This is a genomic window from Arthrobacter pascens, from assembly GCF_030815585.1.
Taxonomy (GTDB): Bacteria; Actinomycetota; Actinomycetes; order Actinomycetales; family Micrococcaceae; genus Arthrobacter; species Arthrobacter pascens_A.
This window is the reverse complement of sequence record NZ_JAUSWY010000001.1, coordinates 3,719,462-3,830,771: the sequence shown is the minus strand read 5'-3', so window position 1 is coordinate 3,830,771 and position 111,310 is coordinate 3,719,462. Positions and strand designations below refer to the sequence as shown.

General features: G+C 65.3%; 103 protein-coding genes, 2 tRNA genes, 1 other RNA gene and 4 pseudogenes (2 of these 110 cut by a window edge). 53 read left to right on the top strand and 57 right to left on the bottom strand.

Translation table 11 applies throughout. The features are described from left to right. On the top strand, positions 1–745 hold the 3' portion of the coding sequence (locus QFZ30_RS17635) for an ABC transporter permease (protein ID WP_307078415.1). It extends 392 nt beyond the left edge of the window; the window shows 745 of its 1,137 coding nt (coding positions 393–1,137); its start codon lies beyond the left edge, outside the window; the stop codon is at positions 743–745. Between the two features lie 161 nt (positions 746–906). Here QFZ30_RS17635 and QFZ30_RS17630 read toward each other — a convergent pair whose 3' ends face one another. From QFZ30_RS17630 to QFZ30_RS17610, 5 genes are all read right to left on the bottom strand, one after another. After that, positions 907–1,467: a GNAT family N-acetyltransferase gene (locus QFZ30_RS17630; protein WP_307078413.1), complete on the bottom strand. Its 561-nt coding sequence runs from the start codon at positions 1,465–1,467 to the stop codon at positions 907–909. A gap of 36 nt (positions 1,468–1,503) precedes the next feature. Beyond that, complete coding sequence (gene recR / locus QFZ30_RS17625) at positions 1,504–2,103, bottom strand: recombination mediator RecR (protein ID WP_307078411.1); 600 nt, start codon at positions 2,101–2,103, stop codon at positions 1,504–1,506. 72 nt (positions 2,104–2,175) lie between these two features. Next, positions 2,176–5,331 (bottom strand): DNA polymerase III subunit gamma and tau, encoded by a 3,156-nt coding sequence (locus tag QFZ30_RS17620; RefSeq protein WP_307078409.1) that lies wholly within the window; start codon positions 5,329–5,331, stop codon positions 2,176–2,178. A 66-nt stretch (positions 5,332–5,397) separates the two neighbouring features. Then, positions 5,398–5,494: signal recognition particle sRNA small type (gene ffs, locus QFZ30_RS17615), an RNA gene on the bottom strand. Between the two features lie 55 nt (positions 5,495–5,549). Then, positions 5,550–5,873 carry a hypothetical protein gene (locus QFZ30_RS17610; protein WP_307078407.1) on the bottom strand — a complete coding sequence of 108 codons (324 nt, stop codon included), beginning with the start codon at positions 5,871–5,873 and terminating at the stop codon, positions 5,550–5,552. Between the two features lie 313 nt (positions 5,874–6,186). On the opposite strand from QFZ30_RS17610, the gene QFZ30_RS17605 reads away from it, so the two are divergent. After that, positions 6,187–6,274: transfer RNA gene (locus QFZ30_RS17605), tRNA-Ser, on the top strand. Between the two features lie 99 nt (positions 6,275–6,373). Here QFZ30_RS17605 and QFZ30_RS17600 read toward each other — a convergent pair. Next, the gene (locus QFZ30_RS17600) at positions 6,374–7,291 is read right to left on the bottom strand and encodes an oxygenase MpaB family protein (protein WP_307078406.1); all 918 of its coding nucleotides are present in this window, start codon (positions 7,289–7,291) and stop codon (positions 6,374–6,376) included. Between the two features lie 41 nt (positions 7,292–7,332). Continuing rightward, a complete protein-coding gene (locus QFZ30_RS17595; protein WP_307078404.1) occupies positions 7,333–8,793 on the bottom strand; it encodes an MFS transporter in 1,461 nt (486 codons plus the stop codon). Positions 8,794–8,879: 86 nt separating this feature from the next. Between QFZ30_RS17595 and QFZ30_RS17590 the strand changes: the two genes are divergently transcribed. Both QFZ30_RS17590 and QFZ30_RS22085 read left to right on the top strand, forming a co-directional pair. After that, positions 8,880–9,257, top strand: coding sequence for a MarR family winged helix-turn-helix transcriptional regulator (locus tag QFZ30_RS17590; protein ID WP_307078402.1), 378 nt, complete (start codon positions 8,880–8,882; stop codon positions 9,255–9,257). Then, positions 9,205–10,032: pseudogene (locus QFZ30_RS22085) on the top strand (M23 family metallopeptidase); the annotation flags it as partial. The gene QFZ30_RS17590 and the pseudogene QFZ30_RS22085, both read left to right, overlap by 53 nt. 122 nt (positions 10,033–10,154) lie before the next feature. Here QFZ30_RS22085 and QFZ30_RS17580 read toward each other — a convergent pair. Next, positions 10,155–11,051, bottom strand: a complete 897-nt coding sequence (locus QFZ30_RS17580; protein ID WP_307078397.1) for a hypothetical protein — start codon at positions 11,049–11,051, stop codon at positions 10,155–10,157. A gap of 35 nt (positions 11,052–11,086) precedes the next feature. Between QFZ30_RS17580 and QFZ30_RS17575 the strand changes: the two genes are divergently transcribed. Next, the gene (locus QFZ30_RS17575) at positions 11,087–11,572 is read left to right on the top strand and encodes a glutathione peroxidase (protein WP_307078395.1); all 486 of its coding nucleotides are present in this window, start codon (positions 11,087–11,089) and stop codon (positions 11,570–11,572) included. A 171-nt stretch (positions 11,573–11,743) separates the two neighbouring features. Then, positions 11,744–12,679: a phosphodiesterase gene (locus QFZ30_RS17570; RefSeq protein WP_307078393.1), complete on the top strand. Its 936-nt coding sequence runs from the start codon at positions 11,744–11,746 to the stop codon at positions 12,677–12,679. A gap of 3 nt (positions 12,680–12,682) precedes the next feature. Here the strand turns inward: QFZ30_RS17570 and QFZ30_RS17565 are convergent, their stop codons facing one another. Together QFZ30_RS17565 and QFZ30_RS17560 are read right to left on the bottom strand one after the other, a co-directional pair. Beyond that, positions 12,683–14,098 carry a stealth family protein gene (locus tag QFZ30_RS17565; protein ID WP_373462900.1) on the bottom strand — a complete coding sequence of 472 codons (1,416 nt, stop codon included), beginning with the start codon at positions 14,096–14,098 and terminating at the stop codon, positions 12,683–12,685. Positions 14,099–14,379: 281 nt separating this feature from the next. Next, entirely contained in the window at positions 14,380–15,309 is a 930-nt protein-coding gene (locus QFZ30_RS17560; protein ID WP_307078390.1) for a hypothetical protein, read from the bottom strand. Between the two features lie 149 nt (positions 15,310–15,458). Here QFZ30_RS17560 and QFZ30_RS17555 point away from each other — a divergent pair, with 149 nt between their 5' ends. Further along, positions 15,459–15,758, top strand: a complete 300-nt coding sequence (locus QFZ30_RS17555; protein ID WP_307080340.1) for a type II toxin-antitoxin system VapB family antitoxin — start codon at positions 15,459–15,461, stop codon at positions 15,756–15,758. Further along, entirely contained in the window at positions 15,751–16,422 is a 672-nt protein-coding gene (locus QFZ30_RS17550) for a LytR C-terminal domain-containing protein (RefSeq protein WP_307078388.1), read from the top strand. The genes QFZ30_RS17555 and QFZ30_RS17550 overlap by 8 nt, the downstream gene beginning before the upstream one ends. An 18-nt stretch (positions 16,423–16,440) precedes the next feature. On the opposite strand, the gene QFZ30_RS17545 is transcribed toward QFZ30_RS17550, so the two are convergent. Both QFZ30_RS17545 and QFZ30_RS17540 read right to left on the bottom strand, forming a co-directional pair. Beyond that, positions 16,441–17,091 (bottom strand): TetR/AcrR family transcriptional regulator, encoded by a 651-nt coding sequence (locus tag QFZ30_RS17545; protein ID WP_307078386.1) that lies wholly within the window; start codon positions 17,089–17,091, stop codon positions 16,441–16,443. A 47-nt stretch (positions 17,092–17,138) separates the two neighbouring features. Continuing rightward, positions 17,139–17,837 (bottom strand): DsbA family oxidoreductase, encoded by a 699-nt coding sequence (locus QFZ30_RS17540; RefSeq protein WP_307078385.1) that lies wholly within the window; start codon positions 17,835–17,837, stop codon positions 17,139–17,141. Positions 17,838–18,062: 225 nt separating this feature from the next. Between QFZ30_RS17540 and QFZ30_RS17535 the strand changes: the two genes are divergently transcribed. After that, complete coding sequence (locus QFZ30_RS17535; RefSeq protein ID WP_307078383.1) at positions 18,063–19,133, top strand: glycosyltransferase family 4 protein; 1,071 nt, start codon at positions 18,063–18,065, stop codon at positions 19,131–19,133. An 8-nt stretch (positions 19,134–19,141) separates the two neighbouring features. On the opposite strand, the gene QFZ30_RS17530 is transcribed toward QFZ30_RS17535, so the two are convergent. From QFZ30_RS17530 to QFZ30_RS17495, 8 genes are all read right to left on the bottom strand, one after another. Then, positions 19,142–19,672 carry a GNAT family N-acetyltransferase gene (locus QFZ30_RS17530; RefSeq protein ID WP_307078382.1) on the bottom strand — a complete coding sequence of 177 codons (531 nt, stop codon included), beginning with the start codon at positions 19,670–19,672 and terminating at the stop codon, positions 19,142–19,144. An 88-nt stretch (positions 19,673–19,760) separates the two neighbouring features. Continuing rightward, positions 19,761–20,762 carry a sugar phosphate isomerase/epimerase family protein gene (locus QFZ30_RS17525; protein WP_307078380.1) on the bottom strand — a complete coding sequence of 334 codons (1,002 nt, stop codon included), beginning with the start codon at positions 20,760–20,762 and terminating at the stop codon, positions 19,761–19,763. 1 nt (position 20,763) lies between these two features. Continuing rightward, the gene (locus QFZ30_RS17520) at positions 20,764–21,990 is read right to left on the bottom strand and encodes a Gfo/Idh/MocA family protein (protein ID WP_307078378.1); all 1,227 of its coding nucleotides are present in this window, start codon (positions 21,988–21,990) and stop codon (positions 20,764–20,766) included. A gap of 50 nt (positions 21,991–22,040) precedes the next feature. Next, a complete protein-coding gene (locus tag QFZ30_RS17515) occupies positions 22,041–22,880 on the bottom strand; it encodes a carbohydrate ABC transporter permease (protein ID WP_307078376.1) in 840 nt (279 codons plus the stop codon). Next, on the bottom strand, positions 22,873–23,883 hold the full coding sequence (locus QFZ30_RS17510) for a carbohydrate ABC transporter permease (protein ID WP_307078374.1): 1,011 nt from the start codon (positions 23,881–23,883) through the stop codon (positions 22,873–22,875). The genes QFZ30_RS17515 and QFZ30_RS17510 overlap by 8 nt, the downstream gene beginning before the upstream one ends. Before the next feature lie 63 nt (positions 23,884–23,946). Continuing rightward, positions 23,947–25,269, bottom strand: coding sequence for an ABC transporter substrate-binding protein (locus tag QFZ30_RS17505; RefSeq protein WP_307078372.1), 1,323 nt, complete (start codon positions 25,267–25,269; stop codon positions 23,947–23,949). 140 nt (positions 25,270–25,409) lie between these two features. After that, positions 25,410–26,534 (bottom strand): Gfo/Idh/MocA family protein, encoded by a 1,125-nt coding sequence (locus tag QFZ30_RS17500; protein ID WP_307078371.1) that lies wholly within the window; start codon positions 26,532–26,534, stop codon positions 25,410–25,412. Continuing rightward, a complete protein-coding gene (locus QFZ30_RS17495; RefSeq protein ID WP_307078369.1) occupies positions 26,531–27,271 on the bottom strand; it encodes a sugar phosphate isomerase/epimerase family protein in 741 nt (246 codons plus the stop codon). The genes QFZ30_RS17500 and QFZ30_RS17495 overlap by 4 nt, the downstream gene beginning before the upstream one ends. 181 nt (positions 27,272–27,452) lie before the next feature. Between QFZ30_RS17495 and QFZ30_RS17490 the strand changes: the two genes are divergently transcribed. Continuing rightward, positions 27,453–28,664 carry an ROK family transcriptional regulator gene (locus tag QFZ30_RS17490; protein WP_307078367.1) on the top strand — a complete coding sequence of 404 codons (1,212 nt, stop codon included), beginning with the start codon at positions 27,453–27,455 and terminating at the stop codon, positions 28,662–28,664. Between the two features lie 16 nt (positions 28,665–28,680). On the opposite strand, the gene QFZ30_RS17485 is transcribed toward QFZ30_RS17490, so the two are convergent. Then, entirely contained in the window at positions 28,681–29,640 is a 960-nt protein-coding gene (locus QFZ30_RS17485) for a D-2-hydroxyacid dehydrogenase family protein (protein WP_307078365.1), read from the bottom strand. 192 nt (positions 29,641–29,832) lie between these two features. Between QFZ30_RS17485 and QFZ30_RS17480 the strand changes: the two genes are divergently transcribed. After that, positions 29,833–31,029 carry an MFS transporter gene (locus tag QFZ30_RS17480; RefSeq protein ID WP_307078364.1) on the top strand — a complete coding sequence of 399 codons (1,197 nt, stop codon included), beginning with the start codon at positions 29,833–29,835 and terminating at the stop codon, positions 31,027–31,029. Positions 31,030–31,241: 212 nt separating this feature from the next. Here the strand turns inward: QFZ30_RS17480 and aceB are convergent, their stop codons facing one another. After that, on the bottom strand, positions 31,242–32,894 hold the full coding sequence (gene aceB / locus QFZ30_RS17475) for a malate synthase A (RefSeq protein WP_307078362.1): 1,653 nt from the start codon (positions 32,892–32,894) through the stop codon (positions 31,242–31,244). Between the two features lie 204 nt (positions 32,895–33,098). Next, a complete protein-coding gene (gene aceA, locus QFZ30_RS17470) occupies positions 33,099–34,415 on the bottom strand; it encodes an isocitrate lyase (RefSeq protein ID WP_307078360.1) in 1,317 nt (438 codons plus the stop codon). A 153-nt stretch (positions 34,416–34,568) separates the two neighbouring features. On the opposite strand from aceA, the gene QFZ30_RS17465 reads away from it, so the two are divergent. After that, positions 34,569–36,083 carry a helix-turn-helix domain-containing protein gene (locus tag QFZ30_RS17465; RefSeq protein WP_307078358.1) on the top strand — a complete coding sequence of 505 codons (1,515 nt, stop codon included), beginning with the start codon at positions 34,569–34,571 and terminating at the stop codon, positions 36,081–36,083. A gap of 163 nt (positions 36,084–36,246) precedes the next feature. Here the strand turns inward: QFZ30_RS17465 and QFZ30_RS17460 are convergent, their stop codons facing one another. From QFZ30_RS17460 to QFZ30_RS17450, 3 genes and pseudogenes are all read right to left on the bottom strand, one after another. Then, positions 36,247–37,272, bottom strand: a complete 1,026-nt coding sequence (locus tag QFZ30_RS17460; protein ID WP_307078356.1) for a TAXI family TRAP transporter solute-binding subunit — start codon at positions 37,270–37,272, stop codon at positions 36,247–36,249. Beyond that, positions 37,265–38,701, bottom strand: a complete 1,437-nt coding sequence (locus QFZ30_RS17455) for a sensor histidine kinase (RefSeq protein WP_307078354.1) — start codon at positions 38,699–38,701, stop codon at positions 37,265–37,267. The genes QFZ30_RS17460 and QFZ30_RS17455 overlap by 8 nt, the downstream gene beginning before the upstream one ends. After that, positions 38,698–39,364 (bottom strand): annotated as a pseudogene (locus tag QFZ30_RS17450) (response regulator transcription factor). Before QFZ30_RS17450 ends, QFZ30_RS17455 begins: the two are co-directional and overlap by 4 nt. A 317-nt stretch (positions 39,365–39,681) precedes the next feature. Between QFZ30_RS17450 and QFZ30_RS17445 the strand changes: the two are divergent. The 3 genes and pseudogenes from QFZ30_RS17445 (at position 39,682) to QFZ30_RS17440 (ending at position 42,643) form a co-directional block, all read left to right on the top strand. Next, entirely contained in the window at positions 39,682–41,073 is a 1,392-nt protein-coding gene (locus QFZ30_RS17445) for an MFS transporter (protein ID WP_307078352.1), read from the top strand. Positions 41,074–41,118: 45 nt separating this feature from the next. Further along, positions 41,119–41,193 (top strand): annotated as a pseudogene (locus QFZ30_RS22125) (thiamine pyrophosphate-dependent enzyme); the annotation flags it as partial. A 166-nt stretch (positions 41,194–41,359) separates the two neighbouring features. After that, on the top strand, positions 41,360–42,643 hold the full coding sequence (locus QFZ30_RS17440; protein WP_307078350.1) for a serpin family protein: 1,284 nt from the start codon (positions 41,360–41,362) through the stop codon (positions 42,641–42,643). Between the two features lie 9 nt (positions 42,644–42,652). Here QFZ30_RS17440 and QFZ30_RS17435 read toward each other — a convergent pair whose 3' ends face one another. Beyond that, positions 42,653–42,955, bottom strand: a complete 303-nt coding sequence (locus QFZ30_RS17435) for a hypothetical protein (RefSeq protein WP_307078348.1) — start codon at positions 42,953–42,955, stop codon at positions 42,653–42,655. Between the two features lie 97 nt (positions 42,956–43,052). Here QFZ30_RS17435 and QFZ30_RS17430 point away from each other — a divergent pair, with 97 nt between their 5' ends. Then, the gene (locus tag QFZ30_RS17430) at positions 43,053–43,667 is read left to right on the top strand and encodes a TetR/AcrR family transcriptional regulator (RefSeq protein WP_307078346.1); all 615 of its coding nucleotides are present in this window, start codon (positions 43,053–43,055) and stop codon (positions 43,665–43,667) included. Here the strand turns inward: QFZ30_RS17430 and QFZ30_RS17425 are convergent. From QFZ30_RS17425 to QFZ30_RS17415, 3 genes are read right to left on the bottom strand one after another with little or no spacing between them, the layout of a single operon-like run. Then, the gene (locus tag QFZ30_RS17425; protein ID WP_307078344.1) at positions 43,664–44,125 is read right to left on the bottom strand and encodes a hypothetical protein; all 462 of its coding nucleotides are present in this window, start codon (positions 44,123–44,125) and stop codon (positions 43,664–43,666) included. The two genes, QFZ30_RS17430 and QFZ30_RS17425, sit on opposite strands and share 4 nt — an antisense overlap. Further along, positions 44,122–45,057, bottom strand: a complete 936-nt coding sequence (locus QFZ30_RS17420; protein WP_307078342.1) for a TIGR01777 family oxidoreductase — start codon at positions 45,055–45,057, stop codon at positions 44,122–44,124. The genes QFZ30_RS17425 and QFZ30_RS17420 overlap by 4 nt, the downstream gene beginning before the upstream one ends. 36 nt (positions 45,058–45,093) lie before the next feature. After that, positions 45,094–45,750, bottom strand: coding sequence for a TetR/AcrR family transcriptional regulator (locus QFZ30_RS17415; RefSeq protein WP_307078340.1), 657 nt, complete (start codon positions 45,748–45,750; stop codon positions 45,094–45,096). 223 nt (positions 45,751–45,973) lie between these two features. On the opposite strand from QFZ30_RS17415, the gene QFZ30_RS17410 reads away from it, so the two are divergent. Next, positions 45,974–46,693, top strand: coding sequence for a queuosine precursor transporter (locus QFZ30_RS17410; protein WP_307078338.1), 720 nt, complete (start codon positions 45,974–45,976; stop codon positions 46,691–46,693). A gap of 97 nt (positions 46,694–46,790) precedes the next feature. Here the strand turns inward: QFZ30_RS17410 and QFZ30_RS17405 are convergent, their stop codons facing one another. The 6 genes from QFZ30_RS17405 to QFZ30_RS17380 form a co-directional block, all read right to left on the bottom strand. Beyond that, positions 46,791–47,729 carry a type IV toxin-antitoxin system AbiEi family antitoxin domain-containing protein gene (locus QFZ30_RS17405; protein ID WP_307078336.1) on the bottom strand — a complete coding sequence of 313 codons (939 nt, stop codon included), beginning with the start codon at positions 47,727–47,729 and terminating at the stop codon, positions 46,791–46,793. A gap of 151 nt (positions 47,730–47,880) precedes the next feature. Further along, on the bottom strand, positions 47,881–49,170 hold the full coding sequence (tgt, locus tag QFZ30_RS17400; protein ID WP_307080338.1) for a tRNA guanosine(34) transglycosylase Tgt: 1,290 nt from the start codon (positions 49,168–49,170) through the stop codon (positions 47,881–47,883). 57 nt (positions 49,171–49,227) lie between these two features. Next, a complete protein-coding gene (locus QFZ30_RS17395) occupies positions 49,228–49,953 on the bottom strand; it encodes an SRPBCC domain-containing protein (protein WP_307078335.1) in 726 nt (241 codons plus the stop codon). 72 nt (positions 49,954–50,025) lie between these two features. Beyond that, on the bottom strand, positions 50,026–50,997 hold the full coding sequence (locus QFZ30_RS17390; protein ID WP_307078333.1) for a DUF6707 family protein: 972 nt from the start codon (positions 50,995–50,997) through the stop codon (positions 50,026–50,028). An 86-nt stretch (positions 50,998–51,083) separates the two neighbouring features. Further along, a complete protein-coding gene (locus tag QFZ30_RS17385) occupies positions 51,084–51,623 on the bottom strand; it encodes an NUDIX hydrolase family protein (RefSeq protein WP_307078332.1) in 540 nt (179 codons plus the stop codon). A gap of 96 nt (positions 51,624–51,719) precedes the next feature. Continuing rightward, on the bottom strand, positions 51,720–52,463 hold the full coding sequence (locus tag QFZ30_RS17380) for a VOC family protein (RefSeq protein ID WP_307078330.1): 744 nt from the start codon (positions 52,461–52,463) through the stop codon (positions 51,720–51,722). An 83-nt stretch (positions 52,464–52,546) separates the two neighbouring features. On the opposite strand from QFZ30_RS17380, the gene QFZ30_RS17375 reads away from it, so the two are divergent. Continuing rightward, positions 52,547–53,149 carry a YdeI/OmpD-associated family protein gene (locus QFZ30_RS17375; RefSeq protein ID WP_307078328.1) on the top strand — a complete coding sequence of 201 codons (603 nt, stop codon included), beginning with the start codon at positions 52,547–52,549 and terminating at the stop codon, positions 53,147–53,149. Positions 53,150–53,215: 66 nt separating this feature from the next. Here the strand turns inward: QFZ30_RS17375 and QFZ30_RS17370 are convergent, their stop codons facing one another. From QFZ30_RS17370 to QFZ30_RS17355, 4 genes are all read right to left on the bottom strand, one after another. Beyond that, positions 53,216–54,385, bottom strand: coding sequence for an ABC transporter ATP-binding protein (locus QFZ30_RS17370; RefSeq protein WP_307078326.1), 1,170 nt, complete (start codon positions 54,383–54,385; stop codon positions 53,216–53,218). Next, a complete protein-coding gene (locus QFZ30_RS17365) occupies positions 54,382–55,974 on the bottom strand; it encodes an ABC transporter permease (protein WP_307078324.1) in 1,593 nt (530 codons plus the stop codon). Before QFZ30_RS17365 ends, QFZ30_RS17370 begins: the two co-directional genes overlap by 4 nt. A gap of 3 nt (positions 55,975–55,977) precedes the next feature. Continuing rightward, positions 55,978–57,039, bottom strand: a complete 1,062-nt coding sequence (locus QFZ30_RS17360; RefSeq protein WP_307078322.1) for an iron ABC transporter substrate-binding protein — start codon at positions 57,037–57,039, stop codon at positions 55,978–55,980. 162 nt (positions 57,040–57,201) lie between these two features. Beyond that, positions 57,202–58,401 (bottom strand): glycoside hydrolase family 76 protein, encoded by a 1,200-nt coding sequence (locus QFZ30_RS17355; RefSeq protein WP_307078320.1) that lies wholly within the window; start codon positions 58,399–58,401, stop codon positions 57,202–57,204. Between the two features lie 150 nt (positions 58,402–58,551). Between QFZ30_RS17355 and QFZ30_RS17350 the strand changes: the two genes are divergently transcribed. Beyond that, complete coding sequence (locus tag QFZ30_RS17350; RefSeq protein ID WP_307078318.1) at positions 58,552–59,415, top strand: SDR family NAD(P)-dependent oxidoreductase; 864 nt, start codon at positions 58,552–58,554, stop codon at positions 59,413–59,415. Beyond that, positions 59,412–60,638 carry an acyl-CoA dehydrogenase family protein gene (locus tag QFZ30_RS17345; protein WP_307078316.1) on the top strand — a complete coding sequence of 409 codons (1,227 nt, stop codon included), beginning with the start codon at positions 59,412–59,414 and terminating at the stop codon, positions 60,636–60,638. Before QFZ30_RS17350 ends, QFZ30_RS17345 begins: the two co-directional genes overlap by 4 nt. A 110-nt stretch (positions 60,639–60,748) precedes the next feature. Here the strand turns inward: QFZ30_RS17345 and QFZ30_RS17340 are convergent, their stop codons facing one another. Beyond that, positions 60,749–61,585: a DUF1684 domain-containing protein gene (locus QFZ30_RS17340; RefSeq protein ID WP_307078314.1), complete on the bottom strand. Its 837-nt coding sequence runs from the start codon at positions 61,583–61,585 to the stop codon at positions 60,749–60,751. Between the two features lie 186 nt (positions 61,586–61,771). On the opposite strand from QFZ30_RS17340, the gene QFZ30_RS17335 reads away from it, so the two are divergent. From QFZ30_RS17335 to QFZ30_RS17325, 3 genes are all read left to right on the top strand, one after another. Continuing rightward, positions 61,772–62,452, top strand: a complete 681-nt coding sequence (locus QFZ30_RS17335; RefSeq protein ID WP_307078312.1) for an NADPH-dependent F420 reductase — start codon at positions 61,772–61,774, stop codon at positions 62,450–62,452. 149 nt (positions 62,453–62,601) lie between these two features. Continuing rightward, on the top strand, positions 62,602–65,421 hold the full coding sequence (ppc, locus tag QFZ30_RS17330; RefSeq protein WP_307078310.1) for a phosphoenolpyruvate carboxylase: 2,820 nt from the start codon (positions 62,602–62,604) through the stop codon (positions 65,419–65,421). 159 nt (positions 65,422–65,580) lie between these two features. Then, positions 65,581–65,886 carry a hypothetical protein gene (locus tag QFZ30_RS17325; protein ID WP_307078308.1) on the top strand — a complete coding sequence of 102 codons (306 nt, stop codon included), beginning with the start codon at positions 65,581–65,583 and terminating at the stop codon, positions 65,884–65,886. Positions 65,887–65,905: 19 nt separating this feature from the next. Here the strand turns inward: QFZ30_RS17325 and QFZ30_RS17320 are convergent, their stop codons facing one another. After that, the gene (locus tag QFZ30_RS17320) at positions 65,906–66,523 is read right to left on the bottom strand and encodes a DedA family protein (RefSeq protein WP_307078306.1); all 618 of its coding nucleotides are present in this window, start codon (positions 66,521–66,523) and stop codon (positions 65,906–65,908) included. A 212-nt stretch (positions 66,524–66,735) separates the two neighbouring features. On the opposite strand from QFZ30_RS17320, the gene QFZ30_RS17315 reads away from it, so the two are divergent. Then, complete coding sequence (locus QFZ30_RS17315; RefSeq protein ID WP_307078304.1) at positions 66,736–67,266, top strand: O-acetyl-ADP-ribose deacetylase; 531 nt, start codon at positions 66,736–66,738, stop codon at positions 67,264–67,266. Here the strand turns inward: QFZ30_RS17315 and QFZ30_RS17310 are convergent. Beyond that, a complete protein-coding gene (locus QFZ30_RS17310; protein WP_307080336.1) occupies positions 67,238–68,197 on the bottom strand; it encodes an RluA family pseudouridine synthase in 960 nt (319 codons plus the stop codon). The genes QFZ30_RS17315 and QFZ30_RS17310 overlap by 29 nt on opposite strands. A 64-nt stretch (positions 68,198–68,261) precedes the next feature. Here QFZ30_RS17310 and QFZ30_RS17305 point away from each other — a divergent pair. Further along, positions 68,262–68,480, top strand: a pseudogene (locus QFZ30_RS17305) (SRPBCC domain-containing protein); the annotation flags it as partial. 144 nt (positions 68,481–68,624) lie between these two features. Here QFZ30_RS17305 and QFZ30_RS17300 read toward each other — a convergent pair. Next, complete coding sequence (locus tag QFZ30_RS17300) at positions 68,625–69,200, bottom strand: TetR-like C-terminal domain-containing protein (RefSeq protein ID WP_307078303.1); 576 nt, start codon at positions 69,198–69,200, stop codon at positions 68,625–68,627. A 79-nt stretch (positions 69,201–69,279) separates the two neighbouring features. Between QFZ30_RS17300 and QFZ30_RS17295 the strand changes: the two genes are divergently transcribed. Beyond that, entirely contained in the window at positions 69,280–69,798 is a 519-nt protein-coding gene (locus QFZ30_RS17295) for a DUF4188 domain-containing protein (RefSeq protein WP_307078301.1), read from the top strand. Between the two features lie 69 nt (positions 69,799–69,867). On the opposite strand, the gene yczR is transcribed toward QFZ30_RS17295, so the two are convergent. Further along, positions 69,868–71,463: a MocR-like transcription factor YczR gene (yczR, locus tag QFZ30_RS17290; protein WP_307078299.1), complete on the bottom strand. Its 1,596-nt coding sequence runs from the start codon at positions 71,461–71,463 to the stop codon at positions 69,868–69,870. Positions 71,464–71,523: 60 nt separating this feature from the next. Here yczR and yczE point away from each other — a divergent pair, with 60 nt between their 5' ends. Continuing rightward, on the top strand, positions 71,524–72,192 hold the full coding sequence (gene yczE / locus QFZ30_RS17285) for a membrane protein YczE (RefSeq protein WP_307078297.1): 669 nt from the start codon (positions 71,524–71,526) through the stop codon (positions 72,190–72,192). Positions 72,193–72,216: 24 nt separating this feature from the next. Here yczE and QFZ30_RS17280 read toward each other — a convergent pair whose 3' ends face one another. The 3 genes from QFZ30_RS17280 to QFZ30_RS17270 form a co-directional block, all read right to left on the bottom strand. Next, on the bottom strand, positions 72,217–73,047 hold the full coding sequence (locus QFZ30_RS17280) for an Fpg/Nei family DNA glycosylase (RefSeq protein WP_307078296.1): 831 nt from the start codon (positions 73,045–73,047) through the stop codon (positions 72,217–72,219). Continuing rightward, positions 73,040–78,019 carry a DNA glycosylase AlkZ-like family protein gene (locus QFZ30_RS17275; protein ID WP_307080334.1) on the bottom strand — a complete coding sequence of 1,660 codons (4,980 nt, stop codon included), beginning with the start codon at positions 78,017–78,019 and terminating at the stop codon, positions 73,040–73,042. Before QFZ30_RS17275 ends, QFZ30_RS17280 begins: the two co-directional genes overlap by 8 nt. A 111-nt stretch (positions 78,020–78,130) precedes the next feature. Continuing rightward, the gene (locus tag QFZ30_RS17270; protein ID WP_307078294.1) at positions 78,131–79,681 is read right to left on the bottom strand and encodes an FAD-dependent oxidoreductase; all 1,551 of its coding nucleotides are present in this window, start codon (positions 79,679–79,681) and stop codon (positions 78,131–78,133) included. A 186-nt stretch (positions 79,682–79,867) separates the two neighbouring features. Between QFZ30_RS17270 and QFZ30_RS17265 the strand changes: the two genes are divergently transcribed. Next, a complete protein-coding gene (locus tag QFZ30_RS17265; protein WP_373462857.1) occupies positions 79,868–80,338 on the top strand; it encodes a DUF4383 domain-containing protein in 471 nt (156 codons plus the stop codon). 47 nt (positions 80,339–80,385) lie between these two features. On the opposite strand, the gene QFZ30_RS17260 is transcribed toward QFZ30_RS17265, so the two are convergent. The 4 genes from QFZ30_RS17260 to QFZ30_RS17245 form a co-directional block, all read right to left on the bottom strand. After that, positions 80,386–81,018 (bottom strand): DUF4232 domain-containing protein, encoded by a 633-nt coding sequence (locus QFZ30_RS17260; RefSeq protein ID WP_307078291.1) that lies wholly within the window; start codon positions 81,016–81,018, stop codon positions 80,386–80,388. 112 nt (positions 81,019–81,130) lie between these two features. Continuing rightward, entirely contained in the window at positions 81,131–81,877 is a 747-nt protein-coding gene (locus QFZ30_RS17255) for a YcnI family copper-binding membrane protein (protein WP_307078290.1), read from the bottom strand. Positions 81,878–81,960: 83 nt separating this feature from the next. Next, complete coding sequence (locus QFZ30_RS17250) at positions 81,961–82,581, bottom strand: hypothetical protein (protein WP_307078289.1); 621 nt, start codon at positions 82,579–82,581, stop codon at positions 81,961–81,963. A gap of 93 nt (positions 82,582–82,674) precedes the next feature. Beyond that, positions 82,675–83,751 carry an NAD(P)H-dependent flavin oxidoreductase gene (locus QFZ30_RS17245; RefSeq protein WP_307078287.1) on the bottom strand — a complete coding sequence of 359 codons (1,077 nt, stop codon included), beginning with the start codon at positions 83,749–83,751 and terminating at the stop codon, positions 82,675–82,677. Between the two features lie 247 nt (positions 83,752–83,998). On the opposite strand from QFZ30_RS17245, the gene QFZ30_RS17240 reads away from it, so the two are divergent. From QFZ30_RS17240 to QFZ30_RS17195, 10 genes are all read left to right on the top strand, one after another. Then, complete coding sequence (locus QFZ30_RS17240) at positions 83,999–84,343, top strand: hypothetical protein (protein WP_307078285.1); 345 nt, start codon at positions 83,999–84,001, stop codon at positions 84,341–84,343. 81 nt (positions 84,344–84,424) lie between these two features. Next, complete coding sequence (locus QFZ30_RS17235; protein WP_307078283.1) at positions 84,425–85,192, top strand: GntR family transcriptional regulator; 768 nt, start codon at positions 84,425–84,427, stop codon at positions 85,190–85,192. A 145-nt stretch (positions 85,193–85,337) separates the two neighbouring features. Continuing rightward, positions 85,338–86,342, top strand: coding sequence for a sugar phosphate isomerase/epimerase family protein (locus tag QFZ30_RS17230; protein ID WP_307078280.1), 1,005 nt, complete (start codon positions 85,338–85,340; stop codon positions 86,340–86,342). A gap of 58 nt (positions 86,343–86,400) precedes the next feature. After that, positions 86,401–88,146, top strand: a complete 1,746-nt coding sequence (locus QFZ30_RS17225) for a dihydroxyacetone kinase family protein (RefSeq protein ID WP_307078277.1) — start codon at positions 86,401–86,403, stop codon at positions 88,144–88,146. Beyond that, the gene (locus QFZ30_RS17220; RefSeq protein ID WP_307078275.1) at positions 88,143–88,625 is read left to right on the top strand and encodes a ribose-5-phosphate isomerase; all 483 of its coding nucleotides are present in this window, start codon (positions 88,143–88,145) and stop codon (positions 88,623–88,625) included. Before QFZ30_RS17225 ends, QFZ30_RS17220 begins: the two co-directional genes overlap by 4 nt. Before the next feature lie 2 nt (positions 88,626–88,627). Beyond that, complete coding sequence (locus QFZ30_RS17215; protein ID WP_307078273.1) at positions 88,628–89,620, top strand: 3-hydroxyacyl-CoA dehydrogenase family protein; 993 nt, start codon at positions 88,628–88,630, stop codon at positions 89,618–89,620. A 47-nt stretch (positions 89,621–89,667) separates the two neighbouring features. Beyond that, positions 89,668–90,435, top strand: a complete 768-nt coding sequence (locus QFZ30_RS17210; RefSeq protein WP_307078271.1) for an SDR family NAD(P)-dependent oxidoreductase — start codon at positions 89,668–89,670, stop codon at positions 90,433–90,435. A gap of 11 nt (positions 90,436–90,446) precedes the next feature. Beyond that, the gene (locus tag QFZ30_RS17205) at positions 90,447–90,569 is read left to right on the top strand and encodes a hypothetical protein (protein WP_307078270.1); all 123 of its coding nucleotides are present in this window, start codon (positions 90,447–90,449) and stop codon (positions 90,567–90,569) included. Between the two features lie 79 nt (positions 90,570–90,648). Continuing rightward, positions 90,649–92,004, top strand: coding sequence for an MFS transporter (locus tag QFZ30_RS17200; protein WP_307078268.1), 1,356 nt, complete (start codon positions 90,649–90,651; stop codon positions 92,002–92,004). A gap of 33 nt (positions 92,005–92,037) precedes the next feature. Further along, positions 92,038–92,910, top strand: coding sequence for a triose-phosphate isomerase family protein (locus tag QFZ30_RS17195; RefSeq protein WP_307078266.1), 873 nt, complete (start codon positions 92,038–92,040; stop codon positions 92,908–92,910). Positions 92,911–92,940: 30 nt separating this feature from the next. Here the strand turns inward: QFZ30_RS17195 and QFZ30_RS17190 are convergent, their stop codons facing one another. From QFZ30_RS17190 to QFZ30_RS17180, 3 genes are read right to left on the bottom strand one after another with little or no spacing between them, the layout of a single operon-like run. Further along, positions 92,941–93,840, bottom strand: coding sequence for a hypothetical protein (locus tag QFZ30_RS17190; protein ID WP_307078263.1), 900 nt, complete (start codon positions 93,838–93,840; stop codon positions 92,941–92,943). A gap of 9 nt (positions 93,841–93,849) precedes the next feature. Further along, the gene (locus QFZ30_RS17185) at positions 93,850–94,101 is read right to left on the bottom strand and encodes a hypothetical protein (protein ID WP_307078261.1); all 252 of its coding nucleotides are present in this window, start codon (positions 94,099–94,101) and stop codon (positions 93,850–93,852) included. Continuing rightward, positions 94,095–94,910 (bottom strand): SPFH domain-containing protein, encoded by an 816-nt coding sequence (locus tag QFZ30_RS17180; protein ID WP_307078259.1) that lies wholly within the window; start codon positions 94,908–94,910, stop codon positions 94,095–94,097. The genes QFZ30_RS17185 and QFZ30_RS17180 overlap by 7 nt, the downstream gene beginning before the upstream one ends. A gap of 359 nt (positions 94,911–95,269) precedes the next feature. Here QFZ30_RS17180 and QFZ30_RS17175 point away from each other — a divergent pair, with 359 nt between their 5' ends. The 9 genes from QFZ30_RS17175 to QFZ30_RS17135 all read left to right on the top strand — a co-directional run bounded on the left by QFZ30_RS17175 (position 95,270) and on the right by QFZ30_RS17135 (position 104,942). Then, positions 95,270–96,766: a flotillin family protein gene (locus tag QFZ30_RS17175; RefSeq protein ID WP_307078257.1), complete on the top strand. Its 1,497-nt coding sequence runs from the start codon at positions 95,270–95,272 to the stop codon at positions 96,764–96,766. Between the two features lie 152 nt (positions 96,767–96,918). Further along, the gene (locus QFZ30_RS17170) at positions 96,919–97,653 is read left to right on the top strand and encodes an NUDIX hydrolase (RefSeq protein ID WP_307078256.1); all 735 of its coding nucleotides are present in this window, start codon (positions 96,919–96,921) and stop codon (positions 97,651–97,653) included. A gap of 199 nt (positions 97,654–97,852) precedes the next feature. After that, complete coding sequence (locus QFZ30_RS17165; RefSeq protein ID WP_307078254.1) at positions 97,853–98,632, top strand: type 1 glutamine amidotransferase domain-containing protein; 780 nt, start codon at positions 97,853–97,855, stop codon at positions 98,630–98,632. 282 nt (positions 98,633–98,914) lie between these two features. Then, positions 98,915–100,465, top strand: a complete 1,551-nt coding sequence (locus QFZ30_RS17160) for an ABC transporter substrate-binding protein (RefSeq protein ID WP_307078252.1) — start codon at positions 98,915–98,917, stop codon at positions 100,463–100,465. A gap of 13 nt (positions 100,466–100,478) precedes the next feature. Continuing rightward, positions 100,479–101,504 (top strand): ABC transporter permease, encoded by a 1,026-nt coding sequence (locus QFZ30_RS17155; RefSeq protein WP_307078250.1) that lies wholly within the window; start codon positions 100,479–100,481, stop codon positions 101,502–101,504. Next, entirely contained in the window at positions 101,501–102,358 is an 858-nt protein-coding gene (locus QFZ30_RS17150) for an ABC transporter permease (protein WP_307078248.1), read from the top strand. The genes QFZ30_RS17155 and QFZ30_RS17150 overlap by 4 nt, the downstream gene beginning before the upstream one ends. Beyond that, a complete protein-coding gene (locus tag QFZ30_RS17145; protein ID WP_307078246.1) occupies positions 102,355–103,836 on the top strand; it encodes an ABC transporter ATP-binding protein in 1,482 nt (493 codons plus the stop codon). Before QFZ30_RS17150 ends, QFZ30_RS17145 begins: the two co-directional genes overlap by 4 nt. A gap of 180 nt (positions 103,837–104,016) precedes the next feature. Continuing rightward, the gene (locus tag QFZ30_RS17140; protein ID WP_307078244.1) at positions 104,017–104,373 is read left to right on the top strand and encodes a hypothetical protein; all 357 of its coding nucleotides are present in this window, start codon (positions 104,017–104,019) and stop codon (positions 104,371–104,373) included. Further along, a complete protein-coding gene (locus tag QFZ30_RS17135) occupies positions 104,370–104,942 on the top strand; it encodes a hypothetical protein (RefSeq protein ID WP_307078243.1) in 573 nt (190 codons plus the stop codon). The genes QFZ30_RS17140 and QFZ30_RS17135 overlap by 4 nt, the downstream gene beginning before the upstream one ends. A 155-nt stretch (positions 104,943–105,097) precedes the next feature. On the opposite strand, the gene QFZ30_RS17130 is transcribed toward QFZ30_RS17135, so the two are convergent. Continuing rightward, entirely contained in the window at positions 105,098–105,622 is a 525-nt protein-coding gene (locus QFZ30_RS17130; RefSeq protein ID WP_307078241.1) for a hypothetical protein, read from the bottom strand. 554 nt (positions 105,623–106,176) lie between these two features. Beyond that, positions 106,177–106,266, bottom strand: a tRNA-Ser gene (locus QFZ30_RS17125). Positions 106,267–106,466: 200 nt separating this feature from the next. Here QFZ30_RS17125 and QFZ30_RS17120 point away from each other — a divergent pair. The 6 genes from QFZ30_RS17120 to QFZ30_RS17095 form a co-directional block, all read left to right on the top strand. Beyond that, complete coding sequence (locus QFZ30_RS17120) at positions 106,467–106,910, top strand: hypothetical protein (RefSeq protein ID WP_307078238.1); 444 nt, start codon at positions 106,467–106,469, stop codon at positions 106,908–106,910. Between the two features lie 93 nt (positions 106,911–107,003). After that, positions 107,004–108,311 (top strand): IS256 family transposase, encoded by a 1,308-nt coding sequence (locus QFZ30_RS17115; RefSeq protein ID WP_307079105.1) that lies wholly within the window; start codon positions 107,004–107,006, stop codon positions 108,309–108,311. After that, positions 108,308–109,462, top strand: coding sequence for an HNH endonuclease signature motif containing protein (locus QFZ30_RS17110; protein WP_307078236.1), 1,155 nt, complete (start codon positions 108,308–108,310; stop codon positions 109,460–109,462). Before QFZ30_RS17115 ends, QFZ30_RS17110 begins: the two co-directional genes overlap by 4 nt. A gap of 218 nt (positions 109,463–109,680) precedes the next feature. Beyond that, the gene (locus tag QFZ30_RS17105) at positions 109,681–110,748 is read left to right on the top strand and encodes a dehydrogenase (protein WP_307078234.1); all 1,068 of its coding nucleotides are present in this window, start codon (positions 109,681–109,683) and stop codon (positions 110,746–110,748) included. A 3-nt stretch (positions 110,749–110,751) separates the two neighbouring features. Then, the gene (locus QFZ30_RS17100) at positions 110,752–111,147 is read left to right on the top strand and encodes a 6-pyruvoyl trahydropterin synthase family protein (protein WP_307078232.1); all 396 of its coding nucleotides are present in this window, start codon (positions 110,752–110,754) and stop codon (positions 111,145–111,147) included. A gap of 5 nt (positions 111,148–111,152) precedes the next feature. After that, positions 111,153–111,310, top strand: the beginning of a protein-coding gene (locus QFZ30_RS17095; protein ID WP_307078231.1) for a glycosyltransferase family 4 protein. Its footprint extends 961 nt past the window's final position; only the first 158 of its 1,119 coding nucleotides appear in the window; the start codon lies at positions 111,153–111,155; its stop codon lies off the right edge, out of view.

Sequence of the window (111,310 nt, the reverse complement as noted above, 5' to 3'; positions counted from 1 at the left end):
CGGCCAGATTCTCTGGGGCAAATTCTTCGCAGCGTGGCTCGCGGCGCTGGCGTTCCTGGTTGCGAGCACACCTTTCCTGGTCATCGGAGTGGCACTCGGCGGCATGACGCTGGGCCATGTTTTGGTGGCGCTGCTGATGCTGGCAGTGGAGGTCGGCATTGTCTGCGCCGTGGGCGTCGGAATCTCCGCGCTGGCCGGGCGTCCACTATTTTCCATAGTGGTTACGTACCTGGCGGTGGCCGGGCTGGTGTTCGGCACGCTGATTTCCTTCGGGCTGGGCACTGGACTCACCCAGGGCAGTGTTATGGCAAACCAGGCGCAGTACCGGAACTATTCAGAGCTGACGCAGCCGGGCCCGAATGAACCGGAATACACCTGCTCGGGGCCGCTCCGCGAGCAGCCCACCATGCGCACCGAACGCGTGGCCTGGCTGTTGGCCATGAACCCATTCGTGGTGGTGGCCGATGCTATTCCGTATCCCGTCCGCACCGACCCGCTCGGCTTCTCCTCGGTGGGAGCCATCGAAAGCATCAGTCAGGGAGCCCGCCACGCCATGGCGGGGCCGGACGGCACCTATCCCTGTGCCAACGGGGAGACCAAGCCGCGGTACCTGTCGCAGGCCACACCGCTGTGGCCGTCGGGTCTGGGCTTGCAGCTGCTGCTTGCCGGGCTGCTGATGTGGCTTGGCTGGCGTTCGCTCCGCACCCCCGCTCACAGGCTGCCGCGAGGCACCCGGATCGCCTAGCGGCCCCTTGATGCAGGCTCCTCTGGACACGCCCGCCCTGGTGGATCACCACTGCAGGAGCAGGCGCATCCGGCCTTGATCGCCGGGCCGGGCCCCTCCGTCGGGGCCCGGCCCCGGCTCAGGTCAGAGGGATGACGCTGGCGGGCTGTCCAGCCTGAACCTCAGCGAGGGAAGACCCCTGCCGAATTGTCCAGTTCGGAGGGGACGTAGCGGTCCTGCGTGAAACCCAGACTCTTGAGTAGGTTCATGGACGCGAGGTTGGGTTCATAGACCCCCGCGAAGACTGTGCTGATGCCGCGCTCCCCGAAGAGCCAGTCCACCAGCGCCCCGGCGGCTTCGCGGCCAAAGCCACAGCCGTGATGATCGGGATGAAGAACGTAGCCCAGCGAAGCCTGGTGGACCGGGAGGTTGCCCGGGGCCATCACGCCGGAGATTGGAGAAGCCGAACTGTTCCAGGTCCGCCCGTCGCCGATGATTTCTCCTGATTCCTGCAGAATGATGGCCCATCCGTAATTGAACCATTCGCTGGTGGAGGCCTCAGCCTGGGCAAGGCGTTCCTCCAGCCGCCGACCGTTCTCCTCGACCGTCAGGGCCGGGTGGGAAAGGAAACGGGTAGCCTCTTTGTCCCCGCGGAAGCGGTGAAGCGCAGCGGCATCGGACCCTGTAAGCAGGCGGAGCGTGAGGCGATCGGTGGAAATCGGTGCAATGTTTGCCGCGCTCATGGTGTTCCCTGCTTCAGGTCGAGGTCGAGGTCGAGGTCAGGTCAGGGCGTTGCGGCGGCCTTCGAAGGCCCGGCCCAGGGTGACTTCGTCCGCGTATTCCAGGTCCCCGCCGACTGGCAGGCCGGACGCGAGGCGGGTAACCACGATGCCGATCGACTTCAGCATGCGGGCCAGGTACGTTGCTGTAGCCTCGCCCTCGAGGTTGGGGTCGGTGGCGATGATGACCTCCTGGATGGCGCCGTCGTTGAGCCGTGTGAGGAGCTCACGGATCCGCAACTGCTCGGGGCCAACACCGGCGATGGGATTAATGGCTCCGCCCAGCACGTGGTAGCGGCCGCGGAATGACCGCGTGCGCTCCACGGCGAGAACGTCTTTGGACTCCTCCACCACGCAGATGATGGAAGGATCGCGCCTGGGGTCCCGGCAGATGTTGCAAAGTTCCTGCTCGGTGACATTGCCGCAGACGGTGCAGAACTTCACCTTCTCCTTCACTGTGGTGATTGCGTCCGCCAGGCGTTTCATGTCCTGCGGGTCGGCCTCGAGGATGTGGAACGCCAGGCGTTGCGCGGATTTTGGGCCCACGCCGGGAAGGCGTCCGAGCTCGTCAATCAGCTCCTGGACCGCTCCTTCGTACACGTTTCCCTCTTTAGCTTGGCTTGGATGATGGGTGAATCAATGGCGAACAGTCCTGGCGCACGTATCGAGCGCTCAATACCCGGGTGGGATCCGGCTTCCGTCGAGGGAGCGCTCCTCGATGAGCTTTCCGCCCAGAATACGCTCGACGGCGGCGCGGCCAAACACTCCCGATTCCTCTATGGTTTCATCATCCGCGCTGGGAATGTCCTGGACGTACGTGGCACTGGCAGCAACCGCCCGTGCGGGCGCTTTGGCACGGCCAGCCTCGGCTTCGGGGCTGTTGGACAGGCGCTGGTAAAGGCTCTGCCTGGCGGCGGCCGCTGACGGTGAAGTGGCTGGCGCAGGCTGCGGAGGTGCGGCTTGGGGAGCCGAGGATGCCATGGCGTAAACAGGTTCCCGTACCCGCTCCGACGCGGCCGGCTCCATAGTAGGAGCGGACGCCGGAGTGAAGGGTTCCGGAGCGGGGCGGATTGCAGGGGTAGCTGGGAGCCCCCAATCGGCTCCCGGATCCGGTTCTGGGTTCTTGAGGGGAGCAGATGGGGGCACCTGGGCAGCGGCAGGCTCGTAAGCCGGAGGTGGAACTGCGGGGCTTGCGGCTTCATCCGGAGAGGGTGCGGTGGCGCTCTTTCCCACGTTGCTCTCGCTGCCGATGACCCAGACTCCTGGTGCCTGCTCTACAGCACGGGTCCATGGATCGCGCGCCGTGTCAGGCTTCGGTGCTCCTGCTCCTGCTCCTGCTCCTGCTCCTGCTGGTGCCGGTGCAGGTACCAGTGGCGTAGGTGCACCGGCGGGCGCCGCGGCCCGGACCGTTCCCGATGCGGGCTTTTTTGCTTGCGTTGCGGCACCGGCACCGGCACCGGCACCGGCACCAGCACCAGCTCCGGCGGCGGAAGCCGTGTGTCGCGGTCCAACAGGCGCTGAGGGGTCCCAGTCCATAGGGGGTTCCTCGTCCAACGACGGAGCATCCTCGTCCCGGGGCGGACCCCAGTCATCGTCGGAGTAGGCGTACGTGCCGGCAGTGCCGAGATCCGTGCCCGGCACTTCGGCCGTGTCGGGTGCATCCGGTGAATCGGGCGCGGCGGGAGCTTCCGTGGCAGCGTTTTTAGGCTCTGCATGGCTCAATTCTGCTGACTGAGGCTGCTCCCGACCTGAACTCGGAGCTGACCGCTGGATCGTCGCTGCCAGTGATTCAGGAGATACGGCCACCCTCTCTTCTGCCCGCTCTCCCTTCGCGACGGGGTCCGTCGCCACTGAGCCGCCGACGGGGGCGAGGCCCCACGCCACATCCGCGGACGTGGCTGGGACCTCCGGGCTAGCGGGTGCTTTTGGGTTTGGCTCAGAGCTCGCTGCGCTGTTGGTCCCACCGGCAACTGCGGTGATCTGGCAGTCGATGCCCACTGTCTTGTGGATTGCCTGGCGGAGGTTATCTGAATGGTCGGCGCGGCCGAAGGCACCCGCCAGGCCCGTTGTGGTGAAGGAAAGCGTGAGGACCAGTCCGTCAAAGGCACCCACCTGGGCGTTGGGCTCCACCAGTGCCCAGGTGCTGCGCTTGATTTTGGAGAGTGTCTGCAGGATTTCCGGCCAGGCACGGCGGAGGACCTCGACGTCACCGGCGGCACCTAGGGTGGCGGGCGACTGAGAGGGGGCGGCCGCAGCGACGGCTGCGGGTTCAGTGGCGGGAGCGCCTCCTTGGCGTGGCGCAGCGGGTGCCGCGGGCCCTGGTGCCGCCGGTCCAGGCGAAGGAGCCGTCTTGGGCGGTGCTGCCACCACCGGCGCCGGAGCCTGCGTGGGGCGCGCGTCAACAACGGGTGCCGGAGCGGAGCTCGCAGCGCCGGCCTCATCTACTGGCCAGTCTGCGGTGCTGACCCTGGGCGGCGTCAGCGGCTGGCGGGGCTCGGCTCCCTGAGGCGGCTGAGGTGACTGAGGCTGCTGGGACTGGGGTACTTCAGCAGCGGGGGTTGACGTTGCCGGTCCTGCGGTCGCCGGAACTGCCGGTGCCGGAACTGCCGGTGCCGGAACGGACGTTAGCGGCGCAAGGGAATTGCCGGCGTCGGTCCCCGCATAGTTGAGACGCCGCTCCACTCGGTCGATCCGGGCGGCAATGCCGCGTTCGGTCGGTTCAGAGCTGGGCAGCAGGATGCGGGCACAGAGAAGTTCAAGTTGCAACCGGGGCGAGGTAGCACCGGTCATCTCTGTCAGTGCGGTGTTGGTGACGTCCGCGGCGCGGGAAAGTTCAGCTGCGCCCAGGTTGTGGGCCTGGTTCTGGAGCCGGGCGATCTGGTCCGCCGGCATGCCGCGCAGGATGGCCTGGGCGCTTTCCGGCATTGCCTGGACGATGATCAGGTCGCGGAAGCGTTCCAGCAGGTCCTCAACGAAACGGCGCGGATCATGGCCGGTCTGGATGACGCGGTCTACCGCCCGGAACACGGTGGCGGCATCCGATGCCGCCACGGCTTCCACAACATCGTCAAGCAGGGAGGCATGCGTGTAGCCCAGCAGCGCGACGGCGAGCTCGTAGTCCAGGCCGCCTGGCCCCGCTCCGGCCATGAGCTGGTCCAGCACGGACAGGGAATCCCGGACTGACCCGCCGCCTGCCCGGATCACCAAGGACAGGACACCGGGGGCCACCGGAACATTCTCCTGTTTGCACAGGAGTTCCAGGTATGACATCAGCGGCTCCGGCGGCACCAGGCGGAAGGGGTAGTGGTGCGTGCGCGAGCGGATGGTGCCGATCACCTTGTCCGGCTCCGTGGTGGCGAAGATGAACTTAATGTGCTCCGGCGGTTCTTCCACGATCTTGAGCAGGGCGTTGAAGCCGGCCGAGGTGACCATGTGGGCTTCGTCGATGATGAAGATCTTGTAGCGGTCCCGTACCGGGGCGTAGGTGGCACGTTCACGGAGATCGCGGGCGTCATCCACTCCGCCGTGGCTGGCGGCGTCAATTTCAATGACATCCAGGGACCCGGACCCGCCGCGGGCCAGTTCGACGCAGCTGGGACAGGTGCCGCACGGGGTGTCGGTGGGGCCCTGGGCGCAGTTGAGGCAACGGGCCAGAATACGGGCGGAGGTGGTCTTACCACAGCCGCGCGGGCCTGAAAAAAGATAGGCGTGGGTGACGCGGTTCTTGCGAAGGGCCGTCATCAGCGGCTCCGTGACATGTTCCTGCCCGATAACGTCTGCGAACGAGTCCGGACGGTATCTGCGGTAAAGGGCGGTTGTAACAGTCACAGAGAAAACCCTACCAATCCGGGCTGACAATCAGGATCCCTCGCGGGTGGTCGCCCTGGGGGGAATAGTAAAGACCCCCCATGCACCCGCCAGAGCCCGCTTACCCTTGCTACCTTCCGGTCCTGGGGGAGTTCAACAGGATGACGCCACATGAGGGGCCGTCAGCAAGTTTACCCGAAGATTGAGGGTGCCTCGAACTGGGTGGATTTGGCTGCCGGTCACCGCCAGCCGTCCACGGGCCAGCTCATGAAAGCAGGCTCCTCGTAAGGATGGGCGGTGCGCAAAGCCACTACAACGGCGTCGAGCCTTGCCGCCTCAACCACGCATTCAATCCGGTCCTCGGCCACTTCCGTGGGACTCCCCAGCTGTCCCAGGAACGGGGCAGCTCCCTCGAGCGGCGTGAAGCGGCCGGTTCCGGCAGTGACAAAGGAGCAATGCGAATATTGCCCGATCCGGCCGGCCCCGGCGTCGCCGATGGCTGCCAGGACTGCATCCGCATGGGACACGGGTACGTAAACCACCAGGGCGTGGAGCTGCGTCATGACCCCATCCTGCCAAGGATCGCACGGAAGGAGGCGCGATTATTCATTGCTTATCTGGCGGGCAGGCACGATCATGGGTATGTACACCGATTGGGGCAATCTCAAGGTTGTGAGCTGCGGGGCCTGGCTGGAGGGCCGGACCCGGCAGCTCAACGTGTACCGGTGGAATGGACGCATTGGGGGCGTCCATTTTTTCGTTAATGAACGCATGGCCGCCCCGGGCCTCCAGCGGGGATGCCAGGCCCCAAGGTCCAATTGGGTGATGCCGAAAAGTTCAGGTATTCTAGTATCTGCTTTTGATTCAGAAGCAGCTGGAGAATTCGCCTAGCGGCCTATGGCGCACGCCTGGAACGCGTGTTGGGTTAACGCCCTCGGGGGTTCAAATCCCCCATTCTCCGCCAGCCGAAAACCCGGCCCTGACCTCGTCAGGGCCGGGTTTCTGCATCCCCCGAAGGAACGGTTGTGGGCATGGTTGAGGGCGCCGTGGGGGACTCGGGCGCTCAACTGTCCGTGAAGTATCCAAGCCGCCGGAGCCGCTGCCGGGCGGCCACCTCGCTGGGGCTCCTGCGGCCCAGGGCCAGATGCACGACGCCGAGGGTGACCTTGGTGGCCACTTTCACGGGAAGCGGGAACGGACCCAGCCTGGGCGTCCGGAGCCTGAGCATCTGGCGGTACTTGGGTTCCAGGCTGTACACGGCACCCGCGAACATGATCCGGTAACCCGGCCGAAGGAGCGGATGCAGCGGCGGGTTGCGGATGAATGCCACGGTCTCTTCGACCCTGCTGTCCGCACGGAGCTCACCGTTGTCATACCAGCGGTCAAGCTGCCGGTGCATTTCGGCTTCGGTGAGCGGTGGATTCTCCACTCCCATCAGCCGCCCTGCCTGTGCCCATTCCCGGACATAGGCATCCGGCCCACCCGGGATCGGCCCGCCCCAGATCTTGTGGGCTGCGAGGAAAGCGTCCAGGAAGGCGATGTGGACCCAACGGGCCAGCTCTGGATCATTGGCGGAGTACCGCCGCTGCATGCCCTGCCCATCGCTGTAGCTCCCCTGGACAGGCTCGTGCAGGCGGTGCAACCTGGCTGAGGCCTCCTGCGCGGCAGCTGTGGAGCCATAGGTGACAGTGAAGATCCAGCGGATGGTCCGCGCCAGCCTGCCCAGGGGATCCTCGTAGTACTTGGAATGCTCATGGACTCCGGCCAAGGCAGCTGGATGGAGCGCCTGCATGAGCAGCGTCCGGATGCCAGCAACGATGGTGGGCATGGAGCCATGCACCGCCCAGACTGCTGAACCCGGCAAGTGATACCCGGCGTCGTCCCCTTCGGCCAGCCGCGGAACCCAGTCGGGCAGTGCATCAGAGCTGCCGGTAAACGCCCGCTTCAGCTCGCGTTGCCAGTCCCTGAGGAGATTGCGCATACTCCAATTCTTGCGCACTCCCGGCCCGCTGTGGGGGCTGGTCAGCCCGCCATGGCGGGGATTTTCCGACGGCGGGACGGCGCCGCTGCAACGAGAAGCGCGGCGATCGCCACGGCACCACTGAGGATCAGCCCGGGGCGGTACTGCGCCAGCATTGCGGCGGCGTCATGGGCCTGTGCGGCCGGGTGGCCTTGGCCCGAAATCAGCGCGGTGGTAACAGCCAGGACCAGGGCTGCGCCCACCTGCATGCTGGTCTGGATCAGTCCGGCCGCCAGTCCCTGCTCTGAATTGCGGATGCCTGCGGTGGCCTGGACGTTGATGGACGGGAACGCGAGTGCGAAGCCGATGCCCAGCAGGATGATGGAGGGGAGGATGTCAGAGGCGTAGTCGGGGGTTGTCCCTACCCGGAAGAACAGGATGTATCCCAGCGCCAAGGATGCCAGGCCGGTCACGATGAGCCGGGGAGCTCCGAATCTGTCGATGAACCTGTCCGCGAACGGTGCCGTGGCTACCACGAGGAGTCCGGCGGGAAGAAGCGCCAGGGCCATACTCAGCGGGTTCCATCCCAGAACGGACTGCAGATAAAGCGTCACGATGAACTGGAAGCTAAGGTAGGAGCCAAAGAGGCCGACGGCGCTCAGATTCGCGCGGGCCACCCAGCCTTCCCTGAGGATGCTGAATCTGATGAGCGGGTGCTTCACCCGGTTTTCTATCAGTGCAAAGGCGGCCAGGATGGCGGCCGAAGCGGCGAATCCGGCAATGGTTGCCACGGATCCCCAGCCCTTTTCCGGTGCCGAAACAAGGGTGTAGACGAGCCCCAGCATTCCTGCTGCCAGCGTGACGGCGCCCCAGACGTCGTGGCCAGTGTGCTGTTCCTGATCCGACGGGTTGTCTCGGGGAATGTACTTCAGGCCCAGCAGGACCACCGCGACGGCGAATGGTACGGAGACGAGGAACGTCCAGCGCCAGCTCATGCTGGTCATCAAGCCGCCCACCACCAGCCCAAGGGAGAACCCGCTGGCCCCGAAAGTGGAGAAGATGGACAGGGCGCGGTTGCGCTCGCGGCCTTCGGCAAAGTTGGTGGTGATGATGGAGAAGCCCGTGGGGGCAGTAAACGCCGCGGCCAGGCCCTTGATGAAGCGGGTTGCGATAAGTAGCGTGGGGTCATCCACCAAGCCGCCCAGCAGGGAGGCTGCGGCGAAGACGCTAAGGGCGATCAGGAAGATCCGGCGGCGGCCCAGCAGGTCGGCCATGCGGCCGCCGAGCAGCAGGAGGCTGCCGTAGCCCAGGACATAGGCGGACACGATCCACTGCAGGGATTCGGTGCCAAGGTTCAGTTCCTGCCCGATGGATGGAAGTGCCACGCCGACCATGGATACGTCCAGGCCATCGAGGGCCAGGACCGTGCAGAGGACCAGGAGAAGCATCCATTGTGCACGGGTCCAGCGGACGGGCGCGACAACACCGGCGGAGCTCTTTTTGAGGGTGGAGAGTGAGGTCATAGGGGAACAACATATATGACGCGTCATTAGATGACAAGGAATATTATGACGTGGATTTTATTCGACGGCTGGACTAGAATCGTGCTATGTCAACACCTAAGGACCGTCAGCTCGTTGACGAGTGGCGAAGCATCCAAAGCGCCTATTTCCGCACGGCGGGCGCCATCGACCGCGAGCTTGAAGTCCGATTTGATATCGGGCTTAACGAGTTCGAAATCCTGGACCTCGTGGCCGACAGTGTTGACTCGGCCTGCCGGATGAAGCAGCTGGGGGAGCGGACTCCGATGACGCAGAGTGCCATGTCCAAGGTGGTTGACAGGCTGCAGAAAGCAGGCCTGCTGACACGCCAGTCGTGTGCCGATGACCGCCGCTCGTTGTATCTGGAACTGACCGACGCCGGGCGTACCCTGCATGCCAGCGCTTCGGCTGTGCACCGTTCGCTCCTCAAGGAAAACCTGGGTTGAATCCGGCCCGGCATCGGTTCCGCACACTTGTCCACAAAGTGTCCGCACCGATCCGGGGTTCACAGGTTCCGGTCCTTGTGTTCCCATGGGAGAGTATGCCCGTCAAGATTGGGGTCTGGCGGGTCGATCGGGAGTCAAATTAGTGGGCAATCATTGGGGATCCGGCCGGGTCAAGGAACCTGTGGGCCCTTGCGCCGTCGCCGTGCGCGTGGTCGCGGCCACCGCGGTTGTTGCCGTGTCACTTTTTGCTGTTGGCATACCTTGGACGCCCCCTCAGCCCGGGGGGACTGCTGCCGGCAGCGTTGGTCCCGGTCCAGTTGACCAGGCCGCCTGGTCGAGTGGGTTCCTGGCGGATGCCAGGGCCCTGGTCCCGTTCAGCCGGACCGTGGTCAGGACCGTTGCCAAAGGCGGGCAGCAGGAGCTCAATATCGCGTCCGTCGAGCTTAAACGGCCGCCAGAGGGATCCCTTATGGCACCTCTTGAAGTCCTCAATCAAAGTTCGCCCTTTGGCCTGCGCGTCAGCCCGATCACCGGGAGTGCCGGAGACTTCCACCTGGGCCAGGACTACGCGGCAGCCTGCGGCACCAGGGTTTACGCGGCGGATGCGGGTGTGGTCCGGGCCGTGGGCTGGCACCCATGGGGCGGCGGCAACCGGGTGGAAATTGATCACGGCAATGGACTCATCACCACATACAACCACCTTGAAGCCATAGCCGTGCATACCGGCGATTCCGTGCAGGTCGGCCAGGTCATCGCGCGCGTGGGCACCACAGGGTCCTCCACCGGCTGCCATCTGCACTTCGAGACGATCCTCGATGGCAAGCACACCAGCCCCCGCAACTGGACGTTCATCCCCATCCGGCAGGTTGATGAGCTGGCCGAAATCACCATGGTCAGCTACGCGGTTCGCGGAGCGGCTGATCCCGCAGAGGCGCCCAGGTGGGCTATCCCCGTGGCAGCAGACAACAGCCACACGGTCCTGGGCGGCGAGGACGAACTGCTCGAGGCGCCCAACCCGGATGGCACCGTTCCACCTCCTGCAACGCAGGATGAGAGCCCGACCGAGCAGCCGTCGTCTGTCGCCCCGCCGTCGTCCCCGACGCCAACGGCACCGACGGGGACGGGCGGCGCGACGGCACCAACGACGCCAACGGCACCGACGGGGACGGGCGGCGCGACGGCACCAACGACGCCAACGGCACCGACGGGGACGGGCGGCGCGACGGCACCAACGACGCCAACGGCACCGACGGGGACGGGCGGCGCGACGGCACCAACGACGCCAACGGCACCGACGGGGACGGGCGGCGCGACGGCACCAACGACGTCGGCTCCTGCTCCGACCCCGACGGTTACCCCGCCGTCCCCGACGCCAACGGCACCGACGGGGACGGGCGGCGCGACGGCACGAACGACGTCGGCTCCTGCTCCGACCCCGACGGTTACCCCGCCGTCCCCGACGCCAACGGCACCGACGGGGACGGGCGGCGCGACGGCACGAACGACGTCGGCTCCTGCTCCGACGGGGACGGTTACTCCGCCGTCTCCGACGTCAACGTCGACGGGCACCGCAACCGGGCTGACGACGTCGGCTCCTGCTCCGACCCCGACGGTTACTCCGCCGTCCCCGAGGCCAACGTCGACGTCGGTACCAACGCCAACATACGCACCCACCTCAGAGACCGCAGCCAAAGAGGAGCCGGCACCGGAAACATCGGCCACGGCAGCGGCTACGGCAGGACCATGGCAGGAAACTCCCAGCTTGAATCCGTAGGTTTTGACTGTCGGAAACACATCACCTGCACAACCAACCTTCAAGGACACCGCCTGTGACATCCCTGCACTCCATTTCCCTCACCCTCAACGACGGCACCGAGACTGACTTCGGCCGGTTCAAGGGCAACGTGGTGATGGTGGTCAATGTGGCTTCCAACTGCGGATTAACGCCGCAGTACGCTGGGCTCGAGACGCTTTACGAAAAGTTCCAGGACCGCGGCTTCGAGATCCTGGGGGTCCCCTGCAACCAGTTTGCCGGCCAGGAACCGGCCAGTGACAGCGAGATCGCCGAGTTCTGCGAGCGGAACTTCGGCGTAACTTTCCCCCTGACGGTGAAGGCGAACGTACGCGGCCAGGACCAGCATCCGCTCTACGCTGAGCTGACCAAGTTCAAGACCGGTGTACTGCCCGGCCTGGTGAAGTGGAACTTCGAGAAGTTCCTGGTCAGCCGCGAGGGCGAGGTGGTGGCACGCTTCGCACCCACCGTCGAGCCGGACTCCGCCGAGGTCATCGATGCCATTGAGAAGGCCCTGCACTGAGCGGTGCTGGACGAATGGGGCCCGGGGAGCCACATTCTCGTAATTTTTCCTGCGTTTTTCCACAAGACTGCCGCAATTGACCCAATGTCGGCCGGAAATCTGATTGGATAAAGGTTACCGAAGGGTAGAAGGGAAGCGCCGTTTCCCACCGACCACAAAGGCAGCAAGGCAATGGAGCACATCGAGGCCGAACACCCCCGGCCACGCCACTTCCTACTCCACCTGAGCGATCCCCACCTGATGGGAGGCCCAGACCCCCTATATGGCGTTGTTGACAGCGAAGCCAGGCTCATCCAGCTCTTCGAGGAGGTTCGCGCCTCCGGAGCCAAACCGGAGGCCGTGATCTTCACGGGAGACCTTGCAGACAAAGGCGATCCTGAGGCGTACGCCAAACTCCGTGCCATCGTGGATCCAGCCTGCGAGGAGCTCGGCGCCAAGGTCATCTGGGCAATGGGAAACCATGACAACCGCGCAAACTTCCGCACGGCGCTGCTGGGCCAGCCCGGCAGCGACGCCCCAGTTGACCTCAGTTACTTCGTCAACGGCCTCCGGGTCATCACCATGGACACCTCCGTCCCGGGGTTCCACCACGGCGAGCTGAGTGAATCACAGCTGGACTGGTTAAGCCAGGAACTGGAAACCCCGGCTCCGGACGGCACCATCCTGGCACTTCACCACCCACCCGTTCCGTCGGTCCTGGACCTGTCCGTGCTGGTGGAGCTGCGCGACCAGGCCAGGCTCGCGGCCGTCCTCCGTAATTCCGACGTCCGCACCATCCTGGCCGGGCACCTGCATTATTCGACGACGGCCAGTTTTGCGGGCATTCCGGTCTCTGTTGCCTCCGCCACCTGCTACACACAGGACCTCAACGTTCCCGTCGGCGGGACCCGCGGGCGTGATGGCGGCCAGGCGTTCAACCTGGTGCACGTCTACGAGCACACCATCGTGCATTCGGTGGTCCCGCTGGGCGCAACGCCCCCGGTAGGGGAATATGTCACCCCGGAGGAGACCGCCGGGCGCCTTGCGGCAGCGGGTGTCCGGATTCCGGAGACGGCGCGGCCCGAGGGTGCCAAAGTGGGCTCACGTCAGCCCGCTAGCGTGCCGTAGACGTCAGATTTCCCAGGGTGCCTTGATGGGGAAATAGTTCTCCAGGAACTCGGTGACCAGCTGCGCCCGCTCGTCTGCGGGGACTTCGGGGAAGCTGCCGTCATTGAGGCAGAAGAAGTCCATGTTCCGTTTGGCCAGCAGCTTGGGCAGGTAGTTCAGCCCGGCGCGGAAAGTCGTGTCCACATAGCGCACCCTTGCAGCAGTCTGCGTGACGGCACGTCCTGTGAGCAGGGCGTAGTAGTGGTAGAACGAGTTCGTGACGGAGATATTGTCCGCGGCCCGGAACCGGCTGGCCGCCGTCTTTTTGAATTCTTCCGGGAACTCGCGTTCCATCCTGGCAACAACGCTGCGCCGGAGCGGGGCCGCGGTGTGCTCGAGGTGCCGGGTGGTGATCCGGCCGAAGCGGTTCCACAGCAACTTGCGGTTAACCCGCGCAGCGTTCTCGAAGCCGCTGCGCTCCGCGTCGTTGTCTCCGAGGCCTATACGGGTTTCGGCTTCGATGAACTTGGTAATGCCTCCCGGGGTGAAGAACATGTCCGGGCCCACCGGGCGCCCAAAAAACATGTCGTCGTTGGAGTACAGGAAGTGCTCGGAGAGCCCGTCAATGTTGTGGAGCTGGCATTCCACGGCCTGCGAATTGTGGGTGGGCAGTACCGACGGGTCAGAGAAGAATTCCTCGCTGCGGACGATGGTCACCGACGGGTGCTCGGCGAGCCAGGCCGGCGCGGGGGAGTCGGTGGCGATGAAGATCCGCCGGATCCACGGGGCGAACATGTAAATGGAGCGCAGGGCGTACTTGAGCTCGTTGATCTGCCGGAACCTGGCCTCATGGTCGTCCCCTTCGCCCAGCACCACGCCTTGCATCTGCGCCCGGCGGGCTGCGACGTACTCGGGCGAGCTGCCGTCCACCCAGGAGAACACCAGGTCGATGTCGAAGCTGATGTCGCTGGCATGGTCAGCAAACATGTTCTCGATGGTGGGCCAGGTGTGGCCGTATCGTTCCACCGTTCCGCGGACGGCGTCCTGGCTGAGCATGGTGCGCCGGGTGAGCGAATTCTCGATGGGCAGGATCAATTCGGCGCCCTCAAAGCTCCACAGTTCCAGCTGCACACCGGCCGAGGAGCCAAACTCGAAGCCGCCGTTGGGCTCGACACGAGGCCGGTACAGGCGGAAGATGCGCGCCTGCCGGTTGGGGGAGAGCTCTCCATCGGCAACCAGGACTGAAGACTTCTTCTTGGCGTCAACCGTCATGGAGTAGACGGGTTCATGGCGGCAGGCTTCCACGAGGGCGGCGCGGAGCTTCTTCCGGTCTTTCCAGTCCAGGGCAATGACAGGGCGATCGTTGTTACCCCGGACCAGCAGGTAGTCCAGGCCTGCGCCCGCCAGCACATTCCGGAGGAACAGCAGATCTTCCACCATGGCCTGGTACGGCGTCCGGTTATGGTTGATCAGGGCATACCTGCCCTTGTGCCTGACGACGTCGGCGCGGTGTTTGAGGCGCTCAACTGCCGCCGGTGATGTCACTTCCGTATGTACACGTGTTTCGACGGATGCCGGGCCGCCGTAGTAGATCTCGTCCTGAACCGGTGCTTCTGTAATGGTTGTCTCCGTGCTGCTCAATGGTAAGGGTTCCTCCTTGCATAATAGCGCGGCAGAAAAAACCGCAGGACTCTCGTGGGCCGCACCCGGCCCGGGAGGGCTCAGCTGACCAGTGACTCGCGCCAGCTGCGCAAGAAGGCGCCACCGGCGTCGTCGTGGATCACGTCAGCGCCCAGGTCCAGGTCCGTGGCCGTCAGCACCGCGTAGGGCTTCACGGGAACGCCGTCCGCGGGACGGACATCCACATGCTTCACGGGGTGATCGTTGTGGTGCAGCCAGTCTGCCATGGCGTAGTCGGTGCGGGAATCCCCCACGGTCCGCCAGGCCTGCGGGGTGATGCCCTGTGCGGCCAGGAGTTCCACTGCCCGGCTGGCTCCGAGGTCCTTTCCCAGCCTGACGGATTCAATATCTGTGGAAATGATGGTGGGATCAACGCGGTAGTCCACTTCGTCGTCGGAGTTCGGAGCGTGATGCTCCAGCCGGACGACACCCAGGCCATGGCGGGCCATAAGGTCCATGGCGTCCGTGTCGAAGAGTTTCTGTTCCGCCAGGTAATCGGCGTTGGCCACCTCGATGTGCTGCTCCACGGACACCATGGCGCGTTTGGTCTCGTCGAAGAACATGTGCGCGGAATAATCCTCGGCCACGAGCCTGCGCACGTCGTCCCCGTAGGCCGTGGGCACAGCGAGTTCCCGGTCGACGTGAATGGGTCCCGGTCCGGTGGCCGTGTAGCTGAACCAGACGGCACCCTTCTCGCAGATGGCATGGATGACCGTTCCGCCCGGCATCCCGGCGGCAATCATCGGCTCCATCACCTGTTCCCGGATGAATGCATCGGAGCGACCGGTGTTGAAGATGACGGGAATCCCGGCAGAGGCAAGGGCCACCAGGTCCGCGATGATCTCCGGTTTCACGTCGCGGGTCAGAGGGCTGGCCACCGGTCCGTCGACGTCGAGCAGGAGCGCGAGGGGAGGGGCGGACGGCAGGCGGACGTCCGGCGTGGAACCGGCGGGAAACTCGGGTGCAGTCATGGCTCCATTGTGTCAGCCGCGGGCTAAGCCCCCTGCGGTGGCCCGCCGACTCTAACCGCATGTGACACTTGGTTACTGTTTGGCTACAACCTGGGAATGCGGCGGGCAAGGCACTTCTTTTGGGCCCGCAACGTGCCTAGGGTGGCATGGTGATATTCAAAGCTGTGGGCGAGGGACGCCCTTACCCCGACCATGGTTACAACACGCCCAAAGAGTGGGCCTCGCTGCCGCCGCGCCCCGTCCGGCTGGACGAACTGGTGACCACCAAACGCACGTTGGACCTTGAAGCGCTGCTGGCTGAGGACTCCACTTTTTTCGGGGACCTCTTTCCTCACGTGGTGCAGTATCAGGGAACGCTGTACCTAGAGGACGGGCTCCACCGCGCGGTCCGCACGGCCTTGCATCAACGCACCGCCATTCACGCCCGAGTGCTGGTCCTCAATGGCTAAGAAGGCCAAGGACGCCAAAATCCTGCATGGCCACCACGTTGTCAGCGGCCCGGAACTGAGGGCCGCGTTCGAGGATTCCGGGGATTCCGACGACCCCGTCAGGCTGCGCCGCCACGTGCTGCACGGCGTGGTTCTGGTCCTCCTGCTGGGCCTCATCGTCGCCGCCGTCCTCACGGCAGTGGCCATCATGAGCGGACAGATCAAGATCCCCACCTCGGAGCGCAGCGAAGAACCAGCCTCCACCTGTCCCACGACCACTTTTGACTACACCCCCAACGACAAGATCAATCTCAACGTCTTTAACTCCACCAGCCGGCCCGGTCTGGCCCGCACCGTGGCCGACGAATTCCTGGCACGTAAGTTCGTAGTTGGCGCGGTGGCCAACACGGAGGCCGGCTACCGGGGGATTGCGGCGGTGGTGTCAGGGGCGGCAGGGCAGTCGGCAGCGTTCAGCGTCCAGCGCAACCTGCCGGGCTCGGACTACTTTCAGGACGACCGGACGGACGCCAGCGTGGACGTGATCGTCGCCGGGGATTACAAGGAACTTGCGGCGGTGGACCTTGTGGACCAGACCCCGGGCCGGCTCAGCTGCCCGCGCGAAAGCCGCCGGATCACCGACGAGGAAAAGTGGCCGGTCATCCCGACGGCAGGCGCCACGCCCTGACAGACATCTGCCGGGGATTCAGCCAGCCACTACAGGAAACTGACCGGCGCGCACGGGCCGGCCGTCGTCGTCGAACGTTGCGCCCGCACCCAATTGGATGAAACGCACCGTACGGTCGATCCGGGCTTTGAGCTCCTGAGGCTCGTCGCTGCCGCGGGCCGCACTGGAGGAGAGGGTGCCGTGGATCAGCTGCGCCTGTTGGCCGATGTCCGCTTCGGGCAAGTACCCCTGATCCATACCGTCGCGCAGGATGCCCTGCAGCAGGATGCTGAGCTCGCCCACGTGGTCAGCCAGTTTGGCAAAGGACGACGGCGACATCACCGCTGCCATGGCCGGTCCGGGCGGGAGGTGGCGGCGGCTGAGGTCCTCCACCTGGGCGCGCACGTAGAGCGCCAGCCGGTCCACCGGATTGTCCAAGCGGTTCAGGGCATCCCGGAGCTCGGAGAGGAACCGCTCGGTCTCATCCAGGGCATACGAGATGAGGAGTTCTTCGATGTCCGCGTAGTAGTTGTAGACCGCAGTCCGCCCTACCCCGGCATGCCGCGCGACGTCCGTCATGGTCAGTCCGGGCAGGCCGTGGGTAAACAACAGCTCGCCAAAGGCCCTGAGGATGCGGCGCTGGGTCTCGGCACGTTGCGCGGCGTTGCTGGCCGCCGAAATCCTGGGCATGCAGACACTTTACCGCTATGTGTCAGTAAACCTCATGGGAGGTGGGGCTAGACGGCACATCCGTCGGGGCCGCAGGAGTCGCCGTCGGCGGTGTTGACCAGCACCAGGGGATGGGTTTCCTGCCACGCCTGGTTGAGCGCCGCCGTGAATGTCTCGGCGGGCTGGGCGCCGGACAGGCCGAACTTGCGGTCGATCACAAAGAACGGCACACCGCTGATGCCCAAGGCGCGGGCTTCCTCGAAATCGGACCGGACGTCGTCAGCGTACTTGTCCGTGGAGAACAGCTCAGCGACGTCCTCGGCGTCGAGGCCCAGATCCCCGCCCAGCGCTGTGAGGTACTCCCGGCTGCCGATGTCCTCGCCGTGCTCGAAATGATCGCTGAGGAGGCGTTCCTTGGCGGCGTCCTGCACGCCATGGGCGGCCGCGAGATGGATCAGGCGGTGGGCGGTGAAGCTGTTGGCGACCACCACTTTGTCGAAGCGGTAGTCCAGGCCTTCGCCCTTGGCCTGGGCTGCCACGTGGTCAAACATCTGCGAGACCTGCTGCGGGGCCATGCCCTTGCGGGTGCTCAGGTAATCCAGCTCGGTGCCGTCGTAGTGTCCGGGCAGGCTGGGATCCAGCTGGTAGCTGCGCCAGTGGACTTCCACGGAGTCACGGTGCGGGAATTCTGCAAGGGCGGCCTCGAACCGGCGTTTGCCGATGTAGCACCACGGGCACGCGACGTCTGACCAGATCTCAATCTTCATGCCTGGGTTAACTCCGGCCCCTCCGCTGCCATTCCGGAGACGGGTGTTGGATACGTCACAGGGGCCCTTGTTTTGGGGCCGGTTTCGGACGATAGTCGGAAGCGTAGGTTAAGCAGATGCCTTTCGGACCGAATGATCCGAGTAACCCGCGGTTTGACGTCGTTCCGCGATGGCAGGCCCTCAGCCATCCGGGCGCGCGATTGCCGCTGTCCCGGGAGGCCAGGGATGCGGATAGGACTCATTGCAGGACCATGGATTCCTGTACCTCCAGTTACCTACGGCGGCATAGAGAGGGTGGCGGACACCCTCGCGCGCGGATTCATGGAGGCGGGCCACGACGTGCTATTGGCTGCCGCGTCGGACAGCCGGTGTCCGGCACCTCGCGTCGCCGGGATGCGCATGTCCGAGCCGGCCGAAATCGGCTCCACGCTCTCGGAACTGAGCCACATCATCAGGGCCTATGAAGGAATGCAAGGCGTGGACATCATCCACGACCACACCCTGGCCGGACCCTTCTGCCCCTTCCGGCCCCCCGGAGTCCCGGTGGTCACCACTATCCACGGGTTGCTCACGCCCGCGGCCGCGGAAGTCTACCGGGCAGTGGGCGCCAACACCTCAATCATCGCCATATCGCGCGATCAGACCTCCCATGCCCCTGATGTCCCGGTGACCAAGGTGATTCATCACGGAATGGAGCTGTCCACTGTTCCGCTGGGCTCCGGGCATGGTGGCTATGTGTGCTTTGTGGGCCGCATGTGTCCGGACAAGGGAGTGCTGGAAGCCATCCAGGTCGCGCGGAAAGCCCGGATTCCCCTCAAAATTGCTGCAAAGATGCGCGAGCCTGAGGAGGTCCGCTATTTTCAGGACGTCATCAGGCCGCTGCTGGGACCCAACGAAGAGTTCCTGGGGGAGCTCGCGGACGCGGATAAGTACCGACTTATGGGGGAAGCGATGGCCTTCCTCAATCCCATCCAGTGGTCTGAACCGTTCGGCCTGGTCATGATTGAATCCCTTGCCACCGGCACGCCCGTGGTGGGCACCCCGATCGGTTCGGCCCCTGAGATTGTGGAGCACGGACGGACAGGCTACCTGGCCGCCACGGACAGCCTGGCGGATCTTATTCCTGCCGCCGCAGGCCTGAGTAGGGCAGGGTGCCGTGCCAGTGTTGAGGAACGGTTCAGCGCTGAACGCATGGTTGCCGACCATCTTCGACTTTTTGCCCAGCTCCTTCAAGAGCGAGATGCTCCAGCGGTCCCGGATGGGATTTCCTTGCACCGGAATCGACTGGGCGCTTGACCCGGCGGCTAGGGGACTGCACGCTCCATCACGAAGTCGTGTTCAAGGGTGCTTCCCAACCGGAAAGTCTTGGTTCCCACCTGGCGAAAGCCTGACTTCTCATAGAAGCGCAAGGCCCGGGCGTTTTCGTTGTTGACGCCCAGCCACACGCCGGCCCCGGATTCAGCCGCGGACTGAAGGCTGGCTTGCATCAGCTCTGCTGCTGCACCCAGTCCGTGGTGCTCCGGGTGGACGTAGCACTTGCTGAGCTCTGTGGAAGGCCTGAACGTCAACATCGAGGCCACCTCCATGTCTTCCGCCGGGCGGTGTACCAGGAGGCTGTAGCCGCGGAGCCGGCCGTCGTCGTCGATCACCAGCACCGTGATGTCCGGATTCATCAGGTAGCCCTGGAAATGCCTTTCGGTGAGCGTGTTCGCCAAGTGGGCGGCAATGTCCTCAGGCGACGACGACGGCGGGCAGGCCAGCGGGAAGGTGACGGCCGCCAGCTCGGCGAGCGGGCCGGCGTCGTCCGTTGCTGCCTTGCGGATGGTATGGGTCATGCAGGGATTCTACGTGCGCTGTTTCCGGGTTCTTGTCCAGATAACGTCCGCAAAAGTCACTTTTGCTCGCGTTTTCTGGACAAAACTCCTAGGGCTTGGAGCTGAAGGCCGCGTCGAAGGAGGTGTTAGAGGCCGGGAAGTCGAACTTCTTCAGGGCGGCAAGTGCTTCGGGGGCGCCGTGGAGGCGGTCCATGCCCGCGTCTTCCCATTCCACGGAGATGGGTCCGTTGTAGCCGATCGCTGTGAGGGCGCGGAAGGATGATTCCCACGGCACGTCGCCGCGGCCCGCGGAGACGAAGTCCCAGCCCCTGCGTGGGTCGCCCCAAGGCAGGTGCGAACCCATGACGGTGTTCCGGCCGGTGGGACGGAGCTTGGTGTCCTTGCAGTCCACATGGTAGATCCGGTCCTTGAAGTCCCAGATGAAGGAGACCGGGTCGATGCCCTGCCACATGAAGTGCGAGGGATCCCAGTTCAGGCCGAACGCGGGGCGGTGGCCGATGGCTTCGAGCGTGCGGACGGTGGTCCAGTAGTCGTACGCGATCTCGGACGGGTGGACTTCGTGGGCGAAACGGACGCCACATTCGTCGAAGACGTCCAGGATGGGGTTCCAGCGGTCCGCGAAGTCCTGGTAGCCGGCGTCGATGACTTTTTCCGGGACGGGCGGGAACATGGCCACGTACTGCCAGATGGATGATCCAGTGAACCCGACGACGGTGTCCACGCCCAGTGCCTTGGCCAGCCGGGCGGTGTGCTTCATTTCCTCGGCGGCGCGCTGGCGGACGCCTTCCGGGTCGCCGTCGCCCCAGACTTTGGCCCCGACGATGGCTTCGTGGCGGAAGTCGATGGGGTCATCGCACACGGCCTGGCCCTTGAGGTGGTTGGAGATGGCCCAAACCTTGAGGTTGTGCTTCTCCAGGACAGCGAGCTTGGACTCGACATAGCCTGGTTCGTCCCAGCGCCAGGCGTCCAGATGGTCTCCGGAGACGGCGATTTCCAGGCCGTCATAACCCCAGCCGGATGCCAGGCGCGCGACTTCCTCGAACGGGAGGTCGGCCCACTGGCCGGTGAACAGGGTGTACGGGCGGGGCATGTCAGGCTCCTTCGGACGGGGCGGTTTTGAACGGGGTGCCGGCCAGGCGGCCGGCCAGTTGGACGATGGAACTTTTCGCGGCGGCGGATTCTTCGACGGCATCCAGGATGCGCTGGACGGCCAGTCCGTCCTCGAACGACGGCGACGGCCCGGTTCCGCTGTCTATCGCCAGCAGGAAGTCACGGATCTCATGCGTAAAGGTGTGCTCCCAGCCGATGATGTGGCCCTGCGGCCACCACGCTTCAAGATACGGGTGCTCTGGCTCGTTGACCAGTATCCGGCGGAAGCCCTGCTCGCGGACGGGCACGGTGGCGTCAAGGAAGCCGAGCTCGTTGAGGTTTTCCAGATCAAAGAGTAGCGAGCCCTTCTCGCCGTAGACTTCCAGCTTCAACGAGTTCTTCTGGCCTGTGGCCACCCGGGAGACCTCCACTGAGGCGATTGCTCCGGAGGCGAGGGACAGCGTTGCCCAGGCGGCGTCGTCGACGGTCACTTCCTCCAGGCCCGATGCCCCCGGGCGGTGGGTGGTGAACGTGTGCGTCCGGCCGGAGACCTCCGTGACCTGGTCCCCGAGTAGGAACAGCACCTGGTCGATCGCGTGCGAGGCGATGTCTCCGAGCGCTCCGGAGCCGGCGGTTTCCTTTTTCAGTCGCCAGGTCATGGGCGCCGTTTCGTCAGCGAGCCAGTCCTGCAGGTAGGCGGCGCGGACGTGCCGGACGGTTCCAAGCCGGCCCTCGGCGATCAGTTCCTTCGCGAGCGCCAGGGCCGGGACGCGCCGGTAGTTGAACCCCACCATGGACTGCACGCCCTGTGCCCGGGCAGCCTGGGCGGCCGCGGTCATGGCCTCGGCCTCGGCCAGGGTGTTGGCCAGCGGCTTTTCCAGCAGCACGTGCTTGCCCGCTTCGAGTGCGGCTATGGCGATCTCGGCGTGCATCCAGCCGGGGGCGCAGATGTCCACGATCTGGATATCGTCGCGGTCGATCACCGCGCGCCAGTCCGTGGCGGTCTCCGCCCATCCGTACTTCGTGGCGGCTTCCGCAACCCCGGCTGGATCCCGACCCACCAAGACCTTCTGCTCAAACGCCGGGACGTCGAAGTAACTGGCCACGTTCCGCCACGCGTTCGAGTGGGCCTTGCCCATAAAGGCGTAGCCGATCATCGCCACGCCCAGTGGGGCGTTGCCGCGGGTGGTGCCGGTGGGCTCCAGCGGTGTCGTGTGCGCCGTCGTCATAGTGGTGCTCCTCAAAAGGGATGTGGTTGGTGTGGTTCAGCCGCTCGGTACTACTTCACGGCGCCGGATGAGAGGCCTGCTACCAGATGCTTCTGCACCAGTATGAAGCCGATGAGCACCGGCAGGCTGACTACTACGGAGGCGGCCATGAGCTGGTTCCAGAACACATCCGACTCGCTCGCATAGGCTTTTAGCCCGAGCGAGAGCGTCTTGGTGGTTTCATTCGTCAGGACGGAGGCAAAGAGGACCTCTCCCCACGCGGATATGAACGAATACACCGCCACCGCGATGATGCCTGGTTTGGCGACGGGCAGAATCACGCGGATGAGTGCGCCCATCCGGCCCGTGCCGTCGATCATGGAAGCTTCCTCGAGCTCCTTGGGGATGGAGGCGAAGTATCCGCTCAGCATCCAGATGGCGAACGGCAGGGTGAACGTCATGTAAGTGATGATCAGCCCGAGGTAGGAGCCCTGCAGCTGGAGCCCGGTGAGGTTCCGGATCTGGGTGAAAATCAGGTACAGGGGGAGAAGGAACAGGATGCCCGGGAACATCTGGGTCGATAGGACTGTCAGGCTGAACGCCCGCTTGCCTTTGAACTGCAGCCGCGCGATGGCGTATGCGGCCAGGACCGCTACGGTCACCGAACATAGCGTTGCGCAGACCGTGATGATCAGGCTGTTCTGGAAGTACTTGGCCAGCGGGACGGTGGTCCAGATGTCCAGGTACGGCGATGCAGTGATTTCGCGGGGAATCCACTGGAACAATCCCGCGACGTCCTTGAGTGGCTTCAGTGACGTGGACACAACCACGTAGAGGGGGATGGCCACCCAGAGGGACAGGATGGTCAGGACCACATTCCTCAGAATGCGGAAGTTGCGGGTCTCAATCATTGTCGGCCCCCTTGGGCAGCACCATGCGGATGTAGAAGACGGATGCGATGAACAGGGCGATCAGGAGCAGGACGCTCATGGCTCCGCCAAGGCCGAAGTTCCAGCTGCCGAAGGAGTTCTGGTAGATCAGCGGGGAGACCAGGGTAGCTTCCTTGGGGGACGATGCGCCGAACAAAACGAAGGGAACGTTGAACTGGTTGAAGGTCCAGAGGGACATCACCATCAACAGCACGCCGTTGGCCGGGCGCACCATGGGCAGAGTGATGGTGCGGAACTGCTGCCAGAGCGTAGCACCGTCGATTGCCGCTGCCTCATAGACGTCGGTGGGGACATTCTGAAGGGCAGCCATCAGCATCAGGAACGCGAAGGGCCACAGCTGCCAGATGTTTACGACAATCATGGCTCCGAAGGAGTTTTGGCCGAGGAGCCAGAAGGGCCTTTCGTCACCGAACAGGTGGAAAGTGTCAACCAGGATCTGGTTCACCGCGCCGTCGCGCTGATTGAACATAAACGCCCACGCGATGGTCCCGACGTAGGCCGGGAGGGCGTAGGGGATCAGGAAGAATGTGCGCAGTATGGCGCGTCCCTTGAAGTTGGAGGACAGGAACACCGCTCCGGCCATACCCAGGATCCAGGAGAAGCCGACCACCAGGATGGTATAGCCCAGCGTGCGGCCGACCGTGCTGAAGAAGGCCTGTCCGATGGTGCTTTCCGGGTTCAGCCCATTGACGAAGTTCTGAAGGCCCACAAAAGGAGCATTGAGCCAGTTGGTGAGGTTGAGCTGGGTCAGGGAGATGAACGCGATCCAGATGCCCAACAGCATGGGGCCGATGTGGATCAGGATTTCGAGGATGGCGGCCGGGAGAATCAGGCCGTACGGGAGGAACGAACGGCGTGGCTTCCGTGACGGCTGACCTTTGTCTGCCGTCTCGCCGGGCGCGGGATCAATGGCAGGCTGGCTGCCGGCAGCGGCGGGGCTGCTGTCCAAGGCTGAGTGGGACATGGGAACTCCTTTGCCCGGGTGGGGGCACTGCCTGAAGGCACTGCCCCCACCCGTCAGGCGTGGTTATTGGGCCGCGGCCATCTGGTTGTTGGCGTCCTTGAGGGCCGCCTTGATGTCGTCCTCGGAGACAGTTCCGGTTGCTGCCTTGGCAAAGAGGTTCTTGATGGCCGTGCCCGTGAGCGTTTCCATCTGTCCCTCCTTGGCGATCAAGGGCATGGGCAACGCATGGTTCGCCAGGGCATCATTCTTGGCCTTGACCTCCTCCGTCTGGAACGCCGGATCGGAGGAGGCGCCGCTGACCACGGGCAGGGACCGGTAGGCCTTGTTCAACGAGACCTGCTCTTCGTCGCTGGTCAGGAAGCCGGCAAGCTTGATCGCGTTTTCCTTGTTCTTGCTGTTCTTGAAGATACTCAGGTTGATACCGGCCACATGGCTCTGGGTGCCAAGGTCACCGGTAGCTCCGGCTGACATCATGGGGATCGGAGCAACACCCCAATCGGTGAACCCCCGTGCCTCGAAGTTCTTCACCGGGCTTTGGTCAAACAACATGGCGGCCTGGCCATTGATGAGATTGTCGATCTTCTGGCTGCCTTGACTGATTTCCGCATCCGACGGCGACATCACCTTGTCTGTTGCCATCAGATCGATGAACTGCTTGACGCCTTCAACCTGTGGGCCGCTGTCAAAGGTCGGCTTGCCGTCTTTGTCGAAGAGAGTGCCGCCGTTCTGCAGTCCACGAACAAAAGCCTGGTGCGAGTTGGCCGAGACAGAAGCACCTGCTGCTGTGAATCCCCACTGGTCGGGCTTGCCGTCGCCATTGGTGTCCTTGGTGAGTTTCTTCGCCGTTTCGACGAATTCCTGCCATGTGACGGGAGCTTTTTCGATGCCGGCTTCCTTGAACAGCTTGGTGTTGTAGTACATGTTGTACGCCAGTCCGTAAAGGGGAACCGACGTCGGCGTCTTGCCTTCTGCGCCACCGGTGGACCAGCTCGTCTTCAGGAAGCGGTCCTCACCTCCCACTGCCTCCAACAGTTTTCCTTCGACAGGTTCGAACGCTCCTGTTTCCTGCAGTGTCACGGCCCAGGTGTTGCCGATGTTCAGGACATCCGGTCCATCGCCGCTGGTGACGGCGGTAAGGATCCGATTGTAGAGGTCCGTCCAGCTGATGACCTCAAGATTGACCTTCACTCCGGTCTTCTCCGTAAAGCGGTCAAGTGACGGCTTCAACTTGGCTGCAGTGTCGTCCAGGCTGTTGCCTTGGTCTGACGCCCAGTAAGTGATCGTGTCGCTGGTGGCCTGCGGGCTACCGCCGCCGCATCCGCTGAGGCTCAGGGCCAGGGATGCGACGGCCGTCAGGGACGCCAGGACTTTCAGGGGGTTCTTCATGGTTGCTCCGGTTTCTCATCGTCGAGCTGGTGCGGGTTTTGCTGGTGCTTAGGCAGAGTCAAAGAAGGCACAGACATTGCAGGGCCCTGGTGACCCATGGCTGCGGGCCCGTGACACGGGCCCGCAGTTGACCGCCTTATCTAGGCGGACAGCGTTGCTGCGGTGGGGTCCCAGTCCTCCGGCAGAGCCGGGACCGGTGCAGCCGAGCTTTCGACGTCGACAAAGGCGCGCGTGTCGATGGATTCTGCGATGGAAGCCATGGTGTCCAGCACGTGAAACGCCAGCTCACCCTGTGCGCGGTGCGGGCGGCCTTCGCGGATGGCACGGGCCATTTCCAGAACGCCTGCGCCGCGGCTTGCCGTGGAGCCTACGGAAGGGACTATGGTCCAGTCGTCCGATCCCGTGGCGCAAATCCTGACTTCGCCGTCGAACGTGTTGGGATCCGGAAAAGCGATCGTGGCGTCTGTGCCCGTGATTTCAACGAATCCGGCGCGCTTGAAGGGCGAATCGAAACTGAAGATGCTCTGCGCAGATTCGCCGCCCTCGAACTCCAGAATCGAACTGACGTGGGTGGGCACAGTAACAGCGAACTCTTCACCGGCCTTGGGACCCGAACCGATCACCCGGGTTTCCTTGGACCTCGAACCGAAGGCGGCCACCCGGCGGATACTGCCGAAGGTCTGCACCAAGGTGGTGAGGTAGTAGGGTCCGATGTCGAAAAGCGGGCCGGCGCCGTCCTGGAACAGGAAAGCCGGGTTGGGGTGCCACGACTCCGGCCCTGGGGACTGCATCAGCGTCAGTGCAGTGAGCGGTGAACCGATGTCGCCGCGCTCGATCATCCGGCGTGCTGTCTGCAGGCCGGCACCCAGGAAGGTGTCAGGTGCGCAGCCAAGGCGCACGCCTGCGGCGTCTGCGGTCTTGAGCAGCCCAAGGCCGCTTTCGCGGTCCAAAGAGAACGGCTTTTCGCTCCACACGTGCTTTCCTGCGTTGACCGCCTGCGTTGCCACCTCAACATGGGCCGCCGGAATGGTCAGGTTGATCACGATCTCAACGTCAGGGTTGCCCAGCACCGCATCCACGCCGCCGTGAACCGGCACGCCATACTCGGCAGCCCTCGCGGCCGCCGATTCCTGGAAGAGGTCGCCGATGGCCACCACCTTGACGTCCGGGAAGCTGGTGAGGTTGTCCAGGTACTCCTTGCTGATGACACCAGCCCCAATGATTCCGACTCCGACCGGTCCAGATTTCAGGGCGTCGCGGCTCATGCGGATACCTTTCCGGCGCTGAGGTAGTTGTAGCTGTCGCGGACGGCGTCGAACATATCGCCATGGAAGTCATCCAGCTCAATCACCCCGGCTTCGAGGAAGTCGGCGGCGTCGAGGACATCCCAGATGGCCATCTTGCCGTCGCCCACTGCGGTCTGGCTGGACGGGTCCGGGGTCAGTGGGCCGTCCTTGATGTGGATGAACTTCACGCGGTGGCCCAGCCGTGCCAGCAGTTCCGCAGGGTTCTGGCCACCAACAGCTGCCCAGTACGTGTCGAGTTCCAGCACCACGGCGGGATCAAGGTTGTCGGCGAGGTGCTCCAAGGCGGTCTTGCCGTCGATGACGGACTCAACTTCCCACCAGTGGTTGTGGTAGCCGACCCGGACGCCGTATTCGGCTCCCTTGGCTGCCGCAGCGTTAAGTTGCTCTGCAGTCTTCTTGATCTCTGCAACGGAGTTCCAGCGCTCAACGGGTACATGCGGGTCGATGACCGTGCCAATGCCGAGCTGCTGGGCGGCGGCAAAGATTTCATCCTGGTTTTCCTGGAGCAGTGGTGCGTGGCCCGAGGGGGCGGTGAGATTGTTGTCCGCCAACGCCTGCTTCAGCTCGGCGGCCTTGGCCACGAAGCGGTAGGGCTCAACCATGGTGAAGCCGATTTCTGCCAGGCGCTGGATGGTTCCTGCGAGATCCTCTTCAAGGGCCTTTCGGACCGTGTAGAGCTGGATCGAGTATGGCACTGTCTCTCCTCGTCGTTGGGGTTAGAGGACTGCTGCTTGTCCTGGAGCGTTCTCAGGTCAGTGGGCTGCCTCACACCCCAAGCTAGAGGTACTTTTGTCGATCGTCAAGCAAAAGTTGGAAACAGGTCGCCGTACTTTTTACAGCGTGACATGCGGAAGCCAGCTGTGCTATCACTTACTCATGAGCCTCATCACCGGAACCGACCCTGTTGCACCTGACAACGGGGGCAGCTTCGCGCGTGCCGGTGACTTGTTTCAGCTCCTTCGGGACGGCAAGGCCCGCACCCGCGCCGAACTGGCCCTGACCACCGGCCTGGCGCGTTCCACTGTTGCCTCAAGAATCGATGCCCTGATTCTGTCCGGCCTGGTCGGACCCGCCGGTGAGGCTAATTCCAGCGGCGGCAGGCCGCCGTCGCGCTTTGCCTTCAACCCGGCGGCGCGCGCCGTGCTGGCAGTCGACGTCGGCGCCACCCACGTGACAGTCGCCGTCACAGATCTCAGCGGACGTGTCCTGACTGAACAGCGCCTGGCCCAAGACGTTGCCGAAGGTCCCGAGACTGTGCTGGACAGGGTGGTCGAGGAAGGCCTCGCGCTTATCGCACAGGCAGGCCGGAGCATAAGTGACCTCGCCGGCGTGGGAATCGGTTTGCCGGGGCCCGTGGAGCACGCCACCGGCAGGCCGGTCAAGCCGCCCATCATGCCGGGGTGGGACGGGTTCGACGTCGTCCGTTACGTCCAGCGCTCCCTGCCGGTTCCCGTCCTGGTGGACAACGACGTAAACATCATGGCGCTGGGGGAGCGTACGGCCCACTGGCCCGAGCACGACAACTTCCTGTTCATCAAGGTGGCCACCGGCATCGGCTCCGGAATCATCAGCAACGGGGAACTGCAACGCGGCGCCAACGGGACGGCCGGGGATCTGGGCCACGTCCGCGTCCCGCGCGGTGACGAGGTGCTGTGCCGCTGCGGCAACTTCGGCTGCCTCGAAGCGCTCGCATCAGGACCGGCCGTGGCCGCGGAACTTGGCCGGCGGGGTATTCCGGCGACCAAGGGCAGCGATGTGCTACGCCTGGTGGCTGACGGCAACCTTCAAGCCATCCAGGCCCTGCGCCAGGCCGGGCGGGACGTTGGGGACGTGCTCGCAACCGTAGTGAACCTGCTCAACCCCTCCGTCATCGTCATCGGCGGAAGCCTGGGCCAAGCTGGGGAGCACCTCATGGCCGGCGTCCGGGAAGTGGTTTACCGGCGCTCGCTGCCGCTGGCCACGACCCATCTGCGCATCGCCCCTTCAGTGGCCGGGAACCAGGCCGCCATTTTTGGTGCTAGCCAGATGGTCACCCAGCACGTACTGTCCCCGGCCGTGATCGAAGCCACGCTGCAGGCCGCAGGCTAGCCGGTCTCGGGCGGCCCTACGCAGAAATGACGCGGATGGGCGAGCCCGCCAGCCAGGCCGTGACGTCCTCGAAGGCCCCACCATAGAACTGCCGGTAGCTCTCCCGGGTGACATAGCCCAGATGCGGGGACAGCACAGTGTTCGGAGCGGACAGGAGCGGATGGCCTGCCGGCAGGGGCTCCTGGTCGAAGACGTCCAGTGCGGCTCCGCGGATCCAGCCTTCCGTAAGGGCACGGACCAGGGCGTCCTGGTCAACCAAAGGGCCGCGGGCGGTGTTCACCAGGATCCCTTCCGGCCCCAGCAGCCGCAGCTCCTCCTCGCCTACCGTGCCCTCGGAACGGGACGACAGCCTCAGGTGCAGGGTGGCCACGTCGGAGTTCAGAAAGAGCTCTTCCTTAGTGACCCTCCGCACCCCCGCATCCGCGGCCGCCTCCTCTGTCAGATTCTCGCTCCACGCCAGCACCTCCATACCGAAGGCCTGCCCGTACGCGGCGATCCGGCGGCCGATCTTGCCCAGCCCAACGATGCCTAAGGTTTTGCCGGCGAGCTCAAACCCCACCGTGGTCTGCCAGGCGCCGGAGCGCAGCGAATTCTCCTCGACCGTGAGGTTCCTGGCGATCCCCAAGAGCAGGGCCCACGTCAGTTCCGGGGCTGCCGTGGGGGAGCCCGGCGTACCGCACACCGTCACCCCGTGCTCGGCTGCTGCGGCCACGTCAATGGAAGCGTTCGCCGCACCTGTCGTCACCAGGAGCTTGAGCTCGGGGAGTCTTTCCAGCACTGTGCGCGGGAACGGCGTCCGCTCACGCATGGCGACGACGATGTGGAAGCCGGCCAGTGCAGCCACCAGGGCATCCGGGGACGTGAACGGCTCCCTGAAGACGGTTACGGAAACCCCATCCTGCTCCAGGGAGGTCCAGTCGGCGAATCCGTGGGCCACGTCCTGGTAGTCGTCCAGGATGGCGAGCCGGTGCTTCATGTCAGTTCCTTCATCCGGTGGTCTGTGGCGTGGAGTTCTGTGGCGTGGAGTTCATCTTAAGGCAACGGGTCATCATGGCCGGCTACCCCGGCTGCCCGGCTGCCCGGCGGGACGGCCGTATGGCCGTATGGCCCGGCGCGGCGTGATAGCAATGGTGGTGATGAAATCACTTTTAAAGCCCGACAGGTCCTCATGAACAGCCGGCTCATGGCCAGGATCCCGAACGGCTGGATCCTCCTCGCCTGCATCGGTCTTCTGGCCCTGAATCTCCGCGGGCCCTTTGTGGCGGTCGCCCCGGTGGTGGACATCATGCAAGTGGACCTGGGATTCTCGCCCGTCATGCTGGGAGTCCTGACCAGCATCCCGGTGCTGTGTTTCTCCCTGTCCGCTCCGCTGGCATCCCTGGCAGCCAGGAAATTCGGGGCAGAGTTCGCTGTGACGCTCACCATCCTTGGTGTGCTGGCCGGAGTCATTCTCCGTTCGGCCTGCGGACCGCTGCTGGTGGTTTTGGGCACCGTACTGATCGGCCTGGCCATCACCATCGGGAACATTGCGGTGCCGCTGATCATCCGGCGCGATTTTTCACCCCTTCGGCAGGGGACCGCCATGGGCATCTACACGGCGGCGCTGAACATCGGATCCTTCCTCACATCCATGGTCACGGCCCCGCTGGCCGAGGTTGCCGGCTGGCGGGCCGCCCTCGCCTCCGTGGGAATCCTGGCCGTGGTGGCCATCGCCTTCTGGATGATCGCCGTCGGGCCGCGGAGCGCGTTGGTGCCCTCCGATGCGGTGGTGCCGGGCGGGCAGGAGCACGCTGCCGTCAAGGGCTCCGGCTGGATTACGGCCGGCCTGACAGCCGGTTTCGCCGGGCAGGCCTGCTCGTACTACGCCGTGACGGCCTGGCTGCCGAGCTACCTCAACGACGAGCTGGGCATGTCCGCATCGGAGGCCGGTGCGGGTTCGTCGATCTTCCAGATCCTCGCGATAGTGGGCGGCCTGGGCGTTCCCTTTGCAGCCAAGTATTTCAGTACGACGACGGCGGCGGTCACCTTGGGCCTGCTGTGGACAGCGGTGCCCGCCGGTCTGCTGCTGGCACCTGAGTTGTGGTGGCTGTGGTCCACGTGCGGCGGGATTGCCCAGGGTGGGGGTATTACGCTGATTTTCATAGCCATCATCAGACTGGCGCGGGACCAGGCCTCGGCTGGCCGGATGTCCGCGACCGTCCAGGGTGTGGGTTACTGCTTTGGTGCGGTTGCCCCGCCACTCGTTGGATGGGTGCATGATGTATCGGGATCCTGGACCCCGGCGTTGCTGGTGATCCTGGCGTCCGTGTTGACGTTCTTCATCTGTACGACCCTCTCCGTGCGGCTGGTGCCGAAAGGACGCTGACCCGCCCCGCCGCCGTCGTACTCCCCACCTCTGCACCCGAACCCCAGGACAGCGCGAACTGGCAGCTAATGACCCCAAACCTTGGTTTTGGGGTCATTAGCTGCCAGTTCGCGCCTGGAGTGGTGGGTTCCGTTGCCGGGCCGGCTCCCCGGATTTCGGGGTTCCTGTTGCGAAGGGTGTGCCGGCCCGGCAAACGGAAGTCTGCGCCGTGACTACGCCGCCGTGAGTTCGTCCTCGGTGGCCTTTTCGCGGGCCTCCGTCAGGTAGCGGGCGTACGCGGGGAGGGTAAGGAATGAGGGGAAATCCTGGCCCAGGGTGACTTCTTCGAAGATGTCCCGGGCGTCTTCGAATCGGTCGCCGTCGAAGCGTTCCAACCGTGCGAACTCTTCGTCCAGCAGCTCTTCGATCCAATGATGCGTGATGATCTCCCCGCGGTCGGTGATGGCCCTGGCGTACATCCACTGCCACAGCTGGGAGCGGGAGATTTCCGCGGTGGCGGCGTCCTCCATGAGGTTGTGGATGGCGACCGCACCGTTGCCGCGCAGCCACGACTCGATGTACCGGATGCCCACTTCGATGTTGTTCCGGATGCCCGTTTCGGTGATGGTCCCTTCGGTGGCGGCCACGTTGATCAGGGCGCGATCATCGGGGGTGACGTCTTCGCGGCTGCGGTCCAGCTGGTTGGGACGCTCGCCCAGGATGTCGTCGAAGACCTCGCGGCAGACCGGAACCAGGTCCGGGTGGGCCACCCAGGAACCGTCGAAGCCGTCATTGGCCTCGCGGGTCTTGTCCGCACGGACTTTCTCGAAGGCGTTGGTGTTGGCTGCTTCGTCCTTGCGGTTGGGGACGGCGGCGGCCATTCCGCCGATGGCCATGGCGCCGCGCTTGTGGCACGCACGAACAAGCTGCTCTGTGTAGGCCCGCATGAACGGCTGGGTCATGGTCACCTGGGCACGGTCCGGCAGGACGAACCGGGGGCCGCGGGTGCGGAAGTTCTTGATCAGGGAGAAGATGTAGTCCCATCGGCCGGCGTTCAGGCCTGAGGCATGGTCGCGCAGTTCGTAGAGGATCTCCTCCATTTCGAACGCCGCCGTGATGGTTTCGATCAGCACGGTGGCGCGGATGGTGCCCTGCGGGATGCCAAGCAGATCCTGGGCCAGGATGAAGATGTCATTCCACAGGCGGGCTTCGAGGTGGTTCTCGATCTTGGGCAGGTAGAAATACGGGCCCTTACCCTGGGCGATCAGGCGGCGGGCGTTGTGGAAGAAGAACAGGCCGAAGTCCACGATGCCACCGGCCACCGGGGTGCCGTCGATGAGCATGTGCTTCTCCGGCAGGTGCCAGCCACGGGGACGGACCACGATGGTGGGCAGTTCCGCGGCGGGGCGGAGCTTGTACTCCTTGCCCTCGGGGCTGGTGAAGTCGATCCGGCGTTCCAGCGCATCCGTGAGGTTCAGCTGGCCCTTGATGACGTTCCGCCACGTGGGGGTGGAGGAGTCCTCCATGTCAGCGAGCCATACCTTCGCTCCGGAGTTCAGGGCGTTGATGGCCATCTTCTGATCCACGGGGCCGGTGATCTCCACGCGGCGGTCCTCCAAGCCCGGAGCCGGGGGAGCGACCCGCCACGTCGCATCGTTGCGGATATCCTCGGTCTCGCGGAGGAACCGCGGGTCCTGGCCACCGGCGATCTCCGCCCGCCGCACCCGGCGCGCCTGCAGCAGCTCCTGCCGCCGCGCCGCCGTAGCCCTGTGCAGTTTTGCGACGAACTCCAGTGCGTCCGGAGTAAGAACCTCGTTCTGCCGGCACATGGGCTGGGCAGTCAGAGTAATCCCATTAATAGTGAAGTTGTCTGTGAAGGTATTCATTTCAAATCTCCTTAGAGAAGAAGCAATTCGACGGCGGGTGGTGACGTACCTGAAAGGCGGTGAACTGGACATCCGGCAGCGTGCGTAAAAGGGGCCCTGCGGCCGGCTTCGTCCTCGCTCAGCGAGGTAGAAGCCGGCCGTGGGGAATAGCACGCCGAGGATCGTCCGGTTTGCCGACGGACGTGAGGCCCGCCGTCGTAAGTGTTAGTGGAACTGGCCTTCTTCGGTGGATCCCACCAGGGCCAGCGTGGATGCGTTCGGGTTGAGCGCAGTGGCGATGTCGTCGAAGTAGCCGGTGCCGACTTCGCGCTGGTGCTTTGTCGCGGTGTAGCCGCGGGACTCGGAGGCGAATTCCTTGTCCTGGAGTTCGACGTACGCGCTCATGCCTTCACGGGCGTAGCCGTGGGCGAGATCGAACATCGAGTAGTTCAGGGCGTGGAAGCCGGCCAGGGTGATGAACTGGAAGGTGAAGCCCATGGCGCCGAGTTCACGCTGGAACTTGGCGATGGTGGCATCGTCCAGGTGCTTGCGCCAGTTGAACGACGGTGAGCAGTTGTAGGAGAGCATCTGGTCCGGGAAGTCGGCTTTGACGGCCTCGGCGAACTTGCGGGCAAGCTCAAGGTCGGGGGTGCCGGTCTCCATCCAGATGAGGTCCGAGTACGGTGCGTAGGCCTTGGCGCGGGCGATGCAGGGTTCGATGCCGTTGCGGACCTTGTAGAAGCCCTCGGCAGTCCTCTCACCGGTGATGAATTCCTGGTCGCGCTCGTCCACGTCGGAGGTGATCAGGGTGGCCGCTTCGGCGTCGGTGCGGGCGATGACTACGGACGGGGTCCCGGCGACGTCTGCTGCCAGGCGGGCGGCGTTCAGGGTGCGGACGTGCTGCTGGCTGGGAATCAGGACCTTGCCGCCGAGGTGGCCGCACTTCTTCTCCGAGGCGAGCTGGTCTTCCCAGTGCACGCCTGACGCGCCGGCCTGGATCATGGATTTCATGAGCTCATAGGCGTTCAGCGGCCCGCCGAAGCCGGCCTCGGCGTCGGCGATGATCGGCACCATCCAGTCCTCAACCGTCTGGATGCCTTCGGAGAACTCGATCTGGTCAGCCCGGAGCAGGGCGTTGTTGATGCGCCGGACCACCGTGGGAACGGAGTTGGCCGGGTATAGGGACTGGTCCGGGTAGGTGTGGCCGGAGTTGTTGGCGTCCGCTGCCACCTGCCAGCCGGAAAGGTAGATGGCACGCAGGCCGGCCTTGACCTGCTGTACGGCCTGGTTGCCGGTCAGGGCGCCCAGTGCGTTCGTGTAGCCGCCGGTCTTGTGCTCTTCGGTGAGCTGCTTCCACAGCTTCTCGGAGCCGCGGCGGGCCAGGGTGTGCTCTTCGGAGACGCGGCCGCGGAGGCGGACCACATCCGTTGCCTTGTAGTCGCGGGTCACACCTTCCCAGCGCGGGTTGGCGGCCCACTCGAGCTCCAGGGCGGTTGCCTGTTCTTCGGGCGTCGGCTGGGTGGGCTCAAATGCTGCAGTCATCTTTGTCTCCTTGATTGAGCTCCGGAGTGAATACCAGCCGGCGGGGCTGCTTCCTTGCAGTCCCGGCCAACTGCTCCGGTGCGGTGTTTCTTTCCGTGATTACTACTTTTCAGTACTTCCAAGGCAATCAATAGAGGGAAACCATGGAAAGAAATGCATTTCTTCGCGTATGCTCAAGAAATGTCCCCTTCAAGCTGGAACCGCAAAGCCACGCCGCCCGCGCCGAACAATGGCGCCCCGGAACTGGACGTCATCAGCCTGGGCCGCCGCGTCCGGCACCTGCGCAAGGCGGCCGGACTGACACTGGATGACCTGAGTGCCGCCGTCGGGACCGCCCCCAGCCAGCTGAGCCTGATTGAAAACGGCAAGCGGGAGCCCAAACTGGGGTTGCTGCAGCAGCTCGCTGCAGGGCTCAATGTGGGCATTGACCAGCTGCTCGGGGCGGAGCCGCCCAACCGCCGGGCGGCCTTGGAGATCGAGCTTGAGCGCTATCAGCGCAGCCCTATCTATGAGTCCCTCAACCTGCCGAAAATCCGTATCAGCTCGCGGCTGCCCATGGATGTCCTGGAGTCAATGGTGGGCCTGCAGCATGAGCTGGAGCGCAAGCTCAATGAGCAGATCGCCACACCGGAAGAGGCCCGGCGCGCCAACGGTGAACTGCGCGCCATGATGCGTGAGCGGAACAACTACTTTCCGGAGTACGAGGCTGAGGCCCAGAAGGTGCTCGCCAGCGTTGGGCACACCACCGGTCCGCTTTCCCAGCACGTCATCGCGGACATCGCCGCGCACCTGGGGTTCAGCCTGCACCACGTGGGCGACCTGCCGCATTCAACCCGTTCGGTGACGGATCTTAAGAACCACAGAATTTACCTGACGCAGAACCAGCGGACGGACCATGACCCCCGGTCCGTGCTGCTGCAGGCGCTGGGCCACTATGTCCTTGGCCACCAGACGCCCAAGAACTACGGCGATTTCCTGATGCAGCGAGTGGCAACCAATTACTTCGCCGCGGCGCTGATGCTGCCGGAAAAGGCCACGGTGGATTTCCTGCAGAAAGCCAAGGTGGCCAAGGAAATAGCAGTGGAGGACATCAGGGACGCGTTTGCCGTGTCCTACGAGACCGCCGCGCACCGGTTCACGAACCTCGCCACCCATCACCTGGACATCCGCACCCACTTCCAGAAGACGCACGAGAGCGGCATCATCTATAAGGCCTACGAGAACGACGGCGTGACGTTCCCGCAGGATCACACGGGCGCCATCGAGGGCCAGCCGTCCTGCAAGCAGTGGACATCGCGGGTGGTCTTTGACGTCGCGGACAAGTTCAGTGCGTACTGCCAGTACACGGACACCCCGGCCGGGACGTACTGGTGCACCGCCCGCACGGAGCGCTCTGCCAACGGCGAGTTTTCGCTCTCCGTGGGGGTCCCCTACGCGCACGTGAAATGGTTCCGGGGCCGGGATACCACGGAGCGGTCCAAGTCCACGTGCCCGGACGAAAGCTGCTGCAAGCGGCCCCCTGCGGAGCTGGCCTCCGAATGGGCGGGCAACGCCTGGCCGTCAGCCCGCGCGCACTCGCACCTGCTCGCTGCCATGCCGCCGGGCGCGTTCCCCGGCGTGGACGAAACCGAGGTGTACAGCTTCCTGCAGGCCCACTCGGGGAGCTGAGTAAAACCCTCTCTCACATCCTGCGGTGTTTCCCCGAACCCTCTCTCACTTCTTGCGGTGTTTCCTCGAACCCTCTCTCACATCTTGCGGTGTTTCCCCAAACGCTCTGTGCGGTGTGAAGAGGGCGTTTCGATATTTGGTGCATGAGGTGAGAGCGTTTCCCCTAGCCGTGCAGGGTCCTGTACGCAGCCGCGGCCGCGGGGTGCAGCGTCAGTCCCGCGGTATGGATGAGCGATTCCGGGCTCAGGAACTGAACGCCCAGACTGGACCTCGGGATGAGCTCCTCGGCATGGCCAACCAGCAGTTCGACCGTCCTCGTCACGGTGGCGTCATCCAGATCTCTTCGGCACAGGAGCAGGTTGGCCACGCCAACGGTCCAAACAGCCGGAATGCCTTCGTAGCTGCCCTCAGGGATCAGCACCCGATCGTAGAACGGGCCGTAGCGTGCCCGCGTCGACGGGATCAGCGCAGAGAGGTCGAGCAATCCGAGCCCGACTTCCTTGTTGGTGGCCGCGATGGCGGCTGTGGGCACGCCGCCGGACCAGAACAACGCATCCACTGACCCGCCCCGGAGGGCGGCAAGTCCATCGTTAAGGCCGAGGTTCATCACCGTGATCGTCTTCTCGGTGGGGACGGAGGGGACAGCGGCACCGACTGCAGTGGAGCTGAAGCCGGCGGCCTCGATGAGCCGGGGAGTGGTCAGTGAAGTCCCCGAACCAGGCTCGCCGACGGCCACGGTCCTGCCCGCAAGCTCGGCGAAGTCCCGGATGCCGCTGTTCTTCCGGACGACGCAGTGGACGTAGTTTTCATACACCTTTCCCAGGGCGGCAATTTCGACATTTGGCGTATTTTTTGCTGCTGCGTGCTGGGCCGCTGCGTCTGCAAGCGCGACGGCGAAGGTGGCCTTGCCGGTCAGGAGATACTCCAGGTTATCCAGGCTGCCCCCAGTCTCCAGCGCCTCGGCGTTGTCGGCGACACCATGGCGCTGGAGGGACTCCGCGAGCAGGGTGGAAAACTCCAAATAGAAGCCTCCCGGCTCACCGCCCGCCACGCTGACGGTGCCTGGACGATCCTCCGGAGTGCATGCAATGACGGTTGGCAGCAGGAGGCCGGTCAGACCTGCGGCCAGCCCGGCCTTGAGGGCTGTCCTCCGGCACGGAAGAGCCGTGCCTGCCATCAAGTCAGCCATGTGGTCCCTCCTGACCCGGCGGGATGATCGCGGGCGGAAACTCGATGCGGGCAATCAGGCCGTGGGGTGATCGTTCGGCCAGCACCAGGCGGCCGCCATTGGCGCCGGCGAGCTTGTCCACGATAGTCATGCCCAGGCCGTTGCCGCGGATCTCCCGATGCCCTGGTGACCGCCAGAACCGGGTGGTGGCTGTAGCCCGTTCTTCCGCAGAAAGCCCGGGACCGTCGTCGGATACTTCAATGACCGCCCCTCCCGGGCGCTCGCGGACGGCAACCGAGATGCGGGCGCCGGGTGCATATTTGATGGCGTTGTTGAGGAGTTCCCCGGCCATCTGGGCCAGCTCAGCGGAGTTGCAGGCCACTTGCACCGCCGGGTCGGGCGGCCTTTCCAGCACGATCGATGCTCCGCTGCGCTGGGCGGCAGGTCCGGCCCGTTCCACCTCTTCCAGCAGGACAGGGAAGGGGTCGATGAGGGCCTTGTCCTTGCCTGACGCGGGGCCGAGTGCGCCGCGGGCAGAGTCCTCGAAGGCCCGGTGCTCAGCCGCCGCCAGCTTCAATACTCCGTCCAGGATCTCTTCCACACGTTCAAGTTCTGCCAGTACCCCCGCTGCCGCGGTATGTTCCCGGACTGTTTGCAGTTCCAGCTGCAGCAGATCGATCCTCAACCGCAGGGCGCCCACCGGATTGCGCAACTGGTGTGATGTGTCTGCTATCAACTGGCGTTGGGAATCGATACTCTCACTGACGGTCCGCGCCATCGTCGTGAAGGAACGGCTGAGTTCCCTCAGCTCCGGCGGCCCGTCTTCCGGAAGCTGACTCGTATGGCCCGTCGCCTCGAGCTCGGTCACCGCTGAATTCAGGCGATGAACGGGTCGCAACACCCACCTGGTCACGCGCGCCGCACCCAGGAGGAGGACCGTCCCCAGTGCGGCTGCCGCAAGTCCGACGACGACCCACCGTTCCCGCAGTTTCTCCCGGGCGGCATCCGGATTGACTTCAAGGACGGCCTCGCCAAGGACTTGGCTGGCGCTTCCGAAGGACCGGGAGATCACCTCAGAGCCGGTTCCAAACGGCTGAAGCGGGGCGAGCGTAGTGTCGCTGAGGTTCAGGCGCGCGCTGGCAATTGCGTCCCGGACGTCTGCCCTGTCCTCGCCCAGGCCGCCGGAGCGCAAGGTGCCCTGCTGCAGGCGGACCAGTACGCCTTCCCGGTACAACCCGGAGTACCTGTCCATCTCGCTCTGAAGCTGGGTGGAATCGCCGTCCACTGCAGCGTCGTATGCCACCTGCGCGAGCCGGTTGAGTGCGGCAACCCGGTTGATCTGCAGTTCCTGCGTGAGCTCCCGGCTGGCGGACGTCAGGATGGCGTTGCAGACGATGATGACCATCAGGACGGACAGGAGGCTGAGGACGCCCAAGACACGCAGTTTCACGCAGGATCCGCCTCGATCCGATAGCCGACGCCGCGGACATTGATGATGAAGCCTGGCCGTTGGAGTTTTGACCTCAGTCCGGTCAGGTGCACATCAAGGGACCGTGAGGATGCGAGGAATGCGTCACCCCACAGCGCGTCCAGGATCTGTTCGCGGGTCACCACTGAACCCGCATGCCGGGCCAACAGAGCGAGCAGGTCGAACTCGGTGGCCGTCAAGGGCAGTACCTGTGAACCGACGGCCGCCACGCGCCGGTCGAGGTCGACGTCGAGATCCCCCAGCACGATGTTTCGTTGCCTGTCGCTGGGGCGGCCTGCGCGCCTTGTGACAGCCTCGATGCGGGCGAGGAGTTCGACCAGTTTTACCGGCTTAACGAGGTAGTCGTCGGCCCCGGACCGGAGCCCCAGCACCACACTCCGCTCATCGTCCCGGGCAGTGAGGATCAGAATGGGACACTGCGTGACCTGGCGAAGTTTCCGCAGTACGTCGAGGCCATCAATATCCGGAAGCCCCAGGTCCAGGAGAATTACCTCGAACCTCCTGTGGACGAGGAGGGCGTCGGCACCCCCGGGACACTCGGGTCGCCTTATGTCCGGCGGAGACGACGGCCGCGTCAAGCGCGGACGCCATGGCGTCGTCGTCCTCGACGATCAGCACTTCCATTGCCTGGTTCCTTTTCGTTGATTGGGCGCTTGCATCCCTGCCCGCTTTGGAGGTTACCCCTTCTCCCACATTTTCGCCGTGCCCCGGAACCTGGCTCGACCAAGATCCGGGGCACGGCAGGAGGAAACCTAAGGAAGTGTTAGGAAATCCCCTTCGGCGTTGGTTGTGCCTTGGATCACCAATAGCTTGGATGAGTCCCCGGCCTTTCAGGGGGACTGTCAACGTCGAGGAGGAACCATGAGCAAGGTCGCCATGGACAGTACGAAAGAACACCTGCAGCGGTTACCGGTGGCGGCGCCGCCGAGGAAGGTTCAGAGATGAGCACCCAGCAAGCCGAAGTCCAGAGTGAGTCAGCCGAGACCCGCCGGGCCGTGAGCAACATCCTCAAAGGCTCGTCCGGCAACCTGGTCGAGTGGTACGACCTCTACGTCTACACGGTGTTCGCCGCCTACTTCCAGTCCCACTTCTTCAACTCCAAGGACGAACTCCAGGCCGGACTCGAAGCGATGGCCGTCTTCGCGACGTCGTTCCTGATGCGGCCGATCGGAGCCTGGTTCTTCGGGCGCTACGCCGACCGCAACGGCCGCAAGGCCGCGCTGACCCTGAGCGTGACCATGATGTCGGCCGGCTCCTTCGCCATCGCGATCCTGCCAACCACACAGCAGATCGGTGTGTGGGCGCTGGTTCTGCTCGTCCTCGTGCGGCTGGTCCAGGGCTTCTCCGTGGGTGGCGAATACGGCACCAGCGCCACCTACATGTCCGAGGCCGCCACGTCCAAGCGGCGCGGCTTCTTCTCCAGCTTCCAGTACGTCACGCTCATCGGCGGACAGATGGTGGCTCTGCTTGTTCTCGTCATTCTGCAGAACACCATGGGCAAGGACATGCTCACGGAGTGGGGCTGGCGGATTCCGTTCGCGATCGGTGGCGTGGCTGCGCTCGTGGTCCTCTGGCTGCGGCGCTCCATGGAAGAAACCGTCTCCGCCGACCAGATCCGCGCCGCGCATGTTCCCGTGGCGGGCATCGCTCAGCCGGGAACCATGAAGCTGCTGTTCACCCAGTACTGGAAGCCGCTGCTGATCTGCATCGGCGTCACCCTCGGCGGCACCGTGGCGTTCTACACGTACACCAACTTCATCCTGAAGTTTATGAACGATACGTCCGGCATCGCCAAGACCGACACCTCCGTGATCAACTTCTGGGCACTGTTCATCTTTATGCTGCTCCAGCCGGTCTACGGCATGATCTCTGACAAAATTGGCCGCAAACCGCTCCTGATCTGGTTCGGCATCACCGGTGTCCTCTTCACCTGGCCGCTGCTCTCCACCCTCTCCAACACCAAGGACCCGTTCACCGCGTTCCTACTCATGATGGGCGGCCTGCTGATCGTGGGCGGCTACACCTCGATCAACGCGCTGGTGAAGGCCGAGCTGTTCCCCGCATCCATCCGCGCCCTCGGTGTCGGGCTGGGCTACGCGATCGCCAACTCGCTCTTCGGCGGCACCGTTCCGCTGCTCGGCGCCGCGTTCCAGAAGGCCGAGCGGGTGGACCTCTTCTTCACCTATGTCACCGTGGCTATCGCCATCTCCCTGGTGGTCTACATCTTCGCGCTGAAGAACAAAAAGGCCACGCACCTGGACCGGGAGCAGGGCGACGCCTGGCAGCGCCCCAGCAAGGACGATGACAAGGACAAAGACCTTCTCAACGTCTAGGGTTTGCCGAAAGAACGACGGCGGCTGGCCGGCCGCCGTCGTCCTCTGGCCCTGAACCGCGGTGCCGGCGAGGCCGTCAGTATGGCGCGGAGCAACCTGCGGAACATCCCGAGGCGTTAGGTTCGTGGGCCGGCGACACGGGGATCTGTGGGAGCGATGGGGACGAGACCAAAACGACGGCAAACCGTGACCCTACCGGCATCGTTCTGCACGCGGCGGGCTGATTGACTGAATGACACCGGCGCAGTTCCGCCCGCTGCTTGCAGGACATGTCCAAGGGGAAGAAATGAAGACATTTCGCGTGGCCAGGATGGCGACGGCGGGCGCCCTTGCGGCGCTCACAGCATGTGCGGTCTCGTCCCCAGGGCTCCTAAAGGCCGACGGCGTGGAGCGTGTTTCGGTGGACCGCGCGGCCTACGACCCTGAACTGGAGGCCTTCCGGGCTTCCGCCATCGCGCTCGGCGTTGAACTGCTGGCAGACGGCGGCGAAGGTACCAACGGGAACGTGGTCTCCTCGCCCGGGAGCCTGCTTATTGCCCTCACGATGCTGCGTTCCGGCGCTTCGGGGGAAACAGCAACGGAGATGGACAGCGTGTTGAGCCTGCCCGCGGAGAACCGGGACGAAGCCATGAATGCGCTGCTGTCGTCGCTCGAAAAGTTCGACGGCGACCCCGGCTCCGTGGATGAGGAGAACCCGCCGCGGAAACCGGTAATGCATGCGGCGAACGGGTTGTTCGTGGACAAGAATGTGCCCACGGGCGAGGCCTATCTGGACACCCTGGCCCGGCATTACGGAGCAGGGGTCTATCCCGTTGACTTCCGCGACGAGCCCACGACGAAGCCGGCCATGGATGCCTGGGTGGACAGGAACACGGGCGGCCGGATCAAGCAAGCGCCCGCCAAATACGATCCCAGGAACACTTTCAGCCTGCTCAATTCGCTCTACTTCGCGGCGGCCTGGAGTGAGCCGTTTGATCCTGACGACACGTCGGACCTGCCTTTCACCACAGCCGAAGGCGCGGAAATTGCTGTTCCGGCGATGCACAAAGCATTGGAGATGAAGTACGCGGAAGGGCGGGGCTGGCGCGGAGTGGATCTTCCGTACGCCGAGGGTTTTGTCATGCGGCTGGTCCTGCCGGAGGCCGCACCCGATGCCGGGCCGGCACCCGCAACCTTCGACGCCGGTAGGCTCAACGAGGTTGCAGTCGCCCTGGACTCGGCGTCACCGCAAGCCGTACAGATACAGCTGCCCCGCTGGGACCACAAATGCAACTTTGACCTGCGCAAGGTCCTGGGAACGATGGGCCTGCAAAAGACCCTCAACACCACCGAAGACTTCAACGCCATCCAGCCCGAGATGGTGATCACCCAGGCAGCCCAGGCTGCCAACATCACAGTTGCGGAAAAGGGCACCATCGCCGCCGCCGTCACCCAGATCAACGGGAGGGTGACCAGTGCGCCGGCCCAGCCTGAGCTGACCATCGACTTTGACCGGCCGTTCCACTACCAGATCGTCCATGTCGAAACCGGACTGCCACTGTTCATGGGAACGGTCGCCGATCCGCGCTAGGCATGTGCCTCACTGCCGGGAGCGCCTACGCCGGATGACGCCGTAGGCAGCGAACAGCCTGGGCACCACCACATATACGGCAGCGGGAACCACCAGCAGGGTCAGGACCAGGGCCCGGAGTACGGGATGCCACCCATCAGTCAACGGCGCGGACGCCAGCATGCCGAGGGTCACGAGCGGGAAGATCGCCAGCCAGGTGATAACCGCCCGGACGTGGACTGATGGTGCGGCAGGGGCAGCCGATGACGCTGATGGAAGGGCCGTTGACTGCGCCGCAGTGGCGGCTGAAGCAGGACTGAGTGTGTTGTCCATAATGATCCCCAACTGTTTAGTTGCAATTACTGGAACGACACTAGCTGGGCTCTTCATAAAGTGCAACTGTTTAGTTGGAAAAAGGTAGACTCGGGGCATGGCTTGGAACACTGACCGCACCAAAGCGCTGCTGCTGGGTGCCGCTACCGAGGAATTCAGCGAGAAGGGCCTGGCCGGTGCCCGGGTAGACCGGATCGCCGCGGCCGCGGGGGTGAACAAGGAGCGGATCTACCAGTACTTTGGCAAGAAGGATGACCTCTTCGACGCCGTACTGGCGGCCGAACTGGCGCGGGTGATGACAGAGGTGCCCATCGAAGGACACGGTGCCGCGGACTTTGGAGACTATGCGGGCCGGCTTTTCGACCGTCACACAACCGACGGGGCCCTCCCTCGGCTGCTGTTCTGGGAGGGGCTGGAGCGTGGGCGCAATACTGTGGACCGGGCCGCTCGGGCAGACCATTGCGCAATCAAGGTGGACCAAGTCATGAAAGTCCTGCCCGGCGTCGACCGGACGGACGCCGCCGACCTTGTCATCACGGTGGTGACGCTCTGTGACGGCTGGACCGTACTGCCCCAGCTCGATGCCCTCCTTGCCGGCGACGCTCCGGACCGTGCGGACCGCCGTCGTGCCTTCATCGTGCGGACTGCAACGCTCCTGGCGGAAGCGTTGCTGGGGGAGTCGCAGGGTCCCGCAATAGCTGCCGGAGCCTAAAAGGGCTGGTCCCCCGGGACAACCGGGGGCGGGCCTCCGCCGCCGTCGTTCGTCCGGACCAGTTTCCAGACGGCGAGCCGACCGGTGGCCACGGAGCCGCCGAGGATGAGCGCAGCAGCAATTGTGAAGCCGAAGAGGGCGTCGTCGGGCCCTCCCCTCGACATGCGGGTGGCTGCCGCAAGCGCAGCTCCCAGGATGCAGCCCAGACTCCCGAAAGCCGCGACGTGCAGCCACTGGTTCCTGACGGGCTGCAACAGGATGGCCAGGGGTGCTCCCAGGCAGAACGCCAAGAAAATGACCGGTACCGAACCGTAGAGCAAGGTGAACACAAAGATGGCTCCCGGGGTCAAGGCCTGCCCCCAGGCAAACGTCAACGCCACAGCGACGCATGCCAAGCTAACCAATGTGCCAACGGCCAGGGCTCCGGTCCCCAGGACAACCTTCCTGGCCCTGCTCATGCTGTGCCCTTGGAGATCCTCAGAAGGGCCCGCCCCAGTTCGGGTTGCGTGAAAATGAAACCCGCCTCGAGGAGTTTCTGTGGCTGTACCCAACGGCTTTTCAGCACCAGCTCGGTCTCAGTCCGGATCAGCGCGGCCCCCATCCGGAGCAGCCAGGCGGGGGTGGGGACGCCAATCGGGGCACCGTAGGCGCGCCGGACCAGCCGCATCAGTTCGCGGTTGTCCACCACATCCGGGGAAGCCACGTTGACGGGACCCGAAATGTCCGTTCGCGCATGCAGGAAGCGGATGGTGCGATAGAGATCCTCCACATGCACCCAGCTGAACTTCTGGCTGCCGGGTCCCATGTGGCCGCCCAGGCCGAGCCGCGCCAGATTGGCGAACGGCCTCAGCGCACCCCCGCCCCCGCCCAGCACGATGGAGATCCGGAGCGGGATTTTCCGTGTTCCGGGAGTGGCCGCCGCTTCCAGTTCGGCTTCCCACGCACGTGCGACGTCCACGGAAAAACCCGTGCCCAGGTCGCCGTCGCGCTCAGACTGGGGCCTGTCTTCGGCGTGCCGGTAGATGGTGCCGGTGCTGGCATTGAGCCAGGTGGACGGCGGTGCGGCGCACCTTGCGAGGGCGCGCCCCAGGGCCGCTGTCGTTGAGACCCGGGACTCGAGGATCGCCGCCTTATTCTTCGTGTTGTAGCGGCAATTGACGGACCGTCCGGCGAGGTTGACCAGGAGGTCAGCGCCATCCAGCACCCGGGCGATGGCGCCGTCGTCGTCCCAGGTGGCTGCCTCTGTTCCGCCGGGATCGTATGGTCCATCAGCGGCGGGCCGGCGGCCGATGGTGCGTACCTTCCAGCCGTCCCGCTCGAAACGGGACCGGAAGTAGGTGCCGATGAAGCCTGATGCCCCGGCGATCACCACGGTCTTGGCGCTGGTCATATGTTCCCCCATGTTGTGTGTTCGTTGCGGTGCGGGTTAATCCCGGACGCTGCGGCTCAGATTGAGGACATCGTCCAAGACCTTGCTGACGCCCGGGAGCCTCGCCAGCGACAGCCCCCGGACAACCAGGGGAACGGCGCCGTCCACCAGTCTCCGCGTTCTGCGCTGACCCTCGGAGGTGTCGTACACCCAGAAGAGGGCGATCCCCATATAGCCCAGCCACAAGAGTTCAGGGAGATCGCCGCGGAGCTTTTTCGGGGCGGACGGGCTGGCACCCTCCACCGCATTGCGGAAGATCGCCAGTGAAGCCTCGCGAGCCGCCGTCGACTCCCCGGCGAACGGGTTGACGGGAGACGTCGGCCGGATGGCGGTGGAGATGAAGTCGGCACCAAAGCGGTGGTACGGAGCCATGACGTCCAGCCCCGCATGCAGCGTGGCCTTGAGCCGACCGCTCAGATCCTTAACGCCCGCCAGGGACTCCGCCGCCCTGGCTGCATGCTCCTCCTGCACTTGGACGTAGAGCTCCTGGACCAGGTCGTCCTTGGATGCGAAGTAGTAGTAGGCGTTCCCCACGGAGATCCCGGCCTCCGCTGCGATGGCACGCATGGTGGTCTTCTCGAATCCGATCTCCCGAAACATGCGCAGCGCCACGCCGGCCACCAACAGCCTTGTCTGTTCGCTCTTGCCCGTCACCGGTTCCCCTCCATTTTTTGAACGTGTTCAGAAACTAGTATGGCATGGAACTGAACGTGTTCAAATCCGCTGCCCGGCTGGTGAGCCGATGCTTTGCCGTCCTCCGACGGCGGAGACGGGAAGGACGTCCACGTTCGGTGGGAGAATGGCGTGACAGTGCTAATACAGCTGGTGCCGTGATCGTCCCGGGCGCCGAGCAAACCACTACGAAACGGACATTCCCATGCCCTCCGCACCAGGCCCTGACGCCCTGCCCCTTACAGACCCCGCAGGAACCGCACCGAAGTTTGCTTCGATCGGCTCGCCCTACTTCGGCATCATGCTGGCCTTTATGGCCGTCGTTCTGATCCTGTCCAATATCGGCGCCTCCAAGGGCGTTGCCATCGGCCCCATCATCACCGACGGCGGCTTTTTCCTCTTCCCGCTGGCCTACATCCTGGGCGATGTCATCAGCGAGGTCTACGGCTTCCGGGTTGCGCGCAAGGCTATTTTCACCACGTTCGCCCTGTCCGTCTTCGCCTCGGTCTGCTACTGGGTGATCATCGCCCTGCCCGGCTTCGACGACGAGTTCGGAACATCCAAGCAGGCGGCCCTGGAAGGTGCCTTGGGACCGGTTCCGCAGATCGTTCTGGCATCCCTGCTCGCGTTCCTGGCAGGGCAGACCATCAACTCGTGGATCCTGGTCAAGATGAAGGCGCGGTCCGGGGAGAAGTCCTTGTGGGCGCGGCTGATGGGATCGTCGGGCGCCGGCGAATTTGTGGACACCCTCATCTTCTGCAGCATCGCCGCCTCGGTCATTGGCATCACAGACTTCGGCACTTTCGTGAACTACGTGGTGGTGGGCTTTGTCTACAAGACCCTCGTGGAATTCCTGTTCGTCCCCGTGACGTCCCTGGTGATCGGCCGGATCAAGAAGCGCGAACCCAGCTACGGCGCGGCGTAGGGCGGACAGTTCACGAGTTCACGAGTTCGCTGGAACGTTGCCGGTTCGCTGTAACGAAACAGCGTTCCCGGGACTGGTCCCGCGAACTCGACGGCGGTCAGCCACCCAGGGCGTGCAGCAGGCGGTTCCTGAACTCCAGTTCCCGGAACAGGTCCTTCCATTCGATCCGGATGACGGTCCAGCCGTCCTCTGTGAGGGCCTTCTCCCGCTGCCTTTCCTCGAAGAGCACCTCCTCTGTTGGCCGGTAGTCGAAGTACTTGGCCTTCCCGTCGAACTCGAGGGCCACTTTCCTTTGCTTCCAGGCGAAGTCCAGCCGGTAACGGCCGCGGCGGGTCATCACTTCGACTTGGGGCTCCGGGGAAGGGATTCGCAGCCGGGCGATGAGGTCCCGGGTCAGGGTTTCGCCGGGTGACTCCGACCTCGGATCGGCGGCCGCGAGCACGCGCCGGAGGTTCCTGATGCCCCGGCGTCCGTCCAGCCCCGCAGCCTTGGCATCCAGCATGGTCCTGTCCGCTCCAAGGCGGAGTGCGTGGTCCATGAGGATGAGCGCCTGCCGGTATGGAAGCAGCAGGCCGCAATCGACGGCGGTCCGTTCCAGCGTGGTGGTACGAAGGCCCCTGACTACGGCCCGGTCGGCCTCGGCCAACTCCGCCGTGTGGCAGACGACGTCGCGGCCGTGGCGGTCCCCGGACGGTCGCGTACGCTGCGTCAGGTGGATCCGGTTGTCAACCTTCCAGAGGTAAAGTCCGCGGAGCCGCGCACCCGAGGTGTGGCTGTAGCGGAAGCTGCCCGTCGACGTCGTGCGTGTTCCATGCGCGTGGGCGTGGATCAGCTGGAGGTTCCGGACACCGGGCCCCTGCTTCGTCCAGGCGCTGCCCCTGATGTAGCAGCCGTGGCGGAGCCGGACCAGGGTGCCAGCCGCCACCAGTGCGGCGATTGAACGTTTTCCCACGCCGAGGTCCAGCAGTTCCTGCGTGCGCCACAGGCTCCCGGTTTCCGGAAGCCTGGGGTGAGGGCTCGGCTGGGGTTCTGTCATAGCCCCAGACTCGGTTATGTGCCACGGCGCCGATAGACGTTGGATGCGCCACGTGGATAACCGTGAGTTCGCGGGAAGGTAACCAGTTCGCTGGAGCGATACAGCGAACTGGGGCCGCTCCCGCGAAGCCAGCGCGTCAGGAGTAGTCGCGTCAGGAGTAGTACTGCGCCAAGGTCTCGGCCTTGAAATCGAAGAAACGGCCGGATTCGATGGCCAGCCGGGCGTCGTCCACCATCTTCACCACAAACCGCTCGTTATGGATGGAGATGAGCGTGGCCGAGAGCATTTCCTTGGCCTTGTACAGGTGGTGGATGTACGCCCGCGAGTAGTTGCGGCAGGCGTAGCAGTCGCAGCCTTCCTGCAGCGGCCCGAAGTCACGTTTGTACTTTGCGCCAGAGAGGTTGTAGCGGCCTGTGGGCGTATAGAAGGCCGAGTTGCGGGCCACGCGGGTGGGGGAGACACAGTCAAAGGTGTCCGCGCCGTTCTCGATGGCCGTGAAAATGTCGTCGGGCTCGGAGATGCCCAGGAGGTGCCGCGGCTTGTCCTCGGGGAGCTCCTCGTTGCACCAGCGCACGATGGTGCCCAGGTTTTCCTTTTCCAGCGCACCGCCGATGCCGTAGCCATCGAACGGCATGGCACCGAGGTCCCGGCAAGCCTTGCGGCGAAGGTCCTCGTACTGTGCCCCCTGGATCACCCCAAACAGCGCCTGGTAGGGCTTGCCCGCACGCCCGGAGGTCAGCCGGAAGTGCTCGTCCAGGCAGCGCAGTGCCCATAACCGGGTCCGCTCCAGGGATTCCTCCTGGTAGCGGCGTGAGTTCTGCAACGTGGTCAGTTCGTCGAAGGCGAACATGATGTCCGCGCCGATTTGGTGCTGGACCTGCATGGAGATTTCCGGGGAGAAGCGGTGGCGGTCCCCATTGAGATGGCTCTTGAACCACACTCCGTCGTCGTCAATGTGTGCCAGCCGTTCCTTCCCGGGGGCGACGGCGTCGTCCGGCCCGGAAGCGTCAACAGACTTCATGTCGATGACCTTCTTGAAGCCCGAACCCAGGCTCATCACCTGGAACCCGCCGGAATCCGTGAAGGTGGGACCGGGCCAGTTCATGAACGCGCCCAGCCCGCCGGCTTCGTCCAGGATCTCCGGGCCCGGCTGAAGGTAGAGATGGTAGGCGTTGGCCAGGAGCGCCTGCGCCCCGAGTTCGGCCATGGATTCCGGCAGCACGGACTTCACCGTGGCTTTGGTCCCGACGGCGATGAACGCCGGCGTACGGATCTCCCCATGGGGGGTGCTGATGGTGCCGGTCCGGCCCCGGAATTCGCCGCCGTTGGCTGCCACCAAGGCTCCCGACGGGGCGCAGCTTTCGGCCACGCGCGTGCCGACCCGGAAGGAGAATTCCGACTGCCCGGCGGCAGCGGCGGCAGCGGCAGGAGCGGCGGGCATAGCGGAGGGGCGGTTGGCTGGCACGGTACCAGTGTGCCAGCTATCAGCCCGGATGCCTCAGCTGATCGGCTCGGATGTGGGGTAGTTCTCAGCACGCCAGCCGTCCCAGAGCGCGCGCACGGACTCCAGGCTGTGGGCGCCCAGATCGTAGGTGGAGATGATCACCATGGAGCCGCCGTCGGGCCTGACTTCGTCGATGACGGGCTGGTCGGCCACAATCAGCAGACCGTCACCGTGCTCGGCGTAGCCATTGACGGTCAGCCCCACCTGGTGGTTGCTCCGGTACCAGACCTTGCCAGAGATCTCCTCCCCGGTGCCAAGGGTCAGTTCATAGTTCTCACCGGGCTTTGGCACGTTGGAAAGCCCCAGTTTTTCTATGGCGGAGCCGGGACCACCCGGAACCTGGAAGAACGAAGTGTGCCGCTTGCCGTGCGGGTGGCGTTCCAAAGCGAACCTGAGCTGTTGCAGGAATGTCAGCCAGCCCTGGGTGATGTCCTCGTCCCAGGCCGCCCACTCCGAGTTGTGGTCCTTGGCCGCGCGGGTCACGCTGACCCGTGTCCCGGCAGGCACGGGTTTGAGCTCAAAGACGTCGCCGCCGTCGGTGGTCAGGCTCGTGTGGTCCGGGGCTTCAACTACGTTGCTGCCGAAGTAGATTTCCTTGATTTCGGCGTCCAGGTCGTCCGCCTCCCAGCCGTGCCACTGGGCCACCCTGGACGGTTCGCGCAGCATGGTCCAAACCTGCGGCGCATCGGCATTTACCACCACGCTCAAATTGTTCGTCATAGGCCGAATGTACAACCCAGGCGCACTGCCGGGTAGGGGCAATTAGCTCACGGTGCTACCCCACCTGGAGAATCAGATCCGGACTGCCTCGAGTTCGTTGCTGATCCGGCGCTGGAGTTCACCGAGGCCAACGGTCTCGGAGCCGCCATGTGCCCGCAGGAAAAGCAGGGATTCCAGGCGCAGCAGCCGCCATTCCCGCTCGGCCTCATGGTTGGAGTTGTCAATGGAGCGGAAAATCTCTTTGTCGTACAGGTTGGGTTCGTTGAGGGAACGCTGGCGGACTTTTGCGTTCATCCGGGACTTGAACGGGTCCGTCTCCTGGGTCTCCGGCGAACGCAGCAGCTTTTCATACACCCCGGCGCGCGCCTCCTGCCCGTCCTGGTGGCAGATGTAGCTGGACAGCGCCAGCGACGCCTCGACGGAGGCCCACCTGCCGGGATTGCCGTCGAACGGCAGGACGTTAAGGAGATCCGCAACCGCCAGCGAACCGTCAGGATCCTTGAGCGCGATGAACAGTTCGTGGGCCAGGTCGCTGAGGTCCTTCAGGCAGCTTCCGGACTTGAAATTGATTCCTTTGGCCAGCTTGTCGGCCAGCAGCAGGACACCCACGGAATCCGGGTGGGCCTGGGCGACACCCTCGACCACGGATTCCGGTGTCCCCTGCAGGGCGGGAATCAGTGCGAGCTCTTCCGCTCCGGGCCCGCTCACCGCGGGCGGGATGGCCGGCAGGGGAGGTACGACGACGGCGGGAGCCGCTGGGGCTGAGTCCGCCTCCTCCGCGTGGTTCTCAGGGACCGGTAGCTGGGTGACGGCGTCGGGAGATGCGTCCACAACCTTCACCGTTGAGCCGGCCGCGATGCGGACGGTACCGCCGCCGGAGAGGCTGGCCAAGACGAGGGCGGGGGTACCGAAATCGTCGGACTCAAGCTCTGCCTGCTGGATTTCGGCGGTACGTTCACCATCGGGAAGGAGAAGCTGATCGCCGGTCTTCAGAGATCCAGCCTGCTGTTCGCTGTAGTGCCGGGCGGCTGGGGTTTGGGTCATGGGAGTCCTTAGGTTCTCTTGCGGTCCGCCCAACAGTCTACAAAGGAGGGCGCCGGAAGTCGGGGACGCCGGCTAATCCGAGGGCGTCAGAGGCCCACTCCAGCAAACGCCAGGGCCTGGCGGACCAGCGCACCGCGGCCGCCGCTGAATTCGAGCTGGACATCGGGGCTGAGCACTTCCTCAGGGGTCATCCAGGTCAGCTCCAGCGCATCCTGGCGGGGCTCGCACTCCCCGGTCACCGGGATGACGTAGGCCAATGACACGGCGTGTTGGCGTTCGTCCGTGAAGCCGGTCTGGGAGGGGGCCGGGAAGTATTCCGCCACGGTGAAGGGCACCGGGCTGATGGGCAGCTGCGGGAAGGCCAGCGGCCCCAGGTCCTTTTCCATATGGCGGAGGAGCGCGGCGCGGATGGTCTCGCGGTAGATGACGCGGCCTGATACAAGCGAACGGATCATGGTGCCGTCCTCGTCGGCCTGCAGCAGGGTGCCCACCTCGTTCACGAAACCCAGCGGATCCAGCCTGACCGGAACAGCTTCCACATAAACCATGGGGAGCCTCCCGCGTGCCTCAAAGAGGTCCTCTTCAGAAAGCCAGCCGGGATTCGGGTCAGGTGTGCGAAGGTTCATGGTTAAGTTCTACCCCATCGGACGGCTGGCGGCCGGTTGAGGCGTGGGATCCCGGCCCTAAGCGTCGTCCGAAGCGCTGAAATCCCGCCACACGATTCAGCGCTTCGTGATCCAGAGCGTGGAAGGTATGTGCGGGCCGGTGGCGCCATCGGCGGCGTCCGGATTGGCGACGTGAAGCGTGCGTCCGAAGGCCTCCTCCGTCAGGAGCACCTCCAGCCCGGCGGCGGCGAGGCGGTCCTGAAGGGCATCGAGGTCGCCGTCGTACTCAAACCCCAGGCCGGACCGGGGCGGGCCGGAAGCGGGTCGCACCATCAGTACGCCGCCGTTCTTGGCCATGAAGTCGGCCGTTTCATCGGCATCCGGGGAGGGACGGAAGCGGCCGCCGATGTCCCGCAGCGACTGGGCGGCGTCGGCTGCATCCTCCGTGAACCACACCCCCACGACGGCGAGGGCCGGGTCGGCGTCCGGAGAGGTCGCCCAGGTGCCGTCCTTCGCGCGGGTGGCCGGATCTGCCAGGAAGCTGAAGCCGTCCTTCCCCGTGATCCGGCAGGACATTCCGTGGTCCGCCTGGATCAGCTCGGCCGGGGTGGTGCCCGTGTCCTCGGAGGCAAAATTGGTCCGTCGGGCGAACTCTTCCAGATCGCCTACCTCTACGCCGAAGACTGTGGTGCCGTCGTCGGGGGCGCCTGCCTGTGCGATGTGAAGGCCGAGCCGCCCCGCCCCGGCGTCGAACTCCCGCCAGGAGCCGGCATCCGCGGTCTTGACCATGCCCAGGGCCGTGAGCAGCGACTCCCAGGGTTCCGGCCTGGAGGTGAAGTGTATGGGGCGGACACGCAGCATGGGTTCCTCCTCGAATCCGGGACATCGCAGCTACGGCCATCATGCCACGACTCGGATCGGCCGGCACCGGGCAGAATAGCCCTATGGCGATTGAACTCGAGGAACTGTTGGTGCCCGACGCCCAGGCCTGGCGGGCCTGGCTTGAGGCAAACCATGCAGACAGCCCGGGCGTGTGGCTGGTGCTTCATAAGAAGGGCGGCGACGTTACGGAACTGGACTACGAGGCGGCGCTGCTGGAGGCGCTCTGCTTCGGCTGGATCGACGGCCAGGCCAGGAAACGGGACGCCGGAAGCTCCTTTCAGCGCATGACGCCCCGCCGCCCCAGGAGCCCGTGGTCAAAGCGGAACGTGGCTCGGATTGCCCGGTTGGAGGAAGCCGGGAAGATGACCGCCGCCGGCAGGGCCGCCGTCGACAGTGCCAAGGCGGACGGCCGCTGGGAGGCGGCCTATGCAGGGCAGGCGACGGCGGAGGTTCCCGCAGACCTGGCCGAGGCCATAGCTGCCGTCCCCGCGGCGCAGGAGATGTTCGATGTCCTCACCTCCGTGAACCGGTACGCCCTGGTCTACCGGACGAATGCGGTGAAAAGAGCGGCCACCAGGGAACGGAAGATTGCCGGCTTTGTGGAGATGCTGGCCCGCGGCGAGACCCCGTACCCGCAGCAGAAGAAGGCGGCCCGTGGCCAATAGGCTTCGCGGTGAGGTTAACTGGCACGCGACGGAGGCCTTCGCTCGCTCTGCGGAGCGGCCACCAGGTCACTCGTCCAGCGGAAATGCCACGGCTTCGCCCACCACACGCAGGCAGAGTTCCATTCCGGGCCGCGCGATGGACGCGTTCCAGTGCCGGATGGTGATGATTTCGCCGCCGCCGGGGTAGCGGTGGTCGGTTCTTGCGAGCTCAGGGGGTATGGCCAGTTTGAGTCGTACTGTGGTTTCCGGACCGAAGTAGTCCGTGTCCACCACCACGCCGCGGATGGGGCCGTCCTCGGCGATGCGGATCTGTTCGGGCCGCAGCATCAGCTGCACCCGGCCTTGGGCGGGCGGCCGGCGGACCGGAATGCCGCCAAGCGAGCAGGTGGCCAGTGAGCCTTCCATCCAGGCATCCAGGATGACGGCGTCACCCAGGAACTCCGCGGTGGCACGGTCCGCCGGGCGGGTGTACACCACAAAGGGGTTGCCTATCTGGGCCAGCCTGCCGCCGCGCATCACCGCCACCTGGTCCGCGAAGGACAAGGCCTCCGCTTGGTCGTGGGTCACCAGGATGGTGGTGACTCCTGCCTTGTTCAGGACGTTGGCCACGGCCCGCCGGGTGGCGACGCGGAGCCCGGCATCCAGGGCCGAGAACGGTTCATCCAGCAGCATCAGTTCCGGTTCGCGTGCCAACGCCCGGGCCAGCGCCACCCGTTGCTGCTGGCCGCCGGAAAGCTGGTGTGGACGCCTCTTGGCCATCGCCGGGTCCAGGGACACCATCTCCAGCAGCTCAGTGATCCGGCCAGCAACCCCGCGCCGGCCGCCCGGAAGTTTGGCACTGTCCAGCCCGAAGGCAACATTCTGGCCCACCGTGAGGTGCGGGAAAAGTGCGCCGTCCTGGGCAACATATCCCACGTGACGTTTGTGCGCGGGCAGCCAGACGCCGTCGCCCGCCACCTTGGTGTCATTGAGCGCAATGCTGCCGGTGGCCGGATGCTCAAAACCCGCGATCAGCCGCAGGAGAGTGGTCTTGCCGGAGCCGGAGGGTCCCACAATGGCGGTGGTCCCGCCCTTGGCCACTGACAGATTGACCCCCTTCAGGACGGCCTGGGACCCGAAGTTCTTGGTGACATCAATGATTTGCAGGTGGCTGTTGGTGGAGGGAGCCACGGAGGCGGCGATCCGAGGTTCCGGAAGCCTTGAGGGAGCATCACGCGAAGTGTAGGAATCGGTCACTGTCCGGCCACTTTCTTGGACTGCTGGAAGAGGAGATAGGTCATGGGTGCGGAGAGCAGGATCATCAGCAGCGCATAAGGCGCGGCGCCGGAGTAGTCGATCTCGCTGCTCTTGCTCCAGAATTCGGTGGCGAGGGTGCGCGTGCCGTTGGGGGACAGCAGCAGTGTGGCGGTGAGCTCGTTGGTGATGGCCAGGAAGACCAGGGCCGCACCGCCGGCTGCCGCGGGAGCACTGAGGCGGAGCGTGACCCGGATAAACGACAGCAGCGGCGGTTTGCCCAGGGACTGGGCTGCCTCGTCCAGTTCCTTGGGTGCCTGTGCCAGGCCGGCGCGGAGGTTCACCAAGGCGCGCGGCAGGAACAGCAGGACGTAGGCTGCCACCAGCACTCCGGCAGTCTGGTACACGCCGGGGACCAGACGGATGCTTACGGTTACAAATGCCAGGCCCACCACGATGCCCGGCAGGGAGCTGGTGATGTAGTTGGAGAGTTCCAGGGATTTGCTGAACCAGCTGGGGTGCCGGACGGCAAGGTAGGCCATGGGGAACGCGACGGCGGTGGTTACCAGAGCACCTGCCAGCCCGTAGCCAAGGGTCTGCAGGAGTGCCGGCAGGAACTCATCCGCCGCCCAGACGCCGGTGCCGCCGGCCACGATCCAGCGCAGGACAAAGAACAGCGGGAGCCCGAAGGCCAGGGCGGTGAGCGTCAGCAGGAAAAGCTGGGCAGGAACCTGGTATGCGTGCAGCGGCAGACGCAGGGCCTTGGCCTGGGCGCCGGATCCCACCCGCGCGTACCGGGCGGAGCCGCGGCCGCGGGCTTCCAGGAGCAGCAGGATCAGGCAGAAGAACACCAGCACGCTGGCCAGCATGTTGCCGGCGGTGCCGTTGAAGGTGGACTGGAACTGGACCATGATCGCGGTGGTGAAGGTATCAAAGCGGATCATGGCAAAGGCGCCGTATTCGGCGAGCAGGTGCAGGGCCACCAGCAGCGCCCCGCCGGTGATGGCAAGGCGGAGCTGCGGGAGCACCACACGGAAGAAGACACGCCAGGCGCCGAGTCCCAGCGCGGACGCGGACTGTTCGATGGCCGGATCAAGCCGGCTGAGCGTGGCGGCCGCCGGGATATAGACCAGTGGGAAGTAGGACAGTGTGGCGATCAGGACTCCCGACCCCAGCCCCTCAAGGGACGGGACGGCCGATACCCAGGCATAGCTGTTCACAAAGGCCGGAATGGCCAGGGGCGCTGCGAGGAGCACCGCCCAGATCCGGTGCGCACGCAGCGTGGTCCGCTCCACCAGCCAGGCTCCGCCCACGCCGAGGATGAGGCACAGCGGAACGGTGAAGAGAATCAGCAGCACGGTGTTGAGCAGCAGCTCACCGACGCGGGGCCGGAAGATCAGTTCGACGGCGGTGTCCCACCCGGTTGCGGCGGTCATGTAGACCACGTAGCCGAGCGGGATCAGGGAGAACAGTGCGATCAGCACTGCCAGGACGGACACCACGGAAACGCCGAAAGGCGGGCGGGGGCTGTTGCCCCGGCCCGCCGTCGTCGTGCTCCCCCTGGTGGGGGGAGCCGATAGATCAGTGGTCACGAATTACAGGAGTCCTGCCTTGGTCATCAGCTCGGTGACCTTTTCCGAGTTCAGCTTGGCAGCATCCACGGTGGGGGCCTGCAGTTCCACCAGCGGAACCAGCTTGTCGTTGGCCGGAACGTCAGACGCTATGGCGTACTCGAAAGAGGTGCCGTTCTTCAGCACTTCCTGGCCCTTCTTCCCCGTGACGAACTTCAGGAATGCCTGGGCATCCTCAGCGTTTTTGGAAGTCTTGAGTACGCCGCCGCCGGATACCGAGACAAACGCGCCCGGGTCCTGGTTCTTGAAGTAGTAGGGCGTGACGTTCTTGGAGTTCTCGCCGGTCTTGACCTGGTCGCCGTAGTAGTAGTAGTGGTAGATCAGTGCGGCATCAACTTCGCCGGCGTTGACTGCCTTCATGGCGGTGCTGTTGCCCTTGTAGGCCTTGAAGTTTTCCTTCATGCCGTTGAGCCATTCCTCGGTTGCAGCCTCACCCTTGAGCTCAAGCAGGGCGGAGACGATGGCCTGGAAATCGGCACCGGACGGTGAAGCTGCCCACTTGCCCTTCCACTCGGGGTTGGCCAGGTCCAGCATGGACTTGGGCAGCTGGTCCTCCGTCAGCTTGGCCTTGTCATAGACCAGAACCGTTGAGCGGGCGGCGATGCCCGTCCATTTCCCCGTGGAGGGACGGTATTCTGCCGGAACCTGCTCGATGGTTGCCTTGTCCACGTCAGCGAACAGTCCGGCAGTCTCCACCTGCGTCATTGCGGGGGAGTTTTCCGTGAGGAAAACGTCGGCCGGGGATGCCGCGCCTTCCTGGATGATCTGGTTGGACAGCTCGGTGTCCGAACCCTGACGCATGGTCACCTTGATGCCGGTCTCCGCCGTGAAGGCCTCGATCCATTCCTTGGTGAGGCTTTCGTGCTGGGCGTTGTACACCGTAATCCCGCCCGAGCCAGCGTCGCTGGCTGAAGCGGAGGAGGTGCCGGTGGCTGCCGGGGTGGTGCTGCCGCCACAGGCGGTCAGTCCAAGTGCTGCGGCGGCGGCGAGTGCGATGCCGGCCAGAGCGTTGGTGCGGATCTTCATTAGGGGCTGCTTTCTGGGGAAAAGTCTGGTGGACCGGGATCCTGGTGAGCCGGGGATCAGGGCTGCTCACTGTGGAAACTGTAGGTTAGCCAAACCTAAGCAGCCAAGCAGATACGCGCATAAGTGATCAGGATCACATCAATTACGGAACTGTTGCGTGACTTAATTCCTTTTGGCCGGTTGCCGGATGGCCGCGGCCGCCTCCAGGACCATCCAGGCCTGCAGTTGGGTGGAAAGTTCGACGGCGGCTCCTGGCGGATAGGAGACGCCCGCGGACGTCTGGGGATGGACGGAAAAGAGCAGCTTCCCACGGTGGGCGGCCAGGGGTTCGGTTGCGGTAATGTGCCGCCGGCCAGCCCAGAATGCATCCGCCGTGTCCAGGACTAGCCGTTCGGCAGTGGCCCTGACGTTCTCCGGGAGCCGGAGGTCAACTGCGGCGAGTGCCAGGTACCGGCACAGAATCCCGGTGAAGAGTCCGCCGTCGCCCGTTCCGTCGCAACGCAGGACACTGCGTTCGGTTGTGCCCTGGCTGGGATGCGGGCTGGCCAGGTTCCGGGCGACCGCCTGCACCACTGTGGCGGCGCGGGCCAGGTTGGCCTCGCCGCCGAGCTCCAGCAGGGCGCCCAGCACGGGACCCTGGTTGTAGGTGTAGATGCCGCGTTCCACCGTGACGTCGCCCGCGGTGCTGATCCGCAGGCCGTCCAGGTAAAGGCCCTGGGAGGGATCGAAAAGTTTGGCGTCCAGCCAGTCCAGCAGGGCCTGGGCCTTGGCTGGGTGGCCGGTCCGGGAGTAGTAGAGCGCCACTGGGGCCGTGGCGGGAGTGTTTTTGAAGTCCCGTTTTTTGCTCCAGAAGGTCCCGCCGCCCAGATCGTCCGTGGTGGCGGAGTCGAACTGCAGGGTCAGGGTTCTGTGGACACGGGCATTGCGGCGTCGGCCGGGCATTCGCGTCTCCTCGGCCAGTTTTTCCAGCCGCAGCGTGGACAGCGCCAGCCAGGCCATGTCGTCGTAGTAGCTGTTGACGAAGGTGAAGAAGTTGCGGAGCCGGATGCCTGTGACCAGACGGGACGCGAGCCGTCCGGCACTGGGGCGGCCGGCGCCGTCGAATCTTCCCGCAGGAGTGGCCCCGTTCCCCAGCTCCCGGTTTCCGGCGTCCACCAGGCAGTCCACATAATGTGCCTGCCACCAGTAGTGCCACGGGCGGATGAGGTTCTTCACGCGGCCAGACGGCCGCACGATGGCGCCGATGTGCGTGCCTGGCAGGAAGAACAGCCGCTGACCGAAGATCGCGGTAACCGAGCGGGCCGCCTCGTTGGCCCGGGCAGCCCAGTCGGCCGGGGATGGGTCGCCGTCCTGCGGGATCATGCTTTCCAGCCTAGTGGCCACCGGGGGCGGGCGCCGGATTCTCCCGGCTGTGGGGCCAGGTGGTGCGGCCCGCCGCCATTTCAGTTAACATTCACTAACCAATGTTCCGCGCGGGGTTGGCATCGCAGGGGCTCGCATCAAGGAGGATGTATGGACATCAAGGGTACCGTCGCGCTGATTACGGGCGGGGCCTCCGGGCTGGGAGCCGCCACCGCCAGGCGCCTGTTCGACGCCGGAGCTTCCGTGGTGCTGATCGATCTTCCGTCCTCCGCCGGTGCGGCATTTGCCGACGAGCTGAACGGGCTGCCGGCAGGTGCCGCCACTGTCCCCGGCGCCACTGTCCCCGGCACCACTGTCCCCGGCGCGGACGATCCCGGCCGCACGGGCCCGACCGCCGTCTTTGCCCCCGCGGACGTCACCGACGACGCCGAGGTGCAGGCCGCCGTCGACACCGCCGCCGCCCTGGGACCGCTGCGGATCGTGGTGAACTGCGCCGGAATCGGGACCCCCGGCAAGGTGCTGGGACGCGACGGGGTGCTGCCGCTGGACACGTTCAACAGGGTGATCCAGGTGAACCTGATCGGGACGTTCAACGTGCTGCGTCTCGCTGCCGCGGCCATGGTGTCCACGGAACCGGCCAGCACCGACCTGGGCGGGCCGGAGCGGGGCGTGATCATCAATACGGCGTCCGTGGCGGCCTTCGACGGGCAGATCGGGCAGCCCGCCTATGCCGCATCCAAGGGTGCCGTCGCCGCCATGACCCTGCCGCTGGCCCGGGAGTTGGCGCGCTCGCTGGTCCGGGTGGTGACCATCGCGCCGGGCAGTTTCAAAACCCCCATGATGGCAGGCCTGCCGCAGGAGGTCCAGGATTCGCTGGGCCAGCAGGTACCGCACCCGTCCCGGCTTGGCAGGCCCGCCGAGTTCGCCAACCTGGTGGCCCACATTGTGGAGAACGCCATGCTTAACGGGGAAACCATTCGGCTGGACGGCGCCCTCAGAATGGGTCCCAAATGAACCTGGCGCCCGTGCCTGCCTCCGGTCCGGCTGTCCGGGACCTGCCCACCGCGGACTTCTTCGACTTCGAATCTATGCTCAGCGCGAAGGAACGGATCAAGCTCGCCGAGTTGCGGGACTTCCTGGCCACGGAGATCGCCCCGTACGCCTCGGAGTGGTGGAACAAGGCGGAGTTTCCCGCGCACATCCTCCCCAAGCTCGCCGGCCTGAAGCTGAGCACTCCGGCCCAGCGCGGTTATACGCACCTTTTCGCGGGACTGGTCATCGCCGAGATGACACGCGTGGACACCTCGATCGCCACGTTCTTCCTGGTCCACCACGACTTGTTTGTGGAGTCCCTTTACGCCTTCGGTTCGGAGGAGCAGAAGGAACGGCTGCTCGAGGACGCGTCGGACCTGCGCATCACCGGCGCCTTCGCCCTCACCGAACCCGGCCACGGCTCCGACGTTGCCGGCGGCATGGAGACACGGGCGCGGCGGATCTCAGGGCTGACGGGGGAGGCCGACGACGGCGGCGACTGCTGGGTGCTGAACGGCGCCAAGCGGTGGATCGGCAATGGGACGTTCTGCGACTACATGCTGGTATGGGCGCGGGATGAGCAGGACGGTGCCGTCCGCGCGTTCATCGTTGATGCTTCGTTGCCGGGGGTGAGCCGGCGCCGGATCGAGAACAAGATCGCCCTGCGGACCGTCCAGAACGCAGACATTGAGTTCCAGGAGGTGCGTGTCGCCGAGGCCGACCGTTTCGCCGGCATCGGCAGTTTTGACGACACCAACCAGCTCCTGCGCGGATCGCGGATCATGGTGGCCTGGCAGGCGGTAGGGCAGCAGCTGGCGGCCTTCGACGTCGCCCGGCAATACGCCGTCGAACGCCAGCAGTTCGGGCGGCCGCTGGCGAAGTTCCAGCTCATCCAGCAGCAGCTGGTGACCATGCTGGGCAATGCCGTGGCGAGCATGGGCATGATGGCCCGGCTCGCCCAGCTGCAGGAGTCAGGCGAGGCCGACATGCCGCAGGTTGCCCTGGCCAAGTCCTACATCAGCGCCCGGATGCGCGAGACCGTATCCATGGGCAGGTCCATCCTTGGCGGCAACGGGATCGTGACCGACTACCGGATGGCCAAGATCTTCGCCGACGCCGAGGCCATCTTCACGTACGAGGGTTCGTTCGAGATCAACACCCTGATCGTTGGCCGTGCCGTCACCGGGGTCTCCGCCATTGTGTGACCCGCCCCCCTGCGCGGGCGGGACTTGTGGCCCCCGTCCTCCGGCGCGAACTGGCAGCTGATGCCCTCAAAACGACGGTTTGGGGGTATTAGGCGCCAGTTCGCGCCCAGTCAGTGGGCGAGGCCGGGCTGCATTTCCCCGGCTTCGATTCTCGCGTCAAGGCTGTTGTTCTTCACCGGCATGGGGCAGGTCCCGTACGGGGTGAACGCGCTGGGGTAGTTGATGGCGCGGTTGAAGTCCAGGATGACCGTGGCCTTGCCGGACGCGTCGACGCGTGGCCTGGCGGTGGACACTTTGCGCCACTCATCAGTCGTATCTCCGTTGGTTTCATCGTGGAACGTGATGGTCAGCGCACCGAGCTTTTCCTCCTCGGCATGCAGCCGCAGTTCATGCACGATGCCCGGGAGTCGAAAGACCACCTCGCCCACGGAGTAGTGCACGCCGTCCACCAGCGGGTTGGCTGTCCCGATCGGCACGGGCACGGGCTCGGGGTACGCCTCAAAACCGGCCTCGATGACGAGGTCCGGGTTGTAGTGGAACGTGGGCACTCCGTCGAACTCAGTGAAGACGGGTGAGCTGGCATCCCGTGTGCGGATGGCATACCGGCCCGCGCGCATGGCCAGCTCCACCACCACCTGCCTGCCGTCGGCGCCGCCAAACTGCACCCACATCAGGGATTCCTCATCAAAGAGGGTTGCCGTGATGGTCCCATCCACGGGTTCCCCGGTCTCCACGAACGTCAGCCCGTCCTGCGCCGCAGCGGTGAGTGCCGCCGTCGTGCCGTCCGTTGACCACAGGCCCGGGGCACGTTCGACGCCGGATGGCTGGGCATCCAGCCATTCGAAGGATGTGAGGGTCAGCCAGCCGTGGTCCGCCGCGAGGGCTTTGTTGCGGTGGGTGCGGAAGCGCTGCCAGCGTTCCAGCTGGGCAGCTGCGGGTGTGCTCACGGTTCCTCCTGGGCGGTTGTGGTGCCCAATTAACAACCTTGGGCGGACGACGTTCATTCCACCACGCGGGGGCGTCGGCCGGCAGTGGCACTTGTCATCCCGCTCGCTCGGAGTAACGTCGGAGGCGGGCGGGTGACCTGCTTCAACCCGCCAGCTGAGCCCCGCCAGCTGAAAACGGAGGAGCATATGAAAATCGCAGTCCTTGGCACGGGCACCGTCGGCAGGACCCTGGCGGGCGCCCTGTCCGGACTGGGCCACATTGTGGTCCTAGGCACGCGCGATCCGCAGGCTACGTTTGCGCGAAGCGGCCCAGGCTCCATGGGCAAACCGCCGTTCAGCGAATGGCACGCCGGGAACCAGCACATCCCCCTGGAGACGTTCGCGGATGCTGCCGCTGCCGGGGACCTCGTGGTCAACGCTACAGAGGGCGCGAAGACGCTCGCCGCCCTTAGCTCAGCCGGATCCGCGAACCTGGCCGGCAAAGTGCTGATGGACGTGTCCAACGCGCTCGATTTTTCCCAAGGCATGCCGCCGGTGCTGAACCCGGTTAACACAGAAAGCCTGGGTGAGAGAATCCAGCAGTCGTTCCAGGATGCCCGCGTGGTCAAGACGCTCAACACCATGAACGCGGGGCTGATGGTTGATCCCGGCCGGCTTGCCGGAGGGGACCACTCGGTGTTCGTGTCCGGGGATGACGCCGAGGCGAAGAAGGCAGTAAGTGAGCTCCTTCAGGCCTTGGGGCACCGCGACATCATTGACCTCGGCGACATCACCACTGCCCGCGGTGCGGAGATGATGTTGCCCGTCTGGCTGCGCCTCTACGGTGTGCTGGGAACGCTGGACTTCAACTTCAAGATCGTTCGCTGATGTGCGCCCGGGCAGAAGTCGCATCGTCACACTACCTGACGGATTCCCCGGCGACGGCCCCCTGCGGGTAGCATCTTTAGCTAGTAACGCGGCTCACAGTATCCAGCGCAGTGTACGAGCCAAGTCCGAACCCTCGAAAGATAGTTTCCATGGCTGACACTGCAATAAATTCCGGAACCGACCTCGCCTCCGAGCTGAGGGCTGATGTCCGGCGCGTCTCCACCCTGCTGGGTGAATCCTTGGTGCGCCAGCACGGGCCGGAGCTCCTGGACCTGGTGGAGCAGGTTCGCCTCCTCACCAAGGAATCCAAGGAAGCGGCCAAAGGGGGCGCCCACGCCACTGGTCCGTGGAGCGCGCACGACGTCGTCGCCCAGGTCCGCGAGCTGCTGGGCTCCCTGCCCATCGAGCAGGCAACGGACCTGGTCCGCGCCTTTGCGTTCTACTTCCACCTGGCCAACGCGGCGGAGCAGGTCCACCGGGTCCGGAGCCTGCGTACCCGCCAGGAGAAGGACGGCTGGCTGGCCAAGGCCGTGGCCGATATCGCGGGACAGGCGGGGCCCGTGGTGCTCCAGGAAGTGGTCAACCGGCTGGACGTCCGCCCCATCTTCACCGCCCACCCCACCGAAGCCTCCAGACGTTCTGTCCTGGACAAGATCCGCAAGCTCTCCGATGTGCTGGCCCAGCCCACGCAGGAAGGCACCACCGCACGTCGCCGGCAGGACCGCCAGCTCTCCGAAATCATCGACCAGATGTGGCAGACCGACGAACTCCGCCAGGTCCGTCCCACCCCGGTGGACGAAGCCCGCAACGCCATCTACTACCTGGGCAGCATCCTCACCGACGCCATGCCCGAGATGCTCACGGAACTGTCCGAGCTGCTGGGCGAACACGGCGTGAGCCTGGCATCCAAGAACGCCCCCATCCGGTTCGGTTCCTGGATCGGCGGGGACCGGGACGGCAACCCCAACGTCACCGCGGCCGTCACCCGCGAAATCCTGCAGATCCAGAACCAGCACGCGGTACGGATCAGCATCGGCATGATCGACGAACTGATCTCGGTCCTGTCCAACTCCACCTCGCTGGCCGGCGCGGACCAGGAACTGCTGGACTCGATCGACGCCGACCTGAAGATGCTGCCCGGCCTGGACCGCCGGGTCCTGGAGCTCAACGCGCAGGAGCCCTACCGCCTCAAGCTGACCTGCATCAAGGCCAAGCTGATCAACACCGGCAAACGCGTGGCCTCGGATTCCTCGCACGAGCACGGCCGCGACTACAACGCCACCGACGAACTCCTGGCCGACCTGGAACTGCTGGAACTGTCCCTCCGGAACCACTCGGCGTCGCTCGTTGCCGATGGCGCCCTGGCACGTGTCCGCCGTGCCGTGGCCTCCTTCGGCCTGCACCTGGCCACCATGGACATCCGCGAACACGCCGACCACCACCATGAGGCCGTCGGCCAGCTCATGGACCGGCTGGGTGGTCCCGGCGTTCTGTACGCGGAGCTGAGCCGCGAGGAGCGCCTTGAAGTGCTGGGGTCGGAGCTCGCCTCGCGCCGCCCGCTGTCCGGGCATCCGATTAAGCTCGACGGCGTTGCCGATGCCACGTACGACGTCTTCCGCGAGATCCGCCGCGCCCTGCGCACCTACGGCCCCGACGTCATCGAGACCTACATCATTTCCATGACGCGTGGCGCAGACGACGTCCTGGCGGCAGCAGTCCTGGCCCGCGAAGCCGGGCTGGTGAACCTGTTCGGCGATTCCCAGTACGCCAAGATCGGGTTTGCGCCGCTGCTGGAGACCGTGGAGGAGCTGCGGGCGTCGGCGGAAATTGTGGACCGGCTGCTGTCCGATCCGTCCTACCGCGAGCTGGTGCGGCTGCGCGGCGACGTCCAGGAAGTCATGCTGGGCTACTCGGACTCCAACAAGGAATCCGGCGTGATGACTAGCCAGTGGGAGATCCACAAGACCCAGCGGAAACTGCGTGATGTGGCGGCCAAGCACGGTGTCCGGGTGCGGCTGTTCCACGGCCGCGGGGGTTCCGTGGGCCGCGGCGGCGGACCCACCTATGACGCCATCATGGCCCAGCCCAACGGTGTGCTGGAAGGTGAAATCAAGTTCACCGAACAGGGCGAGGTCATCTCGGACAAGTATTCGCTGCCGGAGCTGGCCCGCGAAAACCTCGAGCTTTCCCTGGCTGCCGTGCTCCAGGGATCGGCCCTGCACCGCAGCCCGCGTACCTCGGAGGACCAGCGTGAGCGGTACGGGCACGTCATGGAGACCATTTCCGACGGAGCGTTTGACCGGTACCGCAAGCTGATCGATGATCCGGACCTGCCGGCGTACTTCCTGGCATCCACCCCGGTGGAGCAGCTGGGATCGCTGAACATCGGTTCACGGCCGTCTAAACGCCCCGACTCGGGCGCAGGCCTGGGCGGGCTGCGGGCCATCCCCTGGGTGTTCGGCTGGACCCAGTCCCGGCAGATCGTGCCCGGCTGGTACGGCGTGGGCTCGGGCCTGAAGGCTGCCCGCGAGGCCGGGCACTCCGCCCAGCTGGTGGAGATGATGCAGAACTGGCATTTCTTCCGTTCGGTCCTCTCCAACGTGGAAATGACCCTCGCCAAAACCGACCTGGACATTGCGGGGTACTACGTGGCCACCCTCGTGCCGGAGGAGCTTCACCACATTTTCCGCGACATCCGCGAGGAATATGAGCTCACCGTCACCGAGATCCAGAACCTCACCGGTGAAAACCTGCTCCTGGATGCCCAGCCCACCCTCAAGCGCTCCCTCGAAATCCGTGACCAGTACCTGGATCCCATCAGCTACCTGCAGGTGGAGCTCCTGCGCCGAGTGCGGGCTCAGGCAGCTGAGGACGAAGGTGTAAGCGGGTCCGAAATCGACGAACGGCTCCAGCGCGCCATGCTGATCACCATCAACGGGGTGGCCGCCGGCCTGCGCAACACCGGGTGACGCTCTCTCACTTTCCGCCCGTTTTTCCCAAACCCTCTCTCACCGAGTGAGAGAAGGTTGGGGAAAAACGGCAGGAAGTGAGAGAGGGTTCGGGTTTTTCCGGCAGGAAGTGAGAGAGCGTTTGAAGTCTTCGGGGGCCGGCTAGCTAGGGTGGTTTGCATGCCTTCGTTCCAGACACGCCTGAAGATCACCGGATTGAAGCCCGGCAACCTGCCCGAATCCGTGATGGCTGCCGCCGTGGAGGCACTGGAAACGCGTCACCACGTGGAGTCCAACCAGCTGCAGCTCGCGGGCGGAGTTCCGCAACTGAACCTCCGGTTCCTCGTTGAGCCCACCGAATACAGCGGTGAGAACCAGCAGGCGCACGAATCGGCAGCCATGATGCGCGACGCCGTCGAACGCGTTGCGCTGACCGGTTCACTGATGCTGCTGCGACGCAACCGCGGCCGCTGGACGCCGGTCTAGTTCCGGCCCAGGAGGAAGTTCAGGCCGGTCCGCCGGGTTCGTCCACGGGCGATCGGGTGCCGCGCTTGCGCGTCACAATAATTCCGACGACGACGCCGATCACCAGGCCCAGCGCCACACCGATCAGGGAACTGGCCCAGAACGGGAGTTTGGTGGCGGACCCTGTGAAGTAGCCCAGGCCTACCAGCCAGCTGGCCCACAGCAATGCGCCCAGGCCGGCGCAGAGGCTGAAACCGCGGACCGAAACGTCCGCGATCCCCGCCCCGGCGCAAGTCGCCAGCCGGCCACCCGGGATGAAACGGGCGCCGATGATAGTCCCGTACGTGGAGGAGCGTCCGGCCTTGGCGATGGCGTGGTGGATCCCGCTGTGGACTTTGCGGCCCCAGTTCCAGCGGTCCAGGACATGGCTGAGCCGGCGCTTGAAGAGCTGGAACACCACCATGTCGCCGATCCAGGAGGCCGCCGCGGACAAAGTGGCCACCAAAAACACGTTGGCCCGGCCGTCGGCGGAGAGCGCCCCGCCGGTGATCACCACCATTTCGGATGGGATGGGCGGGAAGATGGCGTCGCCGAGCACCACGGGGATGATCCAAAAATAGATCGCCGTCCCCCAGCTGTCAGCATTGCCAAAGTCCATGGCCACAAAGTACCGCACTTCCGGCCGGCACGCGGGGGCGCCGGGCCGGGGCCACGGGGCGCAAAGCGGGTCGGCGGGCGGGGGCGCCGGGCAGTTCGGCAGGCGGGTTGGCGGGCGGTTCGTCTACGGACGATCCCTGTGGTCGTCGCAGGCATTCGGGATATTCCAGCAACGTCCTGTCATCCAGAGGCTCCCGGTGGGAAACTGGCGGCATGCGGATCCGCATTCTCCAAGGCGACATCACCACCCGTCCAGTGGACGCGATCGTGAACGCGGCCAACTCCACCTTGCTGGGCGGCGGTGGAGTGGACGGTGCCATCCACCGCGCCGCGGGACCTGAACTGCTGGCGGCCTGCCAGGAGCTCCGGGCCACGGACTTGCCGCACGGGCTGCCGGTGGGTGCCGCCGTGGCCACGCCTGGCTTCCGGCTCGCGGCGCGCTGGGTCATCCACACGGTAGGGCCGAACCGTCATGCCGGGCAGACCAACCGGGCACTGCTGGTTTCCTGCTTCAGCGAAAGCCTTCGGGTGGCCGATTCGGTGGCTGCAGGTTCCGTCGCCTTCCCCGCCGTGGGCGGTGGCGTCTACGGGTGGGGCGGTCGGCAGGTGGCTGAAGCAGCCTTCGACGCCGTGAACGGCTTTACTGCCTCGCATCCGGACAACGGGCTGGAGCTGGTGGAGTTTGTCCTGTTCAGCCGGGAGCTGGAGGACGCGTTCAACGCCGAATGGGAGCGGCCTCGCTGAGTTCCAGCCGGCTGCGGTACTCCACCGGCTTTCCGGAGATCGGGTCGACAAAACGGATGCCCCGAGCCAGGAGCTGCAGCGGCTTGGTGTAGTCGTCCGGAGCCTTGTCCAGCAGGTCAGGATAAAACGCATCGTTCACAATGCCCAGGCCCAGGGAGGCCATGTGCACCCGCAGCTGATGCGTCTTCCCCGAGTGCGGCTCAAGCCGGTACAGCGCGCGCCGCGCACTGCCGGGGGCGCCGGCGGAAGCGCCGCCGTCGAACGTTTCCAGCCGTTCGATCCTGGTCTCCGCGTTCGGCTCGCCCTCAATGACCTCGGCCAGCAGGTAGCTGCGGGACTTGGTCATCCGGTTCCGCACCACCACGGGAAAGTCGACGGCGGGATACCCGGCGGCGGGCTCCGCGGCGGAAACGCACTCGTATTCCTTCTGCACCTGGCGTTTCTCGAAGAGCACCTGGTACTTGCCGCGCGTTTCGGGGTTGGTGGACAGCAGCAGGATCCCAGCGGTCATACGGTCCAGGCGGTGCATGGGGATCAGGTCCGGCAGGGCCAGCTGGTTCCGCAGGCGCACCAGGGCCGATTCCTGGATGTATGTGCCGCCGGGGGTGGTGGGCAGGAAGTGCGGCTTGTCCACCACCAGGAGGTGCTCATCCTGGTGCAGGATGTTCAGCTCCACCGGAATCCGCGGCTCGGCCGGGAGACTGCGGTAGTACCAGATGAAGGTGTGGTCTTCGAGCCTTGTGGCCCGGTCAAGCGGTGCGCCGCCCTCACCGACGATCTCGCCGGCGTCGAACCTGTCCTCGATGCCCTGCGGATCGATATGGCCCCACCGGTGCATCATGTAGTCCATCGCTGTGGTCCACGGCCCCTCGTCCGGCAGGCGCAGGCGGGTGGCGTTAACGCCGTCGCGCACGGGGAGGGGGGATTGCATCACCGGTCCATTCTACTTTGCCGGTCCGGCGCCGTGGCCGCCGCCCGGCAAGGGAACCGTCGAGGACCTGGAGCTCGACGGCGTGGGGCGGCTTGCCGGGGAAGTGGACTTCTCCAACGAGCACTTCCTGGGCCTCCGGACGTCGAATGCGCTCTACCGGTTCTTCGGCCGCAACTCATTCGGAGCTCCGGTTGGTATAACAGTGCACGACTTCAGCGGCAGCGGTGACCCTGATGCAACGGCTAAAGCCTGGGGCGGGTTCCTCGGGAAGGTCTACGCGTAACCCGGCTCAGGAGACGCAAATTACCGGTCGACTCGCAAACTACCTGGCGCGGTGGAAATTTCGCCCGCGCCAGGTATTTTGCGCGTCGCGGGGTGAATCGGCGCGTCGGGAAAATCCGCGCGGCCGCTCGTGGATTCAGCGTCGTCAGGCGGCCCAGCCGCGGGCGAGGGCGTCGAGGGCTGCGCCGTAAGCGGTGGCCCAGTCTGCGTCCGGCGGCCCCACCTGTGCCAGTTCCAGGCTCACCAGGCCGTGGACCTGGCCCCAGATTGCGACGGCGACCATTTCCACGGGTGCCGGCAGCAGAATTCCTGCGGACTGGGCGGAAGCGACTGCATCCATGAGGGGCTCCATGGCATCGGCGGCAGCCTCTGGACTGGGCTGGCAATCGACGTAAGCGGCCAGCGCGCCACCGAACATCAGCCTGTAAAGCGCCCGGTGCTCCAGCGCCCAGGCCCGGTAGGCAACGCCCAGTTCCCGAAGCCCGCCTGGGGAGGCGGCCACCTGTGAGTCATGGAATGACCGGAACCCGTCGTCCACGACGGCGGTCAGGAGTTGGGATTTTCCGCCGAACAGCGAATAGACGGCCGTGGTGGAGGTGCGGGCAGCTGCTGCCACATCCCGCAGTGTCACCCGCCCGGGACCGTCGCGGTCTACCAGGTCGGCGGTGACAGCCAACAGCTCCTGCCTCAGGGAATCGGTGTGCACTACAGGTCTTGCCATGGAGTCCATTGTTTCATAACCTTGTTTCGTAACAATGTTATGAAACAGGGTTGTGAAACAAAGAACGCAAGGAGTTCCGATGGCGCAGAAAGTATTTCCGGGCCGCTATACCGCTGACCCGGAACGTGAATCCGTAACGGTCTTCCTGATCGGAATGAGGGCAAACCGGTGGTGGAAGGTCGCAACTGTCGGCAAGGTGGCGGCCGCCATGCCCCGGATGCTCCAGCATCTGGCCGCGGACCCGGCGGCGGGAATGCTCGGCTACGAGCAGTGGTTCGGTCGCACCACCATGCTGCTCAGCTATTGGGAGAGTCCGGAGCACTTGCGGAAGTTCGCCGCGGACCGGGAGTCCCCTCATCTGGCACCCTGGCGCCGATTTATGAAGGAACTCGCCGGGACCGGAGATGCCGGGGTCTGGCACGAGACGTACCAGGTGCCTGCCCGGGGGATCGAGGTGGTCTACAACGGGATGCCACTCTTTGGCCTGGCCAAGGCCACGGTGCATGTCCCCGTGGGCCCCGGAAGCAATACCGCAAAGCAGCGCATGGGCCGGACCGCGGGGACGGCCCCTGCCGGGCGGCCGTCCGAGGACGGTTAGCCGGCGAGCAGGGTGGCAGGGCACTGCGTGGGGGCGGCGGCGCGGCTGGACCGGATGGAAGGCGACCTGTCAGGCGATGGCTACGGCCGGCGCGTTCTTGAGTGTCCGGCGGAGCTGCGGGGCGGCGTCGAGCCTGTCCTGGGCTGACCGCAGAGCCAGCACTGCTGTTTCCAGGTGCTCGGGTGGCAGCGTGAACGGGACGCGGAGGTAGCGTTCAAAGGCTCCACCGATTCCGAAGCGCGGTCCTGCAGCCAGCCTGATGCCGAAATCCGGGGCGATCACGGTGAGGGCCGTGCTGACCGGGGCCGGCAGCCTGCACCAGACGGACAGTCCGCCGGCAGGCAGGGGCGTTTCCCACTCGGGCAGGTGGCCGGCCAGAAGCTCAAGCAGGGCTCCGCGGTTGTCCCGTAGGGCGGCGAGCCGTGCCGGCAGCGGCTCGTCCAGGGCACGGACCAGGTGCGCCGCTGCCAGTTGATCCATGACCGGGCCGCCCAGGTCCAGGGATGTCCGTGCCGCAGCGAAGCGCTGGATAAGGGGTTCGGCGGCACGGATCCAGCCCGTACGGAGCCCGCCCCAATGGGACTTGCTGAGCGAGCCGATGGTGACCACGGCAGGACTGAATGCAGCGACGTGAGAGGTGGCGGCGCCGTCGAGGTTCAATTCCCGGAGCGTCTCGTCCACCACCAGCACCGTTCCGGCGGCCCCAGCGGCGCGGACCAGCTGGCGGCGCAGGGCATTGGGCATCAGCTGCCCTGTGGGGTTGTGGAAGTCCGGCACCACATATGCGATCTTGGGCCGCTGCTGGAGCAACGCGGACTGCAGTGCGGCCATGTCCCACACGGGGACTTGGCCATGGGTGGCGTCATGGCCGGCTGCCGCAAATGCCACCGGAACCGGCCGACAGCCCGCCACCCGGATGGCGTCCAGCGCGTTGGGGTAGCTGGGATGCTCCACCAGCACCCGGTCCTGGCGGGCAGCCAGGGCACGGATCACGATGTTGAGCGCATGTTGGGCGCCCGAGGTCACCAGGACCTGCGCGGCGGTAGTAGGAACACCGGCCGAACTGTAGCGCTCCGCAATAGCCTCGCGCAGGGGCAGCAGGCCGATGGCGTCGTACCCGAACCCGGGCAGCAGTGCCGGGAGCTCGGTCAGGGCTGCGGCGAACGCACGGTGCACCACCTCCCCGCTGGCTGGAAGCGACGCGTACGCGAGGTCTATCAGTCCCTCCGGTGCGGCCAGTCCAGGTGCTGCCAGCCCGGGTGCTGCCAGCCCGGGTGCGGCGAGCCCAGGGGCTGCGAGCCCAGGGGCTGGGCGGTCTCCGGCTGAGAGGCTGGCGTTTACCGGACCCGTGGACGCGGAACCGGTAAGCACAGAAGCGCCCAGCGCGGTCAAACGGGGGATCCGGGTGCGCCCCCTGCTGCCCTGGCCGCTGCTGAGAAACCCTCCCTCGCGCAGGTGGGCATAGGCTGCCGTCACGGTGGTCCGGCTGACGCCGAGCGCCTCGGACAACGCCCGCTCGCTGGGCAGTGCCGTGTCCAGCGGCACCCTGCCGTCCAGGACCAGGAGACGCACGACGTCGGCCAGCTCGCGGTAGGCGGGTGCGGCACCGAGGTGCCACGTGCCCAGGAGACGGGCCAGTGCCGAGGGGTTCAGAGAGCCGGACATGCAGCCAGTATCTCAGACTGGCTATGTAATTCAATGCCAGTTTTCTGCCAGAGTGGTCAAATGATGACTCGCAGACTTCTCCAACTCTTTACCGGCCTTGCCATGTATGGCCTCTCGCTGGCCATCTTCATCCGCGCCGGACTGGGCCTGGACCCTTGGGACGTCTTTCACCAGGGCCTGGCCGGAATTACCGGGCTGAGCATCGGAGTGGTGGTCATCATCGTGAGCTTCCTGGTGTTGATTCTCTGGATTCCGCTGCGCCAGTGGCCCGGTTTCGGGACACTGTGCAACGCCGTACTGGTTGGCGTGTTCGCCGATGTCGGCCTGGCCCTCATCCCAGAGGCCGCCAACCTGGGCGGCCAGATCGCGATGCTGGCGGGCGCCGTGCTGCTGAACGGAATCGCCTCCGCCTGCTACATCGGCGCACGGTTCGGCCCCGGTGCCAGGGATGGCCTGATGACAGGCCTTGCCAGGCGCACCGGCTGGTCAGTCCGGGTGTCCCGGACCCTGATCGAAGTGGTGGTGCTGGGTGTCGGCTGGCTGCTGGGCGGTTCCGTGGGGGTGGGCACGGTGGTGTACGCCCTGGCGATCGGACCCCTGGTGCAGCTGCTGCTGCCGCGGTTTATGGTTCCTGCGAGTCTTCCGGCCGAAGCCCGAGACGATGATGCCGTTGAACCAGAAACCCCTGCCACCCTTGAAACCGCCACCGTCGAAGCGGATGTCAAGTAGGTCAGGAACTGCGGCACACGATCCTTAGGACAACAGCGGCTGGCAGTGCGGACAGAAATAGATGTCCCGTTCTTCCTCGCCGTTGGGCCTGCCCAGGACGGTCCGGCGGATTGGGGTGCCGCATTTCAGGCAGGGCTGGTGCTCCCGGCGGTAGACCCAGTAGCCCGGGCGGCCCGCCATCCTTCCCACGGGCATGCCGCGGGGATTGAGGATGGTCATCCGCCGCCCCGGTCCCAGGTTGGCTTCCAGGAGCTGTTTCGCATCCGTCATCAAAGTCCCGAGGTCAGGGACCGCCGAAACAGGGGACGCCGGGTGAACGCCGGACAGGAAGCAGGCCTCACAGCGGTAGATGTTGCCGATGCCCGCGAGGTTGCGCTGGTCCAGCAGCGCCACGCCGATAGGTACCTCCGGGGCTGAGCGGATCCGCTGTTCCGCTTCCGCCGGGTCCCAGCCGGGCCCCAGCAGGTCCGGCCCGAGGTGGCCAACGATCGAATCCTCGTCCGCGGTGCGGACCACCTCCACAATGCCCAGGGAAAAGCCGACAGCGTCTGCCGCCGCCGTGCGGAGCACACACCGGGCCGTGAAGCCGGGCTTCCTCCAGCGTCCACCTGGTGGATAGACCTGCCACACCCCTTCCATTTTCAGGTGTGAGTGGATGGTGAGCTTTTGCTCGTCCGGCCCGTGCACCCTCATAAGCAGGTGCTTTCCGCGGGGGACCACCTCCGCCACTGTCCAGCCCGCCAGGTTGAGGGTGGCGAACCGGGGCACACGGAAGTCCGAGGCGATGAGCTTCTGCCCCGCCAGGGCATTGTGAAGCTGGGCTGCGGCCCGCCAGACGGAGTCACCCTCAGGCACGGACCCTCAATCCCTTGGGTGTGGAGTAGGCCCCCGCAGCTGACAGTGCGGCCGCCACCGGTGTGTCCAGGATGCCGTGGCCGTTGACCTTTTCCATCACCAGCTTGTCCACGGCCCTCCGGGTCACCACGCCTACCAGTGCTGCGCCGGCGGCCGCCAGCACTGCCTCGTCGTCGCTGAAGGCCAGCAGGGTCTTCCCGCCCCGCTCCACATACAGCACAAGTGCACCGTCCACCAGCACCACCAGGGCCCCGGCTTTCCGTCCAGGGCGGTGCCCCGTGCCGGCCTCCACGTTGAGGGCCGGCCAGGGCAGCGCAGCGCCATAGGGGTTGGCAGGATCCGTAGCCGCAAGTGCCAGCGCCGCCGGTTCCGGCTTGGCGAGCTGGGTGTCCTCCGAATAGGTGCGCAGCCGGTCCACGGTTGCGGGGACGGCGAACTGCGCCGCCCCGAGGTGTTCGATGAAGTAGCCACGCCTGCAGCGGCCGGCCTCCTCCAGCCGGGCCAGCACCTTGTACATCAGGCCAAAGCCACCCAGGATCTGCTCTGCCATGACCGAGCCACGCGTCACCACGCCGTAGCGGTCCAGCAGGAGCTCGGCCGTGGCCCGGGCATGGATGGTGGGGTCCAGTTCCGGCAGGGGCAGTGCCGACCAGCGGCCGGCGGCCATGGGCGGAGTTGGCGGCGCTGCGGACATCGATCCGTACCTGCCCCCGCTCAGTCCGGGCGAGCCGAGCAGGCCGGTGCCGTGCGACCGGCCCAGGCGGCTCATCCGGAGTGAACGCGCCCGGGGCGGCCGGGCAACCTGGCGGTGGGAAGTGTGCCCTCCGGCGATGAGGGCGCGGACCGGCGCGAACGTGTCTCCGGTGATCCGTCCGGCCCACGCGAGGTCCCACAGCGCGGACACCACATCCTGATCGCCAAGCACTGAGTCCATGCCGCCGGCGACGTCCGTCAGCTGGCGGAAGAAGTAGCCGCCGCCGTTGTTGCGGAGGTGGTCGAGAAGCCGCCGCTGCGCGTCGCCGGGCTCGTATTCGATGGCGGGATTGAGGGTCAGCTCGGCAGAATCGGCAAGGTGGAAGCTGACCCAGCCGTCGTTTCCGGGCAGGGCACCGGCCCCGGACCAGAGGATCTCACCGGCAGCCATGAGTTCGTCCAGCATGGCGGGCTGGTAGTCGGAGACCCTGCTGGCCAGGACCAGCGGTTCCCAGGCCGAGGCCGGCACGGGTACCCCGGACAGTTGGTCGATGGCGGTGACAATGCCGTCGAGCCCGCGCAGCGCCGGCTGGCCGCGTCCGGAACCGGGCGCCCGGACGTGCTGCCAGGCGGGCAGGAACCGTCCGTAGGCGGCAGCGTCCACCGGCTCCACCTCTGCGCGCAGTGCGGCCAGGGAACGACGGCGGAGCCTCCGGAGGACTTCGGCGTCGCACCATTCGCTGGTGGTGGGCTGTGGCGTTGCTTCCGCTGCCGCTTCTTCCGGCGACTGTCCCCGCCCGTCTGTGGAGGGAGCGCCATGCGGCCGGAATTCGCCCTCCACCACGCGGCCGTCCGTCGCGAGCCGTTTCAGGGCGGTGCCGATGACGGCCACCCCGAGTCCCAGCCTGGCCGCGGCTTCGGCCGCAGTGAAAGGTCCGTGCGTGCGCGCATACCGGGAGACGAGGTCGCCCAGGGGATCCGCCACCGGTTCGATGAACGCCAGCGGCACCCCCATCGGCAAGGGGACGCCAATGGCGTCGCGCAGGCGGGCGGCGTCCTCGACGGCGGCAAAGCGTTCCGCTCCGCCGACGTTCACCTTGATGGCCCGGTTTGCCCGCTGCAGGGCGGCGAGGTGGGAGAGGGCCACGGCGGTGCCTGCGTGCGGTGTGTCCGCCGTCGCGCGGTCCGGATCTCCGCCGCCGTACCCGGTTCCGGCATCTTCGGTTCCTGCCGCGGCCGGGGAGGTTGGTGCCTCGCCCGCCAGCCGGACCGCCACCTCCTCCGGAGCCAGCGGACCAAGCAGCCGGAGAAGGTCTGCCACACCTTCCACGCCGCGGGCCCGCCGGTCCGGCGCAAGGCGCTGGAGCTCCCGCTCGGTGGCTTCGATGACCTTGGCGTCCAACAGCTCACGCAGCTCAACCCTGCCAAGGAGCTCGTTCAGAAGTGTCGAGTCCAGCGCCAAGGCGGCAGCCCGGCGTTCCGCCAGCGGGGAGTCGCCCTCGTAGAGGAACTGGGCCACATAGCCGAACAGCAGGGATTTGGCGAAGGGCGAGGGCTGCTGGGTGGTGGTCTGCACGATCCGCAGCTCGCGGCGTTCCACCGATGCAGCGATGTCCTTCAGGGCCGGAAGGTCGTAGACGTCCTGCAGGCACTCCCGGACTGTTTCCAACACGATGGGGAACGTGGGGTACTTCCGTGCAACGTCCAGCAGTTGGGCGGACCGCTGGCGCTGTTGCCACAGCGGCTGCCGCTTGCCGGGAGTCTGGCGGGGGAGCAGCAGGGCGCGGGCGGCGCACTCACGGAAACGCGAGGCGAAGAGCGCGCTGCCGCCAACCTCCGCAGTGACGATCTGCTCAAGCTCTTCAGGGTCGAACAGGAAAAGCTCAGCTCCGGGAGGTTCGTCTTCCATCATGGGGACACGCAGCACTATGCCGTCATCGGCGGCCATCGCGGATCCGTCAACGCCGTAACGCTGGTGGAGCCGCTGCCCGACAGCGAGTGCCCACGGCGCATGCACAGGCATGCCGAACGGGCTGTGCAGGATCACCCGCCAGTCGCCCAGTTCGTCGTGGAAACGCTCCACCACCAGGGTGGTATCGCTGGGCACTACCTCGGTGGCGAGCTTCTGTTCCGCCAGGTACTGGATGAGGTTGTTGGCGGCGAATTGGTCCAGGCCGCTCGCCTCGCACCGCTCCGCTGCCGGCCCAGGATCAGAGGCGGACAGTTCCCGAACGAAAGCGCCCAGGGCGCGGCCCAGGTCAACGGGCCGGCCCAATGAGTCGCCTTTCCAGAAGGGGAGTTTGCCCGGCTGTCCGAAGGCGGGGGATACCAGTACGCGGTCGTGCGTGATGTCTTCGATCTTCCAGCTCGTGGCACCCAGGGCGAAGATGTCGCCCACCCTGGACTCGTACACCATCTCCTCGTCGAGTTCGCCCACGCGCCGGCCGCCTTTGGCAGGCGAGGCGGCAGCTTTTCCGTCGCCGCCTTTTCGGTCGCCGCCGGCTGAGGCGAATCCCTCCACCTCTGTGCCGATGATGTAGACGCCGAACAGGCCGCGGTCCGGAATGGTGCCCCCGGACGTCACGGCCAGCCGTTGGGCGCCTGGCCTGCCCTCGATGGTCCCGGCGTTGCGGTCCCAGATGATGCGCGGCCGAAGCTCGGCGAATTCGTCGGACGGGTAGCGGCCGGCCAAGAGATCCAGCGTTGCCTCGAAGGCGGAACGGGGGAGCGACGCGAACGGGGCGGACCGCCGGACAGTGGAGAACCATTCCTCCACATCGATGCTGCCCAGGGCGGTGGCAGCCACGGTCTGCTGCGCCAGGATGTCCAGCGGATTCGTGGGGACACTGAGCCGTTCGATCTTTCCCTCCAGCATCCTTTCCACCGTGATGGCTGTGTGCACGAGGTCCGCCCGGTGCTTGGGGAACAGCACGCCCTGCGAAATCTCTCCCACCTGGTGCCCGGCGCGGCCCACACGCTGCAGCCCGCTGGCCACCGACGGCGGGGATTCGACCTGCACCACAAGGTCCACGGCCCCCATGTCGATGCCGAGTTCCAGCGATGAGGTGGCCACAACACAACGAAGCCGGCCGGACTTGAGGTCATCCTCAATCAGTGCCCGCTGGTCCTTTGAGACGGAGCCGTGGTGGGCGCGGGCCAGCACGGGGTCGGCGCCGGCGGTGCTGCCCGCCTGCGCCATCATATGGGCCGGAGTGGCCGTGGATGCCGGGACTCCGACGGCCGGAGCGGACCCTGCCCTGACGTCGGAGGCGGGATCGTCCCACCCGCCGCCAACAGCGATCAGCTGCCGTTCGGCATAGATCTCGTTGAGCCGGGCCGTGAGGCGCTCGGCCAGCCGCCGGGAATTGGCGAAGACGATGGTGGATTGGTTGGTCAGCACCAGGTCAACAATCTTCTCCTCCACGTGCGGCCAGATGGATGCCTGCGGCTGCAGCCCGGAGGCAGGTCCGGAATCAAAGGCGCCGGCTGCGCCCTGGAGATCGGACATGTCCTCCACAGGCACGGACACCGTAAGGTCCCAGTTCTTGTGCGCCGGCGGTGCCACGATTTGCACGGGCGCGGAACCCGCGAGGAACTGCGCCACGAGCTCCCGGGGCTCCACCGTGGCTGATAGACCGATCCGCTGCGCTGGTTTGGGCAACAGCGCATCCAGCCGCTCCAGGGAGACCGCCAAGTGTGCGCCGCGCTTGGTTCCGGCCACCGCGTGGACCTCATCCACGATGATGGTGTCCACCTCGGCGAGGGTCTCCCGCGCCTTGGAGGTAAGCATCAGGAAGAGTGACTCGGGGGTGGTGATGAGGATGTCCGGCGGGTGACTGAGCAGCGAGCGGCGGTCCGCCGCCGTCGTGTCTCCGGAACGGACGCCCACGGTGATCAACGGGGCCGGCAGGTCCAGCCGCTTGGCAGTCTGCGTGATGCCGATCAGTGGCGAGCGGAGGTTTCGTTCGACGTCCACGCCCAGGGCCTTCAGGGGCGAGATGTACAGCACCCTGGTTTTGCGACCGGGTGTGCGCGGGCGCCTGCCCTTCGCCGGCGGGTCCTCGAGCCCGGGCACCTCCGGAGCCGGAGCGGGAGCGGAGACCAGCAGCCGGTCCAAGGCCCAGAGGAACGCGGCAAGTGTCTTTCCGGATCCGGTGGGAGCCACCACCAGGGCGTGCGAACCGGAGGAGATGGCGTCCCAGGCACCGTTCTGGGCAGGGGTGGGCTCCGAAAACGCGCCGAGGAACCAGTCTCGTGTGGGCCGGCTGAAACGGCCCATGGGGGTTCCCGGACTGGCTGTTGATTCCGCCGCCGATCCCGCTTCCGCTGGCTGATCCTCCTGCATTCCTCCATCATGCACTATGCCACTGACAGGAATGCCTGCACTTGGTCACAGGCGATCTGCCCGGGGGAGATCCCTGGTTGCCGGACCTTCCAGCTGCCGCCCGTCGCTGTTGAAGCGGGACCCGTGGAGGGGGCAGTCCCAGGTCAGTTCGCTGTCATTCCAGTGGACGATGCCACCCAGGTGCGTGCAGACAGCGGAGAGTCGGCACGTTGTTCCGTTGACCGTGGAGACCGCCACCGGCCGGGCGCCGTCGCGGTAGACCTTCCCTTCGCCGTCGGCCAGCTGTTCCACGTCAGCCCGCATCCCGTCACCCGGCTGGACAGCAGTTTCCGGCTGGACGGCGGTGTCCGGGTTCTTGCCGGCGGCAACCCGTCCCCAGTCGGTGGCCAGCTTGGCGGCCACCCCTGCGTTGAGCGCCACGGCAGAGACAGCGCCGGCAGGGGAGGTGCCGCGGTGATGGATGGTGTCTGCCCAGGGCAGCTGGCCGCCCAGGATGTCGGCGGAAATGCCCAGGGCCGCGGCCACTGCGTTGGTCATGCCCCACTTGTTGTAGCCCGTGCCGAAGAACACGTGCCCGCGGCCCCTTGGCAGCTTGCCGAACAGCGGCAGCAGATTAGTGGCCTGGTAGTCCTGTGCGGACCACGTGTGAGTGGGAACGGCGCCGGGAAAATGTTCTCCGGCCCAGGCCAGCAGCCCGGAGAGCTGGGCCTTTTCCGACTTCGCCCGGCCCACCGGATGCCCGTGCCCACCCACCAGCAGGAGCCTGCGGCCGTCCGCCTCGTAGTCGCGGAGGGAGTGGGTGGGCTGTTCGACGGAAATGTACATCCCGGGCGGCGGCACCTGGTCCGCCGGCAGTTCCAGCGCGGCCGCGTAGGAGCGGTTCGGCTTCAGCTTGGCGAAGTAGAGGCCGCGGTTGAGGACCGGGGTGCCCGTGGCCAGGACAACCGCGTTGGCTGTTACGGTCCCGCCGTCCGTGTGAACCGTCGCGGGGCCGCTGCCTGTGACGTTCCGCAGCCGCACGCCGCACACGATGCTCCCGCCACGGCCGCGGACATCGGACAGGAGCGTGTCCAGGACGTCCATCGGATTGATCTGGGCCTGGTCAGCGAGCCGCACGGCGCCGTGTACAGCGAAAGGGAGACCGGCGGCACGTACGAAGTCGACGTCAAGGCCGGCCATGGTGGCCGCTGCGAGTTCCTCGCGAAGGGGTTCGGCGCCCTGAGCGGTGGCGGCGTAGGTATACGCATCCCGGCGCTGGTAAGGCGTGTTGTGCTCGTCGAGGTAGCGGAGCAGCCAGGCCTGGCCCTCCCGGTTGGCTTCCACATACGCGCGAACCTGCTTCTGCGGGTACTGCTTGGACAGGGCGGACAGGACGGTGCCCTGCAGCAGGGTGACCTTCGCCGTGGTATTCCCGGTGGTGACGGCACCGGGGAACCGGGCTTCAAGGACCAGGACTTTCTGCCCGGACCTGGCCAGCAGCAGGGCGGTCACCAGTCCGGTCAGTCCCGCCCCCGCAACCACGGTGTCATAGCGGGTTCCTGCCTGGAAGGCGTCAGGAGTGAACGATTCCGTGCGGTCCAGCCAAAGTGACGTCATCCGAGCTCAACCTGCCTCCGGTCTGCGGCCTTCAAAGGGGCCGTTTGTGATGGGTCCGTTATCTGTGGGACTGATCCCTGGCGCGTTTGATAAGTATACTTACCATGTCGGTGTTTAAGATATGTTCCTGGCTTGACCCGGCGGTCACATGTGCAGGTTCAACGACGAATAGATCCAGGAGTGATCATGACAACCATGAGTTCCGGTGGTCGCACCATAGGCCGGACCAACATCCAGAAGGCGTCCCTTGCCGTGGGCGCTGTATTCCTCTTGGTGGGCATCCTGGGATTCATCCCCGGCATTACCACCAACTATGAGTTGCTGGGCATGGCCGGCCCTGGCTCCGGCGCCCTGCTGCTGGGAGTTTTCCAGGTTTCGGTGCTGCACAACATCGTCCACCTGCTGTTCGGCGCAGCGGGCATCGCTATGGCACGCAGCGCCACCCAGTCCAAAAACTTCCTGCTGGTGGGCGGTGCCGTCTACCTGGTTCTTTGGCTGTACGGTCTGCTGATAGGCCACGATACGCCGGCGAACTTCGTCCCCTTCAACACGGCTGACAATTGGCTGCACCTGATTCTGGGGCTCGGCATGATTGCGCTGGGCGTGGCGCTCTCCCGTGGTCCGTCCAGGGCCGGCCGTCCCACCACAGCCCACTAAGCCAGAGGCAGGACTAGGCCGGAGGCAAGATTAGGCCAGCGCCAAGGCTAGGCGGGCTGGAAGGCTCCGATGGTCAGGAGCTCAATACCCGCGTTGCTGCAGGCCTGCGTGGGCTGCGCCAGGAACAGGGATGCAGTGTCCTCGGGAGGATAGATCCGGTAACCGGCAGCATCCACCATGGTGCAGTCGGAATAATTGCCGGCCTGGGTGTAGCGGAGCACGGCGGACCCGGCCTGGCCAGGCGCCAGCAGGACGTCCGCCGCGGGCATGGCCTCGTCGCGTTTGGCCGGCGCTCCGATCGGTGCGCCCGCTGCGTCATTGGCCAGGGACACCCCGGGGAAGCCCCTGAGCAGGCAGGGCTCCGTGCCGGTGTTGGTGAGGATCAGCTTCATGTAGACGCTGCCTGCCGCTCCGCCGCCTGTTGCATCGGTGGTGGCCGCGAGGGTGCCTGCCTTGCAGAGCGCCTGCCCCGCGGGCGTGGAGGTAGACGTCAACGACGACGGTGTTTGGGACGGGGTCTGCGACGCCGAGGTGGTGGCGGGGCTGGCCGAGGTGGTGCCGGGTTCCGTGGTCCCTGGCGTCTGCGACTGGCTTGGGCCGCAGGCGGTGAGCATCAGTGCCGCCGCCGCGGCGGCCGCCGTCGTAATAACAAACCCCTGTGAAATTCGCTGTGACCTCATGGCATAACCATTGCGGCCTGTGTGGCAGGAGTCAACGATGCCACGAGCAACCGCGGTGATTTGATGCCCGGATCGTGATGATCCGGGCATCAAACCTCCGGCATGGCGCAAGTTACTTGGCGGCAGCCTCTCCTGCTTGTGCGGTGCGCCTCGAGCGTGCGAGCGCCAGGCCGCCGAGGGCGAGTCCGCCGATGCCGGCAGCGAGGCCGGCCCAGTTCCGGGCGTCCGCGCCCGTGCCGGTCCCTGCGGACGACGGTCCTGTGGAATGCGCAGCCGTCCCCGCAGTGGCGGCGTCGTGCCCGTCCGGGCCTGCTGCCTCGGTGATGGTGATGGACGGTGCCGGGGCCTCCAGCGAGTGCGGGTCCTGGCCCTCCTTGGCAATCTCCGCCCAGTCCGTCTGGCCCGTTTCACAGGTCTGCAAGGTGGGGAAGTGGAGCGTTGTCCCGGCGGCATCGGGCAGTTTCAGCGAGAGTACCAGAGCGTCTCTGAGGTCGTCTGCGAGCGGAGTCTTTGCTGTGTAGACGATCTGGCTGGTGCGCTTGGTGATGGTTGTGCCGTCCGCCAGTTTCTTGGGTTCGGCGAGTTGTTCGGTGACCTTTTCCACGGTCCAGTTGGGGTTCACGGTGGGCTGGGCATCGTTGAGCTCGGCCGGCAGCGTGATGGCCACCCTGGTGGTAGCCGACTCATCGCAGCCGTGCGGGATGCCGAATGTGAGCAGGGCATAGGAGTTGGCGGTCGTCTTGTCCGGGGTGACGCCGACGTGAGCCGACGCGCCGGCTGCCGCAGTGAGCAGGAGGGCGGCGGAGCCGACGGTGGTTGCGGCGGCTGTGAGGGTACGGCGAAGGATGGAGGTGTTCATGGGATTGCCTTTCGGCCGCATGCGCCGGGATCCAGGCATGCGGAAGTACGGGTGAGGGCCCGTCACGTGCGGTGCGGGCCGGGTCAGGAAAGCACGACGGCGGAAGGCGGGCCGCGTCGGCTGTGTTGCCTGAGGTTCCGCCACCGACGGAACGGCGCAACCGGTGGCGGGCCGGGCACCGCCGGCCGGGGACCGGCCTCGGGCCTTACTGCCTCAGGGAGCCGGAGGAGGGGCCTGAGCCACGCGGCAAGTGCCCACAGCGCAGCCTCGCCCTTCGCCATGAGAAGGGCGCAGATGACAGTGGCCAGCGCGTGGGCCAGCAGCATCAGTATCCCGGCCGGGGAGTCCGGCTGATGGAGGTGTCCTGCGGCGCCGATGATGGGCGATGCGGCGCCGGAAACGTGGTGCAGGTCCGGAACGGCCGGGCCGCCGGCAGGTCCCGCGGCGCTGGACACCGTGAACACTTCGTGCAGCCCAACCTGTCCGGCGCCCAGCAAAACGGCCATGGCCGGAAAGTTGAGCCTGAGACGGGTGGCAGTAGTGCACGCCAACGCCGTCAGGGCCAGCACGGCCAGCAGGATGCCTGGGGCAGGGAGTTCGCCGCCACCTGCCGCGTGGGCTGCGGCCGCGAGGGTCAGGATGCCCGTGGCTACGGACGCCGCCCGGAGGTAATGAAAGGGCGCCCGGGCATGGTGGGTGCGCACGGATCCTCCCTCATTTTCAGTGCCGTCATTGGTCGGAACGACTGTCAGATTCTACCGGTGGTTCGGCGCTGGCCCGGTATCGGATGGGCCAGTTCAGGCCGGTGCGCCTGCGAGCAGTTCGGCCAGGACATCTGCGGCCGAGTCGTGCCGGATCAGGGGCGCTGCCTGCCCGGCCCACAGGGACATCAGTCCGGTGTTCCCCTGGGCCGCCGCCTGCGGCCGGAACCGCCCCGTAAGCCAGTTCTGGGCAGGGAAGGGCGCTATCCGGGCGGGGTCGGTCAGTTCGGCCGTGATGCGGTTGGGGATCCCGCGGGCCAGCCGTCCGCTGAGGACGCGGGTGAGCACCGTTTCGCGGGCCGCCGGGCTTCGGAGGATCTCACGGTAGGCCGGAACCGCGGCGGATTCCCTGGTGGCCAGGAACGCGGAGCCCACCTGGACGGCATCGGCGCCCAGAGCCATGGCGGCCGCATATCCGCGCCGGTCGGCGATGCCGCCGGCAGCGATCACCGGGATGCCAACGGCGTCCGCCACTTGGGGGACCAGCGCAAAGGTGCCCACTAGGGATTCCTCCGCGGGCTTCAGGAAGGAGACCCGGTGGCCGCCCGACTCCATTCCGCTCGCCACCACGGCGTCCACGCCGCCGGCCTCCAAAGCTACGGCTTCCGCCACGGTGGTGGCAGTGCCTATCACCACGATTCCGCGCCGGTGCGCCTCCTCGACGACTTCCGGCGCCGGGACACCAAACACAAAACTGACGACGGCGGGGCGCGCCTCGAGCGTGGCATCCACCTGCTCGCCGTAGTCCGGGAGGTAGGCGTCCGGCATCTGGGGCAGGGGCAGTTCCAGTTCGTCGAAGTACGGCCTGAGGGTGCTGACGTAGCGGTCGAAGTCTGCCTGCGGGAGAGGCGTGCCCTCACTGCCGTCGGGTACCCAGAGGTTCAACGCGAACGGCCTGGCCGTGGCTTCCTTCAGCAGGGAAGCGGTGTTACGGATGGCCTCGGCGCCATAACCGTACAGGCCGTAGGAACCCAGCCCGCCGCCGTCGCTCACCGCCGCCGTGAGCTCGACGGAGGACACACCGCCGAAGGGGCCCAGGACAACCGGAACCTCGGTGCCGAACAGTTCGGTGACCCGGCTGGTGCGGGCCGGGGTGCGGTGCTCTGGCGTCATATCGGGGCTCCTGGACGGTCACGGTGCGGTCGGATCCAGTCTCGCAGGGCTTGCGGCCCAGCCCAAAGTCATTCCGGTTCAGGACCGGAGCAGTACTGGCAGCTGTTTGCCCTTCCCCTGCTGCTGGCCGGGCCACTGGCGGCATGCATCGCCGGGCCGTCAAGGCATCCAATGGGACTATGTACCGCGTCAGTGGGCGGCGTTAGACTGCTCGCGTAAGTCGCCAACTACCTCAGGGAGCAACACCATGAACTACTCAGGGACTGGCAATGAGAAAGCGACGCCGGCCAGCGAACTCAACAGGACCCACGTTGGGCAGACCGTCAGTTTTGAGCCGGATGAGTTCACCGTGGTGTTCGGCAGGATCGCAGCGGTTGCGCGGAAGGAAGGCGGGGTGACCATTGCGCTGGACGGGGTGGACGGCAGCGGAGGCCTGCAGTCCAGCTACAGCCTTCCGTCCAGCCAGCAGGTCTACATCCAGCCGGACATGCTGACTAATACCGAATCCACACTCAAGGACCTCTTCGGAAAGGTCCAGGAAAACCTGCGCGGCACCGGCCACAAGGGTGATGACAAAACAGACAAGCTCTGACTGAGGCCAAGCAAGCCCCTGCTTCCGTTCAAACGAGGGGAAGCCGGGGCTTGCTGTGTGGTGGCCCTATAGGATCTGAACATGCAGAACGCTATCCCCGGCCCTGAAGCTGGTAGCAAAACCGGCCGCAAGTCCGACGCCACCAGCGGCGCACGCTCAGGTGGGTTAGCGGGCCGCCCGGCCGGCAGGACGGTCAATCGGCAGGTCCTGGCCGACCACGTTTACGAAGAGCTGCTCTCCTCGCTGATGGACGGCAGGATGGAACCGGGCGCCGCCGTCAGCATCGACGGCATGGCCCGTGAACTGGACGTCTCACCCACTCCCGTCCGGGAGGCCCTTGCAAGGCTGGAGCATACGGGCATGGTCCGCCGGGTAGCGCTCAAGGGGTACCGCGTTGCGCCCGTCTTCACACAGGACGACTTCGCCGAGCTGATGGAGGCACGTCTCGCGATAGAGCCAGTCAACGCCCGGCTAGCGTGCCCACGGCTGACTCCGGAGAGCCTCGCAAAGCTCGGCGAAGCCGTCGAAGACCTGAGGGCGGCACCCCGCGGACCGTCGTTCGCCGAATTCAAGGACTACCTGGAGGCGGACGAGCGTTTTCACCAGCTCATCGCGCAGTTGACCGGAAATCAGTTCATGGTCGCGGCCTACGGAGCCCTCGGCGGCCAGGTGCAGCGCTTCCGCCTCTTTGGCGGCGTGGGCATCACGGACGCCGAATTCGCCATTGCCGAGCACCAAGCAGTTCTGGACGCGCTCTCCACCGGAGATCCCGAGAAGGCTGCTGCCGCCATGTCGGATCACATCAAGAAGGTTCGCGGCCGCGCTATCGCCGACGCCCCGCCGGAGTAGCGACCCTGAATCATACAGACTTTGTGACAAGGCCCTCCTTCTCAACAGACCTATAGGATCTTTGATTATGCCAGCCTGTGACCTTGACAACATTCAACGCGGTAGTAGATCCTATAGGAAAGAGGATTCCACGAGGGAGTGAAGAATGGCTTATACAGCCGAAAACTGGCCCATCACGGCAGCGCTGCTGCAGTTCCGGGGTACTGACGCCCAGGGCATCCACATCAACGACGCCGATTGTTCGGCTTGGGCAGAGGTCCTTGCCGAGGTGAAGGAAGCCGGCTTTGCCAACGCTGACCTGACCGACAGCTGGGTCCGCCCCGGCGATCTCAGCCCGGTCCGCCTCGCTGAGTTCAAGCAGACTGCGGCCAGCGTGGGCATCGGCATTCCGGTCATCTCCGCCATTCGTCGCAGTGTCATCGAGGAAGGCAACTGGCAGGCGAACCTGGCCTACAGCCATCGCACCATCGACGCAGCCGCCGAGTTGGGCTGCGAGGTTGTTTCCGTCGGCTTGCACCAGGCACTCACACCGGAGCAGCAGAAGCAGTTGTGGTTCTGGACGGTCGAAGGACACAAGGATCCGGCAGGTGACAAGGAAGCCTGGGGCAAGGCCGTGACAAGACTGCGCGAGCTTGGCCGCCATGCAGCCGGGGTGGGCGTCCTGCTCTCGCTCGAAATGTACGAGGACACCTACCTTGGAACCGCGGATTCCTCGGTCCGGCTGGTCCAGGACATCGGACTTTCCAACGTGGGACTCAACCCCGACCTCGGCAACCTGATCCGACTGCACCGCCCCATCGAGGACTGGCGCGAGATGGTCGCCAAGACCCTGCCGTACTCCAACTATTGGCACATGAAGAACTACGTCCGGGACGAGGACGTTGCCAGGGACACGTACGTCACCATGCCGGCACCGATGGAAAGCGGCCTGATTAACTACCGCGAGGCTTTCAAGGAGGCCATCTCCGTGGGCTTCCAGGGCATCCTCTGCACCGAGCACTACGGCGGAGACGGGCTGAGCGTGACGGCCAGCAACCAGGAATACCTGCGCCGCCACGTCCTGCCCAAGGCCGACGGCTACGTCCTCGGTCAAAGCCAGGTGGACCAGGGCCGGCAGCAGCCGTCCGCCGTCGAACTCGCCGCGGTCTGACCCAAAGCCGGTCCCCAAACACAACCCTTCTTTTCCGACACGGATTCAATGAGGAACCATGACCCAGATCTTCGACAATCCCGCCCATTTCGCGGATGAGGCGCTGGACGGCTTTGTAGCCGCGAACCGCGAGTACGTCGCCCGCGTGGACGGCGGCGTTGTACGCTCCACCGAAGTGCCTTCCGGCCGGGTGGCCCTGGTGGTGGGCGGCGGCTCCGGCCACTACCCGGCCTTTGCCGGGCTGGTTGGCCCGGGGCTGGCAACGGCCTCCGCCTGCGGCAACATGTTTGCATCCCCGGCCGCAGGCCAGGTGTACCGGGTGGCCAAGGCGGCGAACGCCGGCGGCGGCGTGCTGCTGAGTTACGGCAATTACGCCGGCGACGTGCTGCACTTCGGCCAGGCCCAGCTGCGGCTCAACGCCGAGGGCATCGAAACCCGCACGGTGCTGGTCACCGATGACATCGCCAGCGCCCCGCTGGACCAGATCGAAAAACGCCGCGGCATCGCCGGGGACCTGACCGTCTTCAAGATCGCCGGCGCCGCCGCTGAAGCCGGACTCAGCCTGGACGAGGTGGAGCGGCTCGCCATCAGAACTAACCTTCACACCCGTTCCCTGGGCGTGGCCTTCGACGGCTGCACCCTGCCGGGTGCCGCCGAACCGCTCTTCCACGTGCCGGCCGGCCAGATGTCACTGGGACTCGGCATCCACGGCGAACCGGGCATTTCGGAACACCCGATGCCCACCGCCTCCGAACTGGCCGAACTCCTGGTTTCGCGCCTTCTGGAAGACAGGCCAGAAGCTGCGGGGAACCGCGTAGTGCCGATCGTCAACGGCCTGGGCACCGTGAAGTACGACGAGCTCTTCCTGCTGTTCGGCAAGATCGAGAAGGTGCTGGTGTCCGCCGGACTGGAAGTTGTGGAACCCGAGTGCGGGGAACTCGTCACCAGCCTGGACATGTCCGGACTCTCCCTCACCCTGCTCTGGCTGGATGAGGAACTCGAGCGGTACTGGGCCGCTCCGGCGGACACCCCGGCGTTCAAGAAGGGCACCCTGGCGCCGCGTGCCCGCCGCGCCCAGGCAGGGCCCGAGGAGGTCGTCGCCGCCGATGCCGAAGAACCCGCCGCCGCGTCTGCCCACCTTGGCAGGCTGGCAGCCGCCGTGCTCGCACAGGTGCGGGACGTCGTCGTCGAACATGAAGAGGAACTGGGCAGGCTGGACGCGATCGCTGGCGACGGCGATCACGGCATCGGCATGCGCCGGGGCGTGGACGCAGCAGCAGCCGCCGCCGAGGCGATGGCGGCAGCGGGTTCCTCAGTGGCGCGCGTGCTGACGGCAGCCGGGGAAGCCTGGAGCGAACGCGCAGGCGGCACCTCCGGCGCGCTGTGGGGATCGGCCGTCATCGCGGCAGGCCTGGCCCTGGGCAACCGGGCGTCATACCGTGGCGAGGACGCGGCCGACGCCGTGACCGCCTTCACGGCCGCCATCACCGAACTTGGCAAGGCCGGGCCGGGGGACAAGACCATGGTGGACGCCCTCCTGCCGTTCCGGGATGCCTTCCTCCGGAACCTCGACGGCGGCACGCAGGTGGCGAAGTCCCTCGCCGCCGCCGCTGTGGCCGCGCAGGAAGCAGCGGAGAAGACCTCAGAACTTCGTCCGCTCAAGGGCCGCGCCCGGCCGCTGGCCGAGAAGAGCCTCGGCCATCCGGATCCCGGCGCGATCTCCTTCGGGCTGATCGCGCAGCGCATCTCCACCTACATCGATTCTGAACTGGCCGCAGCGGCCGGAAAAGGAGCACGTGCATGAATAACACCGCAGGGTGGCGCATTGTCATCGGCAACGATGAGGCCGGCGTCGAATATAAGGACGAGCTGAAGGCGCTGCTCGAAGCGGACGGCCGCGTGGCCTCCGTCCAGGACATCGGGGTTGGCCCCAACGACTCCACGGCGTACCCGCACGTGGCCGTGGACGCCGCGCGCATGGTGGCGGAAGGCCAGGCAGACCGGGCGCTGCTGATCTGCGGCACCGGTCTTGGAGTGGCCATCGCGGCCAACAAGGTCCCCGGGATCCGTGCGGTCACAGCCCACGACGGTTACTCTGTGGAGCGTTCCGTCCTCAGCAACAATGCGCAGGTCCTCACTCTGGGCCAGCGCGTCATTGGCCTGGAACTGGCCAAGAAGCTCGTGGGCGAATGGCTCGGCTACCGCTTCGATGAAAATTCCGCGTCCGCCGACAAGGTGGACGCCATCTGCTCCTACGAGCCCGAATACACGAAGGCAGTCTGATCATGACCGAAACACCAATCAGTTCACCAGAAAGCTCCAGCAACGCTGCCCGGAAGATCGCCGTCGTCGGCTCCGGCTACATGGGCGGGGGCATAGCCCAGGTGCTGGCGCTGGGCGGAGCACGCGTGGCCCTGGCCGATGTGTCGGCCGAAGTGGCACAGAACAACTACGACAGGCTCCTTGCCGAATCCGACCAGTTCGTCGCCGACGGCCTGTTCCCGGAAGGTGCCACAGCCATCCTGAAGCAGAACCTCTGGGCTGCCAAGGACATCGAAGAAGCAGTAACTGGTGCCGACTTCATCGAGGAAGCCGTGCCAGAGGTCATCGCGATCAAGCACCAGACCCTGGCCCGGATCAGCGCGGCAGCACGGCCGGACGCCATCATCGGATCCAATACTTCCACCATCTCCATCGCTGAGCTCTCCGGGCCGGTCACCAACCCGGAGCGGTTCCTGGGCGTGCACTTCTCTAACCCGTCCCCCTTTATTCCAGGCGTGGAAATCATCCCTCACGCCGGTACTTCGGCTGCGACAGTGGGCGCCGTCCGCGAAATGGTGCATGCTGCCAACAAACAGACCGCCGTGGTCAAGGACGTCACCGGCTTCGTCCTCAACCGCCTCCAGTACGCACTGTTCCACGAGGCAGCCCAGCTCGTGGAGCAGGGCATCGCGACGGCGGAGGACGTTGACACCCTGGTCCGGACCACGTTCGGCTTCCGGCTGCCCTTCTTCGGGCCCTTCGCCATTGCGGACATGGCCGGCCTGGACGTGTACAACTTCTGCTACAAGTCCCTGCAGACCGAGTTCCCGGAGCGCTTCGCCACGCCGAAGATCCTGACTGACCTGGTGGAAGCAGGCAAGCTGGGCACCAAGTCCGGTGCGGGCTTCCTCAGCGTTCCCGCCGAGCGCACGCCTGAACTGATCGCCTACCGCAACAAGGCGTACGTGGCCATGCAGAAGCTCCTCGACGATCTGGGCCCGGCCCCCATCGCCTGAGCCCGATTCCGAAACCCGTCCAGACTTTCTTGTTGAGGAGCATTTCCATGACCATTTTTCCCGCAGAGCGCACCGCGATCATTACCGGCGCCGTCTCCGAGCGCGGCATCGGCCGCGCCACCGCCAGCTACCTGGCCGCGCAGGGCTGGAACATCGGCATCATCGATCTGGATGACGCCTTGTGCAAGGCAGCCGCCAAGGAAATCGCCAATGAGTTCGGCGTAGCGGCCCACGGCGTCGGCGCCAACGTGGCAGACGAAGCGTCCGTCCGCAAGGCCATCGATGAACTCGAAGCCGAGCTTCCGCAGATCGTCGCCCTGGCCAATGTGGCCGGCGTTAGCTCGCCGGTGGCGTACCTGGACCTGGACGCGGCCGAATGGGACCGCGTGCTCAACATCAACCTCAACGGTGTCCACTACGCCACCCGGCGGGTGGCCGAGTCCATGGTGAAGAACCGGATCGGCCGCATCGTGAACATCTCCTCCGTGTCTGCCCAGCGCGGCGGCGGCACCTTCTCCAAGACGCCCTACTCCGTAGCCAAAGCCGGCGTGATAGGCCTGACCCGCGCCACCGCCCGCGAACTCGGCGGGTACGACATCACCGTCAACGCCATCTCTCCAGGCCCTATCGATACGGACATCATGGGCGGCACGCTCAGCCAGGAACGCAAGGACGAACTCACCAAGGACCTCGTGGTCAACCGCGTCGGTTCCAGCCGCGATATCGCCGCCGCCATCGCCTTCCTCATCAGCGAGGACGCCGGTTACATCTCCGGCCAGACGCTGAATGTGGATGGCGGCCTCTACATGCACTAGGAAGGACCACCATGGCACACGCCAACAAAGCCGCCACCGGGATCAGCTCGTGGACCAGGGAACGCAAGATCTACCTCGCCGTGGGTGTGATCGCCTGCCTCGCCGGTGTCCTGCTCATCGCCTTCTCGCTCTGACACCTGGACTCGTTCACACATCCCTGAATTGACGTACTCACCCGACTTACTCACCTGACTGACTCAACGAGGAGTTTGAATGTCTGTCGCTAGCCCTACAACCACCAAGGAGCTGCTGGATTCACCGGTCCTGAAATCGGCTGTGTCCAAGGCATCCTTCCGCCTCATGCCGATGCTGGTCATCCTGTATGTGGTGGCATTCCTTGACCGCACCAACGTGGGTTTCGCCGAGGCTGCCCTGGAGGTGGACCGGGGAATCACGGCAGGAGCCTACGCACTGGGTGCAGGTATCTTCTTCATTGGCTACGCCCTGTTCGAGATCCCATCCAACCTGCTGCTGACCAAGTTCGGCGCCAAGGTGTGGCTTGCCCGCATCGCCATCACCTGGGGGATCGTCTCTGCCTGCTTCGCCTTCGTCCAGGGCGAGACCTCCTTCGTGATCCTCCGGTTCCTGCTTGGTGTCACCGAGGCCGGCCTGTTCCCCGGCGTCATCATGTTCCTTGCCGCCTGGTTCCCCAACAAGGTCCGCGTGAAGATGTTCGCCATCTTCTACCTGGCACAGCCCTTCTCGCAGATGATGGGTGCACCGCTGTCCGGCTGGCTGATCAACATCGGCGACCAGGTTCCCGGCGTGGCCGGCTGGCAGGTCATGTTCTTCACCGAAGGCATGCTCGCAGTCCTGGCGGGCGTCGCCGCCTACTTCTTCCTCATCAACAGCCCCCAGGACGCTAAGTTCCTGGACAAGGATGAAAAGAAGGCGCTCCTCGACGTCATGGCGTTGGAAGACGACGTCAAGGAAAAGGACGGCCCCCGTGGTGTCCTCGCAGCCATGAAGAACGGCAAGGTCTGGTACTTCACCGCCATCTACTTCTGCCTCCAGATCGCCGTCTACGGGGTCACGTTCTACCTGCCGCAGCAGGTAGCGCAGCTGACAGGCCAGAAGGTTGGCTTTGAAGTTGGCCTGCTGGCAGCCATTCCATGGTTCTTCGGCATCTTCGCCTGCTACTTCATCGGCAAGGCAGCGAACACCATTGTCCGCCGCCGCGTGTGGGGTACCGGACTGTTCATCTCCACCGGCCTGTGCATCTTCGGTTCTGCGTGGGCAGGATCCAACCACCTGCCGGCGCTGGGAATCATTTTCATCACCCTCGCAGTGTGCAGCTTCCTGTCCATCGGGCCCATCTCCTGGTCCTACCCGACGGCGTTCCTCACCGGTACGGCAGCCGCTGCAGGCATCGGCCTGATCAACTCCCTCGGCAACCTCGGCGGGTTCGTAGCCCCGATCCTGCGGACTTCGGTCAACCAGATCACCGCCTCCGATACCGGCACCATGGGCGTGTACGCACTGGGTGTGCTCCCGTTCGTAGCGGCCGTGATGATGTACGCCACCAAGAAGTTCCGCAACAAGGCGGACGAACTGCTTGAGAACCCGTAGCCCACGACGACGGCTCAAATGCAGGGAGTCGGAATGATTGGATCCAGTCAGCCGGGGACCTTGTACGTCGGTGTCAGCACCAAGATGTACCTGGGATACCGGGACAGCCTGGAGTGGCTCGCTGCAGTCCGGTCCGAAGTGGACGCCCGCCCGGCCCTCAAAGCCGGGCGGGTGGTCCCGTTTGTGATCCCCTCATTCCCCATGCTCCCGGCAGCCGGCAAGATCCTGGCGGGTTCACCGCTCATCCTCGGCGCCCAGAACTGCGGGTGGGCGGATGGCCCATGGACCGGGGAAGTGTCGCCGTCGCTGCTCGCCGAACTCGGCGTGGGCGTTGTCGAAGTTGGGCACGCAGAACGGCGCCGCCACCTGGGGGAGGACGCCGCCATGATTGCGCGCAAAGTCAGGGCGGCGGACGCCGCCGGCGTCACCCCGCTGCTGTGCGTCGGGGAGGGCTCGGCGGCAGGAGCGGGGGTTTCCGGAGAGCAGACGGCTGCGGCGTTTGTCCACCAACAGATCCAGGAAGCGGTCGACGGCGACTGGAACCTGGCTTCGCGGCTGGTCATTGCGTACGAACCCGTCTGGGCCATCGGCGCCGCCGAGCCCGCCAGCGCAACGTACGTGTCCGCCGTCGTGCGTTTCCTGCGTGAAATGCTGGGCGCGCATTCGCCGGTAGCCGGCAGCTCATTGGGGGAGCTGCCGGTCATCTACGGGGGTTCCGCAAAGCCGGGGCTGCTGCCCGCGCTTGAGGACATTTCGGGTCTTTTCCTTGGCCGCTATGCCCACGACGCCGCCAATTTCGGCAAGGTCCTGGACGAGGCTTTGGCGCGTGCTGCTGATTGTGAGCCATTCCCGGTATCGGTGGATGCCGGAAATGGTGCAGACGAACGGCGCTCCAGCGAGCGGTAAATCGACTTTGGCTCGATTCCTGAAGCGTTCCTACCCCACCAGCCGCAGCGGCCTTTGGCCCAACTGCACTGTGATTTCCTGGCCCCAGGATGCGGTGAGGCGGTCCGCTTCCATGCCGTCGCCGAACACCACGAGTTGGTCGGACGCCACGGTGATCCGCAGAGAGTCGCCCGCTTCCAAGACGCCCTCCGTTAGTGAGGTTCCTGTGATGGGGGAGGGCCAGGCCTCGCGGACGAACCACGCGAGGCGGCGGTCCGTGGGCGCAGGCAAGGCACGTCCTCCGCGTTCGAGGGCGATGGATGCGCACCAGCCCGTGGCGCCAGTGCCTGTGGAGACGATCAGCCCGGAGGAGGACTGTCGTTCGGTCTGGCCGTCCGGCGTCGTGATGTGAAATCGGGCCGACTGGTGCGAGGCATGGCCGATAAAGACCTCGTTGAGTCCAGACAGTTCCTGACCATAGTCGAGGAGTGCTGTCACTGTGGCGAGCTCCTGGCACCGCAGCCGCTCCACAGTCCCAGCCTTGGCAAGCTCCTGCAGCAGCGTGGCCGCGGCGTCGGGAGAGTGCCGGACCAGGACCCCTGGATTTGCTCCCGGCTCCGGATCGACCCCGATGACGGGCTGGCCGGCCAGGTACTTCGCGACATTGGCCACCAGCCCGTCCTGGCCCACGACGGCGATGATGTCCTCAGGTGTGAGAAGGAAGCGGCTGAGGTCCGCGCGCTCCACCTCGGCGTGACGCCACTCGGCCGGAACCGCGGCGCGGATGGTCACCAAGGCCGCGGTGAGCCGGTCATGGCGCTCCTGTACGTCTTGGATGTTGCGGCCTCTGGTGCGGAGGAAGAATTCGGCCTGGCCACGGGTGGCGTGCCGGTCCAGGAGTTCCTGGAGCTCGGTCCGCCGGTGGACGATGATGAGACGGGGGTTTGCCATGACGGGGTCCTACTTCTCGGCACTGCCGGCTGTCCCGGCCGCGATACGGGCTTCAGTGCCCTGCATGATGCCGCCTGCAGGCTCCCGGAACAGTCCGGCAAGCGCCCCGCTCAGGAGGTCCGGGGTGATGGTGAGGTTCCCGATGTTGGGCAGTGATCCTGCCGCCTCGCGCAGGGCCAGCGCCAGAAGGGTGGCCTGTTCCATGCCCTGGTAGACCTCCATGGTGGCGGCCTCGCGTGCTGCGGCTGCCTCGCCTACCAACCTGATCTGGTTGGCTTCGGCTGAGGCGCTGATGCCTTGGCGTTCGGCCGAGGCCTGCGCCTCGATGAGTCCTGCGGCAGCTTTCTCCTCAGCTTGGCGCGTGCGTTGGCGCCTTCCTGGGCGACCAGGTGTTCGCGCCGGGTGGCCAGTTCGATCTGGCTCGCCATTTCGTTCTCGGAAATGGTTCGTTCGCGCTCCACGGCGACTGCCCGGCGTTCGTACACGGCCCGGTCGGCTTCGGATTGGAGCTGTTCGCGGACCGGCGTCTGCAACGCCCGCTCGACGTCGGACTCTGGCCGGACCGCCAGGACCTGCACCCCAAGAACTTCGATGCCGGTGGACAGGAGCCGGGTGTCGGTGCGGAGCGCTTCGGATAGGACAGCGCGGAGTTGGCTGACCCCGCGCTCAAGTGCTTCGGCGAGGGTGGTGGTCGCGATCTGATCGATCGCGTGGCTCTGGCACAGCTGGCCGATGATCGTGGCCACCTGTTCCTTCCCGGTGGCTGGCGCTAAGCCGGTCGGTTGGAGGCCGAAGTCGAGCCGGTTGGAGACGGCCACGGGGTCGACGAAGCGGTAGGTCACGTTAGCCTGGACGCTCACGTCCTGGTGGTCCCGGGTGATGGCGTGGAAGAGCGTGGGCAGTTCCTGGTCATCCACGGGGACCTCGCTGAGCACGGAATTCGCCGGACGGAACCAGAACGCCTGGCCCACCCCCTGGTGCCTGACCTGGCCCTTTTGAAGGTGGACGACGTAGCCGGTGGGGCTGCCCAGGAAGTGGCTGATCCAGGGGTAGCGCTTGATGCTGGCCATGGGGTGCTCCTCGCTTATATTTTCGTCACTTTGACGATAACCAGAGCGTAGGGCTCTGCCTGATTTATCGTCAAGGTGACGATAAATACTTCAGATGGCATCGATTCCGAACCCGGGTGACTGTCGACGCCGTCGCCATCACTGTGCGCGACGGCGAGCTGAACGTCCTGGTGACTAGCTATTTGCTCCAGCCGACGCCATGACTATGGATCGTCCGCTAGACGTAAGGTTTGATGGAAGGCGCCCGGCGTCATGAGGAGACGGCACCGAGTTCCAAAAGTGGCGCCTGCCCACATGAACGCCGCGGGTTCAAGGATCGGCTATTTCCATGGCGATCCGACACATCAATAGGGGGAACAATGACAGTAATGCTGATCGGCGGGGGCATACTTGCCGTCCTACTCATCGCAGGATTCATCTTCTACACATCCAGCATCCGGTTCGCCAAGCCTAATGAGGCCATGCTCATCACCGGCAAGAGCGACCCGAACACAACTGATGAAACGTCCGATGATCAGTCTCGCGTCATCATTAACAATCGGGCGTTCGTCAACCCGATTACAGAACGCGTCAGCCATATCTCACTGTCCTCGCGCCAGGTTGAAGTCACCATCGAAGCCATCTCCAACAACGGCATCCAGCTCAAACTGGCTGGCGTAGCCCAAGTAAAGGTAGGCGGTGACAAGATCTCCGTCCGCAAGGCAGCCCAGCGTTTCCTTGACCAACAGGACGCAATTGATCACTACACCCAGGAGACCCTCTCGGGCTCCCTGCGTTCCATTGTGGGCACGCTGAGCGTTGACGCGATCATCAAGGACCGTGCTCAGTTCGCAGCATCCGTGAAGGAAGAAGCCGAGCATTCGATGACCAACCAGGGTCTGGTCATCGATACCTTTCAGATCAAGTCTGTGGACGACGCAGGCGGCTACCTGAAGAACCTCGGCCGTCCCGAGGCTGCCCTGGTTGCCCGGAACGCAAGCATTGCCGAAGCGAACTCCCAGCGTGAAGCTGCGGAAGCGAAGGCGCTCGCGGATCAGAAGACGGCTGAAGCTGAGCAGAAGCTGGCTCTGCGCCGCGCTGAACTGAAGCAGGAAACGGATGCCCGCCAGGCGGAAGCTGACGCCGCCGGTCCGCTTGCCCACGCCGATCAGCAGCAAGCGATTATCCTCAAGAATCAGCAGGTCGTGGCACGTCAGGCGGAGCTTCGCGAAAAGGAACTCGACATCGAGGTCCGCAAGCCCGCCGACGCTGCCAAGTACAAGGTTGAAACCGAAGCCGCGGCTGATCTTTCCCGCCGTACCCGCATCTCGGAAGCCACGAAAGTTGAAGCGGCGGCTGAACTCGAAACCCGAAAGCTCAAGGCCGCCGGCAATGAGGTCGAAGCGAAGGCTCTGGCAGCAGCTAATACCGCCAAGGGCAATGCCGAGACTGAAATCAACAAGATCCGTGGCCTTGCTGAGGCTGAGGTCACCAAGACCAAGGGCATAGCAGAAGCTGACGTCATTGGTCTTCGCGGCAGGGCTGAAGCAGAAGCCATCGAGGCCCAGGCCAAGGCGTACAGCGAGTTCAATGAGGCGGCAATCCTGAACAAGCTTCTGGAGGTTCTGCCTTCCATTGCCAGGGAGATCGCCGCCCCGATGAGCGCGATCAGCAACATGACGGTCATCTCTAACGATGGTGCAGGCCAGATGAGCAAGAACGTTGCCTCTGGTGTACAGCAGACCGCGCAGATGCTTAAGGACACCACCGGTTTCGATGTGATCGAGATGCTCAAGGGCTACGGCAAATCTACCCCCGTCGCAGACAGCCGGGGCACCGGAAATGGCGCCGTCAAAGAACCAGCCGGACCACAGTGATCAGTCCTGGACTGAAGGACGATTCCGCCGGATAGATCCGGTCAGAGCCAACAAAGCGCCGCGGATACCATTACGGGTCCGCGGCGTTTTGGCGTCTTTGGAACCGTTGCGGAATTATTGTCAAGGTGACGATAAGTACCTACGATGGCTTCATGACTGAAACCCATCCGGCACCGGCGCGATTTCCGGTGACTGTCGACGTCGTCGCCCTCACCGTGCGCGACGGCGGGCTGAACGTTCTGCTTATCACCCGCCTCATCGATCCGTTCCGCGGCAGGCTCGCCCTCCCGGGCGGATTCATCCTGGCCGGCGAGGAGTTGCTGGAGGCGGCGGGCCGGGAACTTGCGGAGGAAACGGGCGTCGGGCATCACCCGGGCCATTTGGAGCAATTAGGCAGCTATGGCCCCAAGGGCCGCGACCCGCGCGGGGACGTTCTCACTGTCGCCCATCTGCTGCTCGCTCCCGACTTTCCGGTTCTGGCGGCAGGGAGCGACGCCGAGCACGCGGCCTGGTACCCCGTCCGTCATGTCCTGAATGGCGATTTACAGCTCGCCTTTGATCATGAGCGGATTCTGACCGACGCGGTGGAGCGGGCGAAGTCAAAGCTGGAATACTCGCCCCTGGCGGCGGCTTTTTGCGGCGACGAGTTCACCATTGCCCAGCTCCGGGCCGTGTATGAGGCCGTCTGGGGAACGCGTCTTGACCCCCGGAACTTCCATCGCAAGGCAACGGGTACGCCCGACTTCTTGCAAGACACCGGGCGGATGACAACAGGAGACGCGGGCCGTCCCGCCGCGCTTTTCCGGCTGGCCGCAGCAGCCCGCCCGGCAGCGGGCCAGCCCACGCGGGCTGTGCTCAACCCACCGCTCATGCGACCCCGTGATTGAGGCGTGAGTGCAATCGTCCTGGGGGCGCTTTCTCGGGTGCAACGGGCCGTTAGCCGGGCCGGGTTAAATATCTGACCGGGACCGAGGAAGCCCCGTACGGGCGCTTCGAGGCGCAGACGACTGCCACCGTCCAAGACGGGGAGGGAAGGCCCGAAAATGGGCTGGGCGTAGGGTGGAAGTTAGACGAAAGGAACACTTCATGAAGAAAATCCTCATGGTACTGACCAGCGTTTCCGAGATCGGCGATACGGGAGAGAAGACCGGCTACAACGTGGCCGAGGCTGCACATCCCTGGAAGGTCTTCAAGGATTCCGGGCATTTCGTAGACTTCGCGTCCATCCAGGGCGGCCAGCCGCCGCGCGACGAAGTGGACTCAAAAGATCCTATCCAGGTCGCCTTCACGGAGGACGAGACCACGCGCGCCGGTCTCTACAACACTGCCCGCGTCGACGTCGTTGATCCCGATCAGTACGACGCCGTCTACCTGGTGGGAGGCCACGGCACCATGTGGGACTTCCCGGACAGCGAAGGCTTGCAGAAGCTCCTGTCCAGCGTCTACAACGCCGGCGGTGTGGTGGGCGCGGTCTGCCATGGACCGGCCGGGCTTGTGAACGTAGAACTGGCCAACGGACTGCGGCTCGTCGAGGGCAGGAAGGTCGCCGCCTTCACCAACGACGAGGAGGTTGCCGCAGGGAAGGACAAGGTCATCCCGTTCTTCTTGGCCGACCGACTTGAGGAACAGGGTGCCACACACGTCTCCGCTGATGTTTTTGAGGAGAAGGTCGTGGTTGACGACCGGCTGGTGACCGGCCAGAACCCGGCCTCGGCCGCCGGCGTGGCCAAGGAGATGGAGAAGCTCTTGGCAGAGGTTATCCACCAGGAAAAAGCCGAGGAGCAGCACGATGCGGAGGCTCTGCGTGCAGGAAAGGACGCCGAGAAAAACGCCAAGAAGAAGGCAGCGGCAGAAGCGGAGCACTAACACCAACAGCGCACTGAAACTGACGGCCGCCCCGGCAACGGGGCGGCCGTCAGTCGTACGTGCGCCGGCAACCACACACTGTCCGGCGTGTCGCCGACCTGCTTCAGGTTCCGAGCGTCTTTCCGAAGTTAGTCGGAGCGTGAAGTCCTAGCCGCATCCGCTGCCTTGCGAGCCACCCCATCTGGAAATCCTTCCCCAAGACTCAATTGCTAATGATAATGGTTTGCATCTAGAGTGTTAGGTCGAACTATTAAGGCTTCGCGATCAGAAGGAAACGGAAAAATGGGTTGGCAGAGGATGAGGGTGGCGGGGGCATCCGCCGTCGCGTTATTGATGATTGCGGGGTGCGCCGGTGCGGGCAAGGACACTCCGGCAGCTAACCAGCCGCTGAGGGTGGTGGGGCAGTTTGAGTTCCACAGCCTGGACCCTTCGACGGCTGGTGGCCTGTTCACACGTCTGGAGGTGGCAGAAACCCTTGTCGACGCCGATTCCAAGGGCGTCCTCCAACCGGGACTGGCCGACAACTGGACCGCCTCCGCCGACGGACTGTCCTGGACGCTCACGCTCCGTTCCGGTGCCCTCTTTCATGACGGTACGGAGGTCACAGCTGACGTGGCAGCCGCCGCGCTAAACACGGCACACGGCAAGGCTGGCACTCCGCTGGCGACGGTTCCCCTCAAGGCGATCTCTGCCGAAGGCAATTCTGTCCGCGTGGACCTGACGGAGCCGTTTGCTCCCCTGCCGGCGGTGCTGGCCCACACAAGCACCCAGATCCTCGCCCCCAGCTCCTACGGCCCGGACCAGGCAGTGACCAAGGTAGTAGGTTCAGGACCATACCGGGTGACACAGCTCGAGCCGCCTGCAAACATCAAACTGGCGGCATTCGAGCAGTGGCGCGGCGAAAAACCGGAGATATCCGAGGTCACGTATCAGGCCGTGGGGAGATCCGAGAGCAGGGCGCTGATGGCCGAAAGCGCCCAGTCAGACGTCACCTTCGGCATGGACCCCACCAGCCTTCAGAAGATCAAGCAGGCAGGCAAGCTGAACATTGCCGACGTGACCCTGCCCCGGGCCATCCTGCTCAAGGTCAACTCCGGCCATGACGTTCTGGGCGACGTCCAGGTTCGGCGCGCAATAAGCATGGCCCTGGACCGTGAATCAATGGCAACAGCATTGTTGCGGGACCCCGAGATGGCGGCCACGCAGCTCTTCCCGCCATCGCTGCCAGACTGGCACCAGGAATCTGCCACACCGTTGGAACACGACCCGTCCAAGGCCAAGGAGCTGCTGGCCGACGCCGGCTGGGTCCCGGGCAGCGACGGCACTCTGGAACGCGATGGCAAGAAATTCTCGGTCACCTTGCGAACTTTCCCGGACCGTCCGGAACTGCCCGTCCTGGCCACCGCGATCCAAGCGAAGCTGAAGGAACTGGGCATTGCCCTGGACGTAAAGGTGGGTAACTCCAGTGAAATTCCGGCCGGGCACAAGGACGGGTCGCTGGAGCTGGCGCTTTACTCCCGTAACTATGCACTGGTGCCCGACGCCCTGGTAACCCTCGCCGATGATTTTGCCCCTGAAGGTGGCGACTATGGCGCCATGGGCTGGAACGACCCCGCGCTCACGTCAGCTTTCGACGCCCTGGCCAGCGGCCATGACGCCGACCACGCAGCGGAGTCCCGCCGAAAAGTAACCGACATCCTGCAGACCCAGCTGCCCGTCATCCCGGTGGCCTGGTACCGGCAGAGCGCCGTGGTCAGCCCGCGGATTGAAGGCCTCATCCTGGATCCGTTGGAGCGCTCGTGGCGTCTTAGCGGCTTGACCTGGGCCAAGTAGGAGAGCGGACAACATGACTTTATCGACCGCTAAACCCCGCGCCTCCAACAGTGCCTTAAGAAGGTTCGCCGTCCCTCCCGCCCTGGCCGCCACGGCAAGCGTTCTGGGCCGCCGCGCCATCCAGGCGGCAGGGGTAGTTCTACTCGTCTCCACCGCTTGCTTCGCCATCGTCCAAAGCCTCCCCGGGGATATCGCTTTTCGGATTGCCGCTGGCCGCTACGGCTATGACCAGGTGACTGCTGCGTCAGCGGACAGCGTCCGCGCTGAGCTGGGGCTTGACCGGCCGGTCTGGCTCCAGCTTGTGGACTGGCTGGCTGGCCTGGCCTCCCTTGACCTGGGCAATTCCCTGGTCACTGGGGCAAGCGTGGCCGGGGAGCTTGGGCTTCACCTCGCCAGCAGCCTGCAGCTGGCCGTGGCCGCGCTGGTTCTTGCATTGATCGTCGGGGCGACGGTGGGAGCCCTGGCAGCGGCCCGGCCGGGCGGCATCCTTGACCGACTGACGACAGTTTGGGTTTCCGCCGCACGGGCGCTGCCGCCCTTCCTGCTCGGACTGGCCCTGATCCTGCTGTTTTCGGTTCATCTGGGCGTGCTCCCCGCCGCTGGCCATGGAGAGGCGAACAACATCGTGCTCCCTGCGGCAACGCTCGCAGTCGGCCTCTCCGGGCTGTTCGCCCGGGTGACCCGCGACGCGATGGCACAGATCCGGCAATCGGACTATGTGCGCTTCGCCGCCACCAAGGGCATTGGCAGTTGGCTCGTGTTCCTGCGGCACGTCTGCAGGAACACCGGCGTGACCTTGATCGCCTACGTCGGGGTGCAGGTGCTGGTTCTCATCGAAGGCGTTGTGGTGGTGGAAAGCCTTTTCGCCTGGCCAGGCCTGGGGCATGCCTTGGTCCATGCAATCTTCTGGCGGGACATCCCCATGATCCAGGCCGCAGCGCTGGCGCTTGCGCTCATGGTGGTTGCCATGAATACGGTCGTTGACCTGGCAACGGCGGCTGTGGATCCCCGGCCCCGCCACAAGGAGGCAGTACTGTGACGAACGGCGTCGCCATGCAAGAACTTTCTCCCGGACCAGCCCGAGTCTCCCAACGGCCGCAATGGCTGGCCGACGGCACAGCAACCCAGCTCATTTCCGCAGCGCTGCTGGCTGGCCTGGTCGCTTTCGCGGTAGCCGGACCGCTGGTCTGGCCGGATCACGCGCTTCAGGACCTGTCCAGGTTCCTGGAGCCACCGGGACCCGCGGAACCGCTTGGCCGTGACCACCTGGGCCGCAGTGTCATTGCGCGGCTGGCCCACGCCGCCCAGCTCTCCCTCGTAATGGCGGTGCTGTGCGTCAGCGCTGCCCTGCTGTTCGGAACACTGGCGGGCATAGCTGCCGCCTGGCGCGGCGGCTGGGTCGATTCGGTGCTGCACGGCCTGTCTGAGGTGTTCATCGCGCTGCCGGCCCTGCTGGTGGTTCTCGTCGTCTCGGCCATCGCCAACGGTGACCTCTGGACTCTCTGCCTGGGGTTGGCACTGTCGCAGTGGGTGGAGTATTTCCGGATGGTGCGCGCCCGGAGCGGACTGGTCCTGGCCGGCCCTGCGGTGGAATCCGCGGGCCTGCTCCAGCTCGGCCCCGTTCACATCGTACGCAGGCACCTCTTCCCTGAGCTGCGCCCGCTCCTGACCACCATGGCGACCTTCGGCGTAGGCTCATCCATCCTTGCACTGTCCACGCTGGGGTTCGTGGGGATCGGTGTCCGCCCGCCCACGCCGGAGTTGGGGCTGATGATCACCGAAGCCTTCCCGTTCTATCACGAGGCACCCTGGATGGCCCTGGCGCCGGTCCTGGTTCTCACCACCATCCTGATCGGGCTCTTGGGCCTGCGGAGCAAGGAGTCCCGAGCATGAGCCTGCGTCTCAACAACCTCGTCGTTACCCACGGCGGCAAAGTCCTGGTCGAGACCGCCCAGCTGGACTTCGAGCCCGGGCGCCCCGTGACGATCGTCGGTGAGAGTGGTTCGGGCAAATCCCTCCTGGCCCACGCAATCATGGGCACGCTCCCGGCGAACCTCACAGCCCGGGGAACCCTGACTGTGGATGGCCACTCCTATGACGTCAGCGATCAGGCGAACCGGCGCAGGCTATGGGGGCGAACCATGTCCCTTCTGCCCCAGGAGCCCGTGCTCGCCCTGGACCCCACAATGCGGGCCGGCGAGCAGGTGGCAGAAGGAGCCCTCACCTTCACAGCGGACAAACGTGGCGCCCGGCGCGCTGCGGATGCCCTTCTTTCCTCCCTCGGCCTGCGGCAGGCTACCAGGGCCTTTCCACATACGCTTTCCGGCGGCATGGCGCAGAGAGTGGCGTTCGCTGCCGCAACTATCGGCGGTGCTCCCGTTCTCATCGCGGATGAGCCCTCCAAGGGGCTGGACCAACGTGCCAGGGCGGACCTGGCGGAACTGCTGCGAAGCCATCTCAAGGGGGGCGGCATCCTGCTGACCATCACCCATGACCTTGATCTGGCCCGCGAGCTCGGCGGGGAGGTCCTAGTGATGAAGGATGCCCATGTTGTGGAGCAGGGAGCGGCCGGCCAGGTGCTGGCACAGCCGGTGCACCCGTATACGCGCAGGCTCCTGGGGGCCGAACCGTCCCACTGGAGGCATCCGTGGATGAGGGGTCCCTTGGATGCGGCGGAATGGGCGGACGCTGAGCACGGAAGGCAGGTGGAAAGTGAGGGCACCCTTCTGGTCTCGGGAGAGGGCCTCACCAAGTCCTTCGGCGGTCAACAACTGTTCAGCAATCTCTCCTTCGATGTCAGGGCGGGGGAGCGGATTGCATTAAGCGGTCCCAGCGGAAGCGGAAAGACCACCCTCGGGAACATACTGCTCCGGCTCCTCCCGCCCGACGCCGGAACGGTGCAGCATTCGGACGCGCTGAAGGGGGGCCGGCTCCAAAAGCTCTACCAGGACCCCGCCCTGGCATTTCCCGCACGGATACCGCTGAAGGACTCACTGGGCGACGTGGTGCGCCGTCACAGGCTGGAACGCGACCGGCTGGAGGAACTCATGGGCTTACTGGGGCTTGCTCCCGAACTTCTTCAGCGCAGGCCTGGGCAGATATCCGGCGGGGAACTGCAGCGGCTCGCCATCATCAGGTCGATGCTTCTTGAGCCGGCCCTGGTCTTCGCCGACGAACCGACGTCCCGCCTGGACCTCATCACCCAGGAAGAGACGGTGCGCTGCCTCATGGAGCAGGTCGACCGGCTGGACTGCGCCCTGGTTCTGGTTACGCACGACGACGGCCTTGCCGCCGCCGTTACCACCCGCAGCATCCCGCTTGGAGTCACACCGCCGCTGACACTGCCCCAGTTGCAGGTCACAGGAGGCTGAGGCCGGATGGAAACCTCACCGCCGCTCTCGAAGATTTGCAGTGAGCAGCGGTGCACCAGGAAGATGCGACCTATCAGAGCAAGCGCCATGTGCCTCCTCGCGACGGTAGGCTGAACCAATGACGTTGGGGGACGCACAGCAGCCACTGCACCGGAATATCGACACCATGCGGGGCGAGCGATGAGCCCTTTACTGGTCCTACCCGTTATCGCCGTGGTCCTCTGGCTGGTGCACGCCAGCCTGGGCACCGCCGGCCACCAGGCCTACCGCTATACCCGCTGGGTCCTGTTCGGCGGGCTGGCCGCGGCGGCCGCAGTGTTCTTCTCGCTCGCGGTTGCAGCGAGCAGGTCTGTTCCGTCAGCCATGAAGGACGACTCCTTTGCCGGGGTCTTTGAGGGCGTGCTCGCGCTGGAGGCCCTGCTGGTGCTGCCGGCCCTCGCACTTTTGGAGGTCATCCACGTCGCGGTGACGGCAACGATACGGGATGCCCAAACCAGGGCTGAGAGCCAGCGCTCGGCTCAGGCCAGCAGCCTATGAGCCGACGCGAGATCTGGGGTGCAGCACTTCTAACTGTTGCTTCCTTGGCTGCCTGGGCAGACCATGCCATCGATGAGGCGTATGGTGCTGCTGCCCGGGAAGACCTGCTGCTCTACGCCGGCATCCCTGGGGACTCCATCGCCTCCTGGTTCCTGATTGTGGCGCTCGTGTCCGGCGCCGTTGGCCTGTTTCTCCTGCTCGCGGCGCTGATAGGCCGCATCCCGCGGAAATTGCCACGGCGGATTGCCGGGTGGACAACTGCCATGGCGGCTGCAGCGGTGGTGCCGTACGTGGGCATCATCTTCGGCTTCGCGTATTTGGGCGCCATCGGCATAGGGGACACCGTGAAGGTGGTAGCCGCGGACGGACGCTCCATGCTCATCACCCAAGATGGTTTCGACGGCGACAGCGTTGACATCTACACCGAGCACGACGACCTCCACTACAAGCGGGCCCGCAGCGCACCTGAAATTTCCGGCTGGCCTCGGGTGAAAGACCAGAACTGCCGACTGGAAGCGGCCGGCGACGAGCTGCGGCTGATGTGCGGGGCCACCACATTCGTTGTTTGAACGGGTCCAAGGTGCACGGTTCGTTCCTGCCTGTGCCGGTCACCGTGATCTGGACGGATGAGGGGTTTCAGTGACTCTCGGCTGTCAAAGCGACACCAACATCACGGTGCAGAAGGTGGCAGCTCCGAGCCGGAAGCGGCGTACGACATCGGTTCTCATCGTTCACGCACTATGAAGACGATCTGCGGTGTCGTGACCGGGCTGCCGCAGGGGTTGAACGGGTCTTCCTTTGTCCATTCCAGGTCGTTCACCTGCTCCGACAGCACCGAGCCGTCGTCGGCGAGGGCCCGCAGGGTGATCCGGTCCGGTGTGCCGTTGCCTGTCGCGGCTGGGTAGAAGGCCCACTTGCCGACGGAAGGTTTGTAGCTGAGGAACGGCGCGTCCGGGTAGGTGGGCGGGGGAATGCTTGCTCCAGGCGCAGGGGAGAAGCCCCCGTTGGGCAGCGGTACCCATTGATCGGAAACGATGACCGACGGGGCAGGCCCAGCGGTGGGTTCAGGCGCGGAACAACCTTCGTCCGTGCACATTTGGACCTCATGGACTGCCGTCGTGTCACCCTCAACGATCACCTCGATGGTGCTGACGTAGCCGATGGCAGGACAGGCAGTGCCGCAGCCAGAGGCAGGCAGCATGGCTCCCAGCAGCACAGCGATTCCCAGGATCCCCCTACCCGTCTTCATGACCCGAGTCTACGACCGCTTCCGAACGGGGTCGCGCCCTAGGATGTGCCGGTGACGGATGAGCCGCGCGCCCGCTGCTTCCTAACTATCGAGCAGGCGGCCGAAGAGCTCAAATTGTCGGAGCCAGCAAATGACTTGGGCACCTAGACTGACGGGGTGAGTAGAGCGCGTTTTGGCGGCTCTCGCGCTGCTTGTTGCGTCTTATCCGGCTGCGCATTCTTTTGGCGGCATGGCTGCTGAGGAGTGGTGTGAGAGTGAGCCCGGGGGAAGGGGCTACTACTCAGGCAACAGACCGCCAGAAGCGGCGTCGATGATCTGCCGCTGACAAGAGCACATTTCCAGCCGCCAGCCGGGGATGACAGCGTCCAGCTAGTTTCTTGCCGCGGCCATCCGGCCGGCCCGATGCCTGTCGTTCGCAGACCGCGCGGTGCCCCGGCGCGGCAGAACACAGAAGGCTGCGGGTAATTTGTTGCTGCTGCGTTACCGCTGGCTCTTCCAGACAAAACAAAAGGCCCTGCTTCCCTTTGTTTATAAGGGAAGCAGGGCCTTTCTCATGGCGGTGACGGTGGGATTTGAACCCACGTTGGCTTTGACACCAAACAACATTTCGAGTGTTGCACCTTCGGCCGCTCGGACACGTCACCAACCTGAATAGGGTACCGGAGCATGGCGCGCATCCCCAAAACGGTGCATCCCCATCGTAGGGCGCGTCCTTTGCCCGGGCTCGCCGAGGCGCCCGGGTGGAAACCATTATCGCTGCGCTGGCGACCCGGTCGGTCGCAGGTTATCCACATAGGCCATCTGCTGCGCCGTTATTGTCGGAGGCTCCTGGGATGCTGTGGGTATGGAGAACACGGCAGCAGTAGAGGTGCTGGAGGCCATCGAGGCTTCCGTTGCTGCCGTGGGTGTGATTGTCCGCCGGAAGGGGCCCGCGGGCGGGTCTGGTGTTGATCTACTGCGGCAACAGGCTGATGACTGGCTGGAGATCCTGGCGGAAGGGGCCCGGCTGCAAGCCAAGACGGCAGCCCTGATAGTCCGCGCCGCAGCCGGGTTCGCCGACACCACAAGGGTTATGGCAGCGCCGGAGGCGTTGCCGCAGGAGCGCACCGCGCAGGAGATGGCCATCGTCGCCGAGGTCGCGTGCGTTATGACCGTCAGTGAACGCACCGCCGGGGCCCTGCTGGCAGAGTCCCACGACCTGACCACGGCCTTGCCGCTGACGCTGTCGGCCCTGCAGGCCGGGACGATTTCGTGGGGGTGTCAGATTGTTTGTGTAGGAGGGCTGTAGTCGCTGGATGATTGGAGAATCATTGTGGCTATGACGAAACCGCGTGAAGAGCTGGTAGAGCAGTTGGCCCGCAAGGCCGCGGCGGCTGGCAGCATGGATGCGTTGAAGGCTTCGGGTGCGTTCGATGAGCTGATGAACCAGATCGATTCCGGGCAGTTGGAACTCGACGGCAAAGACGGTTTCATTCAGCAGCTGATCAAGGCCTCGCTGGAACGCGGGCTGCAGGCCGAGCTCTCCGGGCATCTGGGCTATGACAAGGGCGATCCGATCGGGCGTTTCCTGCCCAACTCCCGCAACGGGTCGTATCCGAAGACACTTGGAACCTCTGCCGGGGACGTGGATCTGGCCGTGCCTCGGGACCGCGAAGGGTCCTTCACCCCGCATCTGGTGCCGAAGGGTGCCCGCCGGACGGGTGGTCTGGATGACATGATTATCAGCCTCTACGCCGGCGGGATGACAGTCCGGGACATCGCCCACCATCTGGAATCCACGCTCGGCACGGAGCTGTCCCACGAGACGATTTCCAAGATCACCGACGAGGTCCTGGACGAGGTCCTCGAATGGCAGAAGCGACCCTTGGAGCCGCTTTATCCGATCCTGTATCTGGACGCGATCATTATCAAGGTCCGCGACGGACACCAGGTGCAGAACCGTGCCGCGCACATTGCCGTGGGCGTGGACATGGACGGCATCAAGCACGTTCTGGGGATCTGGGTCGAAGCCACCGAGGGCGCGAAGTTCTGGGCAGGGGTCTGCGCGGAACTCGCCAACCGCGGTGTGAAGGACGTCCTGATCGTCTGCTGCGACGGGCTTACTGGCTTCCCTGAGGCGATCGGCGCGACGTGGCCGGCCGCGACCGTCCAGACCTGTGTCGTTCACTTGATCCGTGCCTCGATGCGTTTCATCGGCTACCAGGACCGGAAGAAGGTCGCCTCCGCCCTGCGGCCGGTTTACACCGCCCCGACGGCCGATGCAGCGCAGGAGGCACTCGACGCGTTCGAGGCCTCCGATCTGGGACGGAAGTATCCCGCGACTGTACGAACCTGGCGGAACGGTTGGGAGAAATTCACCCCCTTCCTGGCGTTCCCGCCGCCGGTGCGTCGGATCATCTACACCACCAACGCGATTGAGTCGCTGAACTACCAGCTGCGCAAGATCATCAAGAACCGCGGGCATTTCCCCAACGACCAGGCCGCCGTGAAACTGCTCTGGCTGGCGATCTGCAACATCGAGGACAAACGCGCCAGCGACCGGGCCAAACTTGAGGGCCGAGCCCGGGAGAACCGTGCCAAGACGGTCAACAAACTCATAGAGGGAACCTTCACGCAAGGATGGAGCGAAGCCCTTGGCGTCCTCGTTCTGAACTATCCCGACAGACTCGGACCCTACCTAAACCGATGAGGCTCCACCTCTCTTACACAAATAACTTGACAGGCTCGATTTCGTGGCAGCACGCCCGGGTCATGGTCGAGGAAACCACCAACCTCGACCCCGCGGCTGCAACCGCCCTTGAAGCGCACTTCCTGGACCCCGACGCCCCTAACCCAGCCCGCGGCGGCCCCGCAGGAGAACTTGTCCCGTCCCGGTTCCGGCACAAGGCCAGGACCTGGCGGGAACGCCACCACCCGGACAGTATCGAAGCACGCCACACCAAGAGCGCCAAGGACCGGAGGCTCGAGTACGCGCCGGACCGGGACGGCATGGCCTGGCTCTCCGCCTACCTCCCGGCCGACCAGGCAGCCGGCATCTGGAACCGGGCCACAGCCGCCGCCCGCGCCCTGCAGGGTCCGGATGAGCATCGGAACCTGACGCAGCTCAGAGCGGATCTTGCCGCCGCCTGGCTGCTTGACGGCATTGCAGACGGAGTTCCGTCCCCGAAAGCCCAGGTACTCGTCACCGTCCCCATGTCCTCGCTCATGGGCGCAGGCACCGAACCCGCCACCCTTGACGGGCACGGTCCCATCCCGGCGTCGATGGCCCGCCGCCTCGTCGCCGATGGGGCTGATTCGTTCCACCGGGTCCTGACCGACCCCCGCGACGGGGCCCCGTTGGAAATCGGGCGGACCAGCTACCGCATCCCCAAGGCCATGCGCCAATGGCTGCGGCTCAGGGACGGGAAATGCCCGTTCCCCGGCTGCAACAACCACTCCCTCGACAACGAAGCAGACCACCTCCTCGCCTGGAACGACGGCGGGACCACCGGTGTCAGCAATCTGGGCCAACCCTGCCCCAAACATCACAGACTCAAACACGCGACCCGCTGGAAACCAACCGATGCCACCCCGGACAAACCGCCGGGCTGGACCTCACCGAGGGGCCGTCACTATGCCAGCGAAGAGCAGGACTGGGAACCACCCGACTGGCCGGATCTGGCGCCAATGGACGACCGGCCAATGGACACCTGGATCAGGGAAGACCCAGTGCCCGCCACAGGGATGGACGATTTGGGCTGTCCCCTGCCGCTCGAAGATCCTTGGCCGGACTGGCACGCCTGGGAGTCGGCTTGGAACTGTGCGTCGGTTGGCTCGGCTGACACAGAACATTGCGGCTGACCCAGAACGTTGCGGTTGAGACTTGGTGGGGCCCTGGCTCCTTGCTGGGACCCGCCGGCGCCGCGACGGGCGTTCGCGCCGGCAGGCTTTGCCCGCAACCCGAGGCAGGCTTTGCCCGCAACCCGAGGCAGGCTTTGCCCGCAACCCGAGGCAGGCTTTGCCCGCAACCCGAGGCAGGCTTTGCCCGCAACCCGAGGCAGACTAGATTCGTAAGCAAGATGACTAAATCAGGCAGAGCAGCGCAGGCAACCGCATACTGGACCACGGGCCCGGAGCACGGTGAGCTCAGATCCGAGGACCTGCCCGCGCCGGGGCCGGATGAAGCACTGGTCCGCACGCTGTACTCCGGGATCAGCAAGGGCACGGAGATGGTGGTCCACAAGTGCTCTGTCCCGCCCAGGGTGGCGAAGGAGATGCGGGCACCCCACCAGGAAGGCTCCTTCCCTTCCCCCGTGAAGTTCGGTTACCTCTCCGTGGGCGTCGTGGAACAAGGGCCGGAAGGCTGGGTAGGCCAGAAAGTCTTCTGCCTGAACCCGCACCAGGACCGCTACGTCATCGCCACCGACGCCCTCACCAGGATTCCGGACGGCGTTCCCTCCCGCCGCGCTGTGCTCACTGGCACGGTGGAAACCGCAATCAATGCCCTCTGGGAGGCTGGCCCCCGGCTGGGGGACCGGATCGCCGTCGTGGGTGCGGGGCTGGTGGGCGGGATGGTTGCCACCCTCCTGCGCACCTTCCCGCTGGCCCGCCTGCAACTCGTGGACCTGGACCCGGGACGAAAACGTCTCGCAGCGACCCTCGGCGTCGAGTTTGCCCACCCCGATGAAGCGTTGGCGGACTGCGACATTGTGTTCCACTGCTCCGCGTCCCAGGAGGGCTTGGCGCGAAGCCTGCAGTTGGCGGGCGACGAAGGCGTCATCATTGAAATGTCCTGGTACGCCAACCATGCAGTCACGCTGCCGCTGGGTGAGGACTTCCACGCCCGCCGCCTCTCCATCCGCGCCAGCCAGGTAGGAGTGGTTTCCCGGGCCAGGCGTCACCGGCGGACCAACGCGGACCGCCTGGACCTGGCCGTCTCGCTCCTGAAGGACCCGGTCTTCGACGTTTTCCTCAGCGGCGCATCGCCCTTCGCGGACCTGCCGGACGTGGTGCAGAGACTTTCCGACGGCAAGCTGGAAGCCCTGTGCCACGTGATCGAATACCCGGGCGCCCAGACGGCCGACCCCAATGATCCAGAACCCAAACACACCGACCCCCAAGACACCGACCCCCAAGACAAGAGGTAGCCCGTGTTCAGCTTGACCGTCCGACGCCATTTTATGATCGCCCACAGCCTCCCGCGGGAGGCGTTCGGCCCGGCCCAGGCCCTTCACGGCGCAACCTTCGTGGCGGAGGTGGGCTTCCGCCGTCGTGCGCTGAACCACGACGCAATCGTGCTGGACATCGGTGCGGCCGGCGTCATCATCGAGGAGGTGCTGGCCGGGCTCAACTATCGCAACCTGGACGAGCACCCGGACTTCGCCGGCAGACTCAGCACCACCGAGGCACTCGCCGAATACATCGCCCAGGCCGTGGCCGAGCAAATCAAAGATGGCGACGACGGCCGTGAACTCGCCGGGATCGACGTCACCCTGCGCGAGAATCCCGATGCCTGGGCCACGTACTCGCTGGACCTTTCCGCCTGACTCCCGTGCGCAGCCTCCGCCTCCTGGTCCCCGCCAATATCCGCCACAATTCTGGCGGCAACGTGTACAACGCCCGCCTCGCCCAGGGGCTGAGGGCATTGGGCGTTGAGGTTGAGGTGATAGCGGCGGATGGCTCCTGGCCAGAGGCCACTGCTAAAGAACG

What these genes read in the sequence shown, in the direction of transcription:
- QFZ30_RS17325 (WP_307078308.1), top strand. Translation starts at nt 65,581, where the DNA reads ATGCCTTCGTTCCAGACACGCCTGAAGATCACCGGATTGAAGCCCGGC.
- QFZ30_RS17195 (WP_307078266.1), top strand. Translation starts at nt 92,038, where the DNA reads ATGATTGGATCCAGTCAGCCGGGGACCTTGTACGTCGGTGTCAGCACC.
- QFZ30_RS17215 (WP_307078273.1), top strand. Translation starts at nt 88,628, where the DNA reads ATGACCGAAACACCAATCAGTTCACCAGAAAGCTCCAGCAACGCTGCC.
- QFZ30_RS17560 (WP_307078390.1), bottom strand. Translation starts at nt 15,309, where the DNA reads ATGACTGCACCCGAGTTTCCCGCCGGTTCCACGCCGGACGTCCGCCTG.
- QFZ30_RS17600 (WP_307078406.1), bottom strand. Translation starts at nt 7,291, where the DNA reads ATGCGCAATCTCCTCAGGGACTGGCAACGCGAGCTGAAGCGGGCGTTT.
- QFZ30_RS17225 (WP_307078277.1), top strand. Translation starts at nt 86,401, where the DNA reads ATGACCCAGATCTTCGACAATCCCGCCCATTTCGCGGATGAGGCGCTG.
- QFZ30_RS17170 (WP_307078256.1), top strand. Translation starts at nt 96,919, where the DNA reads ATGACTGAAACCCATCCGGCACCGGCGCGATTTCCGGTGACTGTCGAC.
- QFZ30_RS17445 (WP_307078352.1), top strand. Translation starts at nt 39,682, where the DNA reads ATGAGCACCCAGCAAGCCGAAGTCCAGAGTGAGTCAGCCGAGACCCGC.
- QFZ30_RS17130 (WP_307078241.1), bottom strand. Translation starts at nt 105,622, where the DNA reads ATGAAGACGGGTAGGGGGATCCTGGGAATCGCTGTGCTGCTGGGAGCC.
- QFZ30_RS17210 (WP_307078271.1), top strand. Translation starts at nt 89,668, where the DNA reads ATGACCATTTTTCCCGCAGAGCGCACCGCGATCATTACCGGCGCCGTC.
- QFZ30_RS17270 (WP_307078294.1), bottom strand. Translation starts at nt 79,681, where the DNA reads ATGACGTCACTTTGGCTGGACCGCACGGAATCGTTCACTCCTGACGCC.
- QFZ30_RS17590 (WP_307078402.1), top strand. Translation starts at nt 8,880, where the DNA reads ATGTCAACACCTAAGGACCGTCAGCTCGTTGACGAGTGGCGAAGCATC.
- QFZ30_RS17460 (WP_307078356.1), bottom strand. Translation starts at nt 37,272, where the DNA reads ATGGCTGACTTGATGGCAGGCACGGCTCTTCCGTGCCGGAGGACAGCC.
- QFZ30_RS17630 (WP_307078413.1), bottom strand. Translation starts at nt 1,467, where the DNA reads ATGAGCGCGGCAAACATTGCACCGATTTCCACCGATCGCCTCACGCTC.
- QFZ30_RS17410 (WP_307078338.1), top strand. Translation starts at nt 45,974, where the DNA reads ATGCCCTCCGCACCAGGCCCTGACGCCCTGCCCCTTACAGACCCCGCA.
- QFZ30_RS17260 (WP_307078291.1), bottom strand. Translation starts at nt 81,018, where the DNA reads ATGAGGTCACAGCGAATTTCACAGGGGTTTGTTATTACGACGGCGGCC.
- QFZ30_RS17430 (WP_307078346.1), top strand. Translation starts at nt 43,053, where the DNA reads ATGGCTTGGAACACTGACCGCACCAAAGCGCTGCTGCTGGGTGCCGCT.
- QFZ30_RS17240 (WP_307078285.1), top strand. Translation starts at nt 83,999, where the DNA reads ATGAACTACTCAGGGACTGGCAATGAGAAAGCGACGCCGGCCAGCGAA.
- QFZ30_RS17180 (WP_307078259.1), bottom strand. Translation starts at nt 94,910, where the DNA reads ATGGCCAGCATCAAGCGCTACCCCTGGATCAGCCACTTCCTGGGCAGC.
- QFZ30_RS17140 (WP_307078244.1), top strand. Translation starts at nt 104,017, where the DNA reads ATGAGCCCTTTACTGGTCCTACCCGTTATCGCCGTGGTCCTCTGGCTG.
- QFZ30_RS17540 (WP_307078385.1), bottom strand. Translation starts at nt 17,837, where the DNA reads ATGAAGATTGAGATCTGGTCAGACGTCGCGTGCCCGTGGTGCTACATC.
- QFZ30_RS17565 (WP_373462900.1), bottom strand. Translation starts at nt 14,098, where the DNA reads ATGGTGGAAGATCTGCTGTTCCTCCGGAATGTGCTGGCGGGCGCAGGC.
- QFZ30_RS17420 (WP_307078342.1), bottom strand. Translation starts at nt 45,057, where the DNA reads ATGACCAGCGCCAAGACCGTGGTGATCGCCGGGGCATCAGGCTTCATC.
- QFZ30_RS17245 (WP_307078287.1), bottom strand. Translation starts at nt 83,751, where the DNA reads ATGACGCCAGAGCACCGCACCCCGGCCCGCACCAGCCGGGTCACCGAA.
- QFZ30_RS17480 (WP_307078364.1), top strand. Translation starts at nt 29,833, where the DNA reads ATGAACAGCCGGCTCATGGCCAGGATCCCGAACGGCTGGATCCTCCTC.
- QFZ30_RS17500 (WP_307078371.1), bottom strand. Translation starts at nt 26,534, where the DNA reads ATGAGCCGCGACGCCCTGAAATCTGGACCGGTCGGAGTCGGAATCATT.
- QFZ30_RS17395 (WP_307078335.1), bottom strand. Translation starts at nt 49,953, where the DNA reads ATGACGAACAATTTGAGCGTGGTGGTAAATGCCGATGCGCCGCAGGTT.
- QFZ30_RS17350 (WP_307078318.1), top strand. Translation starts at nt 58,552, where the DNA reads ATGGACATCAAGGGTACCGTCGCGCTGATTACGGGCGGGGCCTCCGGG.
- QFZ30_RS17220 (WP_307078275.1), top strand. Translation starts at nt 88,143, where the DNA reads ATGAATAACACCGCAGGGTGGCGCATTGTCATCGGCAACGATGAGGCC.
- QFZ30_RS17230 (WP_307078280.1), top strand. Translation starts at nt 85,338, where the DNA reads ATGGCTTATACAGCCGAAAACTGGCCCATCACGGCAGCGCTGCTGCAG.
- QFZ30_RS17435 (WP_307078348.1), bottom strand. Translation starts at nt 42,955, where the DNA reads ATGGACAACACACTCAGTCCTGCTTCAGCCGCCACTGCGGCGCAGTCA.
- ppc (WP_307078310.1), top strand. Translation starts at nt 62,602, where the DNA reads ATGGCTGACACTGCAATAAATTCCGGAACCGACCTCGCCTCCGAGCTG.
- aceB (WP_307078362.1), bottom strand. Translation starts at nt 32,894, where the DNA reads ATGAATACCTTCACAGACAACTTCACTATTAATGGGATTACTCTGACT.
- QFZ30_RS17610 (WP_307078407.1), bottom strand. Translation starts at nt 5,873, where the DNA reads ATGACGCAGCTCCACGCCCTGGTGGTTTACGTACCCGTGTCCCATGCG.
- QFZ30_RS17190 (WP_307078263.1), bottom strand. Translation starts at nt 93,840, where the DNA reads ATGGCAAACCCCCGTCTCATCATCGTCCACCGGCGGACCGAGCTCCAG.
- QFZ30_RS17465 (WP_307078358.1), top strand. Translation starts at nt 34,569, where the DNA reads ATGCATTTCTTCGCGTATGCTCAAGAAATGTCCCCTTCAAGCTGGAAC.
- yczR (WP_307078299.1), bottom strand. Translation starts at nt 71,463, where the DNA reads ATGTCCGGCTCTCTGAACCCCTCGGCACTGGCCCGTCTCCTGGGCACG.
- QFZ30_RS17405 (WP_307078336.1), bottom strand. Translation starts at nt 47,729, where the DNA reads ATGACAGAACCCCAGCCGAGCCCTCACCCCAGGCTTCCGGAAACCGGG.
- QFZ30_RS17375 (WP_307078328.1), top strand. Translation starts at nt 52,547, where the DNA reads ATGGCGATTGAACTCGAGGAACTGTTGGTGCCCGACGCCCAGGCCTGG.
- QFZ30_RS17235 (WP_307078283.1), top strand. Translation starts at nt 84,425, where the DNA reads ATGCAGAACGCTATCCCCGGCCCTGAAGCTGGTAGCAAAACCGGCCGC.
- QFZ30_RS17315 (WP_307078304.1), top strand. Translation starts at nt 66,736, where the DNA reads ATGCGGATCCGCATTCTCCAAGGCGACATCACCACCCGTCCAGTGGAC.
- QFZ30_RS17570 (WP_307078393.1), top strand. Translation starts at nt 11,744, where the DNA reads ATGGAGCACATCGAGGCCGAACACCCCCGGCCACGCCACTTCCTACTC.
- QFZ30_RS17595 (WP_307078404.1), bottom strand. Translation starts at nt 8,793, where the DNA reads ATGACCTCACTCTCCACCCTCAAAAAGAGCTCCGCCGGTGTTGTCGCG.
- QFZ30_RS17425 (WP_307078344.1), bottom strand. Translation starts at nt 44,125, where the DNA reads ATGAGCAGGGCCAGGAAGGTTGTCCTGGGGACCGGAGCCCTGGCCGTT.
- QFZ30_RS17485 (WP_307078365.1), bottom strand. Translation starts at nt 29,640, where the DNA reads ATGAAGCACCGGCTCGCCATCCTGGACGACTACCAGGACGTGGCCCAC.
- QFZ30_RS17275 (WP_307080334.1), bottom strand. Translation starts at nt 78,019, where the DNA reads ATGGGCCGTTTCAGCCGGCCCACACGAGACTGGTTCCTCGGCGCGTTT.
- QFZ30_RS17355 (WP_307078320.1), bottom strand. Translation starts at nt 58,401, where the DNA reads ATGATCCCGCAGGACGGCGACCCATCCCCGGCCGACTGGGCTGCCCGG.
- QFZ30_RS17110 (WP_307078236.1), top strand. Translation starts at nt 108,308, where the DNA reads ATGAGGCTCCACCTCTCTTACACAAATAACTTGACAGGCTCGATTTCG.
- QFZ30_RS17160 (WP_307078252.1), top strand. Translation starts at nt 98,915, where the DNA reads ATGGGTTGGCAGAGGATGAGGGTGGCGGGGGCATCCGCCGTCGCGTTA.
- QFZ30_RS17360 (WP_307078322.1), bottom strand. Translation starts at nt 57,039, where the DNA reads ATGAAGATCCGCACCAACGCTCTGGCCGGCATCGCACTCGCCGCCGCC.
- QFZ30_RS17550 (WP_307078388.1), top strand. Translation starts at nt 15,751, where the DNA reads ATGGCTAAGAAGGCCAAGGACGCCAAAATCCTGCATGGCCACCACGTT.
- QFZ30_RS17385 (WP_307078332.1), bottom strand. Translation starts at nt 51,623, where the DNA reads ATGAACCTTCGCACACCTGACCCGAATCCCGGCTGGCTTTCTGAAGAG.
- QFZ30_RS17200 (WP_307078268.1), top strand. Translation starts at nt 90,649, where the DNA reads ATGTCTGTCGCTAGCCCTACAACCACCAAGGAGCTGCTGGATTCACCG.
- aceA (WP_307078360.1), bottom strand. Translation starts at nt 34,415, where the DNA reads ATGACTGCAGCATTTGAGCCCACCCAGCCGACGCCCGAAGAACAGGCA.
- QFZ30_RS17440 (WP_307078350.1), top strand. Translation starts at nt 41,360, where the DNA reads ATGAAGACATTTCGCGTGGCCAGGATGGCGACGGCGGGCGCCCTTGCG.
- QFZ30_RS17335 (WP_307078312.1), top strand. Translation starts at nt 61,772, where the DNA reads ATGAAAATCGCAGTCCTTGGCACGGGCACCGTCGGCAGGACCCTGGCG.
- QFZ30_RS17295 (WP_307078301.1), top strand. Translation starts at nt 69,280, where the DNA reads ATGGCGCAGAAAGTATTTCCGGGCCGCTATACCGCTGACCCGGAACGT.
- yczE (WP_307078297.1), top strand. Translation starts at nt 71,524, where the DNA reads ATGATGACTCGCAGACTTCTCCAACTCTTTACCGGCCTTGCCATGTAT.
- QFZ30_RS17205 (WP_307078270.1), top strand. Translation starts at nt 90,447, where the DNA reads ATGGCACACGCCAACAAAGCCGCCACCGGGATCAGCTCGTGGACCAGG.
- QFZ30_RS17145 (WP_307078246.1), top strand. Translation starts at nt 102,355, where the DNA reads ATGAGCCTGCGTCTCAACAACCTCGTCGTTACCCACGGCGGCAAAGTC.
- QFZ30_RS17135 (WP_307078243.1), top strand. Translation starts at nt 104,370, where the DNA reads ATGAGCCGACGCGAGATCTGGGGTGCAGCACTTCTAACTGTTGCTTCC.
- QFZ30_RS17510 (WP_307078374.1), bottom strand. Translation starts at nt 23,883, where the DNA reads ATGTCCCACTCAGCCTTGGACAGCAGCCCCGCCGCTGCCGGCAGCCAG.
- QFZ30_RS17380 (WP_307078330.1), bottom strand. Translation starts at nt 52,463, where the DNA reads ATGCTGCGTGTCCGCCCCATACACTTCACCTCCAGGCCGGAACCCTGG.
- QFZ30_RS17265 (WP_373462857.1), top strand. Translation starts at nt 79,868, where the DNA reads ATGACAACCATGAGTTCCGGTGGTCGCACCATAGGCCGGACCAACATC.
- QFZ30_RS17530 (WP_307078382.1), bottom strand. Translation starts at nt 19,672, where the DNA reads ATGACCCATACCATCCGCAAGGCAGCAACGGACGACGCCGGCCCGCTC.
- QFZ30_RS17105 (WP_307078234.1), top strand. Translation starts at nt 109,681, where the DNA reads ATGACTAAATCAGGCAGAGCAGCGCAGGCAACCGCATACTGGACCACG.
- QFZ30_RS17505 (WP_307078372.1), bottom strand. Translation starts at nt 25,269, where the DNA reads ATGAAGAACCCCCTGAAAGTCCTGGCGTCCCTGACGGCCGTCGCATCC.
- QFZ30_RS17515 (WP_307078376.1), bottom strand. Translation starts at nt 22,880, where the DNA reads ATGATTGAGACCCGCAACTTCCGCATTCTGAGGAATGTGGTCCTGACC.
- QFZ30_RS17115 (WP_307079105.1), top strand. Translation starts at nt 107,004, where the DNA reads ATGGATGCGTTGAAGGCTTCGGGTGCGTTCGATGAGCTGATGAACCAG.
- QFZ30_RS17490 (WP_307078367.1), top strand. Translation starts at nt 27,453, where the DNA reads ATGAGCCTCATCACCGGAACCGACCCTGTTGCACCTGACAACGGGGGC.
- QFZ30_RS17520 (WP_307078378.1), bottom strand. Translation starts at nt 21,990, where the DNA reads ATGACGACGGCGCACACGACACCGCTGGAGCCCACCGGCACCACCCGC.
- QFZ30_RS17345 (WP_307078316.1), top strand. Translation starts at nt 59,412, where the DNA reads ATGAACCTGGCGCCCGTGCCTGCCTCCGGTCCGGCTGTCCGGGACCTG.
- QFZ30_RS17155 (WP_307078250.1), top strand. Translation starts at nt 100,479, where the DNA reads ATGACTTTATCGACCGCTAAACCCCGCGCCTCCAACAGTGCCTTAAGA.
- QFZ30_RS17255 (WP_307078290.1), bottom strand. Translation starts at nt 81,877, where the DNA reads ATGAACACCTCCATCCTTCGCCGTACCCTCACAGCCGCCGCAACCACC.
- QFZ30_RS17165 (WP_307078254.1), top strand. Translation starts at nt 97,853, where the DNA reads ATGAAGAAAATCCTCATGGTACTGACCAGCGTTTCCGAGATCGGCGAT.
- QFZ30_RS17300 (WP_307078303.1), bottom strand. Translation starts at nt 69,200, where the DNA reads ATGGCAAGACCTGTAGTGCACACCGATTCCCTGAGGCAGGAGCTGTTG.
- QFZ30_RS17320 (WP_307078306.1), bottom strand. Translation starts at nt 66,523, where the DNA reads ATGGACTTTGGCAATGCTGACAGCTGGGGGACGGCGATCTATTTTTGG.
- QFZ30_RS17175 (WP_307078257.1), top strand. Translation starts at nt 95,270, where the DNA reads ATGACAGTAATGCTGATCGGCGGGGGCATACTTGCCGTCCTACTCATC.
- QFZ30_RS17535 (WP_307078383.1), top strand. Translation starts at nt 18,063, where the DNA reads ATGCGGATAGGACTCATTGCAGGACCATGGATTCCTGTACCTCCAGTT.
- QFZ30_RS17390 (WP_307078333.1), bottom strand. Translation starts at nt 50,997, where the DNA reads ATGACCCAAACCCCAGCCGCCCGGCACTACAGCGAACAGCAGGCTGGA.
- tgt (WP_307080338.1), bottom strand. Translation starts at nt 49,170, where the DNA reads ATGCCCGCCGCTCCTGCCGCTGCCGCCGCTGCCGCCGGGCAGTCGGAA.
- QFZ30_RS17545 (WP_307078386.1), bottom strand. Translation starts at nt 17,091, where the DNA reads ATGCCCAGGATTTCGGCGGCCAGCAACGCCGCGCAACGTGCCGAGACC.
- QFZ30_RS17310 (WP_307080336.1), bottom strand. Translation starts at nt 68,197, where the DNA reads ATGCAATCCCCCCTCCCCGTGCGCGACGGCGTTAACGCCACCCGCCTG.
- QFZ30_RS17120 (WP_307078238.1), top strand. Translation starts at nt 106,467, where the DNA reads ATGGAGAACACGGCAGCAGTAGAGGTGCTGGAGGCCATCGAGGCTTCC.
- QFZ30_RS17525 (WP_307078380.1), bottom strand. Translation starts at nt 20,762, where the DNA reads ATGCCCCGCCCGTACACCCTGTTCACCGGCCAGTGGGCCGACCTCCCG.